This window comes from Cryobacterium lyxosi, assembly GCF_004403345.1.
In the GTDB taxonomy this organism is placed as follows: Bacteria; Actinomycetota; Actinomycetes; order Actinomycetales; family Microbacteriaceae; genus Cryobacterium; species Cryobacterium lyxosi.
Window position 1 is genome coordinate 1 of record NZ_SOGT01000008.1, and the last position, 115,343, is coordinate 115,343.

The following is a 115,343-nucleotide window of genomic DNA, read 5'->3' on the forward strand; positions in this document are numbered from 1 at the left end:
TCGAACTCGGGGCTTTCTCAGGTTCACCCCCCGTTCAGGGGCAGACGATGTGCGCACAGTGCGCGCAAAAAAGCGGCCGGACCTGCACTAACAGGCCCAGCCGCATCCAATTGCCAAAATAAACAAATTTCGCGTTTCTGCTTCGCGCGCGCGCCGGGCTACGCGGCTACGGACCATGGGCGACGGGCATGGGCGTGGGCGTGCGAACACACGCTACTGGCCGGACACGGTGGAGTGGCGCGGGCGAGCGGGGTCAGGAGTCGACGGGGGGCCAGATGCCGTCGCATCCGCTTTGATCACAAGCGAACTGCCATGCATCCCCGTTCGGCACGACCTGCATCGGCATGAGGCAGCGCACGCAGTTGGGCGGACCGAGCACGACCGTGTTGTCACTGGCTAGTTCAGCCTCGGTATAGGGCGGACCGCAGTAGACAAGCGAGCACGCATAGTTCTCGCAGCCGTAGTCGTAGGAGATGCCGTGCCAGGAGACCTGCATGGGGTCGTTGCACTGCGGGCACAGGCGCGGCCGGGCCACGTCTTTCTTTTGAAAAACCCACGACACGTTGTCGTCCATGAGGTGAGACTAGTCCTGCTAATGGGAGCTCGGTATGGTTTTGCCAATTTGTGGAGAGCCGAGCGGTTCCTACTCCGGTCGACGTTCACACGTGCGCAGAACTTGGGTCAGCGCAGGGGCATAGTGGCGCGGCTGGCGAAAATTTGCCCAGGTAACCGCGGCATCAGACTCCTACCGCGATGAGGGCTGCCGTGATCGTGGTGACGGAGCCGTTGATGGCCGCCGCCGCACGGGCGTACACGGTCGCGGACTGCCGGTAGGGGTCATCGACGTCGTCGAGAGTGGGGGGAGTGGGCGAAGGATGGAGTCCGCGGGTCAAGGCGACGTCGGCGATGAAGGCTGCGAAGTCGAGGGGCGGCCGGGCCCTGGAGACGGGGGGCAGGACCCTCATGGAGGTCTCGACAGGCTCGACCGCCGAGTTCCGGGCTGCGGAGCCGGCGCCGGCGCCGGCCGAGGCCGACGCGTCGACGAGAGCAGCCGGGGCTACCAGACGCGCAAACTGGTTGAGGGTGAAGGTATAGCGAGTTGCCTTAGGCAGCATCGATACGACCTGACGACGGTGCTCTCTGGTGGCAGTCAGCACCAGGTCAGCACCGGCGATAAGTTCTTCGGTGAGTTGCCGCGCTACGTGCCTGGTGTGTGACGCACCGTACTGCGACGACAGCGCCGCTGCCTCGGGTGTCATGTCACTGCCGGTCATGGCTCGGGTTCCGGCACTGGTGATGACGGCGTCGATGCCTGCTGTGCGCAGGTCTTCGCGCAGCAGCTGCTCGGCCAGCGGTGATCGGCAGATGTTGCCGGTGCAGACCATGAGAATACGGGGGGCGCGAGCGGACACGGCGCTCACGTGCGCGGATGCAGCGGCCTTCAGGTCTCTACTGGCCTGGGGTTCGTTCATGTTTTGCTCTCGATCGGCGGGAGTTTGTGGGGACGATAACTTCGGGGCCGGAAACGTCACCGTCGGTGTGTCCGTTTCCGCAGTGGCTATAGCCGTCAGTATCCGGCCTCTCAGTATCCGGCCTCTCAGTAGGCATCCTCTCAGCATGCAGCATGGTCACGACGGCTCCGCGAGCACGACCAGAAGTTTTCGAAGGTGAATCCCTTGTAGTGCGTTGGCACCAAATGGCTCTGATCACCCAGGATCACGGCGTTCTGCGATCACTGTGGTCATTCGTGGCGAACCTAACACGTGAATTCTAATGATGCGGTGTCGTTGAGAACGATCAGTGGTGTGCTGCGCAGTTCGAGCTGGCCGGTAAAGGGCTCGGCGCCCAGCCAGTTGAAGCGCAGCACGGTGCTCTCGCCGGGTGCCAGTTCGATGCCGATCGAACTCACCGGATACCCGGCATCGGCAGCCGGATGGTACGGCACTTCGACGCCGTCACGGGTGAGGCCGAGGTTTTGCACCTCGGGGGTGCCGTAGCCCGCGATCATGGTCTTAATATTGCCGGGTGCCACACCGAAGGCGCCGCCACCGGTGATGTAGGCCGGGAGGCTGGTGGCGGCATCCGCTGGGGCAGTGTTGGTGAGGGTCACCTCGAACGCATACTGCGGGCGCCGGTCCTCGCGGCAGGTCTGCTGGCCGATAGCTGTCTGCACGTCGAGGTAGAGGTCCATTTTGGAACCGGTTCCGTCGTTCAGGTAAAGCCCGAACCGGTTGGTCTTGTCGTCACTGACCGGTCTGGCGCCGGCCAAGGTGGTGTCGTTGAGAATCGTCTGCTCGGCTTCGTCGGCATTCCAGACCAGCACCCGGTTCTCGTCAGCGGCCCTGGCGAGTGCTGCGATGAGCTTGGTCGGGTCGGCGTTGCCGCTTTTTACTGCGTTGAACACGGCGCCGGCTGCGGCCGCGAAAAAGATGTCTTGCTGCTTCGGGTCGTCATACCGCGCGTACACGTCACTCAGCAGCAACTGCACGGCATTGTCGGCGTTGAGCTGGTCGCCGGTGGAGAGGGTGATCGGACCGGTGGCCTTGAGCAGGTAGCTGAGCGCGACCGGGTCGATCGACAGCACACCGTTTGCTTCCAGGCCGAATTCCAGGCGCCACATTTCGCGGGCGAGCTCACCGGTTTGCGCAAAGTCAGGGGCCATCGAGACATTCTGAATGAACTGCCCGGTGATGTCTCCGTAAATGCTGCGAATCTCGTCGCCGAGGGGTAGCACCGGAGCTGGATATTGCGGAAAGGAGGTCGAGCTGGCCTGCTGGGTGAGTTCAATGCTGCCGTTGTCAGTGTGGAGTAGCGCGAGCGCACCGGGGATGCCGCCGGTGGAACGCAATTCGGCCGGGTTTTGGAATAGCAGAATGTAGTCGCGCGGCTCGGTAGCGCCGAGCATGGCCGGCAGCAGGGTCACTGCCCGGTTCATACCGTCGAGCGTGGCCGACGTTTCACCGGTGACCGTCTGCAGCCGGGTGACGGCACCGCGCACGACGTCGAGCACGTCGTTGGTCTCGATGGCTTTCACGTTCGTGACTGCCCGGGCCAGGGCTGCATCGGCAGCTGCTACTGCCGGCTGCGCATCGAGCAGCGGTTGCAGGGCAATGGCGCCGTCGACGGGCTTGAAATCGGTCAGGTCGAGATTGCCGGCCAGCGCAGCCAGGGGGGTGACGGCACTCAGCGCAACGTCGTCGACGACCGCGGCGATTTGACGCACGGCCACGAGGTTGGAGCCGAGAAAGGGCAGCAGCTCGTAGGTGCGCCAGACCGGATCGCTCGTGCGTGACCGGGCGGTGTTGGTGTATGCGGCCAACAGTGCAGCGGTCCGGGCAGCAGCCTCACCGTCACCGGAGACGACTTGGTCGGTGATTTTCTCGGCCAGCGGCACCGCAGCTTCGAGTGCGTCCTTGGCCTGCAGGCCACGAATGCCGACCCAAGCGGTGGCTGCCACCACGATGACCAGCAGGCCGAGCACGAGGAACCCCACGGTGGTGCGTGTTCGCGAGCGCTTCGGAGGCATGGTCTGGGCCGAGCGAGAAGAGGACATGGCCATATTCAAGCAGACCTCGGATGTCGGCTACGGCTTGACGCGCGCCGGTGCGGCATCCGTTTCGCTGGCCTTCGGGCGGAGCGCTGGCGCAATCATCGCGGACGTGACTTTCACCGGCCTCGTGATCGAGCCAGCGCTGGTGATTTTCTGACGATATGCGTGCTGGGCGTGCGCTCACATTGTGGCACCGATCTAACTGTCCCCAGAATTGGGGCTGGGTTATAGCTACCTAAGCGAGAGACTCTGTGTCGGAGTTCACTAGGCTCGGCAGCACATGGAAATTGTCGTTCCCGTTTTGGAAATGAAACCCGTGGTTGTATGCGATTCGGCCTGCCGTTCGCGTTCGCCGATGAACCAGCGCGAGGCAGAAAAATGGGCAAGTTGACGTATGACTCGAGCCTCACCGTCGATTTCGACGACCGAGTACTCGCGCACATTCAACTCGTGGTCGGCGCCAAACTGCGCCGCGGCGAATCGTTCTATTTCTCTTGGCGCGACGACCCCCCCGTCGGGGGAGGCCGCAGCACCGTTTGGATGCACCCCGGCATTTCCTTGGCCTATAAGTACTTCGGCAGCAAGGTGCCGGTACTCAACCGCGACTGGGTTGAGGCGCTGTCGCTCTCGGCCAACTCCGCGACCGGCCTGCAGCTGATGGCGGAACCGGCGCAACGCACCCCCCTAGCGCTGCGTCCGGGCGGTTAGCCCCACGTATGCCCCGGCTGCTTCCAAGGGGGCTGAACTCGCACGGGCTGGGCGTCGTCTCCCCCGGTGAAGGCGCGCACGGCCGCGCCCCGGGCGCGGAGGCGGTCGACGTTGCTCGTGGTTGTTGGCCCGTCCGCGAGGCGCGATCATGGGAACGAGCGCCCCACCGGCTTTATGCGGGCGCTGGCCGGCTGCGATTGTTCAGCACGCCGTGGCTCTCATCGAGGTAACAACTGCCGCAGAGTGACTCGTAGGTGACTTCTTCGCCATCGATGGCTACCTGGTCGCCGTCGAACACGAAGACGCCGTCGATCTTGCGACCGTTGAACACGGCCTTGCGCCCGCAACGGCAGATGGTCTTGAGCTCTTCGAGGCTATGAGAAATTTCGAGTAGGCGGCGACTGCCGGGAAAAGCGACGGTCTGAAAGTCCGTGCGGATGCCGTAGGCCAGCACGGGCACGTTCTCCAAAATCGCGATGCGCAGCAGGTCATCGACCTGGGTTTCGGTAAGAAACTGAGCCTCGTCGAGCAGCAGTGCACTCACGTCTCGGCCGGACCTGTGCAGAACCTGCGCGCGGTGCTGTTCGAATGCGGCGTACGCATCCGTCTCGGGGGTCAGCAGAAAATCGACGGTTCTGGTGACGCCGAGGCGGGAGAGGATGCCGCGGTCCCCCTTGGTGTCGACGCTCGGCTTGGCCAGCAGCACATGATGGCCGCGTTCCTCATAGTTGTAGGCCGCCTGAAGCATGGACGTGCTTTTGCCGCTGTTCATGGCGCCGTATCGAAAGTACAGTTTTGCCATTATTTGATGCCCTTGATCGTGGTGCGTTCAGCATTGAATTCTAGCGTGAGCAGCGCATGCCGACTGGTCACCCGCACCCGAGTGAACACGGCGCGCAGCACACTGAGGTACGGTCGCAGGGCGCGGCGGCGCTGGTGCGGCGGCAGTGAGAGTACGACCTGGATGGTGATGGTGTCTACGTCGCGGTCATCTCGGCGGGCTTGTATCTGGGAATGCAGCTGCGCTTGGGCACGCGCCTGGGTGCGGGCCTGCGCGGATGCCTGTTCCTGGGCGGCGGTGACGATGGCAATGGTCGTGGTGTCGGTAGCCGGCGTGGGAAGAGATCCGCGCAGTCCGAAGGCCTGGGTGACCTGGGCGGTATCGGTCGGGGCGGCGCCGGATCCGTCGATCTGCACGACAAGGCTGGTCGGGTCGAATCCCTTGAGGGTGCACAGAGCCACGATCATGGCGCCAGCGGCGGCGCGCTGGTCGGAGTCGAAAGCGGTCGCTCGACGGTCGGGGTCGGCGATGACGCAGAGCGGGTCGAGGCCGCGATCGGTGAGGCCGATGCGTTCGCGTCCGATGAGGTCGTCGAGCCAGGTGTGGTCGACCTCGGCGACGAGCACCCGCCGCACCTGGAAGGCGAGGGAGCGTGCGCGTTTGATGTCGGCGGCAGTGAGTTCTTGCCGAACGAGGACGTCGGCCAGAAAGGGGAGTACATCGGCGCCGAGATTGGTCAGGCGATGGTCCACCACCTCGTGCGCGAGGGGGCCGCGGCTCTCTTCCGTGCGCGCGCGGATGGCGCGGCGGGCATCCGTCTGCCAGCGGTGAATGGAGTTGACGACCTGTCGGGAGTATGCGGCGGAGGCCAGGGCGGGCGCGAGCACCTGCGTCATGGCGATGATGGCGAACAAAACGGGCGGCGTCTGCACACCGAGAAACGGTGACTGAACCAGGGCCGTGATGCCCACTACGGTAGCGGACGAGCCGCCGAGCACGAGGATTTCTTTCCACGGCCGGAACGGCGCGAGGGCCAAGAGCAGCAGGCCGAGTCCGATCGGGGCGAAGTCGTCCTGGATCATGCCATTGAACTGCCAGGTGCTCGCCGCGGCGAGCAGGTGCGCCGCGAGCCCCAGGGCCACGATCACGATGGCGCGGATGCGGGTGAACGGGGCCAGGTCGGGACGAGCGGCCCAGACGAGCACGGCGGCTGCGATCATGAGCACGCCAACGGACACCACCGCGAGCTCTATGAGCACAATCTCATGCATGCGCGAGATCGTCGCGGCGACGGCGTAGGTGACGACGATAGCCGAGACAACCGGAGCGAGCGGCCAGGCGGCAAGGCCTCCGATCGGGTCGAGCCGCTGCTGAGAAGCGGATGCCGGCGCGCGCGGCCGACGCGGAGTGGGGGTCGCGCGGGTCATGCGGCGGGCCGTTTGACGCGGTTCGGCTGATCCTGGGGCTGTATTTGTGCCGCCGGCACCGTCAGGCGCACGTTTGTGCCGGCGCCCGGCCTGCTCCAGATCAGTACGGATCCGCCGAGTTGTTCGATACGGCGCCGCACGGACTGGCGGATACCGAGGCGGTCGGATGCGGATTCCGATTCGGTGAAGCCGCGGCCCGCATCTGTTATGAGCAGTGAGATAGTGCTCAGGTCGGATTCGACGGCAACCTCGGCGGAGGCGACGCCAGCGTGCAAGATGACGTTGACGAGGCAGTGCTGTACGGCGAGGCCGACGTCGCGGTCGCTTTCGGCGTCGAGGCGGGCGAGGGCGTCGCGGTCACCGGTGACCTCGACGACGAGTCCGCGGTCACGGCTCCGTTCGATGGCGGTGTACACGGCGCTGGAGAGCCAGGCGTCGCTGGGCAACTTCTGGGTGTCGGTCGGTTGTAGGGCGGTGTTGGTGCGGGCGTCGATGTCGGTGAGCCAGTTGGTGTCGTGCAGGGTGGTCAGAGTGTATTTGAGGCTCGCGGTGAGGCCCGGTGAAAGCGCTCCGGGCTCGGCGAGCGACAGCGCGACGAGCTGAGCCACCGTCGTGTCGTTGAGTAAGGCAATGGCGCGGGTATCGAGGGCGTCACGCAGCTGCCGGTTGGCGCCGTCTTGCACTGCGCGGTGGATCGCGGGCTGGGCGGCGTTGCTGGCCCGACGGTCGATTCCGGCGAGCACCATGGCGCCGACCAACACGAGGTAGGTGGACAGGGTGAACAGATCGGGCCGGTACGGCACGGTGGTGGTGAGGATGGCAAGGAAAGCGGAGGCCTCGGCAAGAATAAAGGCGGCGGTGCTCCAAAGCACACCGCCGACAGCGGTGATTCCGGCACCGCCGACCATGACGAGCGCCATTTTGGGCATGGCAACGAGGAACATATTCGACGCGGGGAATGCGTCTGGGACGCCGAGCACGGTCGTGGTGAAGACGTAGACGCCGAGGGTTCCCACGACAAGGTAGGCGACCGCGAATGCAATGCGGCGGTGCCGGGTGAAGAGCACGAGCAGGGCGCCCATGGCCACGACGACCCCGACTGTCACCCAAAGTTCGGGACTGTGCAGACTAAGAACGGCAACCGAGACGACTGCGGCCATGAGACAGGTCAGCGCAAACCAGTGTGCGGCCCGCGCGAGGGCACGCGTGAGCGTCAGCTGGACCAGGTGGCCGGGTAACCCTAGAGACATATTTCCCCCGCGTTAAGTATGCCACCGGGGGTGGGCGGTGGTTGAGCGGGGGTGCTGTTGGGGTGCTTGGGGTTGGCGTTCGCGGCATCCGCTCGCCGGGCCCATGTTATGGCCCCGGGCCCAGTTTCTAAGCTGGGCCCACGGCCCGGGCCCGGGCCCCGTCCCGGAACGGAGTCAGAACAGGGTCGGCGCCAGATCGGGCGGAAGCTCCGCCGCGATCAGCGATCGCGGCGCCTCCGCAGCGCGGGCCCACGTTATGGCCCCGGGCCCCGTTTCTAAACTGGGCCCACGGTCCGGGCCCGGGCCCCGTCCACTTGACGCGGCCGGCACACTTGAGGCGGCCAGCACACGGGGCGCGGGCGGGGGCGACGCGGGCGTGCGGGAGCCGGACGTCGGCATCCGCTCTGGGGAGACCGGAAGGGCACTTGACCGCAGGCCACCGGTGGCTGGGTCGACGATTCCACGCTCCAGGCCGTGCGCACGAATGAGGGGTTTGATGCGGGCGGCGAGCCAGGTACGGTACTCCTTGGGCGCGTATTGGCCGCCGGCGTAGAGTTCTCGATAACGGCCAACGAGTTCCGGATGCTCGCGCGCCAGCCACAGCAGGTACCAGTCTTTGACGGCGGGCTTGAGGTTGAGTCCCGAGTAGAGCACGCTCGTGGCGCCGGCGGCCTTGGCCCGCCGCAGGGCCTCGTCGAGGTGGGCGCGGGTGTCGGTGAGAAAGGGCAAAATTGGCATGAGAAAGACGCCGCAGTCGAGTCCGCGTTCGCGGACCGCGGTGACCGTGGCAAGGCGCGCCTTGGTGGTGGGGGTTCCGGGCTCGACCGACTGCTGCAACTCGTCATCGTAGATTGCGATCGACATGGCCAGGTCCACCGGAACGTGTTCGCTCGCCTCCACGAGCAGGTCGAGGTCGCGGCGCAGCAGCGTGCCTTTGGTGAGAATGGAGATGGGCGTCTTGCTGTCGGCGAGGGCCGCAATGATGCCGGGCATGAGGCGGTAGCGTCCCTCCGCGCGTTGGTAGGGGTCGGTATTGGTGCCAAGAGCCACTGGATGCCGGCCCCACGTCGGCTTGGCGAGTTCTTTTCTCAAGACCTCGGCCACGTTGACCTTCACGATGATCTCGCTGTCGAAATCTTTGCCGGCGTCGAGGTCGAGGTATTGGTGCGTGGTGCGCGCAAAGCAGTAGGTGCAGGCGTGTGAACAGCCGCGGTAGGGGTTGATCGTGTAGCCAAACGGCATCGTGCTCTGGCCGGGAACATGGTTCAGCGCCGACTTGCACAGGATCTCGTGGAACGTGATTCCCGCGAACTCGGGCGTCTGCACGCTGCGCACGAGGTTGTTCAGGCGGGCGAGTCCCGGCAGCGCCCCAACTTGTTCGGTCTGTAATTCTTGTGAGCTCCACCGCATGCATCCAGTCGAACACAGGTACTAGTCAAATGCAAGTGCTGCGCAATAGATCCGGACTGAAACGAATGCCGGCGGCCGCCCCGCGCGCGCTGCCTCTTCGCAGCACTCGTCCGGAAAGCGGGCACCCCTAACACGGGGTGCCGCGAAATGTACCGGGTGCCGCGAGGCCTGACGTGCGGCGCGACCTCCGAGACGGGGGGCGTCGCATCCGTTCGCGAGTGATTCGCACTACTCTTCCGGGCAGGCGCACAGAGAGGGGATCCGCATGACCCGGTTACGACGCAGCGACCCGACCCGACCAGGGTATTCCCGGCGGCGGGCGGGTACGGGGTTCAGCTATCGCGACCCGGCCGGGCAACAAATCACCGACACGGAACTGCGGCAGCGGTTCGCGGCCCTCGCTATCCCTCCAGCGTGGAACGACGTCTGGATCTCACCGCACTTGAACGGTCATATCCAGGCGATCGGCATCGATGCCGCCGATCGCCGCCAGTACATCTACCACCCGGCCTGGCGTGAACAGAAGGACCGCCTCAAGTTCGAGCGCGCGCTGCAGTTGGCCTCGTCTCTGCCGCGGGTGCGCGGCCAGGTCACCCGTGAACTGCGCGGCGACGGCCCGCCGCGCACTCGGGCACTCGCCGCGGCATTTCGCATGCTCGACCTGGCCTCACTGCGCATCGGTAGCGAGCGCTATGCCGACACCTACGGCAGCCACGGACTCTCGACCCTGCTCTGCTCGCACGTCACGGTGCGCGGCGACGAGGTCAGGCTTGATTTCCCGGCTAAGAGTGGGCAGCAGTTCGAGGGCGTGATTACGGATGCCGACCTCGCCACCTACCTGCGTGCCCGGCTGCGCGAACGGCCGGCCGCACCCCTGCTGTCCTGGGTGTTGGATGGCGTCGAGGACGTCGTCTCGGCCTCCGACATCAACGATTTCATCAAGGAACGCACCGGCGGCGAGTTCACCGCAAAGGACTTTCGTACCCTGCGGGGCACGATCGCGGCCGCACAGAGCCTGGCGCAGAGTTTGACGGCGAGCCTGGCGGCGAGCGCGCGACCGGCGGGGCCGGCTGCCGGGGGGCCGGCCGGTGGGGCGGGCCCCAGTGGTGTGCCAACCTCGTTTGCTGTGTCCCCGGCATCCACTGCGCGGCCACCACGCGCGGCAACGCGCAGCCGACGCTCCGATGACCGCGCCATCGCCGAAGCGATGCGGCAGGCCGCCGATGCGCTCGGCAATACGCCGGCGATCGCCCGCACGAGTTACGTCGATCCGCGCGTCGTCGATCTGTTTCGCGCGGGTGAAACCATCGACCCGGCGAGCCGGGTATCGGTCGAAACAGCCCTGCGGGCACTTTTGCTCGGCGACACGGAGTGAGCAAAAAAGTCACCCGGCACATTGTCGCGCCGGCAGCGCGAGCAAATTTCAGTGAATGTCCCCTGTTCGGGGTATAACTTAAATGTCGCCGGTCGAGGCGCAGCTATGGTCATCGAGAAAGGTATGCCCGTGTCCCACGATTCTGATCCCGTTGAAGAGCCGCCGCTCAGTATTCCGGAGCCGCCGAGCACACCGACCAATCCCGACCAGCTCGTGGGACCGGACGGCCCCGACGGCCCCGACGCGGAACACGCGGAGCCTGCCGGGAATCCAGGCGGGTCTTCCAGGGAACACCCCAAACCGACCATTCCGGTCGCGAGTGCGAGTGCGAGCACCGGCCCGGACGGTCCAGCTCCGAGCACCGATGGGTCGACTGCGGGAGAAGCTGCCGTCGCAGCCGCGGTCGAGCCGGACAGCGACACCGAGGTGAACCTCGACGACGTGGACCCGGTCGACAACCCCTCGAACCCTGATCTGATCGGCCGCGACGTGGGTGACGATGATCCCACCCGCGCCGAACCCACGACGCCGATCCCACCCGCGCCGAAGCCAGGGCCAACACCCCGCAACCTGAAGGAGTCCCCATGAAAGGCAAATTCCTGTTCCTCGCCGGCACCGCAACGGGCTTTGTGCTCGGGTCCAAGGCTGGCCGCCAGGCCTACGACCGGCTGAGCGCGAAAGCCCACCGGCTCTGGGGTGACCCCACCACGCAGAAGGTTATCCCGCAGGCCGAGACCATTGCGCGCGACGCAGCATCCGTGGCGCAGACCAAGGTGAGCGATCTGCTGGATCGCACCGAGGCATCCGTCAAGAAAGAAGAGTCCAGGACCAGTCCGAAAGCGGATGACGGGGGCCACGTCATATAGACCACCGGGGAGTCGGCGGCCACGCGGGCTCCCTGCCGGTGCACGGTCTCCCTACTGGTGCACGGTCTCCCTGCCGGCGCACGGTCTCCCTACCGGTGCACGGTCTCCCTGCCGGCGCACGGTCTCCCTGCCGGACATAGGCCCTGTACCGGTACACAGCTTCTCTGCCGGAAACGGTCTCTGTGCCGGTAAACGGTCTCCCTGCCGGGAACGGGCTCTCTACCGGTACACAGTTTCTCTGCCGGAAACGGTCTCCCTGCCGGGAACGGGCTCTCTACCGGTACACAGTTTCTCTGCCGGAAACGGTCTCTGTGCCGATGCTTAGGCAGGCGCGTCGTGTCACACGGGCCAATCGCGTCGGCCACTCCGCTGTGCGTGAACCGACCGGCCGGACCGGCTGCGATACACGCAGGTTTCCGCATCCGAAACGCCAATGTTCGGGTTCACGTGCCGCCTCCGGACCGTTCTGAGCCTCAAGTAGACATCAGCTGGTAGACATCAGCTGGTAGACATCAGCTGACTGCCTCGATCGAAGGGTTGACCGGGCGCAGCTCCAAAACTCTCACGCCACTCCAAAGCACCGCCCGCGCATGACTCCGGCAAAGCCCTCCGGCCAACTTCTCTCAGGCGCATAACTCCTGCAATTTGCTCCAGGCACGCCGAGGCTCCCGCGTGATCACGCAGGAGCCCAGGTAGCAGCACGCAGATTGCAGGAGTTATGCGCCTCGCCGGCCACTCAGCAGACGTCTAGCAGACGCCCAGCAGAAGCCGAGCAGTAGCCGCGCAGGCGAAAGCCACGTAGACGCCCGCCCGGCCGGTGCCGGACGGCTAGTTGCTCAGGTGCAGGATCTCAGCGGTGGCGGCCAGCGACGCCGCGGCCGCGGCAGGGTCGTCGGAGAGTTTGGTGCCGTAACTGGGGATCATCTGACGTATACGCGGCTTCCAGCCCTCGATGCGGTCGGGGAAGCAGCGGGCCAGCAGGTCCACCATGATCGGCGCGGCCGTCGAGGCCCCCGGCGAGGCACCGAGCAGGCCGGCGATCGACCCGTCAGCGGACGCGATGACCTCGGTGCCGAACTGCAGCACCCCGCCGAGCTTGGCGTCGTGCTTCATGACCTGCACGCGTTGGCCGGCCGTGATGAGCTCCCAGTCGTCCGAGACCGCAGCGGGAATGAACTCCCGCAGGGCCTTGAGCTTGGCATTTCGCGAGGCGAATACCTCGCCGAGAAGGTATTTCATCAAGTCGAAGTTGTGACGTGCGACGGCGAGCATGGGGCCGAGGTTGTGCGTACGAATCGAGAACGGCAGGTCGAACCAGGTGCTTGTCTTCAAGAACTTCGGGCTGAAACCGGCGTACGGGCCGAACAACAGCGACATTTCGCCGTCGACCATGCGGGTATCGAGGTGCGGCACCGACATGGGCGGCGCGCCCTTGGCTGCCTTGCCGTATACCTTGGCCTGGTGCTGGGCTACGAGCTTTGGATTGGTGGTGCGCAGAAACTGGCCACTGATCGGAAACCCGCCGAAACCCTTGATCTCGGGGATTCCACTCTGCTGCAGCAGCGCCAGGGCTCCACCGCCGGCACCGACGAAGACGAAGCGGGCGTTGATGCTGGTGCGGGTCTGGCCGACATGGCGCAGCAGTTTGAGGTTCCAGGTGCCATCCGCTTTGTGCTTGAGACCGACGACCTGCTCGTTCATGTGCATCGTGACCCCCTGCTGTTCGAGGGTGTCAAACATGAACCGGGTGAGGGCGCCGAAGTCCACGTCGGTTCCGCTCGCGATGCGCGTCGCGGCAATCTTCTGGCCGGCCGGGCGCTTGCGGGTGAGCAGCGGCGTCCACGTACCGATCTTCGCCGCGTCGTCGCTGAACTCCATGCCGGAGAACAACGGCTGGGTGACCAGCACGGCATGACGTTTGCGCAGGTACTCCACGTTGGCTTTACCGTGCACAAAAGTCATGTGCGGGGTGGAGTTGATGAACTTGTTCGGCTCCGGCAGGGCGCCGATTGAAACGAGGTGGGCCCACAGCTGGCGGCTGATCTGAAACTGCTCGTTGATGACGACGGCCTTGTCGGCCGTGACCGAACCGTCGGGCGCCTGCGGCATGTAGTTGAGCTCGCACAAGCCAGCGTGGCCGGTGCCGGCGTTGTTCCACGGGTTCGAGCTCTCCTGGGCAAGTTCGCCGAGACGCTCGTACACCTCGATGCGCCAGTCGGGCTGCAACTCCTTCAGGAGTATGCCGAGGGTGGCGCTCATGATGCCGCCACCAATGAGGACTACGTCGACGGTTCCCGAAGAATTCACACTGCTGAGTGTATCGCTGCGAGCGGATGCGCCCTACCGTGCCGCCCAGTTCCGCGGCGGCCTGCACCTATCGGTGCGGGCGCGTTGAGGCGCCCAAAGGGGTGCAGTACCGCTCCGCGGCTACTGTCGCGACGCAGCGGACACCAGGGTCGATCACCGCCCAGAGCCCACCCCCTGCCAGCAGATGGCAGCTGGCGGAACGTCGGAGTGATTTTCGGCCGGGGTCGGAACGGTCAGTTTATTAACGCAATAAGTCACCTCGGTGAGGATCTGCCAACTTAACGGGATACTGGAACGCATGTTGTCAGAAAAACCCGAGCAGCGCGTCGCCGTCATCATCGAAGACGACGCAGATATTCGCAACCTGCTGGAGGCCGTGCTCACTCAGGCCGGGTTCGAGACAATCGCCGCGAGCAACGGCCTCGACGGTATCGCCGCGGTACGCGCCCACGATCCGATCGTCACGACCCTCGACGTGAGTATGCCCGGTATGGACGGCTTCGAAACAGCCAAGCGTATCCGCGCGTTCAGCCCTACCTACCTCGTCATGCTCACCGCCCGCGACGACGAAATCGACACCCTCCAGGGCCTCGAAGCCGGCGCTGACGACTACCTGACCAAACCGTTTCGTCCGCGGGAGCTGCGTGCTCGCATCGAAGCAATGTTGCGACGCCCTCGCCAAACCACCACCGCGGCTACCGCCGCCGTGCCCACCGCCGCGCCTATCGTGCCCGCGCCGGTGGCCGCCCGTGCTGAGGCGGTGGTGGCCGACCCACTGGTCGCCACGCCCGCCAGCACTAGTTTGACCAACGCTGCGCCAACTGACACCCCTCTTGACCCGGTGTTTCGACAGACCCACGTCGCATCCGCTCCGACCTACGCACCGGCCGAAGACGCCGCGAGCCCGCTGCGCAGCGCCACACCACGAAATGGCTGGTTTGAACACAACGACCTGCGGCTGAATCCGGAGGAACGCCTCGTGCAACTGGCCGGCACTCAACTCGAACTGACCCGCACAGAGTTCGAACTGCTCGCCGCCCTGCTCGAATCACAGCGGCGGGTGCGCAGCAAGAACGATCTCGCCCTGCTGCTGCGCGGTGAAGCCTATGCGAGCGCCTATCCGGTGAACGAGGCCGATCGGCGCGCGGTCGAAGTGCACATGGGCAACCTGCGTCGCAAACTCGGTGACAGCAGCACGACACCGCACTGGCTGGAAACCGTGCGTGGCGTGGGCTATCGCCTGGCAGCCGAGGAATAGTACGACGAGAGCAATCGCTGGGCCAAATCCGGCCGGCTCAAGCGATCTAACGCGCGATATACCGCGACAGCGCCAAGCAGGTATCTGTGGCCACCGCGGCGAGACGGGGCAATTGCTGCCGGCACCCGGGCAGATCCTGGTCCTTCAGGGTGCGGTGCAGAAGGCCCGCAGTGTTTTCGAGACGCACGGCTCCCAGCATTTGGCTGCTTGAGCGGATGCTCAACAGCACAATGTCGGCATCCTCGAGGTCTGCTGTGGCCAAGGCGCGGCACAAGCGCAACTCCCGGTTGTGCCAGAGATCGAGAAAATCGTTCACGAACCGGTTTTGTATAGCGACGTCCCCGCCGAGATCTCTTCTCAGTCGCTGCAGTGTGGCTGGGTCGACCAGCGAACTCATGCCGAGCCTCCGCTGGTCGAGGTAGCAGAATGCATCGGCAAGGTCACGCCTATCACTCTGACAGATCTGGGTGCATTTCGGAGCTGCTTCGCGTCAAGATCTGATCAAGATCCGTCGTGGCCGGTCGCGGCGAGTTCGACGGCGATATCGTTACCGCCGCGCTCCTTGACGGTCTCTATGGCCGTATTGACTGCGATGCTCAGCGCGGTCAGCGCATAGCCGTGGTCGAACGTGTCGGCAATACCAAAACTCGCGGTCAGTCGAATCAGGGAAGCCTCCTTCAACGGTTCGTCGACGAGGGTCGCCTGCATGCGTTCGGCGACCGCGCGGGCTTCGGCCGCCGACCCGGCGCCGACGAGCACTAGAAACCGCCCGCTGGCCGGGTGCCCGATGATCGAAAGCACCGGAGCACTCGCACGTAGTTTCGAGGCGAACGAGGCGATCGCCTCATCGCCGGCCACCCGGCCGAAGGCAACGTTGATTTCCGGCAGATTGTCGATATCGGCACCGATCACGGCAAGCCCCACGCCCGCATTTCTCGCACGACTCAGATGGTCGGTGGCCGCCTGCCCAAAGGCGGCCGCCGACAGCACGCCCGCCGCCGAGTGGATGCCGTCGGTTAGGTCACCGACGGCACTGCCCGACATTTGCTGCGCGCGCAGGGCGGAAACGGCGATGGTCAGGAGCACCACGATACACAGGCTGAGCGCCGTGGCGTTGGCCGTGTTGAAATAGGTCAGGAACAGCGCCCCGGTTTCCCCGCCCACGGTGAAGACGATGGAGCGAGCCGTAGCCGCCGCTGCAGTGACCCACAGGGCCACGGCCAGAATCTGTCCGCTCAGGTTGCGGCGCATACGCCCGCGCACGGCTTCAAGTGCACCGAGAAGGCACAGGACCGCCACAGCAATCCACAATTCTGCGGCGCCGGCCCAGCGGCCGGCGGATTCTCCATGCAGCAGCGTTGCGGAGAGCACAAGAACGCTGATCGCGCCGACCATCCACAAGCAGCCACGGCTGCGCCGGTTGCACCGCCGGAGCCCTGCCCACAGCGACCCGACGGCGATCGTCAACGATACGTTCGCGACAACGATGGACCACCAGATCAGCTGGCCGGTCGCGGAAGCGCCGTGCGCGATGGTGACGACCATGGCGGCGATGAAGCCCAAGCTCCAAATGCGGCCGACGGAATCGGTGCGATGGAACGCAGTATTCAGAATGAACGACACCCCGCACAGCGCGATGACCACGCCATTCACAACGAGCAGTGTCGGTGTGTCGAGGTTCATTCGTCTATCCCTTGCTGTGCATTCATGATGGGCGCGGTAACGTCGCGATCGCGGTGGTGCCCTTGCCGGGTGCGGATTCAACCGTCAGGTCGCCCCCGTGCCGGCGGCAGATATCGCGGCTGATGCTGAGTCCGAGACCGGTGCCATGGATGCTCGATCCACGCACCGAATCGGCCCGGTAGAACCGATCGAACAGGTTCAGCTGCTCACCCTGGGTCATCCCCCGGCCGGTGTCGACCACGCGAAGCTCCACCTGGGAGATGGAATCCTCCAGGGTCACGTCAATGCGACCGCCCGTGATGTTGTATTTGATCGCGTTGGAGAACAGGTTGTCGATCACCTGGCGCAGGCGGAAAGCATCCGCTTGCAATCGCACGGCCGGCAACGCCACCAGCACGAACGTGATGTCGCGATCGGCGGCGATCGGCCGCATCGACTCGATGGCGTCGGTGACGATCGCCGCCAGGTCGCACGGGGCCAGGGTGATAGCGAGCTCGTGCTTGGTCGCGGCGGCCGTAGTGAGCAAATCGGCGACCAGAGCCAGCAGGCGGTCGGAGTTCTTCGACGCCACTTCAAGCATGCGCCGGGTCGACGGATCGAGGGCATCGTCATCGAGGGCCAGTTCGAGGTAGCCCATGATCGAGGTCAGCGGAGTGCGCAATTCATGGGAAACGGATGCGACGAGGTCATCTCGCGCCTTGATCGCACGCAGTTCGGCGGTGACGTCCCTGGAGACCATGACACCGCCGTCGAAGTTGTCGTTCTCGTCGAGAATAGGCCGGGCAGAAATGATCACGGCGGCCTGGTGCTGGCCATGCTCCCCCACCCAGACAGTCACGCGGTCGATTGTTTCGCCGCGCATCGCCCGTTGGAACGGCCGATCAGCCTCGGCAAAAGGGGTGACCTGGTCTTCGTGGTAGACCTCGATCGACGAGATCTGGCCCTCTTTCACGCCGAAACGGGAGAGCATTTCGCGTTGGGCTCGGTTGATGAAATTCGGCTTGGACTCTCGGTCGAACCCGACAACGCCAAAGTCAACGCTGTTGACGATCTCGTCGAGGGTGCGTTCCTCACGGCGAGAGCGGCGCAGGGCCCCCTCGAACAGGACGGACTGCTGGGTGAGCAGCGCCTGCTGCGCTGTGGCACGCTTCGTCGTCGTGTGCGTTGTCGCTGCGACGAAGGCCAGCACGATAGGCACGATGGCCAGCCGCGGAATCTCACTGCCCGAAACCGAATCCGCTCGCATCAAACCCGCAGCCCAGAGTAGCGCCGAGGTGAAGACGACACCTCCGACGGCGCCCCGACCACCGAAGTGCGTCGACAACCAGATGATGGGAAAAACAAGCAGAAACGTCGTGCCGAGCAGCGGCTCGCCTTCCCGGGCGATCACCAGCCCAACGAGGTCGAGGATGGGCAGGACGACGATCCACTTCTTATCGACGTGCCGCCACGGCACCCCGGCCGACACAGCGGTGGTGAGAAAGATAATGAGAATACCGGCTAGGAACAGCTGGTTGTTGAAGAGGTGCCTGTCGAGCAGCCCCGACACAGCGACCAGAAGCAGCGTCGCCGATCCGACCAGCAACTGCGTCAAAAAGACGGACCGTTCGACCCGATCGCGGTACGCCCGATTTGAGCGGTGGCGCTGGATCATGACGGTGCCCCCGAACCAGGCGCGGCTTGGGCTGCCGGCTGCGGCTCGGGGTGCACGACCGCCCCACTGTGGGAGGGCAGCACGGCCTCAGCACCGAACTCATCGAGCCGATCAACCGTTTCAGTGAACCCCTGTGGCACCCCAAAGTGAAACCCCTGCGCGCTCCGAATGCCAAGCTGGGTCAGCTGAACGGCCATGTGTTCGTTTTCAACACCTTCGACGATCATCGAATACTCGAGCTTGTCGCCGAAACTTTGCAGGGCGGTGAGCACCTCACGCTGGCGCACGTCGGCAAGGTCATCGACCAGGCTGCGATCAATCTTGAGAATGTCCATCGGCACCCGAACGAGCGAATCGACCGAGGAATCTTCGGACCCGTAGTCATCGAGTGCGATCAGAATACCCACCTCGCGCAGCCGATCAGCCTGCTCTCGTATCTGCGCCGAGACCCGCGCCGCCGAACGTTCGTTGAGCTCGAGGCACAGCAAAATCTCGGGGTAGCGACTGTTCAGGTTTTCTGCGAACGTGCCGAGTCGTTCCGGCGCCAGCTGCCCGGCCTCAACGTTGACGGTGATGCAGATGATGCCGGGTTCGACAAGTCGAAATTCGGCGGCCGCGGCCATGGCCTTCTCGGCAACCTGCCGGGTCAGCTTGTCGAACCGCCCCAGGCTCTTGGCCTTTTCCACCAGCGACGGCGGTGAGATCGCGCCCAGCTCCGGGTCGACGTAGCGCAGCAATGCCTCAAACGCCCAAATACGGCCGGTAACGAGGCTGACGATGGGTTGATAGGCCAATTGCAACTGGTTTTCGTCGATAGCACGAGCAACCGTGGCGTCGAACCGCGACGAGCGGTGGCCAGACACGTTCATGCTCGCCACGCCGTCTGTGTTGCCGCGGCGGCGGCGCCTTTTCTTGACCATGAGCATGCTGTGGTCAGCGTCGCGAACGAGCGAGGCGATATCCGTTTCGATGACAGCGGAAAACGCCACGCCGATGCTGAGGCTCGGAGTGAAGGTGTCGGTGCCGACAACGAGCGGCGCCGCGGATGCTCTGCGGATCGTTTGAGCGATGGCCGTGGCTTCGTCGAGGGTGGCCAGGCGCGTGAGGATGATGACAAATTCGTCGCCGCCGACCCGGGCGACGACATCGTGCGGACGCACAGCCTGGCGCAGTCGTTGGCCCAGAACCCGCAGCACCTCGTCACCTACCTGGTGCCCGCAGGTGTCGTTGAGGCGTTTGAACCCATCAAGGTCCATGAACAATACGGCGATGGCTTCGGTGTCGCTGCGGGTGCTGTTGATGGTGTTCAGGGCCTCCTGGAAGGCGCCATAGTTGGGCAGACCGGTGAGCGGGTCGGTGTTGGCTTTCGCTGTGAGTCCGGCCACATTCTGCCGGGCTTTTCCGGCTAGTTCAGCGGTGGCAGCGAGGGCTTGCAACGTGTGCCGGTCGACGCCGGAGAACGCGCCATCCATCGCGTCACGACGGGCCACCAAAAACTGAGGTTCCCCGGGGGTGAACGTGACGGGGACACCGATGGCACCGGCCTCGGCGGGGCCGGGCTGCAGGGCGATCGACTGCACACCGACCGCGGCGGCCGCAGCCTGGCACAGGGCATCCGCGAGGCTATCCACGCTGCGTGTGTGGCTGAGGATGCTGCTGCCGACCACGATACCGTTCAGCCTCCGTCGCATATTCCACGCGGAGCGCACAACAATGACGATCGTGGCTACCGTAAAACTCCCCAGGAGCGTGCCGACCGCAGTTTGGATGCTGGTGCGACCTTCTCCAGGGGTGGGCAAGCCGACGCTGACCCAGTGGACCGAGAACATAGTCAACGCGGCAACGGTGCCCAGCAGCGCAGCCAGTCGCAGCGGCGAGACGAATAGACGGCCGCCCCGGTCTGCGGGGGTGTTGAGCAGGTGCATTCTGAGGACTTCGAGTGCCAATACGAACAACACATATCCAGCAGATGCCACGGCGGCGGCTGGCAGCGCGGCTGCACCGAACTGACCGAGAAGCCAATCGATCAGGAAGTAGACCATGCAGCCCACACCGGCGAGGCCCGAGCTGTAGACGGCCAATTTGATGCGACGGGATTTCATCAACAGCACCACGAGAATTCCGAACATCACGACGCCGATGATGGCCTGCCCGGGCAGTACCGGAACGAGCGCGGGTACGGCGAGAATTGGCAGGCTGACAACGGGCGTTCGATGACGCACACTGCCCACTCGAATCCACGCTAATTCGAGGGCGGCAACACACAGGATTCCGCTCACCGCAGCGGCGATTCTAGTGCTGGGATCAGCCAGAACGGCGACGACTGCGCCCGTGATGAACGCCAAAGCCACGGCCGTGAGCACGCCAAAGGAGACGCGCTGCAGCACGCCAGACACCCCACTTCGACTCACGCAGTCAAAGCCTACGCGACTTGTCTTGGAACGCACGCGCGTGACCGGATTTGGTCGCGGTCGTTTGGTGGGGCTGTGGTGACAAACGGGGTTCCGGGTTCGCGCGCACCAGCGGAAGCGGGCCCGCGCGCGTCGAGGTTAGGCTACGACGAGATCGACCGCGATGAGCTCGGCGATCTGCACGGCATTCAGTGCTGCACCCTTGCGGAGGTTGTCATTACTGATGAAGAGGGCGAGGCCGCGACCATCTGCTACGCCTTCGTCCTGGCGGATGCGACCGACGAAGCTGGCGTCCTGACCAGCAGCCTGCAGCGGGGTGGGGATGTCGGTCAGTTCGACGCCAGGGGCGGATTTTAGTAATTCCTGGGCGCGGGCAACGCTGATCGGCTTGGCGAACTCGACGTTGATCGACAGGGAGTGGCCGGTGAACACGGGTACGCGCACGCAGGTGCCCGAAACGAGCAGCTCGGGCAACTCGAGAATCTTGCGGCTCTCATTGCGCAGCTTCTTCTCTTCGTCGGTCTCGAACTGGCCGTCATCAACGATGGAGCCGGCCAGCGGAATCACGTCGAACGCGATCGGACGGGCGTAGATGGTGGGCTCGGGCAGGGCAACCGACCTGCCGTCGTGCACGAGCTGCAGAAGGTTTTCGTCCTGCGCGGCGACGCGTACCTGGCTGGCCAGCTCGAACGCGCCGGCCAGGCCGCTGCCAGACACCGCCTGGTAGGTACTGACGATGAGCCGTTCGAGGCCGGCCTCATCGTGCAGCACTTTGAGCACGGGCATAGCTGCCATGGTGGTGCAGTTCGGGTTGGCGATGATGCCCTTGACGGCTCGTTTGATGGCTTCGGGGTTGACCTCGCTGACGACCAGCGGAACGTCGGGGTCCATGCGCCAGCCCGAGGAGTTGTCAACGACGAGCACGCCGGCCGCGGCGAAGCGCGGGGCCTGGGCCTTCGAGAGGGTGGCTCCGGCCGAGAAGATGGCCACGTCGAGCCCGGCGGGGTCGGCGATCGACGCATCTTCGACCGTGATGGGCTCACCCTTGAAGGTGAGGGTACTGCCAGCCGAGCGGGCCGAGGCGAAGAAGCGGATGCTCTTGACCGGAAAATTGCGCTCCTCGAGCAGGCGCCGCACCACGGCGCCGACCTGTCCGGTGGCTCCGACGACGCCGATGTTGATACCGGCTGTGTTGGCTGAGGTGGTCACGTGTGTTTCCTAACGTCGTTCGCCCTCACGGGCACTTCATGCTGTCGAGGGGCTAGCGGCCGGAGCCACCGTGCACGACGGCCTCGATCTCGCCGTCGAGCCCGAACGCGGTGTGCACCACGCGAAGGGCTTCGTTAATGGTGTCGGCCCGGGTGACCACCGAGATGCGGATCTCGCTCGTGGAAATCATCTCAATGTTGATTCCGGACTCATAGAGAGCCTCGAACAGTTTCGCCGATACACCGGTATTGGTGCGCATGCCACCGCCGACGAGGGCGAGCTTGGCGATCTGGTCGTCGTACTGCAGGCTCGCGAAACCGATGAGGTCCTTCTCGTTGGTCAGCGCGGTGAGTACCCGCTCCCCTTCTGACTTAGGCAGCGTGAACGAGATGTCGGTGAGCCCGGTGGCGGCAGCCGACACGTTCTGCACGATCATGTCGACGTTGGCGTTGGTGCGCGCGACGATCTTGAAGATGAGCGCGGCCTTGCCGGGGATGTCGGGCACACCGACCACGGTGACCTTCGCCTCGCTCAGGTCAGCGGCGATTCCGGCGATGATTGGCTCTTCCACGATTTCTCCTTTTTCTCGCGCGGTCACGGCGTTGTACACGATGGTGCCGGTGTTGTTGTTGAACGAGGAGCGCACGTGGAGCGTGACGCCGTGGCGGCGCGCATATTCCACAGCGCGAATATACAGAACCTTGGCCCCCGCGGCGGCGAGTTCCAGCATCTCTTCGCTCGTGACGCGCTCGAGTTTGCGAGCGCGGGGAACGACGCGCGGATCCGCTGTGAAGACGCCATCGACATCGGTGTAGATCTCGCAGATGTCGGCGCCGAGGGCAGCGGCGAGGGCGACGGCGGTGGTGTCCGAGCCCCCGCGTCCGAGGGTAGTGATGTCTTTGGTGTCGCGGTTAAAACCCTGAAAACCGGCAACGATGGCGACGGCGCCCTCGTCGAGCGCCGAGCGGATACGCCCCGGTGTGACGTCGACGATACGCGCGGAACCGTGCCGGGCATCCGTGATCATGCCGGCCTGGCTTCCGGTGAAGGAGCGTGCGTCGTAGCCGAGGCTTTTGATGGCCATCGCGAGCAGCGCCATCGAGATGCGTTCACCGGCCGTGAGCAGCATGTCGAGTTCGCGCGGGGCGGGCAGCGGGGTGACCTGGTGGGCGAGGTCGAGCAGTTCGTCAGTGCTGTCGCCCATCGCCGAGACGGCGACGACGACCTCGTTGCCAGCCCTGCGGGTGTCGACGATGCGCTTGGCGACCCTCTTGATACTTTCGGCATCGGCGACGGATGACCCGCCGAACTTCTGCACGATCAAGCTCATGTGACTCCTGAGATGGGGGTTTGCGGGCCGATGATGCGCGCCCCGTCCAAGGTTCCATCCTAAATGCTGGCGCTCGGGGTCGGCGCCATGTGACGCTGCGCTGCAGGCTGGGGCGGGGTGGGAGTGGCTAGTGCGCGACCTCGCGGCGACCCTCGAAGGCTCGGCCGAGGGTGACCTCGTCGGCGTACTCAAGGTCGCCGCCCACCGGAAGACCGGAGGCGAGGCGGGTCACCTTGATCTCGAGGGTTGTGAGCAGGCGCGACAGGTAGGTCGCGGTAGCCTCCCCCTCGAGGTTCGGGTCGGTCGCGATGATAACCTCCTGCACCGTGTTATCGGCGAGACGCTGCATCAGCTGGCGAATGCGCAGGTCGTCGGGGCCGACGCCGTCGATCGGGCTGATGGCGCCGCCGAGCACGTGGTACAGCCCCTTGAACTCGCGGGTGCGTTCTATCGCTACGACGTCTTTGGCCTCTTCCACCACGCAGATCGACGTGGGGTCGCGACGTGGGTCGCGGCAGATGAGACAGGTCGGCTGTTCGGAAACATTGCCACAAATTTCACAGAATCGCACCTTGTCGCGCACCTCGAGCAGCACGTTCGCCAACCGGGTCACGTCGAACTTCTCGGTCTGCAGAATGTGGAATGCGATGCGCTGGGCGGACTTTGGTCCGATACCCGGAAGCTGGCCGAGCTCGTCGATCAGTTCTTGAACGATGCCTTCATACATGGTCTAGTAGTCGTTTCTGGTTCGGGGCGCCGCGGTGTACGGCTGCTCTTCGATGAAGGTGGCGCCGAGTATCTCGCGCACGACGGCCTCGCCGTAACGCTGCTTCGTCGCGAACGACGGCGCCCGCGACGGATCTTTTTGGGCGCCGCGCTGGCCGGCGTTCGGGTGCTGTCGCCCACGCTGCGCGCTGGGCTGGACGGCGTTTGTCTGCACGGCGTTTGTCTGGACAGCGTTTGTCTGCACGGCGTTTGTCTGGACAGCTGATGCCTCAGCCTGCCCCGCGTAGTTCGGCACACGTTCGTCGGCGGGTGCGTCCATCTCGGGGGGAACGTCGTCATCGAACGGCGGTGGTACGTCGTCAAACGGCGGCTCGTCGTGGCGCTGCGGCGCGGCAAACGGCGCAGCAAACGGCGCAGCGGCCGAGGCGTCGGGTACCGCGGAGTTCGCAGCCCCGGAAGTCGCAGCCTCGGAAGTGGCAACTGAGGTCGCGGACGAGAACGACGAAACCGGGACCGGGGCAGTCGTCGAAACCGGCGCAGCAGCGTCGGCCGTGGCGTCCGTTGTCTCGTCGGCGATGACGGGTATTGCCGGACCATTGGGCGAACCGGGAATGGCCACGGTGGCCCACCCACTGGTTGATGCGGCGACCGGTGACGCGCCTGCGCCCGGCGACGCTACCGCGCGCGCAGCAGCGGCCGGAACGGACGCTGTGCGCGGGGTAGCACCAGCCCCACGTGCAGTCGGTGTCGCTGCAGTCGGTGTCGCTGCAGTCGGTATAGCTGCAGTCGGTACGGCTGACCGAGATGCCGCCGAAACCGCAGTCCCTGGATCTGGCTCGGCCGCTTCGAGCGCCTTAGCGGCAGGTGCTGCAATTGCGGTTGATTCGAGTGCGGGGTTCGCTGGCGCAGGCTCCGCGGCGACGGTCGGCGATGCCCCGGACGACGCGCTGGGCGAAGAGGTCTCACGGCTCGCTTCGACGCGCGCGATGAACTTGACCCGCAGGCCGAGCACAGCCACGATCGCCGTGCGCAGAAAATCGCTGGTTCCCATTCCGGGAACCTTTTGCTGCTTGAAGCTCTCGACGTCGGCTTGGCTCGGGAACGAGAGGGCGAGCACGTCGCCGTTCAGGCCGAGCACCTGAGCGGTGTAGACGACGAGCCACGCCGTGGTCTTCTCGTTTTTGACAGCTTCGAGAATCTCCGGCCAGGCGTCCTTGAGCTGCTGCAGAGTGACCGGGGCGCCGGGGGCGACAGCGGGGCGGTCAGCCTGCATTCCCGAAGTGGCGGACTCGGCCACCGGTTGTGGAGACACGACCGGTGGTTGTGGAGACAGGATCGGTACCGAGGCTGCGGGCGCGGAGGATGGCGACGTTTGAGAGACGGGCAGCATTCCCTGTGCGGCGGTCTTGGCGGGCTCGACCAGCGGTGCGGGCGCAAAGGAGGCGTGCACCACAGGAGGCGCGACAAGCACGCCCGAGGCCGGCGGCACAGATCCCGCGGAATTCGCCGAGCCACCAACGGCGGGCGCCGCAGCAACACCGTCGACGCCGATGCGACGCTCGAGGCGCTCAACCCGGGCCAAAGCGCCGCGCGTCGTGTCATCGGTCGCGGGAATCAGGGCGCGCGCGATCATGAGCTCGAGGTGCAGGCGCGGCGAGGTGGCCCCGCTCATCTCGGTAAGCGCGGCGTTGAGAATATCGGCGGTACGGGAGAGTTCGGCCGCCCCAAAAGCGGCGGCCTGCACGTTCATGCGCTCGAGTTCATCTTGCGGCACACCGCGCAGCACGGCCGCCGCCCCCGCGACGCTCGTCGCCGCGACGATAATGAGGTCGCGCATGCGTTCCAGCAGGTCTTCGACGAACCGGCGCGGATCTTGCCCGGTCTGGATGACCCGGTCGACCGCATCGAACGCGGCGGCTGGATCGCGGGCGCCGATGGCCTCAACGGCCTCGTCGAGTAGGGACGCACTCGTATAGCCCAGCAGTGCCACGGCGCGCTCATATTCAATGGACTGCCCGTCGGACCCGGCCATGAGCTGGTCCAGGAGCGAAAGAGTGTCGCGCGGCGAGCCGCCGCCGGCGCGCACCACGAGTGGCAGCACCCCGGGAGCGACGACCATCTTCTCGGTGTCACACATCTGCTGCACGTATTCGAGCATCGGTCCCGGCGGCACCAGCCGAAACGGATAGTGATGGGTGCGCGAACGGATGGTACCGATCACCTTTTCGGGTTCTGTGGTCGCAAAAATGAACTTCACGTGTTCCGGCGGCTCTTCGACGATCTTGAGCAGCGCGTTGAAGCCCTGCGGCGTGACCATGTGCGCCTCGTCGAGGATGAAGATCTTGTAGCGGTCGCGCGCTGGCGCAAAAATAGCGCGCTCACGAATGTCGCGGGCATCGTCGACACCGTTGTGGCTGGCCGCGTCGATTTCGACGACGTCGAGGGAGCCCCCGCCATCGCGGGCGAGTTCGACACAGCTCGGGCAGACACCGCAGGGAGTGTCGGTAGGACCCTCAGCACAGTTCAGGCAGCGGGCCAGGATGCGCGCCGACGTGGTCTTGCCACAGCCACGCGGACCACTGAACAGATAAGCGTGATTCACCCGGTTGGTGCGAAGCGCCGTCATCAGCGGATCGGTCACTTGGGACTGGCCGATCATCTCGGCAAAGGTCTCTGGCCGATAGCGGCGATACAGGGCGGTAACCACGTTCTCAATGGTACTTGCCCGCACCGACACTCGCCCGCGCTCGCGCCGCTTTACTGTTCTGTGCCTGCGCGTAAATCCGGTCGATCCGCGACACACCGGTCGAACGAGCTAACCCACCGTCGCCAGGGTCTGGCGGGCGATCTCAAGCTCTTCGTTGGTGGGAATCACCAGTACGGTGACCGCGGAATCGTCGGCGCTGATGACACGCGCGCCTCGATCGGTGGCCGTGTTGCGCTCGGGATCGATGCGGATACCCAGCGCCTCCAGCCCGGCAAGCGACCGTTCGCGCACGAGCGGCGCGTTCTCCCCGACACCGGCCGTGAACGAGATCACATCGAGCCGGCCGAGCTGCGCGTAGTACGCCCCGATATAGCCCTTGATTCGGTGCACATACACGTCGATCGCGAGTTGCGACGGCCCGTCACCGGCGGTTGCGGCTTCCATGACATCGCGCAAGTCGCCGCGTCCGGTGAGGCCCAGCAGCCCGCTACCGCGGTTGAGCAGGGTGTCGAGGTCATCGAAGTCGAGTCCGGCCCTGCGGTGCAGGTGAAAAAGCACGCCGGGGTCGATGTCACCGGAGCGGGTGCCCATGACGAGTCCCTCGAGCGGCGTCATGCCCATGCTGGTCTCGACCGAACGGCCGCCGGCGACCGCGCAAACCGAGCCTCCGTTGCCGAGGTGCAGCACGATCTGGTTGAGCTCCGTCACCGGGCGCGCGAGAAAGTTGGCCGCCTCGCGGGCCACGAAGCCGTGGCTCGTGCCGTGAAAGCCATAGCGACGAATGCGAAAACGCTCCGCCAGGTCGGCATTGATCGCGTAGGTGAACGCCTCCGGAGGCAACGTCTGGTGGAACGCCGTGTCGAAGATGGCCACATGCGGCACATCCGCGAAAGCTTCACCGGCCGCGACGATGCCCTGCAGCGCGCCCGGATTGTGCAGCGGCGCGAGCCCGGACAAATCATCGATGTCACGCTCGACCTGCGGCGTCACCAGGGTCGGCTCGTGAAAACGCGCTCCGCCGTGCACGACCCGGTGCCCGACCGCGACTGGCGCGTGGGCCGCGAGCGATGGCCCATGGGTCGCGAACGCCTCAAGCATCACGGCAAATCCGGCCGTGTGGTCGGCAATAGGCAGCTCACGCTGCCATTTCTGATCAGCGGATGCCGGACCTGGAGTTTTCGACGCGACGTCCGCCTCTGCTGTAGTCGCCGCCACCCCCGCGACAGAGTGTGCGGCCGCGCCCATGAGCTCGCCGATGCGCTCGACCAGACCGCTCGCCAACGTGGTCTCGGTATCCATTTCGATCAGCTGATATTTGAACGAGCTCGAGCCTGAGTTGACGACGAGAACCGCAGTCACCGAGTTGCCCCGGCGGGTGTGGCATCCACGACAAGACTGTTCCGCGCGCCGGTGTCCAAAGCGGAGGCAAGCCCGGCCGCCTGGATGGCCGTGATCGCGACGGTGTTGACAATGTCCTGCACCAGGGCACCGCGGGAGAGGTCGTTGATCGCCTTGCGCAGGCCCTGCAGCACGGGGCCGATCGCGACGGCGCCAGCGCTGCGCTGCACCGCCTTGTAGGTGTTGTTGCCGGTGTTGAGGTCGGGAAAGATGAACACCGTGGCGCGGCCAGCCACGCTGGAACCGGGCATCTTGGTGGCGGCGACCGCGGCATCCGCTGCTGCATCGTACTGAATCGGGCCTTCGACCAGCAGGTCGGGCCGGCGCTCGCGCACGAGGGCGGTGGCGGCGCGTACCTTCTCGACGTCGGCGCCCTCGCCGGAACTGCCGGTGGAGTACGACAGCATGGCGATGCGCGGCTCGATGCCGAACTGTACCGCCGTCGCCGCAGCGGAGATAGCGATGTCGGCGAGTTGCTCGGCCGTGGGCACCGGGATGACGGCGCAGTCGCCGTAGACCAGCACGCGGTCGGCGAGGGCCATGAGGAACACGCTCGACACGACTCCGACACCGACCTGGGTCTTGATGATCTCGAAGCTCGGCCGGATGGTGTGCGCGGTGGTGTGGGTGGCCCCGGAGACCATGCCGTCGGCGAGACCCTGCTGCACCATCATGGTTCCGAAGTAGCTCACGTCGGTGACGGTCTCGTTGGCCTGGTCGAGCGTGATGCCCTTGTGGGCGCGCAACTGCATATATTCGTGCGCGAACTTGATGCGCAGCAGGTCGTCATAGGGGCTCACGACGTGGGCCTTGGAGATGTCCAGCCCCAGGTCGATGGCGCGCGAGCGCACCTCGAATTCCTCGCCGAGGATGGTCAGTTCGACCACATCGCGGGCCAGCAGGGTGGCAGCGGCGCGCAGCACGCGGTCGTCCTCCCCCTCGGGCAGCACGATGTGCTGGCGGTTCTGCCGGGCCCGTTCAAGCAGCGTGTACTCGAACATGAGCGGGGTGACAACCTCGGCCCGGCTCACATCGAGCCGATCGAGCAGTGCGGCCGCGTCGACGTGCGTTTCGAACAGGGCCAGCGCCGTGTCGTGTTTGCGTTGCGAGTCGGCGGCGAGCCGCCCTCGGGTGCGGGTGATGCGCATGGTCGTGTCGTAGGAACCGAGCGACGTCCGAATGATCGGCAGCGATGGGGCGAGGCCCTCCATCAGCCGCTGGATAGCGTCGGGGAGTTCGAAGCCGCCATTGAGCACGATGCCGGCGATCGATGGGAACGTTGCGGAGGCGTTGGCGAGCAGCACGGCCAGCAGCACGTCCTCACGGTCACCAGGCACGACGACGACAGCGCCTTCGATCAGTCGTGGCAGCACGTTGACCATCGACATGGCCGCCACGACAACGCCGAGCGCCTCACGGGCCAGTAGCGCCGGGTCGCCCTCGATCAGGGTGCCATCGGTCGCCTCCATGATGCTCTGCATGCTCGGTGCGACAAGGTAGGGGTCTTCGGGAATAGCCCAGATCGGCACGCCGAAGGCTCCGCCCGAGCGCGCCGGCTGGGCGTTGGTCGTGGCGCGCACCGACTGGATGATCTCGGCCAGGGCCATTTCGTCGGCGCGGTTGACGATGATCGCCAAAATGGATGCGTGTTCGTCGCGCAATTCCGCCAGCGCTACATCGGTCTGCTGACCGATGTCCACGGCGGAGCGGGCGTCGCTCTGGCCGAGGCGTTCACCCTCGCCGGGGCCGACACGGCCGCCGAGCACGAGCAGTACCGGGGCGCCGAGGTTCGCGGCGATGCGGGCGTTGAAAGCGAGTTCGGTGGGGCTGCCGACGTCGGTGTAGTCACTTCCGATGACGACAACAGTGTCGCAGTTGGCTTCAATCGCCTTGTAGCGCGCGACGATACGGGCCAGGGCCGCGTCGGGGTCGGTGTTGACGTCGTCGTAACTAACCCCGATGCTCTGTTCGTAGGTCTGCCCGGCCGCAGCACCGGGTCCGGCGTTGGCTTGCAGGTGGCGAAGCAGGAGCTCGACGACGTAGTCGGGTTCGGTTGCGGTGCGGGCAACAGGGCGAAACACGCCCACCCGCTCCACCAGGTGGGTGAGCGTGTCGAGCACGCCGAGAGCGATTGAAGATTTGCCGGTATTGCCTTCGGCGCTGGTGATATAGATGCTTCGAGCCACGGTGTCCATTCAAGCGTATGTGGGGTGTGAGTTTGTTCTAGCTAGATGTTGTCGCTGCCGGTTTGGTCGATGCGCGGCGCGACATCCGTCTTCGACCAGGACCAGTCGGTGACCGCTGGCAGGTCCTCGCCGAAGTCCCGGGTGTACTGGCGCGCGGCCAGGCGGGCGTCCTGCATCTGCTGCCGGAGCAGGCCGGCGCGGGCAGCGAGGCCGGGGGTGCGGTCGATGACGTCCATGACGAGGTGATACCGATCGAGGTCGTTGAGCATGACCATGTCGAATGGGGTCGTCGTGGTGCCGTTCTCCTTATAGCCGCGGGCATGCAGGTTCTCGTGGCCGTGGCGCTTATAGGTGAGCCGATGAATGAGCCACGGGTAGCCGTGATAGGCGAAAATGATGGGCTTGTCTGGCGTGAACACGGCATCGAAGGCGCTGTCGCTCAGGCCGTGCGGATGGTCGTCCTCAGACTGCAAGCGCATCAGGTCGACGACGTTCACGACCCGCAGCTTGAGATCCGGCAGGTTCTCGCGCAGAATCTCGGCGGCGGCGAGCACCTCCAGCGTCGGAACGTCGCCGGCCGCGGCGAGCACGACATCGGGCTCCTGACCGGCAATTTCGGTGCCCGCCCAGTCGAAGATGCCCAGTCCCCGGTTGCAGTGGGCGACGGCCTCGGTCATGGTGAGCAGGTTCGGCGCTGGCTGCTTGCCGGCCACGACCACGTTGACATAGTTGACGCTGCGCAGGCAGTGGTCGTAGGTGCTCAGCAGCGTGTTCGCGTCGAAGGGCAGGTAGACCCGCACCACGTCGGCGCTCTTGTTGACGACGTGGTCGATGAATCCGGGGTCCTGGTGGCTGAACCCGTTGTGATCCTGCCGCCAGACATGCGAGCTGAGCAGGTAGTTCAGGCTCGCGATCGGGGCCCGCCACGAAATATCGGCGGTCACCTTGAGCCATTTGGCGTGCTGGTTGAACATGGAATCAACGATGTGAATAAACGCTTCGTAGCAGTTGAACAGTCCGTGCCGCCCGGTGAGCAGGTAGCCCTCGAGCCAACCCTGGCACTGGTGCTCACTCAGCACCTCCATGACGCGACCAGCTCGCGCCAGGTTCGTGTCACCGGGCCGGATCTCGGCGTCCCACTGTTTGCTGGTCACCTCGTAGACCGGCGGGGCCAGCCGGTTGGAGGCGGTTTCATCCGGCCCGAAGATGCGAAAGTTGTCGGGATTCAAGCGGATGACTTCGGCCAGGTAGCCGCCCAGCACCCGCGTGGCCTCATCCGTCGTCGCAGCCGGCTCTGGCACGTCGACGGCGAAATTGCGAAAGTCGGGCAGGTGCAGGTCACGGCGCAGGAGTCCGCCGTTGACGACCGGGTTGGCGCTCATGCGCAGGGGGCCGACCGGGGCGAGAGCTCGGATGTGTGCGACGGGAGCACCGTTGGACTCGAACAGCTCTGCGGGACGGTAGGAGAGCATCCACTCTTCGAGCAGGGCCGTGTGCTCCGGGGTGTCACGGGCGTTGGCGAGCGGAACCTGGTGGGCGCGCCAGGTGTTCTCCACCTGCACGCCGTCGATGATGGCGGGACAGGTCCAGCCCTTGGGAGTGCGCAGGATGATCATCGGCCAGCGTGGACGGGCAAAATCCTCGTTGTTTTTATCGGCCTCCGCGGCCGCTGCCTTGATCTCGGCGATCTGGTTGAGCACCCGATCGAGGGTCTCGGCCATGCGGGCGTGCACGAGCAGCGGATCTTCGCCGTCGAAGCCGCCAGAGACGATGTACGGAGTGTGACCGTAGCCGCGCATGAGGTCGAGCAGCTCGTCTTCGGGGATGCGCGCGAGCACGGTGGGGTTGGCGATCTTGTACCCGTTGAGGTGCAAAATGGGCAGCACGACGCCGTCGTGAATCGGGTCGATGAACTTATTGGAGTGCCAGCTGGTGGCGAGCGGCCCGGTTTCAGCCTCGCCGTCGCCCACCACCGCGGCCACGAGCAGGTTGGGATTGTCGAATGCGGCCCCGTAGGCGTGGCTGAGGGCGTAGCCGAGTTCGCCACCCTCGTGGATGGATCCGGGGAGTTCGGGCGAGGCATGGCTGGGGATTCCGCCGGGAAAGGAGAACTGGCGAAACAGCTTCTGCACGCCGCGGGCGTTCTGTTCGATGTCGGCGTAGACCTCGGTGTAGGTGCCGTCAAGATAGGCGTTGGCGACCATTCCGGGGCCGCCGTGGCCCGGGCCGGTGATGTAGATAGTGCTCTGGCTGCGTTCCTGGATGGCGCGGTTCAGGTGCGCGTAGAGAAAGTTGAGGCCGGGCGTTGTGCCCCAATGGCCGAGCAGGCGCGGTTTGACGTGGTCGCGGGTGAGGGGCTCGGTGAGCAGGGCGTTGCCGAGCAGATAGATCTGGCCGACGGTCAGGTAATTCGCGGCACGCCACCAGGCGTCGATACTCGCGAGGGCCTCCGGGCGAAGCGGTGCGGGTGCACGCGTATGCCAGGTCATGGTGCCGGAATCATGGATCATCGGTCCTCCGCATCGTCTCGCGGCCACGCAGCCGCGCTTCCTCCATCCTATTGAGCCTTGGTCGTGCCTCAAGTGCCAAAGGTCCCGTTGGCCGCGGAGGCGTCCACCCCCGGGCTTCAGTCCAGTAGATTCACTTCTGAACGCGACCTGATCCAGTCATAGGATCGTTGAATGGAACTCCGTCAACTTGAACATTTCGTTACGGTCGCCGAGGAACGTCACTTCACCCATGCCGCCGACCTCTTACAGATCTCACAGTCCGGCCTCTCGGCTTCGATTCGTGCCCTCGAAGGTGAACTCGGGATGTCGCTTTTCGCCCGCAGTACTCGACGGGTGGAACTGACCGCGGCCGGACAGGCGCTTCTGGCGGACGCCCTGCGCACGCTGGCCAGCGCCGCCGCCGCGCAGAATGCGGTCGCGGCCGTTCGTGGTCTCATGCGCGGCCGGCTCACCGTCGGGGCCGAGCCGTGTGCCGGCGCAATCGACCTGCCCGCCGAACTGGCGCAGTTCCGCACGGTCAACCGTGGTGTCGAGGTCAGACTGCGCTACGCGGGTTCGGTCGAACTCATCGAGAGCGTCGCAAGCGGGCGAGCGGATATCGCGGTCGTCGTCGAGACCGGTCCCACCCCGCCAGGGGTTACCCTGCACGAGCTCGGTACGCAAAGGCTCGTTGTACTCGCTCACCCCGACCATCCGCTGGCCGCCCGATCCTTGATCACTCTGGAGTCTTTGCGCACCGAGTCGCTGATCGGTTTTCAGTCCGGTTGGGCCGCGCACGTGCTCGCCCGACGGGCCTGTGCCGCAGCCGGATTCGACTATCGGGCGGCGATGGAGGTCAACGACGTGCATTCTCTACTGGATCTGGTGGGCTACAACCTCGGAGTCGCCATTGTTCCGGCGAGCTTCGCCGCCAAGCGTCCCGAAACCCTGCGCACGATCGAATTGCCCGGCGGCCTGCCGACGTGGAGTGTCGCGGTCGCCGTCGCCGACGAGCCGAGCCCGGCCGCCACGGCGTTCCTGGATCAGCTCTTGGCAAACGTGGCGGTTCAGGTTGCGGGCAACTCGGTCGACGCCAGCTCGGTCGACGTTAGCTCGGTCGACGCCAGCTCCGCCGCCACCTGAGCCGAAACGCTTTTTCCTGTTTGCTAACCCCTCGTCCTAGCCGCGTCAATGAGCGCCTCGAAGCTGCGCTCGAGGCCCGTGTCTCTGATTTGCGCGTCGGGGTGTGCGTCGTACCAGCGGATGGTGTCGCGCGCGCCGAGCGCGAGCGGGGTGGTGCAGACAAAATCGGGCACGAGCGCCTTTATCTTGCTGTTGTCGAAGATGACGGAATGCGCCTTGTCGCCGAGTAGTGCCGGGCCGAGATGCGGCACCGCAGCCGCGATGGTCTCCGACGCCACGTGCACCAGCTCGGGCAGTGGCACGCCCGCTGCCTCGGCGTACAGCTCGTAGATTCTATTCCACGGCAGAAATTCGTCGGAGGTGATGGTGAAACTGTCGCCGATGGCCTGTGGCAGGCCGAACAGCCCGACAAAGGCCTTTGCGAAGTCTTGGCTGTGCGTGATCGTCCAGAGCGAGGTGCCGTCACCGTGCACCAGCACGGGGCGGCCGGCGCGCATGCTGACGATGTCACTCCACCCGCCGGTGAGTGGAATCGCCGTCTGGTCGTAGGTGTGCGAGGGGCGCACGATCGTGACCGGGAATCCCTGCTCACGGTAGGCCGCGACCAACAGGTCTTCGCAGGCAATCTTGTCTCTCGAATACTGCGAGTAGGGGTTTCGAAGCGGCGTGGATTCCAGAATGGGCAGTCGAGCCGGCGGCTTCTGGTAGGCCGACGCCGAGCTGATGAACACGAACTGGCCCGTATGCCCCGTGAACAGCTCGATATCTGCCGCCACGTGCTCAGCCGTGAACGCAACGAAGTCCACGACGACATCGAAGGTTCGCCGACCCACGGCAGCCCGGATCGAGGCCGGGTTGCGCCCGTCTGCCGTGAGCACCTCCACACCGGCGGGAACCGGCCGCTGGGTCGTCGTCGCCCGGTTCAGCACCGTGAGGCGGTGCCCGGTCGCGACCGCTCGTGCAGCGGCGGCAGCGCTGATCACGCCGGTACCGCCGATGAACAAGACGTCGAGCCCGCGCATCACCATGCGTAGTCTTCCGGAGCGCTCTTCTTGCCGGGGAAGATCTCGTCGAGGCGGGCCAGTACCGACGCGTCGAGTTTCACATCGAGTGCGCGGATGCCCGCAGCCAGCTGGTCCTGCGTGCGCGGACCGATGATCGGGGCGGTGACGCCGCCCTGGTGCAGCAGCCAGGCGAGCGCGACGTCGCCGGGTTCGTGGCCGAGTTCGGCGGCGAAGTCTTCGTACTTCTCGATGGCGTCGCGGTGAGTCGCGAGGGCTTGCACGGCATGGTCGGAGAGGCGACGCTTCCCGTCTCGCTGCTGGCGGAGAACTCCGCCGAGCAGTCCGCCCTGCAGAGGGGACCAAGCGATGACGCCGATACCGTTGGCCTGTGCGGCCGGCAGCACCTCGAGCTCGATATCACGGGTGATCAGGTTGTAGATGGACTGCTCGCTGACCAGTCCGGTGAAATTACGTCGACGCGCTTCGGCCTGGGCCGTGGCAATGTGCCAGCCGGCAAAGTTGCTGCTGCCGGCGTAGAGGATCTTCCCTTGCGCAACGGCCGTCTCCATGGCCTGCCAGATTTCATCCCACGGGGTGCTGCGGTCGATGTGGTGAAACTGGTACACGTCGATGTAGTCGGTCTTGAGCCGGGTGAGGCTCGCGTCGAGGGCGCGGCGGATGTTCAGGGCCGAGAGCTTGCCGTTGTTTGGCCAGTCGGTCATGTCACCGTAGAGCTTGGTGGCGAGCACGGTCTTATCGCGACGCTCGCCGCCCTGGGCGAACCAGTCGCCGACGATCTTCTCGGTCGCACCGTGCCCGAGGCGACCGCCGTAGACGTTCGCAGTGTCGACATAGTTGATTCCCGCGGCCTGGGCGGCGTCCAAAATGGCGAACGATTCGGACGGGTCCGTTTCCGGGCCGAAGTTCATGGTGCCGAGGCAGAGGCGAGAAACCTTGAGGCCGGAGCGGCCAAGCTGGGTGTATTCCATATCTTTAGGTTGGCCGCGCATCGGTCGGCTGTCCAACAGCACCCACGGATACCACTGTGCACCTGCGCTTCTCAATCGAGAACGCCTGCCCAGCCGTTTCGGCACACGGCGCAGCCCTGGTTGCCCCCGCGCTTCCCCGTATAGAAAAGACTCCTCGCGCACCCGCCAGAGCCCGGTTACCCTTGCTACGTTTCCGTCCTGGGGGAATTGGCCAAGGTGGCGCCACGCGAGGAGCCGAACCTCAGTTTAGGGTACGACGTGGGGCGTGGCCAACCGAGCGCGGTCTGGGCCGGTGGCGGCAGCATCCGCTGGAAACAGGTAAGATTCTCTGGTGCCGTTGCTTTACTGAAACGGCGGCCAGGAGAATTCGCCTAGTGGCCTATGGCGCACGCTTGGAAAGCGTGTTGGGTGAAAGCCCTCGGGGGTTCGAATCCCCCATTCTCCGCCAGATAAGCAAACCGCAGCGTGTCGGGTGACGCACAGCCCCACTTGCGGGGTTCGAATCCCCCATTCTCCGCCAAAACAACAAACGCAACGTGTTGGGTGACGCCCGCGGCTCAGACGCCAGCGCGATCGGCGAGACCGCGCACGAAGGCGGCCTGACCGGCGTGCTGCAGGTCGTCGGAGAGCACACTAGCGAGGCGCACACCGACCGTGACGGCGGGGGTCCAGGACTCGTCGACGACCCGGTCCAGGTCCGCCGCGCTCAGACTGGCTAGATAGGCGAGGGTCACGGTGTGCACGGCGTCGTAGTAACCGCCAAGCAGGTCGGCGTCGGCGCGGACGTCGGCGACCTCGGCGGATGTGAAGCCATAGCCGATCCTCTTCGGCTCGAACGGCAGGTCGAATCGTTCGGCCCACCCCTGCTCGGTGTACACCTGCTCGGTGCCCGCCAGGTCGGCGATGTGGTCGTCCTGCAGGCGGGACAGGTGCCAGGTGAGCCAGGCAATGGTGTTGGCATCGGCATCCGCTCGATACGTGAGGGTGGCGATGGTCGCGTTTTTCAGGGTCGCACCTACGTATCCCTGGATACGGGAAAACTCTTCGATGAGCAGTTCGGACGGGGTCATGGCTCTCCTTAGTCGTTCTGCCACCGTACCCCCGCGCTACGCCGCGATGCGGGCGATGTTATTGCTACGCTCCGACCAGACGTGTCCAGCCATGATGGTCACAATCCCGAAATCGCGCAGGCCATCGATTCCGGCCGAGCGCAGTCTTGTGTTGTTTACGTGGCGTAATCCTAAAACTTCGTGCCCCGATCAGCGGTGTGGCCCAACGAGCAAGCGTTGCCGCGTGAGCTCGAGCCCGAGGGCAACGACGCGCGCCGAAAGGCCCACGGGCCCTTCGGTGAGCGCCCTCACCTCGAGCGCGTGCTGCAGCACCGACGCACTTCGGACGGGGAGCGCGCGCCAGATGTCAGCAACGGTGTGGCACAACAAGATCGAGCCCGTGGCGCTGGTCACCGACCATCCCGCGGCGAGCGCCGCGATGCGAGGTGCGCCGGGCACGCCGGCACAGACGGAGGACACCGTTCGCGCCACCAGAATGCGATTTCTGAGGGTGTGTTCGTTGCCCATCACCGGGTCGGGGTAGACCGTCGTGCCGCATGCTCCGCACATTTTTGGTTCCTGACTGACCTGACGGTCCGAGTTACTGCATCACGTCGCCGGAGTTGGGCCCGAGGGTCTGCCCCACATAGAGGTTTCCTCCCGGCTCACTCGCAAGCAGCAGCGCCGTCGGGGCGACTTCGGCCGCAACGCCGAACCGCCCGAGCGGCAATTCGGCGCGCTTGGCACTCTTCCAATCTTCGGAGATGCCTTGCACGAGCGGGGTCTCGATCGGGCCGGGAGCGATGCTGTTGACGAGCACGTTGTCGCTGGCAACTTCAAGCGCCAGCGATTTAGTCAGAGCCACGACCCCGGCCTTGGCCGCCGAATAGTGGCTCAGGCCGGTGCCGCCCTTGATGGCGAGCTGGGAGGCGATATTGATGATGCGGCCCCATTTCTGTTGGCGCATCTCCCCCACCACCTCCCGGCAGCACAGGAACACCCCGGTGAGGTCGACCGAGAGAGTCTCGTTCCACATGGCGAGTGTCATGTCTTGCAGGGGCGACTCGGTGAGCAGGCCGGCACTGTTCACCAGAACGTCAATGGTGCCAAGTCGTTGGCGAGCGGTCGCGAAGGCCGCGCGCACGCTGTCTTCCTGCGACACGTCGACGTTGATCGCGTCAATGTCGGTGCCCGCGCGATCGAGGACGACCACGCGGTCACCGTTGGCGACAAATGCTTCAACGATCGCCCGGCCGATTCCGCTACTGCCGCCGGTGACGACGACTCCGCGGCCGGTGGACGCGCGATGGTGCAAGGTCATTTCTGTTCCATATCTAGGCGCGCATTTTCACGGTGAGTCCGCCGTCAACGATGAGGGACTGCCCGGTGACGTACCCGGCCTGCGAAGAAGTGAGAAACGCGATGACACTGGCCACTTCTGCCGGCGTACCCACGCGACCCCAGGGGATGTCCTTGCCTGCTCGGGCGAGTCCGTCCGGTCCCAGCGAATTGACCGGGTCGAGTGACTGCGGAGTTTCGATGAGTCCGGGAATGACCGCGTTGGCCCGAATGCCCTGCGGCCCCAGTTCAACAGCCACACTGCGAATCAGACCGAGCACGCCGGCTTTCGCCGCAGCATAGTGAGCATGACCCTCCCACCCGTAGACCGCGCCGGCGATCGAGGAGACCGCCACCATGGCGCCGCCCTCGGTCATGCGTTCGGCTCCGGCACGCAGCGTGCGCAGCACACCGGTGAGATCGACATCGAGCATGTCGGTCCACCGGGCATCCGTCATGTCAGCGAGGGATGAATGACGAAGAATGCCCGCGTTGGCGACGGCGTAGTCGAGGCGGCCGTACTCGTCGACCGCTCGTTGGGCGAAAGCGTCAACGGATGCCGTGCTGCGCACGTCGACCTCGTGCACGACGGCTTCGCCACCGGCATCTCGCACCAGCCGCAGTGTTTCCTGCGGGTCGTGCGGGTCGCCCGGGAAGGTGCCGATGATGCTGCGCACCCCCTCGCCGGCGTAATGCACGGCGAGGGCCCGACCGATGCCGCTAGCGGCTCCGGTGATGATGGCGACGCGGGCTTCAGACACGCTGGGCTTTCAGCTCGTTTTCCGGTGCGACAGCGAGGGGAGCTTCTGCCATGGGCTTGGCGGCGAACATGAGCACACCCGAGATGAGGGTACCGAGGGCGCCGACCCAGAGCGCGGCTGTTCCCGTGTTGGATCCGGCGGCAACGGCGGTGAACAGCGCGCCGCCAAGGACGATGCCGGGCTGGCTCATCGCGCCGATGAACGCGGTGCCGGTGGCGCGGCAGCTCACCGGGTAGCACTCGGCCATGAAGTACTGAATAGCTGCGTACGGGCCCACCAGAAAGAACAGGCCGGCGCCAAAGCTCGCCACGATGGTCACGGGGCTGTTCGCGAGGGGACTCAACATGATGGTGAAGGCGACCGATGCGAGGATCCAGCCGCTGATGATGGTGCGCTTGCGGCCGATCTTGTCGCCGAGCCACCCGTGGAAGACGTAGCCGAAGTAGGCCAGGGCGTTGATGATGATGAGCATCCAGAAGGCATCGGAGAGTTCGACGCCCTTGGCGTTCTTGAGAACGGAGCTGCCCAGAATGCTGAAGATCATGATGCCAAAGAAGTTGAAGATCCAGGCGAGCGAGAACACGATCGTGTTGCGGCGCAGCTTCGGCTCCCAGATGAGCTTGAGTGGTGCGGTCGAGGAATGCTCGACGCCGTACGACCCGGCGAGCAGGTGGGCTTCTTCGGTGCGCCCGGCCTTGTCGAGTCGGGTGAGTTCACTGTGCAGTTCGAACTGGGGAGTTTCTTTGAGCTTGCGTGCGATGGCCCAGACGATGAGGGCGGCGGGGATGGTGGCCATCAAATAGAGGGCACGCCAGCCGAAGGTCGGGAGAAAAGCCAGGGCGAGCGCACTGGCGAGCAGAAAGCCGAGCGGCCAGCCGCCCTGAATGAAGGAGTAGCTCAGGCCCGGGCGCTTGCGCTTCTTCTCGTCTTCGGTGACCTGGTAGACCTCGTTCATGTAGGTCGCGTTGACGGCCTGCTCGGAGAACCCGAGACCGCCAAAGGAACGCACGATCACGAGTAGGCCACTGCTCAGGAAGGCCATTCCGGTGGGGATGATAGCGGTGAGGCCGGAGACGATGGCCGTGCCACCGACGGTGACCATCATGCCCTTGCGTCGTCCAAGACGGTCGATGACCGGGCCGACGCCGAAGCAAACGATCGCAGTTCCGACGGCGATCCAGGTGTTGATCGCGTAGGCTTCCGGCGCGGTCCAGCCAAAGGATTCCTGCATGGCGGGAAGGAGCGTGCCGAACAGTCCGTAGTCAAAGACGGCAACGGTCCAGGCCAACAGCGCCAGAATCGTGGCGGTGCGGGTCTGCTTCACGGTGAAGGCGGGAAAGCGACGTTTCTCGTTGACGGTCGCCGCCGTGAGATCGAGGGTGGGAGATTTCAGTTTCATGTGGAGGGAACCTTTCGGGGGGAACGGGCGAGGAACGAATCTGCAATCTGGTCGAAGGTGTTCCAGCTGACGCCTTCGTGGGAGTTGAAATGCTCGATGAGACGCTCGAGCATGAGGAGCACTTGCGGTCGTCCGGAGACGTCGGGGTGGATCGTCATCGTGAAGACGGCCTGATCCATTTCGCGGTAGACCCAGTCGAACTGGTCTTTCCACATCTGCTCGATATCGCGCGGATTCACGAAACCGTGTGAGTTGGGGGCGGCCTTGATGAACATCATCGGCGGCAGGTCATCGAGGTACCAGTTGGCGGGAATCTCCACCAGGTCGGTCTCGATGCCGCGCACGAGCGGCTCCATCCAGGTCTGGGCGTTCTGGGCATAGTCGATCTTTTTCCAGCTGTCACCGACACGCACGTAGTACGGCTCGAAGTCATTGTGCATGAGCGAGTGGTCGTACTTGATGCCGCGTTCGAGCAGAATTTCGTTCGTCACCGTCGAGAATTCCCACCACGGGGCGACATACCCGGTGGGGCGGCGGCCCGAGACGTTTTCGATCAGTTCGATGGATCGGTCTAGGATCGTGGTCTCCTGTTCGCGGGTCATCGCGATCGGGTTCTCGTGGGAGTAGCCGTGCACGCCCATCTCGTGGCCCGCGGCAACGATCATGCGGGTGAGCTCGGGAAAGGTCTCGATGGAGTGCCCTGGAACGAACCAGGTGGTGGGCAGGTCGTACTTGTCGAACAGGCGAATAAGACGCGGCCCACCGACCTCGCCGCTGAACATGCCGCGCGAGATGTCGCATGGGGAATCTTCGCCGCCGTAGGAACCGAGCATGCCGGCGACAGCGTCGACGTCTACTCCAAATGCAATCTGGATATCTTTTTTCATATCTGTGCCTTTCGTTGCACTAACAAATTTGGGTGGACTCGACGATGGCTGCCCCGTACAGGGCAAACGCGTCGGCGATCTCGTCATGATTGCGATCGAGCTGCAGCAGAAGGCTGAGCAGAATCAGCGATTGTGAGGGCCGCAGCAGGCCAGTGGGGATGGCACCGGCCGCGACGAGGTCTCGTCCTCCGCCGGCACCGTAGATCGGGAGGACCGGGCCGGCACCCACCCGGGTGCTCGTCACCACGACGGTGCCGGCCGCGGCGGCCGCGGTGACGGCTGCGCACAGGGCGGGGTTACCGTTGCCGCTTCCCGTCGCTTGCAACACGATTCCGCTGGCCCCGGCAGCCACGGATGCCTGCAGCAAGATTCCGTCAGCCCCCGGATAGGCAGACACCACGTCGACGCGCCTGGCCTGGCGAGGAGGGATGGGCGGGAGCGGGAGCGGGGGCATCCGCTGGTTATGGCGGGTGATGACGACGTCACCGGTGGCGGTCAAAAAACCGGCCGAGCCAAAGTCGGGGTTGGTGAAGGCATGAAGCGCGAAGGTCTGTGCTTTGCGCACGCCGTGGGCGGGGAATATCTCGCCGGCGAAAACGATCAACACGCCGAGGTCTGCTGCCGCAGGTGATCCAGCGACCGCGATCGCATCGGCGAGGTTGCCGGGGCCGTCGGGGTCGGCGGCGTCGGCGGATTTTTGCGCCCCGGTAAAGACCACCGGGCTCACGTGGTCGTGGGTGAGGTCGGCCAGGTAGGCGGTCTCTTCCATCGTGTCAGTGCCGTGCGTGACGACGACCCCCCGCACCGATGGGTCGGCGAGGGCAATCTTGATCTGCGCGCAGATCGCGATCATGTCGACGAGAGTGAGCAGGTAGGACCCCTCACAGGCGACGTCGACGACCCGCACGGGGTAGGCCGGGGCTGTGGCCAGACCGCCGAGAATTTGGGCACCGGCGTCGGCGGCAACCGCGGCACCGCCTTCCGCAGAGTGGGCGCGCGACGAGATTGTTCCCCCGGTCGCCAGCAACACCACGTGGGTGCCAGCACGATCTGTCATTATTTTCTCCGAGGGTCGGTACCCAAACGATTGGGTTTCTTGATGAAAGAGTAGATACCCAATGTTTCGGCCGACTGCACGCGTCATTGCGGGTACGTAACGCTCACTACCCAATCGTTTGGGTAGTGAGGTTGTCAAACTATAGAATGAGATCGACAGGCAAGTCAAGCTTCGTATCCGGCTCTCTCGGATCACGGAAACTGGAGACAGCGACATGACAGGCATCGGACCGGGGTCCGTCACCCTAAAAGATCTGGCCGCCGAACTCGGCCTGCACCCGTCGACCGTGTCACGGATCCTGCACGGGAAAGCTGACACGGCACGCGGCGCGGCCGCGCCGGTGACGGCCCAACGTGTGCGTGACCTCGCCAAGAAAGTGGGCTACTCCCCCGACCCCCAGGCCACGAGCCTGCGCACGCGGCGCACGCATCTTCTCGGAGTTATCGTTCCGCGTCTTTCCGACCTCGTGCTTGCGGTTATGTACGAAGGGATCGACGAGGCAGCCGACGACGCGAACTATTCCACATTCGTCATGAACTCTCGTGACGATACATTGATACAGCGGCGCAAGATGGAAATCATGCTGTCTCGGCGGGTAGATGGCCTCATCATCGGTGACGCGCACCTTGACGGCAATATTCTCGACGATCTCACCGAACGCAAGGTGCCGTTCGTGCTCATGAACCGCGCCATTGCCGGCTTTGCATCAGCCACCTGCGATGACGTCCTTGGCGGAGCTCTGGTGGCGCAGCACCTCTGGGACCAGGGCCACCGCGATGTTTCCATCATCGCTGGTGAACCCTACGCCAGCACTGGGGTCGATCGCACGCACGGTTTCGTCTCCCGGTTTCGCGCGCTCGGCGGAACAATCCCCGAGAGCGCCATCGTGTGGTCGCGCTTCGACACAACGGGCGGGCACACTGCGGCGGATAGCATTCTGCGAGGCACACATCGTCGCCCCAGTGCGATCTTCGCGGTCAACGACTTCGCGGCCATCGGCGCCATGGGCGCGGCAAATTCTCACGGATTGCACGTGGGCCGCGATCTGGCAATTGTCGGATTCAATGACACGTCGCTGGCCGCGCAACTGCCCATCGCGCTGTCGTCGGTGCGATCGCCGATGCACGACATCGGCCGGGTCGCCGTGAAGTTGCTCCTCGGCGTGCTGAACGGAGACGCCGTGGAGTCGGTCAAACTCCTTCCTGTTTTATGCGTGCGAGACAGCAGTGATTTCACGTGGGCGGCGGGGTAAGAGACGGTTCCTACCCGAAAACGGTGAGGCTCCCCCGGCTACTTGGATGGTGCCACGTCACAGGTGACGCTCTCCGGCACACCATCGTGAAATACCTTTTTTCTCAACGCTGACCCCGTCCCTGGTACCCGGAACGTAAACGTCAGCGACGGTAGGCACTCACATCGGTGGCCTTGACCGAAAGCCAAACCGTCGAGCCCACCTGCAGGCCGAGGTCGGCAACCGCGGCGGGGGTCAGCTCCGCGATGACCTCCGGGTCGCCGCTCGTGCGCAGGCGCACTCCGCCCGTGCCCGGCTCAATGCCTCTCACCCGGGCCGACCAGACGTTGCGGGAGCTCGCGTGATGGGGCCGTTCCGTGAGCACGACGACGGATGCCGGGCGAAAGACGGCCGCGGCGGACGCGGGGGCTTCTGCTGCGGGGGCTGCGGAGGCGGGGGCTGCTGCGGCGGGGGCTGCGGAGGCGGGGGCTGCGGAGGCGGGGGCTGCGGAGGCGGGGGTCGCGGGCGACAGGGCCGCGGCATCCGCTGGGCGCACCCAGAACATGCGGCCGTCTGGGGCGACGACCGCGCCGTTCTGCGCGGTGCCCACCACGAGATTGACGCCGGCGAGCGCCGCAACGAAGGGGTTCTGCGGGGCAGCGAGCACCGCTGCAGTCGTGCCTTCGTCGATGAGCGCGCCGTGGTGCAGCACGGCGACGCGGTGGGCGAGCACGACGGCGTCGACGATATCGTGGGTGACGATGATGGCGCTGGTGCCGGTTTCGGCAAGCTGCTCGCGGATGAGTTGACGGATGAACGGTGCTGTTTCCGCGTCGAGGGCGGCCATCGGCTCGTCGAGCAGGAGAACACGCGGGCCGGCCGCGAGGGCTCGGGCGAGGGCGACGCGCTGCTGCTGCCCGCCGGAGAGGGCGCCCGGCAAGCTGTTGCCGAGGCCGGCCAGGCCGACCCGGTCGAGCCAGCGGTCAGCCTGCACCCGGGCCGAGGCCGCGTTCAGTCGCGCTTCGCCGACCCGGAGCGCGAAGGCCACGTTGGCGCGGGCACTCAGGTGCGGAAAGAGCAGGGGCTCTTGTCCGAGCAGGCCGATAGCGCGATTCTCGGGTGCCACGAGCCGACCGGGCGCGGTGAGGGTCGCGCCATCGAGGGTGATGGTTCCGGTATCGGGGGTGGCCAGTCCGGCGAGCAGGTCGAGCACGGTCGACTTGCCCGAGCCGTTCGGGCCCAGGAGGGCCAGCACCTCGCCGGGCGCGAGCGTGAGTTGCACGTCGAGGGTGAACCCGCCTCGGGTGAGTTGTAGGTTCGCAGCGAGAAGCGTGGTGGCGGCGTCCTGGCCGAGGGTGGCGGTCACGAGAGTACGCTCGCCCGGCGGGTTCCGACCAGCACGAGGATGATCACAGCGACCGCGATCAACAGCAGTGACAAGGCGACAGCCTGGTCGGTCGTCACGCCCGAACCGTTGAAGGCGGTGTAGATGGCAAGGGGCATGGTGCGGGTGACTCCCGCCTGGTTGCCGGCGAATAGGGCGGTCGCACCGAATTCGCCGAGCGCGCGGGCGAAGCTCAAAACGGTGCCGGCGAGAAGTCCGGGGGCGACGAGCGGCAGCGTGATGCGCGCGAAGACCGTGCCGCGACCGGCGCCGAGGGTCGCGGCGACACGCTCGTAGCGGATGCCGGCTGTGCGCAGGGCGCCCTCGACCGCGATCACCAGGAACGGCAGGGCCACGAAGGTTTGTGCGATGACGACCGCCGCGGTCGTGAAGGGAAGGCGCAATCCGGCAAGTTCGAGGGTGTTGCCGAGTACGCCGCCGCGGCCGAGCAGGGAGAGCAGCGCGATGCCGCCGACGAGCGGCGGCAGCACGAGCGGCACGGTGACGAGCGCCCGCAGCAGACCGGCTGCACGCGGCTGCGACCGCGCGATGACGACGGCGAGCGGCACGCCGAGAAGCAGGCAGAGCAGCGTCGAAACGGATGCTGTCACCAGCGACAATCCCAGCGGCTGCAGGGCCTCGGGTGAGAGCAGCAGGGCGGGCAGGGCGGCCCAGTCGACCTTGAGCAAGAGACCGGCGAGCGGCAGCACGAGCAGGGCCAGGCCGATGCTCGCGGGTACATAGAGCAGGCGCGGGATCACGCGCGACACCTCTTGGATTCGTTCGCGGATCCGTTCGCGTTCGCGGCTCCGTTCCGGGCTCCGTTACCGAGTCCGTTCCCGACTCTGTTCCCGACTTCGTTCGCGGATTCGTTCGCAGCTCCGTTCCGGGTGTCGTTCCGGGTGTCGTTCCGGGTGTCGTTCCGGGTGTCGTTCCGGGCCCGGGCCCGGAACGCAGGCCCAGGTTCTAACCTGGGCCCACGGTCACAAGGTGGGCCCAGACGAACCAGAACCCTCACGGGGCAAGAAAGCCGTGGGCGGCGAGCACGGCCTGACCCGCTGGGGAGAGGACCAGGTCGACGAAGGCCTGGGCGGCCTCGGCGTGCGCGCTGTCGGCTACGACCGCGATCGGATAGTGCCCGACGACCGCATCCGCTCCAGCCGGCGTCACGCCCTGGATGCGGTCGGGATTGGCGGCGACGTCCGTCGCGTAGACGAGGCCGGCATCCGCTTCACCCACGGCGATCTTGGTGACGACGGCCGTCACATTCTGTTCCTCGCTGGCGGGTGTGAGGCTGACGCCCGCGTTGGCGAGCAGGCTGGCGGATGCCGCGCCGCACGGCACCTGCGCCGCGCACAGCACGGTGATCACGCCGGGTCGGGCGAGATCCTTCAGGGTCTCGATCTTGAGCGGGTTGCCGGGGGCGACCGCGATACGAAGCGTGTTGCCGGCGAACAGGGTGGCCGGACCGACCAGTGCGTCGTCGCCCAGCGGCTGCATGTTCTTCTGGTCGGCACTGGCGAACACGTCGGCGGGGGCGCCGGCCGCGATCTGGGTGGCGAGGGTGGAGGACCCGTCGTAGGTGACCTGCACGTCGACGGCCGGATTCTCGTGTTCGAGCAGGGTGGCGAGCTCGTCGAAGGCGCCGGTCAGGGACGCGGCGGCGTAGACGCTGAGGGTCTGGGGCGCCAGCCCCAGAGCGGTCGGCGCATCGGTGTCCAAGGCATTCGAGGCGTTCGAGGGTGCACAGCCGGTGAGGGCCAGGGCGAGCACGGCCAGAACGGCCAGTGCCGGCGGGACGCGGCTCACGGCATCCGTCCCGGAGTTTCGACGATCACGTTGGTGGCCTTGATCACGGCGACGCTGAGCGAGCCGACCTCGAGGCCGAGTTCGCGCACGGCCTCACTCGACATGAGCGAAACTACGCGGTGCGGGCCGCACTGCAGTTCGACCTGGGCCATGACCGTGTCCAGGGTGATGGCGGTGACGATGCCGACGAATCGATTGCGGGCACTGCGCCCGACGCTCGACGGGTCGGTCGGGGTGCTCGCCTGGTCGACCGCGAAGGCCGCGAGCGCGGTTCCGTCGACCGCGAGGCGACCGGTGGCGTCGGCATCCGCTGCGAGACGGCCACCGTCGACCCAGCGTCGTACGGTGTCGTCGCTGACGCCGAGCAGCTCGGCGGCCTCACTGATCCGATATTGCGTCATAAATGGCACGATAGCACCGCATGTGCGGTTTCAACCCATCCGGCGGTCCCGGAAACCACGCCTAGCTGGTCCCGGAAACCACGGCCAGCTGGCCTAGGAACCACGCCCAGCTAACCCGGAAACCACGGCGGGCTGTCCTGCGCCATGCGCATAACTCCTGCAAATTGCTCAGCCCGACCGGTACGAACCGCTCAGATAGGGGCAGAGTGACGGCGACGACGACAGATTGCAGGAGTTATGCCTCTGCGCAGGGCGGTTCGGCAACGCTCTTCCCCGAGCTGGTGGCCGCGGGGCCGCGCAGCGCCTAGCGTTAAGTCATGGCTATTCCACCCCTTGTCGAGCCCGTTGATCGGCTCACCGCCTCCGAAACCGTGCGTACCGCCCGCCAGCGCCGCCTCCCCCAGCTCAATGAACTCGGTCAGCGCCGCCTCGCCAACGCCCGGGTGCTCGTGCTCGGCGCCGGTGGACTCGGCTCCCCCGCCCTGCTCTACCTCGCAGCGGCCGGCGTGGGCACCATCGGTATCGTCGACGATGACGACGTGGAACCGAGCAACCTGCAGCGCCAGATCGTTCACGGGCAAGCGGATGTCGGCCATCCCAAGGTAGACAGCGCCGCCGAGCGCGTCGCCGAGATCGCTCCGGAAACCACGGTCGTCCGGCACTCCGAGCGTCTCGTGGCGAGCAACGCGGCCGAGATCATCGGCGGCTACGACATCGTCATCGACGGCACCGACAACTTTCCCACCCGGTTCCTCGTCAACGACACCTGCGCGCGGCTGGGGCTGCCGCTGGTGTGGGCATCCGTTTTGCGGTTCGACGCCCAGCTCTCGGTGTTCTGGGCCACTCCGCCGGCCGGCAGCGGCATCACCGGAGTGCACCTGCGCGACTTGTTCCCGACGCCACCGGCCGAGGGCGAGGTGCCCAACTGCGCCGACGCCGGTGTGCTTGGCGCGCTGTGCGGCCAGGTCGGGTCGCTCATGGCGACCGAAACCATCAAGCTCATCACCGGGATCGGCTCGCCCCTGATCGGTCGGGTGCTCGTGATCGACGCGCTATCGGGTCGGTTCAACGAGATTCCCCTGCTCGGAACCGGCATTGCCGCGGAGCCGACCGCCGCCGAGATTGCCGCCGAGCGTTCAGCTGAGCTCGCCCAAGCGGCCCTGAAGAGCACCCCCGAGGTCTCGAGCGTGGAGCTTGTCAACCGCCTCGCCGCGCAGAGCGCCGGCACCGACAATTTTCTCGTCGTGGACGTGCGCGAGCCGAATGAATTCGCCGAAAGCTCGATTCCAACGGCCCGGCTTTTGCCCATCGGTGAGCTTCTTACCGATGGGGCGCTCTCAGACAGTGGCCGCGCCGCGCTGCCTCAAGACACGCCACTGATTTTGCATTGCCACGCCGGCGGCCGGGCCGCCCGCGCCGCGAACGCGCTGCGCGAGGCGGGATTCACCGATGTTTCGGTGCTCACCGGCGGGATCCTCGCCTGGGATGACCTCGTCACCGCCGGGGGCGCCTCGGGTATCGGCAGCCGCTGGGAGTCACCAGAGCCCGTCCCCACCAGGCAGCACGCCTCGGCGGGCGACGACGGCACCACCGACCAGTCAGACAGTCTGGTCTAGCCGGTGACCGACACGGAACGCACACACGGGCACACGCACACCGAGCGGGCGGATGCCTGCGCACCCGCCGCATCCGCACGCAGCGTTGCCGCTCACCTCGCGATCGTGCTCGGCAGTGTCGATCCCCTGCCGCCGGTGCGGGTCGCGCTCGACGAGGCTCGTGGTCTCGTATTGGCCGAAGACGTACTCACGGTGACCGACACGCCTCCCTTCGACAACTCCGCGATGGACGGCTACGCCGTTATCCTCGCTGATCTGCTCGAAGCATCCGCTCAGAACCCGATCACCCTGCCCGTCGTGGCCGACCTCGCCGCCGGCACGGACCAGAACCCGCGCCTGGTCCCCGGGCAGGTCGCGCGGATCATGACGGGCGCGCCCATTCCCGACGGTGCCGATGCCGTCGTGCCGATCGAAGACACCGACCAGGGCACCGAGCAGGTCACCATCCTTCAGGCGCCCAAGCCCGCGGCGCATATACGCCGGGCCGGCGAAGACGCCCACGCCGGCGACCGGGTGCTGCACGCGGGCAGCGTGCTCTGGCCTACCCGGGTCGCCGCAGCGGCGAGCGCCGGAACCAGCTCTGTTCTCGTGCACCCCGCTCCTCGGGTGGCCGTCATCTCCACCGGCAGCGAACTCGTCACTCCCGGCAGCCCGACGCGTCGCGGCCAGATTCCCGATTCCAACTCCTTTCTGCTGTCGGCGGCCGTCGCCGAGGCCGGTGGGATTCCCGTACGGATCGGCGCCGTACCCGACGACGACGATGTGCTGCGGGCGGTGTTGACCGAGCTGGCCGGCCAGGTCGACGTGATCGTGCTCTCCGGCGGGGTGAGCGTTGGAGCGTACGACGTGGTCAAAGCGGTGCTGAAGCCGCTCGGCACGGTCGACTTCGGACCGGTCAAGATGCAACCCGGTAAGCCGCAGGGGTTCGGACGCTGGCCCGCCACCGACAGTGTGCCCGGACCGCTGATCTTCGCCCTGCCCGGCAACCCGGTCAGCGCCTACGTGTCCTTCGAGGTATTCGTGCGACCCGCGCTGCGGCGTCTGCTCGGCCAGGAGACCCTGCATCGGCGCACCGTCACCGCTACGGTCGTCGATGGCTGGCGTTCCCCGCCCGGACGTGCCCAGTACATGCCCGTCATCCTCACGCGCCGCACCATTGACGCCGACAGCACAGACGGCAGCGCAGACAACATCGAGGCACGCCCAGCTTCTCGCGGCGGGTCGGGTTCGCACCTCGTCGCCGGCCTCGCGCAGGCCAACGGGCTCGCCATCGTTCTCGAAGACACGACTCACATTCGCGGCGGCGACCTCATCACTGTCATGCTGACATCATGACGCACACCACCGACACGACCGGAGCGACCATGGCCGCACAGCTGTTCACCCACCTCGACTCGGCCGGACAGGCTCGTATGGTCGACGTAACCAACAAGGTTCCGACCGTGCGCAGCGCCACCGCTGCCGGTTTCGTGCGCTGCGGCGCGACAGTGATCGCCGCCCTCCGTGACGGCACCGCGCCCAAGGGCGACGTGCTCGCCGTGGCCCGTATCGCCGGAATCCAGGGCGCCAAGAAAACCGCCGACCTGCTCCCCCTGGCCCATGTGATCGGCGTACACGGCGCCGTCGTCGACCTCGTCGTTGACGATGACGGCGTCAGCATCACCGCCACCGTACGCACCGCCGACCGCACCGGCGTCGAAATGGAAGCGTTCACCGCCGTCACGGTCGCTGCCCTCGCGGTCGTCGATATGGTCAAGGGCCTCGATAAATCCGTCACGATCGAAAACGTGCGCCTCCTCGCCAAGAGCGGCGGCAAGAGCGGCGACTGGCTGCGCGCTTGACCCGGCGCGATTCCGGCACATCCTTCGCTCCAAACGGATGCCCCGCCATCATCACGGGCGCGCACCGTTTCGGTAGCCGCTATACCGGTTACCGGAGCGCGCACCGAAATCGGGCGCTCCCCTCCGCTGGGCAGGCGACATGAGTGCACCTGCAGGCGCCACTGTCGATTTACTCGTGCTCGCCGGCGGCCGCGGCCGCCGACTCGGCGGCGCACTCAAGCCCGCGGTCGAAGTGGCCGGGCGTACCCTGCTCTCCCGGGTTCTCGACGCCCGCCCGGTCGCCCGGAACGCCGTCGTCGTCGGCCCGCCCGCAGCCCGGCCCGCCGCCGGCGACCTACCGGACGACGCCCTGGTCTGGGCCCTGGAGGATCCTCCGTTCGGCGGCCCGGTGGCCGGCATCGCGGCTGGCCTCACAGCGCTTGCGGCGAACGCCGATGCACCCGCCGATTGGGTGCTCGTACTCGCCTGCGATCTGCCCTGGGGAGCGGATGCCGCCCGCCTGCTCGTCGCGGCAGCATCCGCTGCCGAGACCATCGGTGAACAGACCGAGGGCGTGCATCTCACCGACGACACCGGCCACGCCCAATGGCTTGCCGGGATTTACCGGGCACCCGCCCTGCGCGCCGCCGTGGACCGACTGGGCACTCACGTGAATGGTGCCAGCATGCGTGAGCTGCTCGCGGGACTCAACCTCACGGGGCTGCTGGACGAATCCGAAGCCGGCGCTGACGTGGACACGTGGGAAGATGTTGAGAGCAGCACCGCTCGCTTGACCGGTGCTCCGACAATTCAGCCCGACCAAAGGAGTGACCCCGAATGAGCTCTACACCGTTGCCTCCCGAAGCGCTCGACGAGTGGCTCACGGCCCTCGCCGATCGGCTGCAGCTCGACCCAGCCGACGTGCCGGTCGGCGACCTGCTCGACGCAGCCCGCGACATTGCCCACAACGTAGCCCGGCCGGCCGCTCCCCTGAGCACCTTTCTGATCGGCCTCGCCGCCGCGAAGAACGGTGGAACGGGCACCGATATTGAAGCTGCCTGCGCCGCCGCGAGCGAACTCGCCCGCGACTGGGCACCCGAGAAGCTCTGATGGCGACCCTGCGATTCTTTGCCGGCGCAGCCGAGGCCGCCCAGACCGACACGGCCACGCTCGACGCGGGCACGATCGGCGAGTTGCGCGCCGAGCTCGCTGAGCGCTACGGCACCGAGTTCATGCGCGTACTCGAGCTGTGTTCCCTGCTGGTGAACGGCGCCCGCGCCGGTGATGACGCGGTCACGCTCGCACCCACCGACGCGGTCGACGTGCTCCCACCCTTCGCCGGCGGCTGACCACCCGGTTTTCCGCACGCGACTTCCAAGATGTACCCCGTCGCTTCGGCCCTCGTAGTTCCTGACCGGTCGAAGCTATAAACCGACCCAGGAATGCGTTCCGTCAACCTCGTACTGCTTCTTCCAGATCGGCACCTCTGCCTTCACGGCCTCGACGAGACTCTCACAGGCCGCGAAGGCGTCGCCGCGGTGCGCGCTCGCCACGACCGCCACGAGGGCGAGGTCACCGACCTCGAGGTGTCCGATGCGATGGCTGACCGCCAGTACCACCAGCGGATGCTTCCCCCGCACCCGGTCAGCGATCTCACCGATGATGCGCCCCGCGTCGGGATGCGCACTGTAGTCGAGGCCCGTGACGCGGCCGGAAGCATCCGGATCATGATCGCGCACCTGCCCGATAAACGTCACCACTGCCCCGTGGGTCGCATCGGACACCGCCGACAGGTGTTCACCCACGTCGAGCAGCGACTCAGTGACCAGGGCGAAGCCAGCAGCCATCAGTGGTCCCCCCCGTCGAGCTGGTCGATGATGTGCCGCACGAGCGGCGCAAGAATGGCCACACCGTCGCGCACCGCGCCGGTGGAACCGGGCAGGTTCACGACCAACGCACCGTTGTTGCCGACCGAATCGGCGATGCCGGCGATACCGCGGGACAGCACCGCGGTGGGGATCGTCGCGGCGCTCAGCGCGCGCATCCGCTCGGAGATTCCCGGCAGAATAGTGTGGATCACGGTCGTCGTGCCCTCGGGTGTGAGGTCGCGCGCCGACACGCCGGTGCCACCGGTCGTCACGACGAGGCGAGCGCCATCGCCGAGCGCTGCCAAGATCGCTCCCGCCACACTCTCGATGCCGTCGGGCACCACCCGCGGTGGCCCGCACGGAATGCCGACCTCCGCAAGCGCATCGACGGTGGCCGGTCCCGACCGGTCTTCGCGCTCCCCGCGCGACGAGCGATCAGACACGGTGATCACGACGGCCCCGAGTTCGGCACCAAGCTTGAGCTGAGTTTTCACCGTTCTACACTACCGCGACGCAGCCCGAGCGGTCCGGTACCGGCATCCGCTCTGGGCCGAATTCATTTATCACGGTGTTTGCGCGGTGCACGCCGATCGGCAAACGAACAGGCTGGTTACGCAGCGGGCCGTATGCCCGACAACCAGCCGAGGAATCCCATGTCAACCGTCTTACCACCACGCGTTACGTCCACGCTGAAGCCGGACCTCTCCAATTGGGATCCGGAACACGACGAAACGTGGGATTCGCGCCTTGCCTGGCGCACCCTGTGGATCACGACTTTCAGCATGACCCTGGGCTTCGCGGCCTGGTACCTGGTCAGCGCTATCGCCCCACGGCTCAACGACATCGGCTTCGACCTCGGTACCAGCCAGCTGTACTGGCTGGTCGCGCTGCCAGGCCTCGCCGCCGGCCTGTTGCGACTCATCTTCATGTTTTTACCGCCGATTCTCGGCACCCGCGTACTCGTCGCCCTGTCGAGCGCCCTGCTGCTGCTGCCGATGATCGGCTGGACCCTCGTCGCCCGCGACGCATCCACCCCCTACTGGGTGCTGCTGGCACTCTCGTTCGCCGCGGGTATCGGCGGCGGCAGCTTCTCGGGGTTCATGGCGTCGACGAGCTATTTCTTTCCCAAGCGCCTGGCCGGAACGGCCCTCGGCCTGCAGGCGGGGCTCGGCAACTTCGGCATCGGTCTCATTCAGCTGCTCACTCCGTGGGTGGTCGGTTTCGGCCTGCTCGGCACTGCCGCCCTCACCCCGGAGAGCGACTCGAACGGTGAACTGGTCTGGCTGCACAACGGCGGGCTCGTGCTCATCCCCTGGGTGATCCTCGCGATCGTCCTCGCCCTCCTCTGTCTCAAGCGTGTGCCGATCAAGGCCAACTTCAGACAGCAGCTCGACATCTTCACGGTCAAACACACCTGGATCATGACCGCCATCTACCTCATGAGCTTCGGCGCATTCAGCGGCCTGGCCGCGCAGATGGGCCTGATCATTCTCAACGTGTACGGCGATTTTCCGGATGCTCCCAACCCGCTCGCTTTTGCCTTCATCGGCCCCGTCGTCGGCGCCCTCGTGCGCGCGGCCTCTGGCCCGCTCTGCGACCGGTTCGGCGGCGCCATCTTCACCTTCATCGGCGGCGCAGGCATGGCCGTCGGCACCACCGTCACGGTATTCTTTCTCACCCCGACGAGCGTCGACGAGTTCGACGGCTTTCTCACCGGCATGATCATCATCTTCTTCTTCTCCGGGCTGGCCAATGCCGGAACGTTCAAACAGATGCCGATGATCTTTCCCAAGCGGCAGGCCGGCGGAGCGATCGGCTGGACAGCGGCGATCGCCGCCTTCGGACCGTTCATCGTGGGTATGGCCCTCACCGGCATGAGCCCGACCACCTTCTTCATCGGCTGCTCCGCCTTCTGCGTGCTCTGCACCGGGCTTGCCTGGTTCTATTACGCGCGTCCCGGTGCCCCCAACCCGAGCTGACGCTCCCTCCATCGACCCGAAGCCTCCTCCTCCTCCAGCGGGGGGCTTCGGGTTTTTCCTGCCAGCAGGGGGTCATACTGACATGAGGAGGTCACCGATGACCAAAAATGAAGAACCAGTAGGCGGCGACCCGGCCTGCTGGCTCGAACAGGTGTGCCCGGAGTGCGGCGCCTACGTCTCCGGCGAGTTGCCGGCCACCTGTTGGCGGTGCAACACGGTGGTCTCGCCGTCCTGACGGCGTGAACCGGGCATCCGTCAGCCATTGTGTGAAGCGGATGCCGGGCCGCGCCTGACTGCGTTGTACTCGGTACGGTTAGACGCGCGTCTCGGACAGTTCAGACGGCGCGGGCTCCGCTACGTCGTCCGTAAAGGGCTGCGAGGTTCGCGGCGCGTTGTACAGCGTCTCGTCGAGGATTCCCTGGCGCTTGGCCACGATCGTGGGCACGAGCGCCTGACCGGCCACGTTCACGGCGGTGCGGCCCATGTCGATGAGCGGATCAATAGCCAGCAGAAGGCCGACCCCGGCCAGCGGCAGACCCAGCGTTGACAGGGTCAGCGTCAGCATGACGACGGCGCCCGTGGTGCCGGCCGTGGCTGCCGAACCCAGTACGGATACGAGAACGATGAGCAGGTACTGGGTGAGGTCCAGCTGAATTCCGAAGAACTGTGCCACAAAGATGGCGGCGACGGCGGGGTAGATAGCCGCGCAACCATCCATCTTGGTCGTCGCCCCGAGCGGAACAGCGAAGGATGCATATCCGCGCGGTACGCCCATGCTGCGTTCCGTGACGCGCTGCGTCAGCGGAAGGGTGCCAATGGATGAGCGCGACACGAAGCCCAGCTGAACAGCCGGCCAGACGCCGGAGTAGTACTGCTTGACGGAGAGACCGTGCGACTTGATCAGTACCGGGTAGACCACGAACAGTACCAGGATCAGGCCAACGTAGATGGTGGCTGCGAACTTGCCCAGCGAACCCATCGTGTCCCACCCGTAGACCGCGACGGCATTACCGATCAGGCCGATCGTGCCGAGCGGCGCGATGCGAATAATCCACCACAGCACCTTTTGAATGACCGCCAGAGCTGACGCGTTGAGGTTCAGGAATGGCTCGGCAGCTTTGCCCACCTTCAACGCGGCAATGCCTACCGCGATGGCGATGACGAGAATCTGCAGCACGTTGAAGCTGACGGTGGTACTTGCGATGCCATCGACGACAGAGGTATTGGCGCCGAGTCCGAGGAAGTTCTTCGGGAAGAGCCCGGTCAAAAATGCCCACCAGTCCCCGGTCTTGCCGGTGTATTTGGCATTTTCGGTAATGCCCGTTCCGGCTCCCGGCCGCACCAGCACGCCCAGTCCGATGCCGATCAGAACGGCAATCAACGCGGTGATGGCAAACCACAGCAGAGTGTTCCAGGCCAGCTTCGCCGCGTTGGACACTGCGCGCAGGTTCGCGATGGAGCTGACCACGGCCGTGAAGATGAGCGGTACGACGGCAGCTTGCAGCAGCGAGACGTAGCTTGACCCGATAATTTTCAGGGTCGCACCGAGACCGTTGGGGTTCGCTTCGGTACTGCCGGTGTATTTGGCCATCAGCCCGAGGCCGAGACCGATGATGAGCGCGGCGATGATCTGAACGCTGAACGAGCGCACCCATTTGGGAAATCTGCTGCCGTGGGTACTGACGGGAACTACTGAAGTCACTGGTTCGACACTTCCTATTGTCATTCGTGAGTCACACTGGCGCCCCTGTCCCGCGCAGCGAAGCCCCTTGAGAGTCCACGGCCGCGTGCAGGCGCCTTTATTCCCAAGGCTGAAAGGGGGCGCAGTATTCCTTCACGTGGTACGTGACGTTCTGCGGCTACTTCTCCTGCAGGTATTCGGCGAGCACCCGCGCATGGTTCACCCGTGGGTCCTTTGCTCCATAGACCAAAGTGGTCACGCCGGCCGCGGCGAGCGCGCGAAGCTGCACGACGGCCGCCTGGGTCTCGGTAGTGCCGTCGAGTTCGGCGCGGTAGCGCACGGTGAACTCGTCCATGCGCTTCGGGTCGTGCTTCCACCAGGTGCGGAGCTTGGGTGACGGCGCGATCTCTTTCAGCCACTCATCGAGGTCGGCGCTCTCCTTGGAGACACCGCGCGGCCAGAGTCGATCAACCAGCACCCGGCATCCATCAGAAGCGGATGCCGCCTCATACGCCCTCTTGATCCGCACCATGAAAACAGACTACTTTCTGGAGCGTTCCAGCGGGCGCTCGCTTTTCTCCCAGCCCCGGTGGGGCGCCCGCGAACCGGCGCCTCGAGGGTCGTCGCGGGAACGGTAGACAACGTAGGGGCGCACGAGGTAGCCGAGTGGCGCCGAGAACACGTGCACCAGTCGGGTGAATGGCCACAGCAGGAACAGCGTCGTGGCCGTCAGCACGTGCAGTTGAAAGAAGAACGGCACGTCGCTCATCAGCGACGGGTCGGGCTGCAGGCTATACAACGAGCGGATCCAGGGCGAAATCGACCCGCGATAGTCGTAGCCGCCGCCGAAGATTTGATACAGCACGGTCGCCGTGGTGCCGAACGTAATCGTACTGGCCAGGAACACGTACATGACTTTGTCCATTACCGTTGTGACCAGCAGCACCCGTTTGGTCAGGCGGCGGCGGTAGATCAAAATGGCGAGCCCGGCAACGGTGAGTACGGCGGCGAAGCTGCCCAGCCAGGTCGCACCGAGGTGGTACATGTGCTCGGTCACGCCGAAGAATTCCAGCCACGGCTTGGGAATGAACAAGCCGACGACATGCCCGCCGATCACCATGAGAATGCCATAGTGAAACATGGGGGAACCCCAGCGCAGCAGGCGGTTCTCGTAGGTCTGACTGGACCGCGAGGTCCAGCCGAACTGGTCATAGCGGTAGCGCAACAGGTGGCCCACCACGAACACGCCCGTCGCGGCGTAGGGAAAAGCGACCCAGAGCAGGTAATCCCAGGCGGTCATACTCTCACATCTTCATTCGCGTGCGCGGAAAACGGCTTCAAATTGCCGAGGTAGGTCATGCCGACCGTCTCGGTCGGCGGCCCCTCATTGACCAGGTTGAGGTAGCGTTCACGGGTCTCGTCGTCGATCATGGGCAACGACAGGCACACCGCCTCAACCAGGTGGGCGTAGGGACTGTTGAATTTCTCGAGCGCCGAGCGCAACACCTCGATGCCGTCGCGGTGCGCGGCGAGCAGTTCCTGCGCGATCGGCGAATCGGAAAGCGCTGAGAATTCCAGCACCATCGGCAGGTAGTCGGGCAGTTCGTCGGCATCCACCTGCCAGCCCGCCGCCCGGTAGGCCTCGACGAACCGCACGAGTGCCATACCGCGGCGGCGGGTATCGCCGGCGGCGTAGTAGGTGAGGTACGGGCAGCATTTGCGTTTCAGGTCGAAGGTCGCGGTGAAGTGCGTTTCGAGCTCCTGCTGGCTGAGCTCGTTGACCGCCGTGAAAAAAGCCTGGAAGCTGCGGCGCAACTCGCCGGGCAGATCCGCAACGGATTCCTCCACCAGCGAAAACTGCGCCCGCCGTTCCGGCGCGGGGTAGTCGAGCAGAATCGACGCCGCCATGTGCGCGATCACTCCTTGCTCGGGCGTCAGCGGAACTGCCGCAATCGCTCGCGGAGCCGTCTTGGGCGCCCGAAAGCCGAAGTTCATCCGTGCGCCGAGGATTCCGACGTTCACGCGGGGCTCCCGGCATCCGCGATCGGCGGGAACATGCCCTGGGGCGCTCCGTTACCGTTCCAGTTGAGCAGGTTGACCCGGCCCGGGGTGGTCGGCGCGGTCGCACTCGGGCGCCCGGTCATCTGGTTGTAGTTGTCGACGGTGGCACCGAGTGGCATACCCACGGTGTTGCCGTATGGGCCGCTGTGCCCGGCGGATCCGGGGCCGCCCATGCCGGGGCCGCCGTCGGTGTCGAGCGAGCAACCGAGCTCTTCAAGCTCACGCGCGGTCTCAACGTGGGCCTTGGGAATGACATAGCGGTCTTCGTACTTGGCGATTGCGAGCAGCCGATACATGGCCTGAATCGTCTCACCGGTCATGCCGACCGCGTTCGGAATGCGCTCGTCGGGCTCGTTGCCGAGGTTGATATCGCGCATATAGGCGCGCATCGCGGCGAGCTTGCGCAGTGACAGCTCGACCGGAACCACGTCTCCGGCCGAGAACAGCCCGGCGAGGTATTCCACCGGGATGCGCAGCTTGTCGATCGCGGCGAACAGGGTGCGGGCGTCTTCCCCGTCGCTGCCCGAGTTGCTGACGACATCGACCACGGGCGAGAGCGGGGGGATGTACCAGACCATGGGCATGGTGCGGTATTCCGGGTGCAGCGGCAGGGCGATCTCGTACTCGGAGATGAGCTTGTAAATAGGGCTGTTCTGGGCCGCTTCGATCCAGTCGTCAGCCATGCCCTCCGCCTGGGCAGCGGCGATGACGTCGGGGTCGAACGGGTCGAGAAAGCAGGCGCGCTGGGCGTCAAGCAGGTCCTGATCGTTTTCGATCGAGGCCGCGGCAAGCACCGCGTCGGCGTCATAGAGCATGAGGCCGAGGTAACGCAGGCGTCCGACACAGGTTTCGGAGCAGATGGTGGGCTTACCCTGCTCGATCAGTGGGTAGCAGAGCGTGCACTTCTCGGCCTTGCCCGTTTTGTGGTTGAAGTACACCTTCTTATAGGGGCAGGCGGAGACGCACATGCGCCAGCCGCGGCATCCGTCTTCATCCACGAGCACGATGCCGTCTTCTTCACGCTTGTACATGGCGCCGGAGGGGCAGGCCGCGACACAGGCGGGGTTGAGGCAGTGCTCGCAGATGCGCGGCAGGTAGAACATGAAGGTCTCTTCGAACTCCATCTTCACGTGCTCGCTCATCGTGGCGAGAATCGGGTCCTGCGCGGCGGTTTCCTGCGAGCCGCCCAGGTTGTCGTCCCAGTTGCCCGACCATGTGATGTCCATGTCCTGGCCGGTCAAAAGCGACTTCGGGCGGGCGACCGGGCTTTGCGTGCCGGCCGGGGCGGTGGTGAGCATGTCGTAGTCGTAGGTCCACGGCTCGTAGTAGTCGTCGATTTGCGGCAGGTTGGGGTTGTTGAAGATCTGCGAGAGCTTCTTCAGCCTCCCGCCGGCCTTCAGCTGCAGCCGGCCGCGCTTGTTGCGTACCCAGCCGCCCTTCCACTTCTCCTGGTTCTCGTACTCGCGCGGGTAGCCGATGCCGGGCCGCGTCTCCACGTTGTTGAACCAGGCGTACTCCACACCGGTGCGGTTGGTCCACACCTGCTTGCAGGTGACGGAGCAGGTGTGACACCCGATGCACTTGTCGAGGTTCATAATCATCGACATCTGGGCCATGACACGCATTAGTAGTCCACTTTCTGGCTGCGACGACGAATCACGGTGACCTCGTCGCGTTGGTTGCCGGTCGGGCCGAGGTAGTTGAAGGCGAAGGACAGCTGGGCGTAGCCGCCGATCAGGTGGCTGGGTTTCAAGAGGATGCGGGTCAGCGCGTTGTTGGTGCCGCCGCGCATACCGCTGGTTTCGGCGACCGGCACGTTGATGGTGCGGTCCTTCGCGTGGTACATGTACACCGTGCCTTCCGGCATGCGGTGAGAGACGATCGCCCGCGCCACGACGACGCCGTTGCGGTTGTACGACTCGATCCACTCGTTGTCGCGCACTCCGATCTTGTCGGCGTCCTGCGGGCTCATCCAGATCGTCGGCCCGCCGCGGGAGAGCGAGAGCATGAGCAGGTTGTCCTGGTATTCGGAGTGGATCGACCACTTCGAGTGCGGGGTCAGATAGCGAACGGCGACCTCCGCGTGACCTGCGGCCCCGGTCACCCCGGCACTGGAGACGCTCGTCGCGCCGACGATCGAATCGTCGAACAGGCGGTGCATGTCCAGCGGCGGCCGAAAGATGGGGAGCTGCTCGCCGAGCTCGATCATCCAGTCGTGGTCGAGGTAGAAGTGCTGGCGACCGGTGAGGGTGTGCCAGGGCTTCAGGTGCTCGACGTTGATGGTGAAAGCACTGTAGCGGCGACCACCGTGCTCGGAACCCGACCACTCCGGGGAGGTAAGCACCGGAACGGGCGCTCCCTGCACATCCGGGTAGCTGAATCGGCGGCCCTCGTTGTCGCTGGCCAGTTGGGCGAGCTTGACGCCGGTGCGTTCCTCGAGCTGGCGAAAACCCTGGGTGCCGAGGCGGCCGTTGGTGGTGCCGGAGAGGGCGAGCACCATTTCGCAGGCGTGGATCGCCGTCGACAGGCGCGGGCGGCCGGCGGCTGGCCCGCTGGGCACCAGGCCGTTCTTCTTGCCGAGGTAGGCGACCTCCACGTCGGGGTTGAATTTCACCCCCTTGGTGACCATGCCTTCCGCGGCGGTGAGCGGGCCGAGCGCGCCGAGCTGTGCGGCGAAGGCCGGGTAGTCGCGTTCGACAACGACGAGCCTTGGCATGGTGACCCCGGGAATGAGCGGTTGGTCGCTGAGCACAATGCCGTGCGGCGTGGCCATGCCGTCCGGGGTGTCGTGTTGCAGCGGAGCGGCGACGAGGTCTTTCCGCACGCCGAGGTGCTTCACCGACATTTCGGAGATTTTCGCGGCGAGCACGTGAAAGATGTCGAAGTCGGTCTTGGCCTGCCATGGCGGCGCGATCGCCGGATTGAACGAGTGAATGAACGGATGCATGTCCGTCGTGGAGAGATCATTCTTCTCGTACCAGGTGGCCGGGGGCAACACCACGTCACTGTAGATAGTCGTCGACGTCATGCGGAAGTCGCTCGTGACCATCAGGTCGAGCTTGCCCTCCGGCGCGCTCTCATGCCATTTCATGGTCTTCGGCCGGCGAGCCGGCATCGATTCGACGGCGCGCACAGCGGAAGGCGCCCCGAGCAGGTGCTTGAGAAAATACTCGTTGCCCTTGCCGGAGGAGCCGAGCACGTTGGCCCGCCACACTACGAGCACGCGGGGAAAGTTCTCGGGGGCGTCGGGGTCTTCGCAGGAGAATTCGAGCGAGCCGTCCCGGAGCGAATCGACCACGTATTCCGCTGGCTCCTGGCCCGCGGCTGCGGCGTCGTCGACGAGGTCGAGCGAGTTGCGGTTGAACGTGGGGTAGCTGGGCATCCAGCCGCGTTTGGCCGAATCGACCATGGTGTCCGCGGTGGTGCGTCCCGTGAATATGCCGGCGCCGAGCGGGCTTGCCAGGGTGTCGGCGCTGAGTCCGTCGTAGCGCCACTGGTCGGTGGCGAGGTAGAAGAAACCGGTGCCGATCATCTGGCGCGGCGGCCGCACCCAGTCCAGGCCGAAGGCGTATTGGCCGTATCCGGTGAGCGGGCGCACCTTCTCCTGGCCGACATAGTGGGCCCAGCCGCCGCCGTTGACGCCCTGGCAGCCGGTCATGGTGGTGAGCGCGAGAAAGGCGCGGTAGATGGTGTCGGAGTGGAACCAGTGGTTGGTACCGGCGCCCATCAGAATCATCGAACGACCCTGTGAATCCTCGGCATTCTGCGCGAACTCGCGACCGATGCGCGCGGCGGCCTGCCACGGCACCGAGGTGATCTCTTCCTGCCAGGCGGGGGTGCCGGGCGTCGACGCGTCGTCGTACCCGGTGGGCCACACGCCCGGCAGGCCGGGACGACCGACGGCGTACTGGGCGAGCAGCAGGTCGAACACGGTCGTCACGAGCACGCCGGCGACGAGGCGTACCGGTACGCCGCGGCGCACGATGCCGGCCGCTCCGGCGTGCTGTTCACCGGCATTGTCCGCGCCCGGCGTGACGTCGAAGCGGGGCAGGTCGATTGCGACGGTGGCACCGTCGTAATCGGGGGCATCCGCTATCGAGAGCAGTGGATCGCGACCCTCGAGGTCGAGGTTCCAGGTGCCCTTGTCGGCCTCGCTGAACCGGTGGCCGATCGAACCGTTCGGCACGAACGGTTCGGCGTTTTCGTCGAGCATGACGGTTTTGAAGGCAGCGCTCGACACGGATGCGTCGGTGCCGGGCAGCGCGTCGGCCGTCAAAAACTTGCCGGGGACCCAGGCGTCCTGGCGCGGGGTGAGCGCGATCAGGTAGGAGGAGTCGCTGAACTTCTTCATATAGTCAACGAAACGCGGAGTGCGGCGGTCGACCAGGAATTCCTTCAGTACGACGTGCCCCATGGCGAGCGCGAGGGCGCCGTCGGTGCCGGGGTGCACGGCGAGCCACTCGTCGGCGAACTTGGAGTTGTCGGCATAGTCGGGCGAGACCGTGATGACTTTCTGGCCGCGGTAACGGGCTTCCACCATGAAATGGGCATCCGGGGTGCGGGTGACGGGAACGTTGGAGCCCCACATGATCAGGTAGCTGGAGTTCCACCAGTCGGCCGATTCGGGGACGTCGGTCTGGTCGCCGAACACCTGTGGGCTCGCTACCGGCAGGTCGGCGTACCAGTCGTAGAAGGAGAGCATGGTGCCGCCGAGCAGCGAGATGAAGCGGTTGCCAACGCCCTGGGACACGATTGACATGGCCGGAATCGGGCTGAAACCCGCGACCCGGTCTGGGCCGTATTTCTTGATGGTGTGTACGTGTGCGGCGGCGACGATTTCGGCGGCCTCATCCCAGCTGGCACGCACCAGTCCGCCCTGCCCGCGGGCACTCTTGTACTGGCGGGCAGTCTCGGGGTTACCAGTGATCTCTGCCCAGGCGAGCACCGGGTCGCCCAGGCGGGCCTTCGCTTCGCGATAGAGGTTCAGCAGTACACCGCGCACGTAGGGGTAGCGCACCCGGGTGGGCGAGTAGGTGTACCAGCTGAAGGCGGCGCCGCGGGGGCAACCGCGCGGCTCGTATTCGGGGCTGTCCGGGCCGACACTGGGATAATCGGTCTGCTGGGTTTCCCAGGTGATGATGCCGTCTTTGACGTACACCTTCCACGAGCAGCTGCCGGTGCAGTTCACGCCGTGGGTGGACCGCACCTCTTTATCGTGGGTCCAACGGTCACGGTAGAACGTGTCGGCGGCGCGGCCGCCGTTCTTGAACACGCTGCGCAGGTCTTCGCTGGTTTCGCCGCGGCGCAGAAAGCGGCCGAGCTTGATCAAAGAGTCGGCGACCGGGCCGTCGGTGCCGGGCTTGGTCGCGGCGCTGGTGGAAACTCTGATGCTGGTGTCTATGCGCTTTTTCACGGCTGTCCCTTACCTGCCGGGGAATGCCGCTGCGGCATTCCCCCTCGAAATAAGCTTTGCCGCTGGGTGAAAGGGCTACAACCGCGAAATACCGTGAATAATATTTTGCCCCACTTCACACGAGCCGGCATCCGCTATTCGGGCACTCTTTTCGCTCTCGCTGGCATCGGAGACGGCCGCCACGTCGATCACGCAGAGGTGCGGGGCGTTGATGAGGTTCAGGCCGACCGCCCGCAGCGGGCCGTCGGCCTGCTCCAGCACACCCTGAATCAAGCGGTAGTGCACGCCGCAGACCTCGGGGTGGTCCTTGACCATTTCCGAGTACGGGCAGTCACGCAGGTTGACTTGTTCACGGTTCGCGGCGATGCTCGCGTCGAAACCGGCCTGGTCGAGGTGGTCGTCCAGCGCATCGAGCTGCCGTTGCGCAGCCGGACCGGAGCAACCGGCGAACCCCTGGCCGGCGGGCAGCAGCGGCAGAATCCGTCGCAGCTGGTCGGCACGCTCCTGCGCGGCCGCGATTTTGCGGCTGCGGATCGACCCGAGCTCGGTACTGACTCCGTCCGCAGCGCTATAGAGCATTTTGGGACGACCCTTACTGTCGCGCGGCTCGGGCGCGCAGGTGACAAAGCCCTCGTTGATCAGGCGGTCAAGGTGTTCGCGTGCGGTGTTGTGATGCAGGCCCGCGGCTTCGGCGAGGTCGTTCACGGTCATTGTTCCGCGGCTTTGCAACTGGTAAAGCAGGTTCATGCGGCTGAGACTGGCGAGCGTTTTGTAACTCGGGGGTTGGGCGGCCATGATTCCATTATGGGCGCCAATCATGTGCGGCAGCAGAATCAGTCAGTTTCTCTCTTTCTTCCCGCAGATCCTTCCGCTGCACGGTGGAAAAAGGAAATATTCAGCACACAGCATTAGTCTGGTGAAACGAAGCACGCAGGAAGTGGGATCACATGGCGGCAAAAGCCCGCACGCGACCGGAGTCAACAGTTGAGTCCACGGGTGGTGAGCCCGCCGACACCCTGCGTGAGTATTACGAACAGATGTCGTTGGTGCGTGCCTTCGAGTTGCGCTCCAGCGAGATGTATGCCCGGGCCAAGATCGGTGGCTACTGCCACCTGAACCTCGGCGAAGAAGCCACGGTGGTCGGCCTGATGGCCGCCATCGAGGCCCGTGATTATCTGTTCACCGGCTACCGCGACCACGGCTATGCACTGCTGCGCGGACTCTCGCCCGAGCGGGTAATGGCCGAACTGTTCGGCAAAGTTACCGGCGTCTCGGGCGGACGCGGCGGTTCCATGCACCTGTTCGACGCCGAAACGCGCCTGTTCGGCGGCTACGGCATCGTCGGCGGGCAGATTCCCCCGGCGACCGGCGCCGCACTCGCTTTGAAAAATCAGGAAGTGGCCGGCCCCGACGCTGCGGCAGTGATGTGTCTGCTCGGTGACGGCACCACCAACATCGGCGCGTTCCACGAATCGCTCAACCTGGCCGGGCTGTGGAAACTTCCGATCGTCTACGTGATCGTCAACAACGGGCTTGGTATGGGCACAACGGTGGAGAAAGCATCCGCTGAGCCGGACCTGTATAAGCGCGGCGCTTCGTACCGTATGCCCGGAGTACGGGTCGACGGCGACGACGTTCTTGCCGTGCGCGACGCCGCCCGCGATGCACTGCGGCAGGCCCGCGAGTCGCGCCAACCGGTGCTGCTCGAGGTCATGTGTTACCGGTTGCGCGGCCATTCCGTAGTCGACCCGGCCCGCTATCGCTCAAGCGAAGACACGACCATCGCCCAGCAGTCCGACCCGGTACCGAGCTTTCGTGCCAAGCTGATCAGCGCCGGAGTGCTCAGCGAAACGGATGCCGCCGCCATCGACGAGGCCGCCGACGTGCGCGTGTCCGAGGCGGTCGTTTTCGCCGATGAGAGCCCCGAGCCCGACGTTGACGACCTGTTCAAATATGTATACGCGACCGCGGTGGCAAATATGCCAACCGCTTTGCCCGGAGAACCCGTTATGGACGCACTGTGAACACCGAAGTAGCAACCACCCGCACGATCACCTACCGCCAGGCGCTCAACGAGACTCTGCGCGCTGAGCTCGAGCGTGACGACAAGGTCTTCCTCATCGGTGAAGAGATCGGCGTCTTCGAGGGGTCGTATAAGATTACCGCCGGACTGCTTGAAGACTTCGGACCCGACCGGGTGATCGACGCCCCGATCGCCGAAGAGGGTTTCGTGGGGGCAGCCCTCGGGGCCGCGATGCTCGGAATGCGCCCGGTGGTCGAGATCATGACCATCAACTTCAGCCTCATCGCGATCGACCAGATCGTGAACCACGCAGCCAAGATGCGGTCGATGTTCGCCGGTCAGGTTTCCATTCCCCTGGTCATTCGCATGCCCGGCGGCGGTGGCCAGCAGCTGGCCGCGACCCACTCGCAGAACCTCGAGGTCTGGTACGCGCACATTCCGGGGCTCAAGGTCGTCGCCCCGTCGACCCCGGCCGATGCCAAGGCGCTCCTCACTGCTGCCATTCGCGATGACGACCCGGTGATTTTTCTGGAGAACCTTTCCCTCTACAGCGCCAAGGGTGAAGTTCCCACCGACGAGCAGGTCGCCGAGATCGGCAAGGCTGCTGTTGTCAAGACCGGCACCGACCTCACTATCGTGAGCTACTCGCGCGGCACCACGACGGCTCTCGAAGTGGCTCGCCAGCTCGAGACCGAGGGCCTGTCGATCGAGGTCGTCGACCTGCGCAGCCTGCGGCCGCTCGACCGCGACACCATTTGCGCCTCGGTGAAGAAGACCGGCCACGCCGTCGTCTTCGAAGACGACTGGCTCAGCTACGGCATCGGCGCCGAGATATCGGCGACCATCGGCGAGGGAGTCTTCGACTTTCTCGACGCCCCGGTGCGTCGCGTCGCCGCCGCCGAGGTGCCGTTACCCTACGCCAAATCCCTCGAGAAGGCTGCGCTGCCCAGCGCCGCCGATCTCGCCAGGGTCGTGCGCGAGGTACTCAATATTTCATCTACCCCGAACGACAAGTAGGAGCCGGCCATGCCCGACGTCATTATGCCCCGTCTCTCCGACACCATGGAGGAGGGTGAACTCAGCCGCTGGATGAAGCAGGTCGGCGATGAGATTCACAAGGGTGATGTGCTCGCCGAAATCGAGACCGATAAGGCCACGATGGACCTGGAAGCCTTCGACAACGGCATACTCGAGCAGCTGCTCGTCGTCGCCGGCGCGCTCGTACCGATCGGTGAACCGGTTGCGCGCATCGGCGACGGGAGCAACATCGTCACGGAAGGCGCTGCCCCGGCAACCCCGGCAGCACCAGCCGCGGCTGCCCCGGCAGCTCCAGTCGCGGTCGCTGCAGCAGCAACTCCCATAGTCATCCCCCCGGCGGATACGCCCACGCCAGCCACGCCCACGGCAACCCAGACGGGCGAACTGCGCACCTCGCCGCTGGCTCGCAAAATCGGCCGAGAGCACGGCATCGACCTGCACACCGTCGCGGGCACCGGGCCGCAGGGCCGTATCACGCGCACCGACGTCGACAGGGCGATCCTGGCCCAAGAGGCGGCAGCATCCGCTGTCCCGACGGCGCCTCCAGCCGCAGCACCAGCGGCGGCCGCACCGGTCGCAGCAGCACCGGCCGTCGTTTCGGCCGATTCCGTCTCCGTGCCGGTCAGCCGCATTCGCGCCGTCACGGCCCGCCGACTCACCGAGAGTCAGGCCGTTCCGCACTTCTTCCTCACCGGCGTCGTCAGCGTTGAACGCCTGGTCGCGTTCCGCGCCGACGTCAATGAGTCGCTTGCCGCCCTCGGCACCAAGATCAGTCTGAACGACCTGTTCGTGCGCGCCAGCGCGGTCGCGCTGCGCGCGCACCCCGAAGTCAACGCGTCCTGGGGCGACGGCGTCATACTGCGCCATAACCATGTCAACGTCGGCGTGGCCGTCGCGACCGACGATGGACTCCTCGTTCCCGTCGTCGTCGATGCCGATCAGAAGTCGCTCGGTGCCATCGCCGCCGAAACCCGCGCCCTGGCCGGCCTCGCCCGCACCGGCAGCCTGTCCCTCGCCCAGATGTCGGGGGGAACTTTCACCATCAGCAACCTCGGCATGTTCGGCATCGACTCCTTCACCGCCGTATTGAACCCGCCAGAGGCCGGCATCCTGGCAATCGGCGCGGCGAGCGACGTTCCCGCGGTACGGGACGGCGTTCTCGTGACGGTACCAACGGTGAAGATCACCCTGACCGTCGACCATCGAGTACTCGACGGCGCCGTCGCGGCGGCGTTCCTGCGCGATCTCACTACCCTGCTTGAAGAACCGCTGCGCATCGTTCTCTAGCTTGCCCGCCCGCAAGATTAAAAGTACGAGACTACTCATAATTCCGGGTTAGTCTTGTACGGTGGATGTCGACGAACGCACTCCCGCCTGGCATGCCGCGCTGGCGTCGCCGATTCGGCGCAGCGTGCTCCAGCTTCTGGTCGCCTCCAGCGAACCGCTCGATGCGGCCGCCGTCGCCGACCGGATGAAGCTGCACGTCACCACGGCCAGGTTTCACCTCGACCAGCTTCTGGCCGCCAGGCTCATCGAACGAGAGGCCGTACGGTCCGGCCAGCGGGGCCGGCCGCGCATCCGCTTTTGTGCCGTGGCCGCCACGCGCACCGACACGCGCGACCAGCTCAGCCACGCGCTCGCCAGCGTGCTTGCCGAAGACGACGACGGCGGCCGGGCCCGGGCTATTCGGGCCGGTGAGAAGTGGTCGGAGGCCTTCACCGGCGGCCTCGCAGCATCGACCGAAGCGGGCGCCGCCCCGCTGGTCGAATTACTCGACCAGCTCGAATTCGCCCCCGAACTCGATGAGCCCACGCAATCGATCGCGCTCACGGCCTGCCCGTTTCGCGAAGCCGCCCGTGAAAACCCCGGCGTGGTCTGCGCCGTGCACCTCGGGCTCATCCAGCGGGTGGCGCGCACACTCGGCCACGACGACAGTGTGATCGAGCTGCGCCCCTTCGTCGGCCCGCACCTCTGCGTCGTCAACCTCGGCAGCAACTGGAATGCCGTTCCGGTCGAGTTGAGTTAGTCGCGGCTCGATCGCGGCTCGATCGTCGACGGGGGCACGGACTGTTCCCCGCTTAACCTGGATCCACCGCGCACGTGGGATAGCACGCCTTCACAGCGCGGCCGCCCCCAGTCCCGCGCCCTCGGGTGACGGGGCGTTCACCCGGTCGAGGTGGTCGATTCCGTCGGCCGTGATCCAGATCACCCGCGCCGTGGAGAGGTCGTAGAAGACGCCGGCAAGATGCACTCGCCCGCTCGCGACCGCCGGGCCAACAAGCGGATGCCGCCGCAAATTCTGCAGCTGAACGGCCACGTTCACCATGCCCAACTGGTCGACCTCGCTGAAACCAGCATCTCGTGCCGCCCGCCCAACGGGATGTCCGTTGCGAAGGGCTTCGCGACTGGGGCGCACATGATCGAGCCAGGCATCGATCGCTCCCCGTTCGCGGCCGGAGCTCTCCTCGGCAGCCGCCTCCGAAGCCTCCGAAGCCTCCGAAGCCTCCGTCGCGTCCGAAGCCTCCGTCGCGTCCCTCGCCTGCTCATTGTGCGCGGCCGCCATGGCACCGCAGCCGGAATGGCCACACACCACAATTGAATTTACCGAGAGTTCGTCAAGACCGAAAGCGAGCGCCGCGTCGATGGAGGGTTCTGTACCGTGCGCGCATACGACGTTGCCAATGTTGCGCACCGTGAACAGGTCACCGGGGCCGCTGCTCGTGATCAGGTTGGGAATGATGCGGGAGTCCGCGCAGGTCAGAAACAAGGTGTCGGGATTCTGGGAGTCGGCCACCTCCTGCATGTGCGCTCGCACGCGAGCCGCATGGCGACGGTGATAGTCGTCGATGCCGTGGATCACCGGGTTCAGCGGATGCGGGTGCGCGTAGCTGTTGACTCCGCCGCGGTCACGGCCCTGCCAGGCCTTCCAGGGCGCGAAACCGAGGCGCGTCGTGGACGGTGCCGAGTTTCTGCGGGGCGGGAGTGCCGCCGCCAATTCGAGGGTTGCGGCGCCGCCCTCGTCGATCTGCACCGTGCCGCCGGTGCTCTCGTGTTGACGCTGCCAGGCGCTAAGCGTCTCGTAGGCCGGATGATCGAAGAAATCGACCTCCAGATCGATCGTGACGTGGGAGCCCGCTGGCACGGAGCTCAGAACGGAATTCAAGCGCGGGAGCGACAGAAAACTGCACGACCCCTCGATCACGACCCGCCACAATTTTGATTCCGGAGGACCCGCTGGTTCGGCGTGGATGGAGGCCCGGACCACGCGCCACAAAACGAGGGCGGCTGCCAAGGCGAGTCCGATCATGACCCCCTCAAGCAGGTTGAGAAACACGACCCCGATCAGAGTGACGCAGTACACCAGCAGGTCGCCGGTGCGTCGGGCGGTCTGGAAGTTGGCCAGGCTCGCCAGCCGCACGCCCACGACGATCAGAAGTCCCGCGAGCACCGCCTGCGGAATCTGCTGGATCAGACCGGCGAACAGCAACGAGAAGACCAAAATCCACACGCCGTGCAAAATGGTGGACGTGCGCGACCGTGCACCCGCTTCCACGTTGGTAGCACTACGCACGATGACCCCGGTGACGGGCAAACCGCCGATCGCACCGGAGACCATGTTCGCCGCCCCCTGCCCCAGAAGTTCGCGGTTGAAGTTGGTGCGCGGGCCGGTGTGCATCTTGTCGAGTGCCACCGCAGAAAGCAACGATTCGATGCTCGCGATCAGGGCGATAGACAGAACGCCCATCATGATCGCCTGCCAATTTCCCTCGGGAACCTCGGGAAAAGACAGGGCGTCGAGAATTGACCCGTCGAAGGTAACGCGTTCCACGTTGGCACCGAGCAGGACCGACAGGATCGTGACGCCGACCACGGCAACGAGCTGTCCTGGAACCCGGCGCACGGCTGGCGGAAGTCGTTTCCAGAGCACCAGGATGGCGATAACCAGGGCACCGAGGAGTATGGCCGGAAGATTCGCGGCCGCGAGCGCTGCGGGGAGGCTGGTCATGTTCGCGAGGGCTGAGCTGCTCGATTCAGAGCCGATCATGACGTGCAACTGTTGCAGCACGATGGTGATTCCGATGCCAGCGAGCATGGCGTGCACGACCACCGGGGAGACGGCCAGTGCCGCTCGGCCGATGCGACAGGAGCCAAAGAGAATCTGCACAAACCCGGCGGCGACGGTGATCGCGCCGGTCGCCTGCCACCCGAACTGGTCGATGAGGCCGGCGATGATCACGGTCAGCCCAGCGGCGGGGCCGCTGACCTGCAGCGGAGAACCGCCGAGGCTGCCCGCGACGATCCCGCCGACGGCGGCGGCAATCAGACCGGCCATGACCGGCGCCCCCGACGCCGCTGCGATGCCCAGCGAGAGGGGTACGGCTACGAGAAAGACGACGAACGACGCGGGAAAATTGAAACGCAGGTCGTTCGTCAGGAAACCGCGGATGCGCCCGCTGCGCGAAGTTCCGGGGGGCGAGGACGCTGAATGGGTGAAGTGTGTGGTCATGAAATAGTCCTTCGTTCGGAGAATATGCGTGCTGCATGGGTCCGGAGACAAACCATCGCGCCAGGCGCCGAGTCTTGGGGCGCCGATAGGCGGACGCCGATAGGCGGGTGTCGATAGGTCTCCGTGGACGCGCTGGTCTCAGTGAGCGCGCAACCAACCCGCTCTTGGGGGGCACGTGACAGGCGTGCACTGTTTTTGGGCAGGAATTGCGTCGCGGGGTGCTCTGCCGTGGGGATCTGCTCGACTTCTAGGTCTGGCTAATGCACAGTGCGGTAAGCGTGACCGGGCGAGGTGGGGCCTCCGGTAGCGTATTGCTACCGACTGGCGAATGCGCGGCGCGAAAGACAACACTGTGAGGGCGCTGGTCTGGCGAATCAGCGCCCGAGGCAGAACGATGCCTCGCCCCGGCTCTGCCGCCGCGCAGGGATCCGCGTCGTTGACCTGGAGTGCCGGCGCGGCCGACTCTGTTCCGACGACCTGCACGGAGCTGATCGCCGAAGTGACAGCACTGTCACCCGAATCGGCCAGGAGCGCCCCGTCGAGGGAGTGTCCGAAGATCAACGAGATGATCGCGCCGATAATGGCCAGCATCATCGTCATAATGCGGCGCAGGTCACCCGCCGCCTGAAGCGCAGGGGTCATCGGGTACCTCCTTATCGGCACCTCAGGTCGTTGACGACCCGCTACCGCGAGCCTTCCGACCGCCGAAAACTCAGGTGATCTGGAAGGTAAAAAGTAACAAGGCAATCTCTGTTTAACTTGACTAGACGGTAAATCAGCGCTAGATGTTCACGCACTCGTCACGAAACCTTCAGGGGCACGTCGCACGCGCCACACAACTGATGGACGGGCCTGACGGAGCCACAGCGTGGTCAGAAAGGCTCAGCGCGGCCAGAAAAGCGCAGCGCGGCCAGAAAAGCGCAACGCGGCCAGAAAGGCTCAGCGCGGCCAGAAAAGCGCAGCGCGGTAGGCGTCGGGAGCGTCGTGGGCGCACGTTCTGGTTCAGATCCTCACGTCGACCGGTGGTTTCAGGCCCGGGCCCGGCGCGGTCTTTGTTCGGGCGCCGGCGGCACGAGCTTCGCGGCCACCACGTCGGCCATCGCGAGTGTGACCAGTCCCCGCTTGGTCTCCACCGAAACGGATGCCGCGCTGCGGCTCCGCAGAAAGCCCAGCGCGTCCGTGTACCCACCCGGAATTCTGGTGCGCACGACGACCCGAGTGCCGAGCGGTGCATCCGCGAGAAAAACGAAGGGGGAACTCATCGCATCAGGCTGTATTCTTCGACTCGCGCAGATTCTCCGGCGATGAGAATGATGTCGCCATCTTCGATCACGGTGTCGAGCGAGGTGTAGCTCCAGCCTGCGCCGGGGCGGTGAAACGCGGTGACGGTGATGCCGTAGCGGGCACGCACCTTGGCCTGGCCGAGGGGTACGCCGATGAGCGCCCGCGGCGGTGCCGTCTTGACCAGCGCAAAATTCTCGCCGATCTCGATATAGTCCTGCATGGCGCCGCGCACCAGATGCGCAACCCGCTTGCCCATATCTTTCTCCGGGTAGATGACATGGTTGACGCCGAGCTGGGTGAGGATCTCGCCGTGCGGGTCGCTGACCGCTTTGGCCCAGATGTTCGCGATGCCCAGCTTGAGCAGCAGCGAAGCGGTGAGAATGTTTGCCTGGATATCGCCGCCGATCGCCACGACCACGCTGGAGAAGTCGGGTACCGAGAGCTCCCGCAGGGTCGCCTCCTTGGTGGAGTCGGCACGCACCACGTGGGTGAGCAGTCTGTTGTGCATCTGTACCACCTCTTCGTCCCCGTCGATGCCGAGCACCTCGGTGCCACTGTTCATGAGTTCGATAGCGAGCGCGCTGCCAAACCGGCCGAGACCGATGACGACGACCGATTCAGCTTCGGCGAGGCGGGCGGGGTCGCGGTGCCCGAACAGTGAATATTTAGCCAATGATCGGCCTTTCCTTGGGAAGTTCGTAGGTGGTGCGGCGTTCGCGCAGGGCAATGGCCGACGCGAAGGTGATCGGGCCGAGGCGGCCGATGAACATAAGCAGAATCAGGATGACCTGCCCTCCCCATGGCAGCCCCGCGGTGATCCCGGTCGACAGTCCCACCGTCGCAAAAGCGGAGATCGCCTCGAACAGCAGCGCGTCCAGAGAGATGTCGGTCAGGAGCATGAGCGCCGCCGTCGCGGCAATGATGACGCCGACGGCGAGCAGGGAGATCGTGATCGCCTCACGGTGCACCGCCCGGGAAAGCCGCTTGCCGAACACGTTGACGGCGACCTGGCCGCGCACCTCGGTCCAGATAATGAAGAACAGGACGGCGAACGTCGTGATTTTAATGCCTCCGGCGGTTCCGGCGGGGCCGCCACCGATCAGCATCAGAACGTCCATCCCGAGCAGGGTGGCGGAGTCGAGCTGGCCGATGTCGATGCTATTGAAACCGGCGGTGCGGGTCTGCACCGATTGGAAGAAACCGACCAGTAGTTTGCCCGACCAGTCCAACGGACCGAGAGTATTCGGATTCGACCATTCAACGGCGGTGATATATGCCGTTCCGAGAATGAGTAGCGCGAGCGTACCCGAGACCACGATGCGGGTATTCATGGTCCAGGTTCGAATCGACCAGGCCTGCTGTAACCAGTGCCGCGGATCCCGCCCCTGCCGCCGCAGCTGCCGCCGCAGCTGCACGATCACCGGAAAGCCGAGTCCACCGAGAATGACGGCGGCGGCAATCGGCAGGCAGATCCAGGCATCCGTTGCATACCCCATGAGATTGTCGCTGAACAGGGCGAACCCGGCATTGTTGAAGCTCGATACCGAGTGGAACACGCCCAGCCAGATGGCCCGGCCAACGGGCTCGCCGTAGCCGAGCATAAAGCGCAGCGCGAGCATCATCGCCACGGTGACCTCGATCGCGAGCGAGATACGCACGACACCGACCACCAGCCCCTTCACGTCAGCGAGACCGACGCTTTTGGTTTCGGCGGCGGCTGTGATGCGCGAGCGCAGGGAGAGCTTGCGAGCGATCGCGAGCCCGACGACCGAGGCAAAAGACATGATCCCGAACCCGCCGATTTGAATCAGCATCAGAATCACGACCTGACCGAACGGTGTCCAGTACACCGCCGTATCGACGACGGTCAGCCCGGTGACGCACACCGCGCTCGTCGCGGTGAACAGCGCCTCCAGAAACGATGCGCCGCCCGGCCCGACCCGGGCGTTCGGCAGCATCAACAGCGCTGTGCCGCCGAAAATGGTCAGGGCGAATCCGGAAACGACGACCTGCGCCGGATGCAGCCGGTGCCGCTTCGTTGTGTTGCCGCGTTCGCGGATGGCCCGTGAGTGCACGGACCAACTCTACGCTGGGCGCACTCCCCGCGGGGTACCCCTGATTCCGCGATGACGGACGATACTCGCTTCAGGCGACTTCGTCTACCCCCCCGAAATAGCAACGAGATACTGGGCTGATGTGCGGGATACTCACTTTGAGGGGTGAAACGGAACACATGATGCGCGAGGGGTTCGAGCCGGCAGTCAGGCACGTTTTGCGGCCGCGTCGCAAGCTGGTCAAGCGGTCGATTATCGCTGCACTGTCGTTGCTGGTCCCCGTTCTGATCGTGCTGTACTGGCTCACCATCCCGCGCAATACCTGGATCTTTGTCGCCGCCGTTCAGTTCGGCCTGACCCTTCTCGGCGTGATCGCTGTATTCGGGGCCCGCAGAGTGTGCGTGACCGTTGCGGCTGGGCGCTTGGAAAGCCGCAACCTGCTGGGCCGGGTGACCAACTTTGGCACGGCCGAAATTGCCAGCGTCGTGCTCGTCGAGCTGTATCAGAGCGAGATGGTCGAGACCCTCTCGCACCTGTACCTGCTGGACTCCGCCGGTGACGTGCTGCTTCGCCTGCGGGGTCAGGTATGGCCCCGCTCCGGGCTGGAGAACATTAGCGACGCACTCGGGGTGAGAGTCGTGCGGCCGCCCGACCCGCTCACCGTGTCCGAGCTAGGGCGACTCCGCCCACGGCTGGTGCACCGCTGGACTCGACACGCCGCTCGGCTGGGAAATTCATCCCCTCGCGCGTCTGCGCGGCGAGTGCCCGCTCCGTTCGGCCGTCTAGTGCCCCCGGTCGGACACGATGTCGGCCATGCGCGCACACGGTGACGTGGTGCGACGCCCGGCAAGCTCGGCTCGATCGGCCAGTGAATAGGCACGGTAGAGGGCGGTGACGGCGAGCCAACGCAACGGCTCGGGTTCCTAGTCTCGTGCCCGATGGTTGACCCACGGCAGATCCAGGAAACCGCTGTCGCACGAATGACGAACGAGGCGTCGAACGAGACCTTGCCGTTCTACCGGAGCTCCTGTGCCGCGTTGGTCATGACGTGAGGGTTTTCTGCCGCTTCCGCTGCCGTTCGAGTCGGCGGCGGGCGGCGAGTGCACGTTCGCCATCGAGTTTGGCGGCGACCGGAGCCCACAGCACGATAGCGACACCGGCGCCGAGTAATAAGCCACCGATGGTGTCCGTGAGCCAGTGCGCACCGAGATAGGTGCGGCTGAGCAGCATCACGATCGTATACACGGCGCCGGCGAGCACCACCCAGAGGCGCGGAAAGATGATGGCGAGGCACACCGCCATAGTTGCCGCATTGGCGACATGGCCGGAAGGAAACGACCCAAAATCGGAGGTGACCAGTATGTCTTCAGGGCGGGCCCGGCCAAAGACCTGTTTGAGCAGTTGCACGCCGACCGCACTCAGCACCGTGGCCCCGAGGTAGTACCCGGCCGCCCAGGGCCGCTTGATCAGCACGAGCACGAGGATTATGACCAGCGGCACGACGAAGACGCCGAATAGGCCGCCGCCGAGCGTGTTCATGAACAGCGACGGAACCTCCCAGACCGTCATGCGATGCTCGATGATCTCGCTCATCCACTCGGCGTCAACCTCGAGGGCGGCGCCGTTTGCCCGCACGACCACGACGAGACCGAGCAGGGCGGCCAACATCATAGCGGAGATGCCGCTGACGACGGGCCAGCGACGGGAAATGTGGCGAGCTGCGGGGTCTGCAGCGCGTTCCGGGTTAGTCATTCCGCCATCGTAGGTCAGCAGCCCGTTACCGCGCCCCCCATTTTGGACGGGGCCCGGGCCCGGGCCGTGGGCCCAGTTTATAAACTGGGCCCACGGTCACACCATGGGCCCGAGCGGCTAAGACTCGAAGGGGCCCGAGACTCGAAGGGGCCCGAGCGCGAAGGTGCCCGAGCGAGCGCCTCGGGCTAGCGTTCGAGTGCTGGCACGCTTCTTGGGCGCACAATCAGCCAGAGCGCAAGAATTGAGATCACGGCGGTGACGCCCATGACGGATGCCATCGGTATCGCCGTGCCCACTCCGAGCAGTCCCACAATCGGCGAGATCAGTCCGGCCACACCGAAATTCGCGGCGCCGAGCAACGACGCGGCGGTTCCGGCTTCGTGTCCGTGGGCGTTGAGCGCGATGACCTGCACGCTCGGCAGGGTGAAGCCACAGGCCGCGATGAAGAACCAGAGCGGCACCAGGATACCCCACAGCCCAATGCCGCCGAGGTCGAGCAGCACGATCGCACCAGCGGTGATCACCAGCACAACCGTGGAGACGGAAAGAATCCACTGCGGCCCGATGTTGGACCGGTGCATCAGGCGCGAGCTCAGCTGCACCCCGGTGACCACACCGAGGGAGTTGATGGCGAACAGCAGACCGTACTCCTGCGGGCTGAACGCATACACGTCTTGGAACAGAAACGGTGAGGCCGACAGGTAGGAGAACAACCCGGTGAAGGTCATCGCCCCGATGATCGCGACGCCCACGAAGGTGCGGTCGCTCAGTACCGCTTTGTAGCGTTGGCCGAGGGTGCTATGGCCCGTCGCGTTGCGTTCGCTTTCGGGCAGGGTTTCAACGATCCAGAAGGCGACGGCCAGAATCACGATGACGCCGTAGGCGGCCAGTACCCAGAAGATTCCCCGCCAGCTCATGACGAGCAGCAGCTGCGATCCGATCACCGGTGCCAGCACCGGCGCGAGGCCGCTGACCAGCGCAAGACGGGAGAGCATCTTGACGAGCGGCTTGCCGCCGAACAGGTCCCGCACCATGGCCATGGCAACGACGGCGCCGGCCGCGGCGCCGAAGCCCTGCAGCACGCGGAAGATGGCGAGCACGATGATGTCGTTCGATAGGGCGGCGCCGACGCAGGCGAGAATGTGCACACCGGTAGCGAGCATGAGCGGGAGTCGCCGCCCGACCTTATCGCTCCAGGGGCCGACGACCAGCTGCCCGAAACCGAAACCGATCATGGTGCCGGTCAGGGTGAGCTGGATGACCGACGGCAACACGCCGAATTCGTTTTCCAGGGTCGGAAAGGCCGGCAGATACAGGTCGATGGTAAACGGGCCGAGCGCCGTGAGCGCCCCGAGAATGAGTATGTAGACGATGCGCTGGCGCCGAGTCAGTTTGTCCCCGGGATGCGCGGCGGTGGAGGCAAGTTGCGCGGCGCTAATCACGGGGATGCTGGCAGTAATCACGAAAACGGATGTCCTTGGCTGGTCTAGAGAGGCTGGATGGCGGCGGGCGGCGCGATTTCGGGCGACACGGCCGCAGTGGCACTTCCGGCCGCCCTTACGCTAAGCGGGGACAGACCCGAACTATTCCCACTTTCGGACTGTGGATCGAGAAGCAGCGTTTCGAAGGCCAGTTCGGCGGCACCGATCAGGAGCAGATTCGAGCCGAGAAGCGCGGGGGCGATCTGCACCTCGTCGAATGCAGTCCCCAGCGTCAGTGCAGCCACCGCGCGCGTCAGGCGCCCGGGGTCGACCACATAGAGCGCGGCGAGGAAGCCGCCCAGCACGATGAGTTCTGGGTTGAGGATGTTGACGGCGCCGGCTAAGGCCACGGCCAAGAAATCGACCTGCCGGTTCACTTCGGCGCGTACCGCGGGCGCGGTGGAGGCGAGCAGTGCGCCTTCGAGGTCGTCGGCATCCGTTTCCCCAGCGGGCAGGCCGAGCACGTCAAGGAGCGCGCCGCGGGTGACCTCGGCTTCGAGAGTGCCGGCGATACCGGCCGAGTCGGTGCGGCAGCCCGCGCTCACCCTGGTGTGCCCGAATTCTCCCGCGTAGCCCGCCCGTCCGCCGGCCGCGACTCCCCCGACGACGAGGCCGCCACCGATGCCGCTCGAGCCGCCGTTGAGGTAGATGAGATCGGTCATTCCCTGCCCCGCGCCGAAATAGCGTTCCGCCGTGACGCCGAGGCTCGCGTCGTTGGCGGCCACGACGGGCAGACCGGTGACCTCGGCGAGCAGGTCGCAGAGTGGTTCGTCGACCCAGCCGAGATGTGGAGCGTTGCGAACCAGACCGTCGTGTGCACGCACCAGGCCCGGCACAGCCACACCCATTCCGATTATGGAATACTCTCCGAACTCGCGCCGCAGGTCGGTGACAATACTCGCCGTGATAGCGACCGCCTCGGCGACCGTCGGCGTGGTTGGCGTGGCGAAGCGGATGCTCCGGTGCACGACTCCGCTGAGGGCGACCACTCCCACGGTGATCGCGTCGATTTCAGGATTCACCGCGATGGCCACAACGCGGTCGCTCGCCGCCACGATCGGGCTCGGGCGCCCGGCAAGTTTGGTGGGGTCGGGAGTGCGTTCCTCGACCAGGCCGCGTTCGACCAACTCTGCGACCAGCGCTCCGATGGTCGACCGGTTCAAACCGGTCAGGCGGGTCAGCTGGGCGCGCGACGCCGCGCCACCGCGGTGTACGAGGCGCAGAATGATCGACAGGTTGTGCCTGCGCACATCATCATGGTTGTTACCCTGCATGGCGTCCACTGCTCTCGGCTTCCCGCTCGCTTTTTCGGTCAGAAGTCAGGTTACTGCGCCGGATGAGCTCGATGGATGATACGTTGCCAATGTCAACAAATCATCGAGGGCGCTGGCAGATACGAGGCGCCAGACAGGGACGTCATGGAGTTTCGATACCTCGGCAACAGCGGATTGAAAGTTTCGGAGATTACCTACGGCAACTGGCTCACCCACGGGTCCCAGATCGAGAATGACACGGCAACGGCCTGCGTGCGAGCGGCCCTGGATGCCGGAATCAGCTCGTTCGACACCGCAGACGTCTACGCGAACACCGTCGCCGAACAGGTATTGGGCGATGCCCTGCGCGGCGAACGCCGCCAGTCCCTCGAAATCTTCACCAAGGTCTTCGGGCCGACCGGTCCCAAGGGACACAACGACACCGGCCTCTCTCGTAAGCACATCCTCGAGTCGATCGATGGCTCGCTCACGCGGCTGCAAACGGAGTACGTCGACCTCTACCAGGCACACCGGTACGACGTGGAAACCCCGCTCGAAGAGACGATGCAGGCCTTCGCCGACGTCGTACGCCAGGGCAAGGCCCTGTACATCGGAGTGAGCGAGTGGAACGCCGAGCAGTTGCGCGCCGGCCACGCCCTCGCCACTGACCTCGGCATTCAGCTCATCTCCAACCAGCCGCAGTATTCGATGCTGTGGCGTGTGATTGAATCCGAAGTGGTTCCAGCCTCCGAAGAACTCGGCGTCTCGCAGATCGTCTGGTCCCCGGTGGCTCAGGGCGTGCTCACCGGCAAGTACCTGCCGGGTCAGGCCCCCTTGGAAGGCAGCCGGGCAACGGATGCCCAGGGCGGCGCCAACATGATCAAACGTTGGATGGATGAGCCGGTGCTCACCGGCGTGCAGAAATTGCGCCCGATCGCCGACGAACTCGGACTGAGCATGGCGCAACTCGCTCTCGCCTGGGTGCTGGCGAATAAGAACGTTGCATCCGCCATCATGGGCGCGTCCCGCCCCGAGCAGGTCGCCGACAACGCGAAGGCCGCCGGTGTGCACCTCGACGCTGATGTGCTCACAAGGATCGATGCGGCCGTTCGCGACCTGGCCGAGTTCGACCCGCGCAAGACCACCTCGCCGGAGCAGCGCGAGGTATGAGCCAGCCGCATCCGCTTGTGAGACTGAGGGAGTGTTCATGAGAATTGCCGTCACCGGTGGTAGTGGCAAGCTCGGCCGTAGCGTGGTTACGCGCCTGGCGAGCGAGGGGCATGAGGTCACCAATCTCGACCAGTCGGGAGTTCGCGGTTCCGGATTCACCCGGATCGACCTGACCGATTATGGCCAGGTCGTCGACGTGATGTTCGGCATCGACGACCGCACAGACGGGTTTGACGCGCTCGTGCATCTGGGCGCCATCCCGGCCCCCGGCCTGTTGCCCGACGTGGCCACGTTCCACAACAACATGCTCGCGACCTTCAACGTCTTCCAGGCCGCCCGCCGGGCCGGAATCAAGACGATCGTCTATGCCTCGAGTGAGACGACCCTCGGTCTGCCATTCGACATCGACCCGCCCTACATTCCCGTCGACGAGGAGTACCCGGCCCGCCCGGAGAGCACGTATTCGCTGGTCAAGCATCTCGAGGAGCAGATGGCTATCCAGCTCGTGCGCTGGGATCCGCGGCTGAGCATCACGGCGCTGCGCTTCTCCAATGTGATGGACGAAGACGACTACGCGGCATTCCCCGCCTTCGACGATGACGCCACCCTGCGCAAGTGGAACCTGTGGGGCTACATCGACGGTCGCGACGGCGCCCAAGCCGTGCTGCGCGCGCTCGAACAGGCCCAGCCGGGTTTCGAGACGTTCATCATCGCCGCCGCCGACACGGTGATGAGCCGGTCGAGCGCGAGCCTGGCCGCCGAGGTCTTCCCGAACGTCACCGTGACGAAGACGGTGGGCGAACACGAGACCCTGCTGTCGATCGACAAGGCGAAACGGATGCTCGGCTTCGCCCCCGAGCACAGCTGGCGCGACCACGCGTAGTTCGCCGCGGCAGCAACGCGACCTACCAGTTGCTCGGCACAGCGCCTTCGGGAACGAGATCCGGCCGCTCGACCGTGCTGGCCAACTCAATGACCGTGTGGTCGTGGCCAGCCCGCACTACGGCGCTCATGATCTCCACGACGTGAAAAACCCCCCGGGTACCAGAGCTCATGCCCGGCGTGGTCCAGAAAGCCGATGCCGCCACCGGCATTCCGATGCGGCCACCGTCGAGCAGTGCCCGGGCGATCTGCACGCCCGTGCCCAGCACGGTATCGGGAGCCGATCCCACCCGCAGCCCGCATTCGTCGGCGAGCGTGAGCACCGGGGCAGCTTGGCCGGGATTGAGCGCCAGGGGCTTCTCTCCGTAGACGTGCTTGCCGGCGGCCGGCGCTCGCAAGGCGACCGCTGCATGGACCGCGGGAATGGTGGATGACGGTAGCGCCGATGACGGTCTTTATCTCCCAGCCGTCGTCATTTGAGGGCGATCGCTGACCAAGAGACCGGGGGCAGTGTCACGGTCAGCGCACCGTCCGTGAGAACAGCACCGGCGAGCGAGCGCAAGCCGACCCGCGTCTGATCAGCCAGCGTGTTCTTGGCATACGCATCTGCATCGTGCAGGCTGACCGCCTCATCGATAACGGATGCGCCCAGCTCGGCCACATCGATGGTCACCTGCAGCGACTCGGTCTGGCTGCGGTTCACCAGGAACACCGCAGCCCGGCCGCTTTCCTCGTCAAAGGTCGCCACGGAATCCACCAGCGGAGCCGCGCCGTAAACGGCAGTCTCATATATGCCGACGTCGATTCGGGGCCGCAACACCTCGCCGCGGGCCAGCCGCGACGTGACCGAAAATGGGAAGAACGTGGTTTGACGCCAGGATGCCCCACCCGGTTCCGTCATGATCGGCGCAATCACGTTCACCAGTTGAGCCAGCGATGCCGACCCGACCCGGTCGTGATTCTTCAGCAACGTGATCAGCAGGTTGCCCAGCACCACGGCATCCGCTACCGAATAGGTGTCTTCGAGCTGACGCGGCGCAACGCGCCACTCATCGTTGACTTCCTCAGAGGCCCGGTGTTCGTCGAGGTACCAGATGTTCCACTCGTCGAACGAGATCTTGATCGTCTTGTTGCTGTGCAGCTTGTTCTTCACGTGATCGCCCGTCGACACGACGGTGTCGATGAAATACTGCATATCCAGCGACGACGCGAGATACGAACCCAGGTCCCCATTGCGCTCCTGATAGTAGGCGTGCGCGGAGATATAGTCGACGTGCTCGTAGCTGTGCTCGAGGACGGTGCGCTCCCAGTCACCAAAAGTCGGCATCGTTGACCCCGAGGACCCACAAACCACGAGCTCCAGGTTCTTGTCGGCGGCCTTCAGCGCCTGCGCCGTGCGGGCGGCCAACTTGCCGTAATCATCGGCCGACAGATAGCCGGTCTGCCACGGGCCATCCATCTCATTGCCCAGGCACCACATACGAATGTCGTGCGGTTCGCTCGTACCGTTGACAATGCGCTGGTCGCTGAGCGCGGTGCCAGACGGATGATTGGCGTACTCCAGCAGATCCAGCGCATTTTCGATGCCCCGCGTGCCGAGATTGACGGCCATCATGAGCTCGGAGCCCGTCAGCTTGCACCAACGCGCGAACTCGTCCAGGCCGACCTGATTGGTTTCGAGTGAATGCCAGGCCAGGTCCCGGCGCACCGGGCGCTCGTCCTTGGGCCCGACGCCGTCTTCCCAGCGGTAGCCGGAGACGAAATTCCCGCCGGGATAGCGGATGGTCGATGACCCCAGCTCCTTGACCAAATCAATCACATCCAGCCGAAACCCATCGTCATTGGCGCTTGCGTGACCGGGCTCGTAGATGCCGTCATAGACACACCGGCCCAGGTGCTCGACAAAGGAGCCGAAGATGCGGCGATTGATCGGGGCGACGAGCATCGTGCGGTCGATGGCAATCCGTGCCTGGGGCATTGGTGCGTACTGCCTTGATTCGTGAGGTGGATGGAGGGGAGCTTTTTCGTCGTTCATGTTCAGGCCGACACCGATGATCGCACCAGCGCGTCTTGACGAACATCCACCATGCGCAGATCCGCCGCGGTGACCTCATGAACATCGCCGGTGATCGCAACGGTGGCCCGGGCCGTTGACACGCCGGGGATGCGTCGCACCCGTGCTGTTTTCTCGCTGACGATCGCGCCGTTGGTGGCCTCTTCTGCCCGCGCACCATCCGAGGCGGCCGAGTGCGAAGCGAACCACACCTCGACATCGCCGGGTTCGACGACCTTGACCATGCGCCGGTCGCTGAAAGCGAATCGACTCGCCGGGACCGAGAAAGTCAACCGCACGGACTCCCCCGCATCGAGTTCCACGCGGGAGTAGCCGAGCATTTGCACCACCGGCCGGGCTACCGTGCCGTGCACGTCGTGCCCGTACAGCTGCACTGTCTCGGAGCCACAAACGGCGCCGGTGTTGGACACCGTCACCGCAGCCGTGAAGACGCCGCCGGCCGCCACGGCAGTATCGACGTCGAGGTCAAAATAGTCGAAGGAAGTGTACGACAGACCGAATCCGAAGGGGAATAGCGGCGTCGAATCGGTCGCGGTGACGTCGGACGGCCCGCCCAGAATCGGGTGCAGATATGAATACGGCTGCGCGCCGACCGAGCGCGGCATCGAAACCGGCAGGCGCCCCGACGGATTCACCCGGCCCATGATGATGTCGGTAATTGCCAGACCGCCGCCCTCACCGGGAAAGAATGCCTGGAGTACGGCAGCCGGGGCTGTGCTCGCACCCTCGACAGCCCACCCGATCGCGTACGGCCGCCCGGTCAAAAGCACCATGATGACCGGTGTTCCGGTCGCGATCACGGCCTCGACCAGTTGGCGTTGAAGGCCGGGCAGCTCCAGAGATTCGGAGTCATTGCCCTCGCCGACGGTGCCACGACCAAAGAGGCCCGCCTGGTCGCCCACGACGACGATGGCCAGTTCGCACGACGACGCAGCGTCCACGGAGGCAGCGAAGCCGGAGTCGTCGTCGCCCTCGACGGCGCAACCTGCAGCGTAGACGAATTCCGGCACGGCGAGGCCGGCCGTTTCGAAGGCACCGGGGAGCGAGTCCAGAACCGTCGGGATCTCGAAGCCGAGTGGCAGATCGGGATAGCCGGAGAGCACATGGTTCGCAAAGGAGTAACAACCCTGAAGGGCCTCGGCCCGGTGGGCGTTGGGACCGATGACCGCTACCTTCGAGAGCGGTCGTGCCCGCCGTTCCAGCGGCAGTACGCCGTCGTTCGACAGCAGCACGACGGATTCCTCGGCGAGTCTGCGGGCCAGCTCTTTATGGCGCGGCGAGTCAAGGTCGATGTCCGTCGGCGGCTCACCCTCGAAGGCGTCCTCATCGAGAAGCCCCAATTCTTCCTTCTGCGCGAGAGCACGCAACACCGCGCGGTCGACATAGGCCACATCGAACTTTCCCGCACGGATGCGATCAGCCAGGGGCTGCAGGTAGGCGTCGCCGGTTGGCAGTTCGATGTCGATGCCCGCTTCGAGCGCCAGCGCCGCTGCTTCGCCCCGATCGGCCGCGACGGCATGCATGACCTCAAGGAAAGCCACTGCGAAGTAGTCGGCGACGACAACGCCGTTGAATCCGATTTTGTGGCGAAGTACACCGGTGAGGTAGTCGGCATTGGCCGCCATCGGAATTCCATCGACGTTGGTATACGAATTCATGACGGACTTCGCGCCGCCGTCGAGGATCGCCATCTCGAACGGCGGCAGGAAGACGTCTGCGATCTCTCGTGGGCCGGCGTGTACCGGCGCATGATTACGACCGGCGCGCGATGCGGAGTATCCGAGGAAGTGTTTCAACGTCGCGTGCACCCCAGCTCCCTGAAGGCCGCGCACGTACGCCGTACCGACGGTGCCGACGAGATAGGGGTCCTCTCCGATGCACTCATCGACCCGACCCCAGCGGGGATCACGGATCACGTCGAGCACGGGGGCGAGACCCTGGTGAATGCCCAGTTCTTTCATCGAGTCGCCGATGACGCCGGCCATCTCCTGCACCAGCGCTGGGTCGAACGAGGCGCCCCAGGCGAGCGGCGTCGGGAAGGTGGCCGCCTTCCATGCGGCGAGTCCGGTCAGGCATTCTTCGTGCACGAGCGCGGGGATTCCCAGTCGCGTCTCACGCTTGAGGCGGCGCTGCTCACCCCACAGCCAGGCGGCGCGTTCCGCCGGCTCAACGGGGCGTGTGCCATAGACGCGGGTGTAGTGCCCGATGCCATGCCTGGTCACCTCGGCGAGGTCGGTAGACGCCTTCTGCCCCGCAGCCATCTCGCCCTGCATGGGCGCGACGACGCCGCTCTGGTCCAGCCAGTAGCCAACGATCTGGGCGAGCTTCTCTTCGAGGGTCATCCGAGCATGGAGCGCGCGTACGCGTTCAGACACGTCGGGCATAGCTAAGACTGTTTCAGTCACGAATTCATCACTTTCATTCAGGGTCAAATATGCGGTTAGTCCACCGCGCGCAAGCAGCACTTCACGGCCCGCACTGCGCGTACGGCTCAGCCCTTGACCGCCCCGGTCAATCCGCCGACGATGCGGCGCTCGAACAGTGTGAAGAAAATGAGCGCCGGGATCATAGAGAGGGAGGTGAAAGCCAGGACGCTCGCCGTGTCCACCGAATACTGCGAGGCGAACGCCTGCACACCCAGCGGCAGGGTGTACGTCGATTGGTCGCTCAGGATGAACAACGGCAGTAAGTAGCTGTTCCAGCTGGCGACGAAGGCGAGGATGCCGGTGGTCACGACGCCAGGAATCGACAATGGCACGACCATGCGAAAGAAGAAGCCGAGGCGGCTCGCACCGTCGATCGACGCGGCCTCCTCAATCTCATCTGGAATCGCTTTGAGGAACGGCACCAGGATAATGACGGTCACTGGCAGGCCGAACGCAATTTGCGGCAGGATCACACCGGCCAGGCTGTTCATCAGTCCCAGGTCCTTGACCAGGATGTAAAGCGGCGTGATTGCAACGGTCATCGGAAACATAAGCCCGGCCGCGAACAGGGAGTACATCGCCGCGCGCCCCTGGAAGTGGTAGCGAGCAAGTACAAAGCTGACCATCACACCGAGTACCACTACGCCGATCGTCGTCGTGATGCCGACGATGGCCGAGTTGCCGATCTGCTGCCAGAAGGTCGTACTCGACAAGACGTTGAGATAGTTATCGAAACGCCACGGGGTCGGAAACCCTGCGGGCGACGAGGTGATCTGGGAATTGTCGCGGAAGCCCCCGGTCACGATGTAGAGAACCGGACCCAGGCTCAGGGCAATGAACAGGAAGGCGATGAAGTAGGTGACGGGGTTGCCCCACTTCTGGCGTTCGCGAGTGCCGCGTACCTCGGGCAGTTCCTCCTCGAGCATTGGCCTCACACTCGACGTTGCGGACATTATTTCTGCCTCTCGGTGAGCGCGCCAGCCGTGTCGCGTCGCAATACGAAGCGCTGATAGGTCAGCGCAATGACGAGTGAGATCAGGAACATGACGACCGCGACGGCGCTGCCGTAGCCGAAGTTGCCCGACGTGCGACCATTCGCGACCATATATGTCGCCATGGTGGATGTTCCCGCTGTCGAAGCGACGTACTGGCCCCAGATGATGAAGACGAGATCGAATAACTGGAGCGACCCGATGATCGAAAGGAATGCCCAGATTCGCAGTGTCGGGCCGAGCAGTGGCAGGGTGATGTGGCGCTGCACCTGCCAGTAGGTCGCCCCGTCAATCGACGCCGCCTCAAAAAGCTCCTCGGGGATGCTCTGAAGTCCGGCGAGGAACAGGATGACCGCAAAGCCGACGTACTTCCAGGTGATGATGACCATCAGCGACCAAATGGCGATCTTGGGATCCGAGAGCCAGTCGGCCCTGAACGTACCCAGCCCGACAGCGGCCAGGAGGTCGTTCACCGCGCCATTGGTCTGGAGCATCAGTCCCCACCCGATGCCGACGATAACCTCCGAGATGATGTACGGCACGAAGATCAGAACTCGTATAAGGGATCGTCCTCGGATCTTCTGGTTGAGCAGCAGTGCAAGGAAGATCGCGATCGGCAGCTGGAAAACCAGTGACAGCACGACGATGATGCCGTTGTGGAGCACCACTTCGTGGAATGCGCTGTCTGCGAAGATGATGAGGTAGTTGCCCCAGCCGACGAAGTCGGTTGCCGGCCCATAGCCCTTCCAGCGAAAGAAGCCATAGTAAGCGGCCAGGATGACGGGAAAAATCACGAAGCCGACGAAGACGATGATTGCCGGCCCGGAGAGGATCGTGATCTCCAGGCGCTTACGCCAGTCTGCCGTTTTTCGCGTAGGGCGCGGTGTGGCCGGGGACGACGCACGAGGTGCGCCATCCCCAACCTTCCCCGTGCCCGGCATCGGCCGCTCGTCGGTCAACGACGCGGCGCCTGCGGACTCTTTTCTCATGGGTTCGAGTTATCCCTTGGCTGCTGCCGCGTTGACGCCTGAGACGAGGTCCGCTGCCCCACCCTTGCCGGCAAGCATGTCGACGACGCCGGTGTTCAGCGCGGTACCGACATTCTGGCCGAACAGGGTATCCAGCCATACCGTCACGTACGGTGCATCGTTGTAGGCCTTCAGAATGGATTGCAATGCGGGATCAGCCACGACGCTCTGGGCATCCGTATTAGCCGGAAGTGTGTGGAATGCGTTTGCGTACCCTTCCTGCTGTTGCTTCTGCATGAAGAAGTTGAGGAAATCGGTGCACTCCTGCTTGGGAGCTTGTGCTGAGCAGGTGAATCCGTCCACGCCGCCCATCATCGCGCCCGGCGTACCGTCGCCGCCTGTCACCTCGGGGAAGGGGAACCAGCCGAGGTCGGGTAGCGGCTTCTGGTCAGGGGTCAGGCTGGCGATCACACCCGGGTTCCAGGCACCCATGAGTTCCATCGCTGCCTCATGATTGGCCAGGAGGCCAGCCGAGCTGCCCGCTCCCTGCTGCGCCGAGGTGGTGAGGAAGCCTTGGTTGAACGGCTCGGTCTTCACAAATGTTTGCATGTTCTCACTTGCCTGCAGCCAGCACGAGTCGTCGAACGTCTTGGTCTTGGCGGCCTCGTTCATGGCGCCCTGCGAGCACGCTCGCTGGGCGAAGAAGTAGTACCAGTGCGCAGCGGGCCAGGCGTCCTTCGCGCCCACGGCGATCGGCGCAACACCGGTGGCCTTGAGCTTGTCCACCGCAGCATCAAGCTCATCCAACGTCGTTGGCACGGCATCGATGCCGGCCTCCGCGAAGAGGTCTTTGCTGTAGAAGATGCCACCAGGGAGCACCGCGGTCGGCATGCCGTAGATCTTGCCGTCAACCGCGAACGCGCTGAGCACGCCTTCGGGGACTGCCGCTTTGGTGACGTCGTCAATGGAATCGGTGATGTCCATGGCCTGTCCGGCCGCTACAACGTCTGCCAGCTTGCCGCCGCCGCGTGCCATGAAGATGTCCGGGGCATCGCCGGAGTTCAGCGCGGTCTGGAGCTTTCCATCCATCTCCTCGTTCTGGACGGACTGCATCTCGATAGTGACCTTCGGGTTCGCCGCTTCGAACTCGCTGATCGTCTTTTCCCAGTAGGCCTTGCCTTCTCCGGTCGTTGAGTTCTGCCAGAAAGTCAGGGCGACGCTGTCCCCCTGACCGCTGTCGCCGCCACTGGCGCAACCGGAGGCGAGTAGTGCGGTACTCGCGGCCAGCGCGAGAATACCCGCGAATCGGTTTTTCCTCTTCATTGTGGAATCTCCTTAATAGTGATGACCGACATACGTTACTTACCTGCTGCATACAGAGCTTCTCAGGATGGATCCGGCGTTGTCAATCGATATCGATATCGATTTCGATAACGTTTTTTACTTCGACGACAGCCCTCAAAGAGACTCTGCCGAAAGTGACTTTGCGGCCGGGCCGATGTCCATCGGCGACCACGATCACCTTGGGACCGCGACAGTCCTGGGCGGCAAAGCCACCAGGTACACGCCCGGATGGATGTGCCCCGTGCGTTCCGAATCGAGTGCTGCTGAACGTGAACTGCTGCCTTATGAGGTATTCAAGCGGCGTTCCGCAGTACCTCGCGCAGCGCCTCGTACTGCGGCTTGGGATTGGAGTGCAAGTCGAATATCAGCCCGGCACCCTGCCCGGTGAACCAGCCTGGGATCCACGAGTTCGCGTCCGAGACGCCCCACGCTGTAAAGGAGTTGCACGCCTCGACGGCCAGGCAGGCCTCAAGGGTGCGCGCCCAATAGTCCACCTGCTGGGCGCCCTCCGCGGCGTCCGCCGGTGTGTTGGTGTAGGTACCGTTCGGCTTCTGGGTCACGAAGGTGCGCACATCCACCTCGGTCAGTGCGACCTCGATGCCCTGGTCAGCGAACCGCTGCAGGTTGCTCTGCAGGTCGGGGAAGCCGTACTGGGTGTCCAGGTGGCCCTGGAAGCCAACGCCCTGGATCGGCACGTCGTCGGCCAGCAGTTCCTGGACGAACGCGTACGCGGCGTTGCTCTTGGGACCCGTGAACTCGAGGTTGTAGTCGTTGTAGAACAGGAGTGCCGCGGAGTCGGCCTCGTGCGCCCAGCGGAACACGTCGGCGACGTACTGCTCGCCGGGCAGGCCCAGCTCCTCGTACGCCTGGTACCAAAGCGTCTCGCGGAAGCTCCCCGCGGCATCGTCGTTGAAGATTTCGTTGACGACGTCCCACTGCTGGATGTCGCCGGCGAAGTGCTCGGCGACGGTCCGGACATGGTTTTCAAGAATCGCGCGCAACTCCTCAGCGCTGAAGTGGCCGGTCGTGAGCCAGGTCGGCAGCTGGTTGTGCCATACGAGCGTGTGCCCGCGGACGACCTGGCCGTTGGCCTCAGCGTTGGCGATGAGCGCCTCCGCCGCCGCCCAGTCGTACACGCCGGGTGCCGGGTTGATGGCCTCCCACTTCATGACATTCTCGGCCGTCACGCTGGAATACTGGGTGTTGACGATGTTGCGATACTTGCCGTTCTTCGCCAGCAGGTCCGCGTTCACGGCGACGCCGAACTCAATGCCGGCCTCTTCGGCGAGGCCACGCAGGGTGTCCTGACCGATGACGCCCGAGTGCTGCGACGCACTCGGGTCCGCCGGCGGCGCGGGGGCAGCGAACGCCCCGGTGGGGACGACCACCAGCGAAGCCAGTGCCAGGGCGGCGACGGTGATGAGATGGGTAGTGCGCACTATATGCTCCTTTGCATAGGCAGCCGGTGGCACTGTTTGGATATCGTTATCCACCGGTCAGGTGAAGGCTAGCAGGGTATGTTTTGCGGGTCAACAAATTCTCACGGCGGCAGTGAGTCGGGTGTGTCACACCGCGCTGTACCCTGAGCATTATGAACAGCGATGTCAACCGATCCCCCCCGCTCGGGCGAGTAACAATCGCCGACGTCGCTCGCGAAGCCGGCGTTTCCGTGCCGACGGTGTCAAAGGTTGTCAATGGGCGCTACGGCGTCGCGCCCGCGACCTTCAAGCGAGTGACCGAAGTCGTCGCCGCACTCGGCTATGAGACCTCGCTCGTGGCGGCGAGTTTGCGGCGACAGCGCACCAACGTGATCGGAATCCTCGTCCCCGAATTCGAGTCGTTCTCGGCCGAACTCCTCAAGGGCATCTCGACGGCTGCCACCGGGACCGGCTATGAGTTGCTCGCGTATTCGGCCCTCGCTCCGGGCGGTATCAGTGCTGGCTGGGAACGCCGATCCCTATCCCGCCTGGCCGGCACGCTCATCGACGGCGCCATCATCGTCACGCCGACGTTGCTCATGCCGACGACCTCGATCCCTGTCGTCGCTATTGACCCGCATGACGGGCCGGGCGGACCTTCCACGATCGACTCGGACAATATCGGTGGCGCCCGGGTCGCCACCGGACACCTCATCGAGTTGGGACACCGCCGCATTGCCCATATCCGCGGGCGCAGCGACCTCGCATCGGCCCAGTTGCGTGAGGCCGGCTACCGCGAGTCTCTGGAGAACGCCGGCATACCGTTCGACTCAACGCTTGTCTGCGACGGTGAATACCAGGCTGCCTTGACAGCCAAGGCGGCCCGCGAATTACTGATGCGTCCGGATCGACCGACCGCGGTGTTCGCCGCCAACGATATGTCCGCGCTCGGCGTGCTGGACGCGGCACGCGAACTCGGACTTCGGGTACCGGAGGACGTTTCCGTCATCGGGTTCGACGACGTTCCCGAAGCCGCGAGCTCGAAGCCGCCGCTGACGACCATGGCCCAGCCGCTGCTCGACATGGGAGCACAGGCCCTGCGCATGCTCGTGAAGTTGCTCGACGGCGAGGACATACCCAACCATGTCCAGCTGCCCGCTGAACTCGTGGTCCGGGCGAGCACTGGCCCCGCGCCAATCGGATTCTAACTTTTCATTGGACACATAGCTAGATATGTTTGGCGGGACAACATTCGATTCCAGAAAGTGACCCTGCAATGATGCGCTCCACTGCTTTCTCGGCGACCTCGGCACCCACCCATCGGATCTGCCAATCCGTCGTGACCGTGACGGATGCCTCGGGTGCTCCCCTGGCGCACGCCGAGGTCGTCGTCTCGCAGGTAAGCCACGCCTTTGGTTTTGGCAATATCGGATTCGATTTTCTCGGCCTTGCAAACGGCGAGCCCGACGAGATCGGCACCGAGAGCCTGGCCGAGCTGTATGCCGACCTCTTCAACACGGCAACACTCCCGTTTTACTGGGGCCGCTTCGAGCCCGTGCGCGGGGCACCGGACACCGCTCGGCTGCAACAAGCCGCTCGTTGGTTCCGCCAGCGTGGCGTGACCCTCAAGGGGCATCCGCTCGTCTGGCACACGGTGCAACCCGACTGGCTGCTCGGCCTGACCCTGCAGGAGGTCGAGCGGCTGCAGCGCGAACGCATCCGCCGCGATGTTGCCGACTTCGAGGGGCTCATCGACACCTGGGACGCCATCAACGAAGTCCTCATCATGCCCGTGTTCGCTAACGGCGACAACGGCATCACGCCGCTGGCTCGCGCCCGGGGGCGCGTTGCGATGATCCGCATGGCGTTCGAAGAGGCGCGGGCGGCCAATCCCCATGCCAGGCTGCTGCTCAATGACTTCGATCTCTCAAGCGCCTATGAGGACCTCATTGAGGAGGTTTTGGAAGCCGGCATCGAGATCGATGCCCTCGGGCTGCAGACCCACATGCATCAGGGGTATTGGGGCGAGGACGTCATGCTCGAGATGGTCGACCGCTTCGCCCGGTTCGGTCTGCCGCTGCACCTGACCGAGTCATCGCTTGTCTCAGGCCACCTCATGCCGGCCGACATCGTGGACCTGAACGACTACGAGATTCCCGAGTGGCCATCCACTCCCGAGGGCGAAGCGCGTCAAGCGGACGAGCTCGTACAACACTACCGCTCGCTCGTGTCGCACCCCTCTGTCGAGGCCATCACCTACTGGGGCATCACCGACGCGGGCGCCTGGCTCGGCGCACCGATCGGGCTGGTGCGTGCCGACGGCACTCCAAAGCCGTCATACCAAGCGTTGCACGGGCTGGTCAAGGGCGAGTGGTGGTTGGCTCCCACGACCGTGGTGACCGACGCGGAGGGTAGGGTTACGGTCAAGGGATTCTCCGGCGAATACCAGCTCAGTTCTGGTGTCAGCTTCGCTGCTGGGGCACAGCCCACCCGGTTCACTCTCCGTTCACAGGAACAACAAATTCGCGTCACCCGTCCATCGATCGGCTAATCTCTCGGCGCTGGTCCGGCTGCGATCGGACCAATCACGTCCTTCACCATGAGGGGTTCCGAGTGCGTGGATCCATGTAGTCTGCGGAATCGTGTTTTCGTGAATTGGCCACGCTCGCAGACGCGCGATCAGCCCCCGAACACCGTTCGCTCCAGAAAGTCGTTACGAAACTTGCCCGTCGGGTCGAGCCGATCAGCAAGGGCTCGAAAATCGTCGAGCCGGGGGAAGCTGGCCGCGAGCGTCTCGGCATCCGTCTGAAAAAGCTTGCCCCAGTGCGGCCGAACGGCAAACGGGGCCAGTGCTGCTTCGAGCGCTGGCAGCAGCGCTTCAACGGCGGCCTGCTCGGGCTTCCAGGTGAAGTGCAGTGCCACGCCGGCCCGTTCGAAGTTCGGGCTGAGCCAGAGGTCGTCGGCCGCGATGCTGCGAATCTCGCTGACCAGCAGCAGCGGCGCGATCCGGTCGGAGAGAGTGCGCATCGCCTCGATTGCTGCGACGGCATGCTCGCGCGGCACGTGGTATTCGCTCTGCAACTCCTCGCCATTGCTCGGGGTGAAGGCCAGGCGAAAGTGCGCGAGTCGCTCCGACCACGGCCCGGCGACGCCGAGCTGCTCCGTGCAGTTGACCGCTGAAATACCGGGCAGCGGATGCCGCCCCAGAGTCGCCGCCGTTCCCCCGAAGAACTCGCCCGCGCCCGTAAAGTCGCCGCCGCGGCTTTTCACCCAGGCCTGATCCACATTTTCGCCGAGCCAGTTGGTGAACATGCTCACGCTGTAGGCGCTGCCCATCACGGCATCGAAATGCTGCAGCACCGCGCTCCACGGCAGGTTCTCGTAGACGAACTGTTGCACCTCAAACGTCGGCTGAATATCGAGCGTGACCCGGGTGACAATGCCGAGGGCGCCGAGCGCCACCACCATGCCGGCGAAGTCGGGAGTCGACCGATCAACCCGCAGCAGCTCCCCGGAGCCCGTGACGATCTCCAGGGCCGACACCGCGGTTGCGAGGCTGCCGTTGTGGTCGCCCGAGCCGTGCGTGCCGGTAGCGATAGCACCGGCCACGCTGATATGCGGCAACGACGCGAGGTTGTGCAGGGCGTAGCCCTGCCGCTGCAGCTCGACGGCGAGCGTGCCGTAGGTCGTGCCGCCGGAAACCTCGACGCTCAACCGGGTCGGGTCGATGAAAATGGCATCGTCGACGCGGTCGAGTGCGACCAGCATGCCGGGGGAATCCGCGATCGTATTGAAGGAGTGGCGCGAACCGAGGGCACGCACCCGGGTCGCCGCGGCGACGAGTTGCTGCACCTCGTCGATGCTCTTCGGGTGCGCGACGGGTGCCGCGTAGCGGTAGTTACCGGCCCAATTGCGTTCGCTTACCTGGTTCATTCGAACCACCTCATCGTATTTGGTGTTCAGGACAACATACCAGTCCAGTCAGGTCACCTTGGCACCATTGCACTCGGATTCTGGAGCTGCGTGGCTGCGTGGCTGCGGCGAATTCAATGTCCGGCTATTGACGACTGCATCCATCCCCGGTATATGTTGGAGTGATCAACAAATCATCGACGAAGCTGAATCGGAAGCAGTGATATGACCCTGAGTGACGTGAGCCTGACCCCCACCCGCGACGACAAGTTCTCCTTCGGCCTCTGGACCGTCGGCTATAACGGCAGTGACCCGTTCGGCGGCCCGACGCGTCCCAAGCTCGACGTTGTCGATGCCGTCACCAACCTGGCCGAGCTCGGTGCCTACGGCCTGACTTTTCACGACGACGACCTGTTCGACTTCGGCTCGACGGATGCCGCGCGCCAGTCCCAGATCGACCGCCTCAAGCAGGCGCTCGCCGACACCGGCCTGATCGTGCCGATGGTCACCACCAACCTGTTCAGCGCACCGGTCTTCAAGGACGGCGGCTTCACTTCCAACGACCGCGCGGTCCGCCGGTTCGCCCTCCGCAAGGTGCTGCGCAACATCGACCTTGCTGCCGAGCTCGGCGCCAAGACCTTCGTCATGTGGGGCGGCCGCGAGGGCGCCGAGTATGACGCGGCCAAGGACATCCGTTCGGCGCTCGAGCGCTACCGTGAGGCCGTGAACCTGCTCGGTGACTACGTAACCGACAAGGGCTACGACATCCGCTTCGCCATTGAGCCCAAGCCCAACGAACCGCGCGGCGATATTCTGCTGCCGACGGTCGGCCACGCGATGGCGTTCATTGAAACCCTCGAGCGTCCCGAAATGGTCGGAGTGAACCCCGAGGTCGGGCACGAGCAGATGGCGGGGCTCAACTTCGCCGCCGGCATCGCCCAGGCGCTGTACCAGGGCAAGCTGTTCCACATCGACCTCAACGGTCAGCGCGGCATCAAATATGACCAGGACCTCGTCTTCGGCCACGGCGACCTGCAGAACGCCTTCGCGCTCGTCGACCTGCTCGAAAACGGCGGCCCGAGCGGCGGCCAGGCCTATACCGGGCCGCGCCACTTCGACTACAAGCCGAGCCGTACCGAAGACGTCGCGGGAGTGTGGACGTCGGCCGCGGCCAACATGCGCACCTACCTGCTGCTCAAGCAGCGCGCGGCGGCGTTCCGCGCCGATCCCGAGGTGCAGGCGGCCCTCGCCGCGTCGAAGGTGCCTGACCTGTCGAACAACACCCTCGCATCCGGCGAAAGCTACGACGACCTGCTCGCCGACCGCAGTGCCTACGAAGACTTCGACACCGACGCGTACTTCGGTGGCAAGGGCTTCGGCTTCGTGCATCTGCAGCAGCTCGCCCTCGAACACCTACTCGGTGCCCGCTAGCCCCACCGCATTCAAGCAGCTCATTCAGGCGATCCGCACGCATTCACCCCGCCCAGCCCCGAAAAATCGGGGCTGGGCAGCACTGGCAACCCCACTTTCCTGAATCAGCCGCCTGCGCGGCGCATAACTCCTGCAAATTGGCGACAGACCGCCCAGGCACCCGCGCGAATACGCGGAAGTCGGTCGGTGGTCGCTCATATTGCAGGAGTTATGCCTCGTGACCCCTGCACGGGACGGGTCAGAACGCTGGCGTCAGAGGGCGAGCGACACGACCATGGCCTCGATGCGCTCGGGCGAGAGCGCGTGGTGGATGGCCAGCATGCTCGCACCCAGGATGGCGGCATTGGGTCCGGCGCTGGACTGGGTAATCTGCAGGTGCTGGGTAGCGAGCGGGTTGGAGCGCGAGTAAACGATCTCCCGCACGCCCGCGATCAGGTGTTCGCCGGCCTGTGCCATCGACCCGCCGAGCACGATGACCGAGGGATTGATCAAGTTGACACACATGGTGAGCACCTCCCCCATATCCCGTCCGGCCTGACGCACGGCCCGAATAGCCTCGAGGTTGCCCTGCTTCACGAGGTCGACCACGTGCTGGCTCGTTGTCACCGGCAGCCCCTGGGCGGCCAGCAATCGCGTGAGCGCCGCCCCGGAGGCCACGGCTTCGAGGCAGCCATCATTGCCGCAGCGGCACGGCACGCCCACGCCGCGGGCAATCTGCACGTGCCCGAGGTCGCCGGCAATGCCCTGCGCGCCGCGCTGCAGGTAGCCGCCCGAGATGACGCCGGCGCCAATGCCGGTGGCGACCTTCATGAAGATGAGGTGGTCCGTGCTCGACCAGGCGAATTCTCGTTCGCCGAGCGCCATGAGGTTCACGTCGTTGTCGACGAGCACGGGAACCCGAAAGTGCTGTTGCAGCCAGCCGGGAACATCGAAGCGGTCCCAGCCCGGCATGATCGGCGGGTTGATCGGCCGGCCGCTGGTGTGCTCAACCGGGCCGGGCAGGCCCACGCCGATCGCGAGCAGGTCGGCCGTTGACCGCTTGCTGTCGCTGAACAGTCGCGCACCGGCCTCGATGACCCAGTTCAACACGATCTCGGGCCCGTCCGAGATTTCCAGAAAGGTCGAGTCCTGCACGAGGCTTCTTCCACCCAGGTCACTCAGGGCGATCCGAATATGGCTCGCGCCGATGTCCACGGCCAGCACGAATTTGTTGCCCGATTGCAGGGCAAACTGCGATGAGGGTCGGCCACCAGTAGAGGTGGCGTTGCCGGCCGGGCCGACGAGACCGAGGCGCGTGAGCGCGTCGACGCGCAGGGCTACGGTGGAGCGGGCCAGTCCGGAGAGGTCGGCTAGTTCCGTGCGCGTTCGCGGCTGACCATCGCGCAACACCTGAAAAAGGTCACTCGCGCCGGCCGGACCGAGGGCGTTGACGTGACTTATGTCGACCATCAGGCAATTCAATCATACTAATCATTCGAACTTCGATACTTTCCGAGCGGATGCCGCCGCGGCGGCCTCGCAGGTCACCGCAGCACTACGACGGCTCCGTTCACCGCGGGTCAGCGCCAGGGCAGCGCCGGGGACCCCGATCGGGGTGCCGGGTACGGCACGCCGGCCGCTGGCCGGGTGCGCCCTGTCTTCAGCAGCGACTGGTAGGTCACCGGCTGTCCGGCCACGGCGTACCCCAACAGGGCGTGGAAAAGCTGACCGCGACTAGTGGAGTGACGGCGATTAAACCGAAACACCCACTCGTCGACGTAGGCGGGCAAGTGCTCGGCGCTGACGGCGCCCTGCCGCGGCCCCATCAACCAGTGATTCGCCTGGAACACCACCCGGCGCACGGCGGGAAGCACCTCGCGAGTGGCGAAACCCGGCGCCACGGTCGGTCGGGCCAGGTGCAGGTACCGGTCCCGAATGAGCGCCGGAAAGGCCGACCAGTCGTGGGTCACGACGCGGCTGCCGGGCTCGATGGAATCCAGCATGAAGGTGGCCAGCTGCGCGGTCCCGGCGCTCGGGATTCGCGCTACATGGGTACGACCCAGACCGTCGGCACCTACTTCGACAGCAACCGCGAACAGCACACGGCCCAGGGAACCGCGACCGGGGACCGACCCGCCAAGGTAGGACACGTCGACCTCCACGTTGCCGCGCAGGCGTTCCCGGCCCGGTTGCACCATGACCGAACGGAAGCGGTGCAGCATGGCCCAGGCGGTCTGCAACGAGCCGAGCTCGGACTCCCGGTGCAGCTGGGTCGCCGACAGCCCGGCCTTGCTGTTCACGAGCAGCCACGCGGCGCTGAACCACACCATGAGCTCGGTGCGGGTGCCGTGAAAAATAGTTCCAGCCGTCACGGAAATTCGTTTGCCGCAGCCCGCGCACCGCCATCGCTGGTGCGCCTCCCGCCAGCCGTGCTGGTGCGCACAGTTCGGGCACTGGAATCCGTGCGGCCATCGCAACCAGTCGAGATAGTCGAGGCACTTCCACTGTTCATCGAACCACAGGCGCAGGTCGGCATACGAGTTCGGGTAGGCAGGTTGTGCCGGCTTTGGCATACCCCCCACACTAGGGCACCCAACGCGAAACCCCATGAGGTCAAAAATAAGGGGGTTTGTAGTTCGGTGCCGTCGGGTGTTCCCCCGGTGCAGCCTCCCGAGCCGGACATGAATTTCTGTGACGGCACCGAGCGGTAAATAGATGTTGGTTCTTCCGGTTATTCAAACACCGAAGTATTCCCATACCGTGGCGACACCGGCCCGCTCACCTGAGAGTTGCGCCCTGATCTCAACGAGGAGAACCAGATATGCGAACGAAGCACGGACTTCGACTGACTGCAGGGGCGGCGATGGCCACCCTTGTAGTCGCTGCCCTCACCGCGACGCCGGCACTAGCGGCCCCGGGGGACCAAGCGCCCCCGGGTACACCCGGCACCCCCACCCCGGCAGCTCCCGCGGACTCGAGCTTTCAGAAGGTCACCCTCGACGCCACGCCGGGCGAGCCGCTCGACCTGGCTGTGCTGCCCAATAACGACGTGCTGCACACCACCCGCGCCGGTGACATCTGGCTCAACGACGCGCAAACCGGACTCAACACCCTCGCCGCGTCACTCGAGGTGTACCAGCACGACGAAGAGGGGCTGCAGAGCATCGCCCTGGACCCGAAGTTCGGCACGACAGGAAATAACTGGATCTACCTGTACTACTCCGCACCGCTGAATACTCCGGTCGACGACCCCGCAACCGTTGGCGTGAACGAGGGCGACGCCCCGATCACCGGCTCGGCGCAGGACTTCGCCCCGTTCAAGGGATCGATCACCCTGTCGCGGTTCCAGTTCGACGGTGCCGTCTTCGACCTTGCGAGCGAGCAGAAGATCCTCGATGTCGACGTGGATCGCGGCATCTGCTGCCACGTGGGCGGAGACATCGTCTTCGACGCGGCCGGCAACCTCTACCTCTCCACCGGCGACGATTCGAACCCGTTCTCCTCCGACGGCTTCGTACCGATCGACGAGCGAATTGAGAGCAATCCCGCATTCGACGCCCAGCGCAGTGCAGCCAACACGAATGACCTGCGCGGCAAGATTCTGCGCATCACCCCGGGTGCCGAGGGCGGCTACACGATACCAAACGGCAACCTGTTCGCCCCGGGCACCGATCTCACCCGCCCGGAAATCTACGTGATGGGCATGCGCAACCCGTTCCGCATCGAGCTCAACCAGAAGACCGGCGAGCTGTACGTTGGCGACTACTCCCCGGATTCCCGGACCGCCGATCCCCTGCGCGGCCCGGCCGGTACTGGCAAGTGGACGAGTATCACCGAAGCGGCAAACTACGGCTGGCCATACTGCGCCACCGCCGAGCTGCCGTATGTGGACTTCGACTTCGCCACCGGCGTCTCCGGCGAAACATTTGACTGCGCAGCTCCCGTGAACGACTCGCCACGCAACACCGGCCTGCGGGAGTTGCCTCCCGTTGCCCAGCCCGAAGTTTGGTACGGCTACGGGTTGTCCGCCGAGTTCCCGGAGCTCGAGACCGGTGGTATCGGTCCGATGGCCGGCCCCGCGTATGACTTCGACAAAAAGGCGTCGACGGGTAAGGCATCCGTTGCCTGGCCCGAGTACTACGACGGCATGTCGATGATGTACGAGTGGACTCGCGACTACATCAAGGGTATGACCCTCACCGACGGTGAGCTGACGAAGATCGAAGCCGTCGTGGATTCGATCATCGTCGACAACCCGATCGACATGGAGTTCGGCCCCAACGGCGCGCTCTACGTTCTCGAATACGGCGACGGGTACTTCGCGCAGAACCCCGACGCGCAGCTCTCGCGCATCGACTTCGTGGGCGAAATGGGCAACCGCTCGCCCCTCCCTATGGCCTCGGCCACGCCGACCACTGGCGCCTCGCCGCTCACCGTGGAGTTCTCCAGTGCAGGCACCACCGATCCCGAAGGCGACAAGCTCAGCTACGCCTGGGACTTCGAGTCCGACGGGGTCGTCGACTCCCTCGAGCAGCACCCCACCCATACCTACGAGACGGATGGCGCCTTCACGGCTTCACTGCAGGTGACGGATTCCGGTGGCAAGGATCGAGGACGCTACGCCTCCGCAGAGGTGGAGATCGAGGTGGGCAACCAGGCTCCGGTCGTGACCTTCGTCACCCCCGCAGTGGGCCAGGACTTCCAATTCGGCGACACGGTGGCCTACGAAGTCCTGGTCACCGATGACCAGCCGGTGGACTGCTCGCTCGTGACCGTGACCTACATTCTGGGCCACGACTCGCACGGCCACCCGATCACCACCGCAGGCGGCTGCTCGGGAACCATCACCACCACGGTCCCCTCCGGCCACAACCCGGAGACCGATGACCTGTCCGGGGTCTTCAACGCCTCATACACGGATGCCGGCGGCGACTCCTCAGGACCGCTCACCGGCAGCGCCGAGGTTGCGCTGCGCTCGAACTAGTTCCGTATCAGAAAAAACTACCCACGAAAGGTAATCACATGTGTTTCGGATTTGACGGAGCGAGAGAACTCAACAAATCGCTCGACGGCAGGAAGAATCTCAACCGCCGCAACTTTTTGCGCGGCGCACTGACGGCGGGAGCGGGGGCCGGCCTCGCCGTCGCCGGCGCAAGCTCGGCCATGGCGGCCCCGGGCCTGAGCTCTGCCACAGCAGGCCCGGGAGGCAAGCCGGGTCAGGGTCGCAAGGTGCCGCCGGGGCTGATCAGCATCCAGCTGTACACGCTTCGGTCGATCATGAGGGGCGACGGCGTTGATGCTACCTTCGAAGCGCTCGCGGACTACGGGTATACCAAGGTAGAACTTGCCGGTCTTTACGGCCGCACTCCGGCGGCCATGCGCGCCTACCTCGACGAGCTCGGCATCACGCCGAGCTCAAGCCACGACGGTATCAGCGGCTCGCCGGCGGCGTTGCAGTCCAAGATCGCCGGCGCAGTGACGCTGGGGCAGACATACCTGAATGTTCCCTATTTGGCCTCGAGCGTGGCCGACGACTGGCGCCTGTGGGCTGACCAGATGAACGCCGAGGCATCCGTTGCCCAGGCTGCGGGGATCAAGTACGGGTACCACAACCACGCCCACGAGTTCACGACCGACCTCGGTGGCGGGCTCACCCCGTGGGACATCTTCACGACCCGGCTCGACCCGAAACTCGTGCACCTCGAGGTGGACCTGTATTGGGCCGTGACGGGTGGTGTCGGTGTCGGAGCTGCTGACCCGGTGCAGTTCGCGATCGACGTGATCAAGGATGCCCCGCAGAAGGTGCTCGAATACCACGTGAAGGACCGCGATGTGGCCGGTGGATTCGCCGACCTCGGCACCGGCACGATCGACTTCGCCCGCATCTTCGACGCCCACCCGGTGAAGCTGTATGCGGTCGAGAACGACCAGCCTGACGTGACCCCGCTGCAGAGCGCAGAAGTGGGTTACAACTACCTGCGGAACGTGCGCTTCTAGCGCTCTCCTCTGGTACAATAACGGCGCCCCTGCGAGGGGGCGCCGTTGTTGTGCGCTGGGTGCCGGGGCGGCTACACCGCGGCGGGGTGACTGAGGCCGACGGGCTGTTTCAGACCGGCGAGCTGCAGAAGCAGGTCACGTACGTCTGTGGCGGCAATGCTGCCCCTGGCGGCCGCCGGGTCGGAGCAGAGCAGCACGGGACCGTCGGCAGCACTCTCCGGCAGGCGCCCGTGAGAACCGCGTACGCAGGAGGGATCCAGCGGCACGACGTCCATGGCGTAGCGCAACCCCACCTTCTTTTTTGCGAGGTTACGGGCGGCGCGCAGTTTGACGAAACGGTCGTCGGGGTCGAAAAACAGTTCGGCGGGGTCGTAGCCGGGCTTCTTGTGAATCTCCACTCCCCGCGCGAAGTCGGGCGCCAGGGCGTCGTCGAGCCAGTAATAGTAGGTGAACCAGGCCTGTTTCTGCGCGATGGCCACGAGCTCGCCGCTCCGCTCGTGGTCGAGGCCGTAGCGGGCCTGGCCTTCAGCGTCGAGTACCTCATCCACGCCCGGCAGCGCTTCGAGCAGCACGCGCACGCGCGGCACATCGGCGACGTCCTGCACGTAGACGTGCGCGAGCTGGTGGTCGGCGACGGCGAATGCCCGGCTTGTCCAGGGGTCGAGCAGCTCACCGCTCGTATTGGTGTGCACCTCGAGCAGGCCTTCGCGGCGCAGCATGCGGTTCACGTCGACCGGCTGGTCGACGTTCGTGATGCCGTATTCGCTGAGTACCACGATGGTCACGCCGAGCCGGGTGGCGTCGTCGAGCAGCGGCGCCAGGACCGCGTCGAGTTCTCGTGCGGCGTTGATGGAGCGCGGGTCGTCTGGGCCGAAGCGTTGCAGGTCGTAGTCGAGGTGCGGCACGTAGACGAGCGTGAGGTCGTGCTGTGGCAGCACGTGCCGGGCCGCGCCCACGATCCAGCGCGAGGAGGCCATGCCCGCGGTCGGCCCCCAGTAGGTGAAGAGTGGGAACGCTCCGAGCTTGGACACGAGTTCGTCGTGCAGTTCGGGTGGACGGATGTAGGCATCCGGGCTCTTGCGTCCGTCGGCGTGATAGACGGGGCGCGGGGTGATCGTGACGTCGGTCGTGGCGCCCATGGCGTACCACCAACACACGTTCGCCACCCGGTAGCCGGGATTCGTGCGGCGGGCCGTCTCCCAGACCTTCTCGCCGCCGACCAGCCGATTGTGCTGGCGCCAGAGGTTGACCTCACCGATATCGCGCAGGTACCAGCCGTTGCCCACGATCCCGTGTTCGGCCGGCGTGAGCCCGGTGAGAAAGGTGGACTGCGCCGAGCACGTCACGGCGGGCAGTACGGTGCCGAGCTCGGCCGAAAAGCCGCTGGCCGCGACGCCCTGCAGGTGCGGCATCACGGCGAGCAGCCGCAGGGTCAGCCCGGCGACATCGATGACGAGCAACGGAGTGGGCCCGTTCTGCGTCTCGGCTGGAGGGCTGGTCATGCGCGGGCACCGCGCATGATGGAGTTGCCGGCGAACTCGGCCGGCACCGCGGCATCCGTTGTGTCGCTGGGTTCATCGAGGTCGAGGCGACCACTCTGGCCGAAGAACTCCACCGGGTTGCGCCAGAGGATGCGGTCGACATCGTCGTCGTCGAAACCGGCGGCGAGCATGGCCTCACCGGTATGCAGCGTGGTGAGGGGGTCGCTGCGCCCCCAGTCGGCGGCCGAGTTGACGAGCACGCGGTCGAGCCCCACGTCTTTCAGCACGGCGACCATGCGGGTGGGGTCCATCTTGGTGTCAGGGTAGATGCTGAAGCCCATCCAGCAGCCGGAATCGACGACCTCGTGCACGGTGACCTCGTTGAGGTGGTCGACGACGACCATGCCGGGCGCGATGCCACTCTCCCGCACCACGTCGAGGGTGCGGCGGGTGCCGGCGACCTTGTCGCGGTGCGGGGTGTGCACGAGCGCGGGGAGTTCGTGGGCCACGGCGAGCGCGAGCTGGGCGGCGAAGGCGCGGTCTTCCTCCGGGGTCATCGAGTCGTACCCGAGTTCACCCACGGCGACGACGCCGTCCTTCTCAAGGTAACGCGGCAGAATGTCGAGCACGCCGGCCAGGCGCGGGTCGCCGGCCTCCTTGGGGTTGAGCCCGATCGTGCAGAAGTGGCGGATACCGAACTGGCTGGCCCGGAACGGTTCCCAACCGACCAGGGCGTCGAAGTAATCGATGAACGACGCGACACTCGACCGCGGCTGGCCGAGCCAGAAGGCCGGCTCGACGACCGCGCGCACCCCCGCCGCGTACATGGCCTCGTAGTCGGTGGTCGTGCGGGAACTCATGTGAATGTGCGGGTCCATGATGCGCATGTGTGGTCCTTATTCCTTATGGATGTGGTGGGCGGTCAGCAGTTCGCTGAGCAGGGCCATCGGGAGGTCCGTACGGTCCAGGCACTCGGGAAACGCGGCGACCACTGCGGCGATATCGGCGGGAATATCGCGACCGGCTGCGTTGCGTTCGTGGGCGAGGTCGACGAGCATCCGGGCGAGTTCGGCATCCTGGCGTGTGGTGAGATTCGCGATCACGAGCAAGGGAATACCCATAAAGACGCACTTGACGACGGCGTGGCGGTACGCCTCGAGGCCGAGGTGGTGCGCGCCATACGGTTGCAGGGCAGCGGCGATCAGGCGCACATCATTGGTACGGAGCGCGTCTTCGACGAGTGTCAGGAGTTTCGAACCGATGCCAGTGCCAGTGCCAGTGCCGGGCGAAACGTTGGGATCATCGAGCAGGTGCAGCCCGCGCAGCACTCCGCGTTTCTCGCCGGCATCGCCGTGACGATACAGGTCATCCAGAAGATCGACGCGGGCCGCACCGGCGAGTGCGCCCAGAAGTACGCCGCGAGCCGCATCGTCGACGGTACCGTAGCGCAGGCCCTGCACATCATCGTGCCGGAGTGGGGCGCGCCCACAGCGCCGGGACACCGCTGGGAAGTACCGAGTGATCGCTGCCGGATGATGCTCAATGTCGACCCGGGCAGATTCCAGCCAGATCGAACCGGCGTCGGTCAGGTGGTCGTGCAAGGCGGGGCCGCTCACTGGTGCGCCCCCGTGGCCTGGGGCGTTGCGACGCTCATGTGGCGGACACCCTCCGGGTGAGGCGCCGGCCAAGCGGCAGCAGGGCTGCGACGGCCAGGCCGGTGCCCACTGCGCCGGACCGCGCGATCAGCGCCGCCTGCAGGCCGATCGTGCCGATGACCGAGGCTCCGACCGCTCGGCGCACGTCGGCGGCGGCGCGTGTGTTCCGAGCGCGTAGCTGGGCAGGGGCAACGGTGCCGAGGTAGACGGTCGCGAGGGCGGCCCCGACGACCCGGGGCAGCCATTTGTTAGCAGGCTGCCGAACTCGGCCGAAAGCGGCCATCACGGCGGCGCCGGTCGTGCCCGCGACGGCCAGGGTACCCACCACGCCGTTCTTGGATCCGTGCACTTCGTCGAGACTGAGGGTGGTGGTGCCGAGGGTGTGGGTGAACACGGTGAGCGCCGCCGGCAGTGCTGCCGGTACCGAACCGGCGCCGAGCAGCACGTCGAGCAATCGGGTGGCCGCCATCGAGACCGGGCCGAACGGGGTGGATTTGAACACCAGGTCGTAGGCCCAGACGCTTGCGGCCAGTGGGAGCGCGACCGCGAGGGCCCGCCGTCCGCCGCTCAGCGCGGCCATGCCGACGCCGGCCGTGGTGAGAACGATCGCCACAGCGAGGGCCTCGGTGGGTGTCACATCGCCGGCCGGAATCGGTCGTTCCGGGCGCTCCACCGCGTCAAGTGCCCGGTCGGCGTAATCGTTTAGTGCCATGCCCGCCCAGTAGATGAGGGTCGAGCACAGCGGAAGCAGAACGGTGTGCGGGCCGAGGGAGCGGCCGGAGGCAGCGGCCCCCGCCAGGGTATCGCCGGGCGCGGTGAGCGCGGCGGGGAGGCGCACGAGACGGGCGAAGGCATCCGGGGTCATCATGCGCGGCTCATGCCGACTGCCCGGCAAAGACGCGGCTGTCGGCGCGGCTGTCGGCGCGGCTGAGCATCGCGGTCATCGCGGTGAACACGGCCTCTTCCGGATGTTCGGCGAGCCGGTACGACCGCCAGCCGATGTGTTTGTCGGGGCGCACGAGCACGACACCGTCCTCGGCCACCTCGCGCAGCCTGGCCCAGTCGAAGTACAGGTCAGTGACGGGCTGGCCAGGGCCGATGATCACGGTTTCAAGCTTGACGCCGAGCCGCTCACCGACGCGCGCCGCGGCCTCCGCCCAGGCTGATCCGGTGATGCCGGTGATGAGCGTGAACTGCGAGAAGGGGGCGAGATCGTGGGTCGAGATCCTGTGCACGCTGTCTCCTACCCAGGCGTGCGGCAGGCGCGAGCCCGGCACGGTCGAGGCCTGGTAGTACAGTTCGGGATCGCGCTCGGGTTCCGGGCGTCGCGAGCCGTCGCCGACGATGGCGGTCGATTCATAGAACTGCCCGACCTCAACGCCGTGGGCGTTGAACTCGTAGTCCTTGACCTCCATAGCGGCCTGGATGGCCTGCCGTTTGGCTGCGCCCGCCGGGGTGTTCGCCTTGCGCTCCTCGATCATCTCGATCATCTCCGATTCGGTGCGCGCCGTGGTCACGCCGAGCGCGTCGAAGAGTTGGCCGAACTCGCGGGCCGACTTGTTCGCGCGCAGTACGATCTGCCTGGCCACCGGGGCGCGCTCCGTGGAATAAGTTTCCAGCAGGTCGGGGCCCGCTGTACCGGCGAGCACGGCGGCAAGCTTCCAGGTCAGGTTGTACGAATCCTGAATAGAGGTGTTCGACCCCAACCCATTGCTCGGCGGATGCTTGTGCACCGCGTCTCCCACGCAGAACACCCTCCCCCGCTGCAGCCTCGTAGCGTATTGGGCGTTGTTGCCCCACAGCGACGTTCCGGTAATCTCCACCTCGAGGTCGGGGAGGCCGAGCAGGTTCCGCACGATCTGCGTAGCGGCGGCCTCATCAATCACGGGGGCTTCTTGCGAGATGTCGTAACCCCACACCACAAGCCACTGGTTCCACGGCCGGATCATGCGCACCAGGCCCGTGCCGATACCGCCGATGTTGGACCCGGGTTGCACCACCCAATAGAGCACCGAGGGGCGATGCTCGACGAAGGGCGTGATGTCGGCGGTGAAGGTGATGTTCATCGATCCGGCGATATCCATCTCCCCCTCCATCGGCAGGTCGATATCGGCAGCGACCTGGGAGCGTGCTCCGTCGGCGCCGATCAGATACTTTGCACGGATGCTGAACTCGGCTCCCGTGAGCCGGTCCAGTACGCGCACGCTCACCCCCTCCGCGTCCTGCACGTGGGAGAGGTACTCCGTCGAGAACCTGGTTTGGGTTCCCCGCGTCGTGGCGTTCTTCACCAGGATCGGCTCGAGGTAAGTCTGTGGAATGTCACAGGTGCTGGCCGGTGAGGCCAGTTCGTAGTCCGCGTGGCGGGCTGGGTGCGTACCGAAGGTGAGGATGCGACCGAGTTCCTCGCCGGCGATCGATGTGCAGAACACCGTGTCACCCATCAGCTCGTTCGGTGTCGACTCGGCCCGCACCGCGTCGTCAATGCCGACGTCGCGAAAGATCTCCATCGTGCGCTGGTTGGTGATGTGGGCGCGCGGCGTGTTCGCCGTCCACCGGTACTTGGTGATCATCATGTTGGCGACGCCGAGAGTGGAGAGGAACAGTGCCGCGGCAGATCCGGCCGGACCCGACCCGACGATCAGCACCTCCGTCTCGACCTGAGCGCCGTGCGGCAGGGCCGTCTCGGCAATCCCATCATCGAAGACGACCGGCGCCCTGCTGCCCGGTACGGTCACTTGCTGCGGCTGCCGCGGGAGGCGAAACGCTGTTGCAACAGCACGGCGACCACGATGATGACGCCCTTCGCCACGTTCTGCACCGAGGTCGAAAGGTTGTTCTGGGTGAAGACGTTGGTGAGCGTGCTGAAAATGAGAATCCCGAGCACGGATCCCACGATGGTCCCGCGCCCGCCGATCAACAGAGTGCCGCCCACCACGACGGCCGCGATCACGTCGAGCTCAAGGAGCGTGCCGTGCGTCGACGTACCAACCGTGGTGCGGCCGAGGAACATCACCCCGGCGATGCCGGCGGTGAGGCCCGAGAGCATATAGACGTACACCATGTGGCGCTTCACTTTGATGCCGGCGAGGCGGCTCGCCTCGGCATTGCCGCCGACGGCCACTGTACGTCGACCGAAGGTGGTGCGGTTGAGCAGCACCCAGCCGGCTACCGCCACGATCAAAAAGATCCAGATCAGGATGGGCACGCCGAGCAGGTCGGCGCGAAAGAAGCTCAGAAATTCCTGGTTGTTCACGATCTGGGTCGACCGGTTCGAGATGAGTTCGGCAAGGCCGCGCGCGCCCACGAGCATGGCGAGCGTTGCCATGAACGCCACGACGCCGCCGTACGCTATCACCACGCCGTTCACGAAGCCGGCCAGGGTGCCGACGGCCAGCGCGACCACGACGATCAGAAGCCAGGACGACTGCGCGGAGGCGAGCTGTACCGCGGTGAGGCTCGCCACCACGCTCGACAGGCCCACCACCGAACCCACCGATAGGTCGATGCCCCCGGCCGTGATCACGAAGGTCATTCCGACGCAGACCACGCCGACGATCGAGGCGAAGCGGATGATGGTGACGAAGTTGTCGACGCTGGCGAATCGGTCGCCCGCCGTGAGGGTTCCTACCAGGATCAGCAGCGCGAAGGCGATGACCAGCCCGAGGTTGCGGCCCACCGAGCCGCCCAGCGTCCGTTTCAGGCGTCCGGGCGGGGAGACGTGTGCCTGCGGGATCGGCGGGGCCGCCTGGGTGATTTGCTCGCTCATGCGGCACTTCCTCTCATGACAAGATCGAGCACACCGGGCTCGTCGATTTCGTTGGAATTGGTAGTGGTGAGAACCGCGCCGTCGCTGATGACCAGCACGCGGTCGGCCAGGCCGAGTACCTCGTCGATCTCGCTCGAGACCACGATGATGGCGGTGCCGGCTTCGGCGAGACGCCGAATGAGACCGTAGATCTCGGCGCGGGCACCGACGTCCACCCCTCTGGTCGGTTCGTCGAGCAGGAGTACTGCAGTGCCGTGCACGAGCCAACGCGCGAGCAGGATTTTCTGCTGGTTTCCGCCGGACAGCGTGCGGGTGACCAGGTCTGGATCAGCCGGCCGCAGCTCGAGCGCCTCGATCTGCTCCCGCGCGGCCTGGCGCTCGCGCCGCTCGTTCAGAAACCCGCCGCGGGCGAAGCGCCCGAACGACGACAGCGTGACGTTCTTGAAGATAGGTTCGTCGAGGATCAGTCCCTGGCTCTTGCGTTCCTCGGGAGACAGCCCGATGCCCGCACTCACCGCGGCCTCAACCGAGCCGGCGCGCAGTACGGTGCCGTTCACGGTCACGGTACCGCTCGTGCTCCGGCGAGCGCCGTAAATCGCTTCCAGAATTTCGGAGCGGCCCGATCCCACGAGGCCGGCCAGCCCCACGACCTCCCCAGCCCGCACCTCGAGGGAGACATTGCTGAACACGCCGCGCACTCCGAGCCGGTGGCAGGCCAGCACCACCGGCGCATCCGCTGCGATCGGCGTGGCGGCAGGAAAAACGTTGGCCACGTCGCGGCCCGTCATCAGACGGATGAGTTCGGGAGTGGACGTGTCGGCCACGCTCAAGCCGTTGGCCATGCTCTTGCCGTCCTTGATCACGGTGATGCGGTCGCCGATGCGACGAATTTCGGCCAGTCGATGGGAGATGTAGACCACGGCGATGCCCTGGGCAGTGAGCTCGGCGACGACACGGAACAGATTCTCCACTTCCTGGGAATCGAGCACCGCACTGGGTTCATCCATGATGATCAGCCGTGTGTCCCGGCTCAAGGCCCGGGCCATGCTCACGATCTGCTTGTTCGCGGCCGAGAGCTGGCCGACCTCCATGCGCGGCGAGATTTCGCCGTGACCGAGGCGGGAGAGGATTTGCTCGGTTCGGGCATTGGCCGAAGCCACGTGAAGCAGCCCGCCCGTGGCCTGCTCGTGGCCGAGAAAGACGTTCTCCGCGATCGTGAGGCCGTCGACCACGTCGAGTTCCTGGTACATGGTGGCGATGCCGAGTTCGAGGGCGGCGACCGGGCCACCGATGGTGATCGGTTCACCCTGCCAGAAGATCTCACCGGAGTCGGGCTGGTAGGCACCGGACAGCGTCTTGATGAGGGTGGATTTTCCCGCGCCGTTTTGGCCGAGCACGCAGTGCACCTCGCCGGGTCGCACGACGAGATCGACGCCCTGGAGGGCCTTAACGCCGGCGAAACTCTTTCTCAGCCCGCGCACTTCGAGTAATGGTGCGGAATGGTCGGCAGTGATCATGCGGAAAATCTAACACAACGATGGCACTTACGTCGATGAACAGCAATAAGTTGCATGCAAACCGTCATCATCTGCTATCGTTCAACTCGTCAGCGTCGACGACATCTCAACTGGTCGACAATTGCCCCGCATCCGTCGCTGGCCGCCATCACAGCGCCATTCCTATTACCCGCAGCAATGACCGAGCCAGAGGGAAACACATGCTTGCACCACGCACTGTCCGTCGCAGAATTCTTTTCGCCGCCGGCACCTCGCTGGCCGTCGTCGGCCTCATCACCGGTTGCACCGCGGGCGGTGCAACCACAAACACCCAACCCACGAACGCGAGCGTCGAGGGCAACGAAGCCCAGGGCGACACCATCACCATCGGCTACTCCGGTCCCGCGGCCGACCACGGCTGGCTTGGCGCCATCAACAACGCCGCCATCGCTGAGGCTGACAAGTACGACGACGTTGACCTGAGGATTGCCGAGGGTACCAACGATGCCAACCTGCAGATCAGCCAGGTCGAAACCTTCATCAACGATAAAGTCGATGCCATCGTGCTGCTGCCCACCGACGGCGCCGCCCTGACGCAGGTGGCCATCCGCGCCATGGAGGCCGGCATCCCGGTGATCAATGTGGACCGCGAGTTCTCGAGCACCTTCGCCGCCCGCGCCACCATCCTCGGTGACAACTACGGAATGGGCGTCAGCGCCGGCACCTACATCTGCGAGGAACTCGGCGATAACCCCGACGCCGTGGTCGCCGAGATCGCCGGCATCGACTCCCTCCCCCTCACCCAGGAGCGCAGCGCCGGCTTCGCCAAGGCGCTCTCCGATTGCGGTCTGTCCGTCACCAACCGCGTCTCCGCGGACTTCACCGTAGCGGGCGGCGAGGCCACCACCTCGCAGTTGCTCGCCGCCGCCCCGCAGATCGACGCGCTCTGGAACCACGACGATGACCAGGGGATCGGGGTGCTCGCGGCCATCGACGCCGCCGGGCGCGACGAGTTCATCATGGTCGGCGGCGCCGGATCCGCCAACGCCATGCGCCTGATCCAGGCCGACGACAGCGTGATGAAGGCCACCGTGGTGTATCCGTCCACCCAGGCGGCCGACGGCATCCGCCTGGCCCGCCTGCTCGTGCAGGAAAAAGCCATGAGCGACCTCGTCGAGGTGGAGATTCCCAACCGGATCGTGCTGAACGCCCCCGTCGTGACCAGTGAGAACGTGGAGAAGTACCTGCCGACCGCCTTCGAGTCCTAAGCACCACAGGCGCGTCTCACGGGGAGCACGCGAGTCGTGCTCCCCGTGACCATCAACAGGAAGAGAGTTCACATGAGCGCACCGCTTCGCGTCGCACTGATCGGCCACGGGTTCATGGGCGCCGCGCACTCCCAAGGCTGGCGCGTCGCCCCCCGCTTCTTCGACCTGGCAGCGCAGCCCGAGATGAGTGTTCTCGTGGGGCGCGACGCCGCTCGCGCCAACGAGGCCGCCCAACGCTGGGGCTGGGCCGAATCCTCCACCGACTGGCGGGCCGTGATCGACCGGCCGGATATCGACGTGATCGACATCGTCACCCCGGGCACCTCGCACGCCGAGATCGCGATCGCCGCCCTCGACGCCGGCAAACATGTGTTGTGCGAAAAACCACTCGCGAACACGGTTGCCGAGGCCGAGGCGATGACGGATGCCGCCGCTCGCGCCTTCGACCTGGGCGTGTATGCCATGGTCGGGTTCACCTATCGGCGAATCCCGGCAGCCACACTCGCCCGCGATTTTGTCGCGGCCGGCAAGATCGGCGATATTCGCCAGGTGCGGGTGAACTACCTGCAGGATTGGCTCGTCGACCCGCAGTCCCCGCTCACCTGGCGCCTGCAGAAGGAGCTCGCCGGCTCCGGGGCGCTCGGCGATATCGGCGCCCACGCCATCGACCTCGCCCAGTTCATCACCGGGCAACGACTCGTGAGCGTTTCGGGCATCATCGAGACGATCGTGGCCGAACGCCCACTTCTTGGCCTCCGGCAGGGACTCTCGGGTACGGGCACCACCGAGCAGGGCCCCGTGACGGTCGACGATCTGGCCCTGTTCACGGGTCGGTTCGAGGGCGGCGCGCTGGGCAGCTTCGAGGCCACGCGTTTCAGTACCGGCCGCAAGAATTCCTTCCGCATCGAGGTGGCCGGCTCCTTGGGCGCGATCTCGTTCGACCTGGAAGACCTCAACGCCCTGAGCTTCTTCGACGGCACCACCGCGAACGGCCAGCAGGGGTTCACCAAAATTCTGGTCACCGAGCCGCAGCATCCGTATCTGGCCGCCTGGTGGCCCCCCGGGCACACGCTCGGCTACGAGCACGGTTTCACCCATCAGGCCAGGGACTTCGTCGAGGCCGTCGCGGCCGGCGTGCAGCCGACCCCGTCGTTCGCTGACGGCCTGCAGGTACAGCAGGTGCTCGCTGCCGTGGAGGCCAGCTCCGACAATGGAAGCGCCTGGACGCCCACCCTCGCCCGCGTACTCGCCTCACAGAAATAGGAGAACTCATGCCCCGCCCCATCACCCTGTTCACCGGCCAGTGGGCCGACCTTCCCTTCGAAGAAGTAGCGCGGCTCGCTGCCGGCTGGGGCTACGACGGGCTGGAGATCGCGTGTTGGGGCGACCATCTCGACCCGGATCGGTGGAACGACGCCGACTATGTCGCTGGCAAGCTGGCCGTGCTCGAGAAGTACGACCTGAAGGTGTGGGCCATCTCCAACCACCTCAAAGGCCAGGCCGTCTGCGACGACCCGATCGACCAGCGGCACCGCGATATCCTGCCCGACTCGATCTGGGGCGACGGCGACGCGGAGGGCGTGCGCCAGCGCGCCGCCGAGGAGATGAAGAACACCGCCCGGCTCGCCGCGAAGCTCGGCGTGAAGACGGTCATCGGGTTTACCGGCTCGTCGATCTGGAAGTATGTGGCCATGTTCCCGCCGGTGTCGCAAGAGCTCATCGATGCCGGCTACCAGGACTTCGCCGACCGGTGGAACCCGATCCTCGACGTGTTCGACGAGGTCGGCGTGCGCTTCGCCCATGAGGTACACCCGAGTGAGATCGCCTTCGACTATTGGACGACGGTGCGCACCCTCGAAGCCATCGGGCACCGACCCGCATTCGGCCTGAACTGGGACCCGAGCCACTTCGTCTGGCAAGACCTCGACCCGGTCAGCTTTCTCTGGGATTTTCAAGACCGCATCTACCACGTCGACTGCAAAGACACGAAGAAGCGCCTGAACAATGGTCGAAACGGCCGCCTCGGCTCACTGCTGGCCTGGGCCGACCCTCGCCGCGGCTGGGATTTCATCTCGACCGGCCACGGCGACGTGCCGTGGGAAGACAGCTTCCGCATGCTCAACACCATCGGCTACGACGGTCCGCTCTCAGTGGAGTGGGAGGACGCCGGCATGGATCGGCTGGTCGGCGCACCCGAAGCGCTCGCCTTCGTGCGGGCGTTCGCTTTCGACGCGCCGACGGATGCCTTCGATGCGGCGTTCAGCACGCGCCGCTGACCAGCCGAATCCGTTGCTGCGCGCTGGCCTACCTTCTGCTGTTCTCTGCCCGCATCCGAACGGGCAGAGCACAGCCCCCAGCCAGCTTTCAGCCAGTTGGAACCGGACCGTTAGTCGGGGCCGCTAACGTCGTAGGCAACGGCTGCTCCGGCGGCATTGCATCGAACGAATGGTGAACTCCCGCATGAGCACTTCCGGTCAGGCCCGTCCACCGAAGAAAGACCGCCGCGACGAAGCCCGCGAACATGCTCGACTGCTGCGCGTCGAGCAGGCCAAACGGACTAAGCGCCGTCGCCTCGTCCTGCGCGGCGGCATCGGTATCGGCCTGCTCGCCGTCGTCACCATCGTGACCCTCGTCATCGTGAACAACGTGAATACACCTGCAGCATCGGGCCCGGCCAACATGGCCAGCGATGGCATCCTGCTCGGCAGCGACGGCGCCACGGTCTCCGCCGCCACGACGGTCGCCCTCGCCGCCGACGCCGATCCCCTCGCGACCGACCAGACCGCCCTGACCGACACGGCCAACATCGTGCTGTACCTCGACTACCTGTGCCCGATCTGCGGCAACTTCGAGGCCACCAACGGCAAGCAGATCACCGACTGGGTGACCGCCGGCAATGCCACGGTCGAAATCCACCCGATCTCGATTCTCGACCATCTCTCGTCGGGCACCAAGTACGCCACGCGGGCCGCGAATGCGGCCGCCTGCGTGGCCGACGATGACCCCGACAACTTCCTGGCGTTCAATACGGCAATGTTCGCCGATCAGCCCTCCGAGAATTCCAGCGGCCGGACGAATGCCGAACTTGCCAGTCTCGCCCGGGGAGCCGGGGTGACGTCCAGCGGTGTCGCCAGCTGCATCACCGACCAAACCTATGCCGGCTGGGTCGAAGCGTCGACGCAGCGTGCGCTCGCGGGGCCGATCCCCAACTCCGACATTGAAAATGTCACAGGAACGCCCACAGTGCTGGTGAACGGCGTGAGCTACACCGGCTCGTTTGCCGACCCCGCCGCCTTCGAAGCATTCGTCACCGCACAGCTGACCGCTGCGCCCGGTAAGTAGCCGCGCGTTATGATGAGCGATTCTGACGAGACGGTCCCAACGGGACTGGGCGTGCCGGGACTGGGCGTGCCGGGACTGGGCGTGCCGACCGTGTACGGGGCGGTTCTCGATGCGGCGACCCGGTGCATCCACTTTCACTCGGAGCGCGACATCGTGGCGATCAAATTTGCCTGCTGCCGACGGTATTACCCGTGCTTCCAGTGCCACGACGAGACCGTGCGGCGCGAACCCACGCCGCACACGACCCGGCGGTGGCCGCACGTCCAGTGGTCAGAGCTCGCAATCTTGTGCGGTGCATGCCAGCGCCAGCTCAGCATCTTCGAGTATCACCGAGTCGATCGCTGCCCGCACTGCAGCGCCGAATTCAATCCCGGCTGCCGGCTGCACGCCCACCTATACTTCGACGAGCCCCAATGAGCACTCACCGTCGCTTCACGTTCCAGGGCCTGAGCGTTGGCCCCGCCGGGTTAGCCCGGCCCGAGCCCAAGCCAAAGGCCGAGCGCGGCAGCGGCCACGGACACCCCGAGCATGCCGATTCCATGCAGTAACGCCGCCCGGTAACGGCGCGCCTGGATCAACCGCACGGTTTCGAAGCTGGCCGTACTGAAGGTCGTGTAGCCGCCCAGCAGACCGGCACCGAGCACGAGGCTCCACTCAGGAGCGAGCAGGTGGTTCATTGCCAGGCCGGTAACGAGCCCGAGCAGCAGCGAGCCGCTCACGTTGATGATCATCGTT

General features: G+C 65.3%; 100 protein-coding genes, 1 tRNA gene, 1 other RNA gene and 1 pseudogene (1 of these 103 running past the window's edge). 35 read left to right on the forward strand and 68 right to left on the reverse strand.

Translation table 11 applies throughout. The annotated features are described in order from the left end of the window. Window positions 1-253: 253 nt before the first annotated feature. From E3T27_RS06265 to E3T27_RS06275, 3 genes are all read right to left on the reverse strand, one after another. Complete coding sequence (locus tag E3T27_RS06265; RefSeq protein WP_104195975.1) at window positions 254-574, reverse strand: hypothetical protein; 321 nt, start codon at window positions 572-574, stop codon at window positions 254-256. Between the two features lie 163 nt (window positions 575-737). Continuing rightward, complete coding sequence (locus E3T27_RS06270; RefSeq protein ID WP_134571976.1) at window positions 738-1,472, reverse strand: arsenate reductase/protein-tyrosine-phosphatase family protein; 735 nt, start codon at window positions 1,470-1,472, stop codon at window positions 738-740. Window positions 1,473-1,756: 284 nt separating this feature from the next. After that, the gene (locus E3T27_RS06275; protein ID WP_166786122.1) at window positions 1,757-3,553 is read right to left on the reverse strand and encodes a DUF4012 domain-containing protein; all 1,797 of its coding nucleotides are present in this window, start codon (window positions 3,551-3,553) and stop codon (window positions 1,757-1,759) included. On the opposite strand from E3T27_RS06275, the gene E3T27_RS16510 reads away from it, so the two are divergent. Beyond that, complete coding sequence (locus tag E3T27_RS16510; RefSeq protein ID WP_166786123.1) at window positions 3,552-3,707, forward strand: hypothetical protein; 156 nt, start codon at window positions 3,552-3,554, stop codon at window positions 3,705-3,707. The genes E3T27_RS06275 and E3T27_RS16510 overlap by 2 nt on opposite strands. A gap of 221 nt (window positions 3,708-3,928) precedes the next feature. Continuing rightward, complete coding sequence (locus tag E3T27_RS06280; protein WP_104196045.1) at window positions 3,929-4,258, forward strand: DUF7882 family protein; 330 nt, start codon at window positions 3,929-3,931, stop codon at window positions 4,256-4,258. 172 nt (window positions 4,259-4,430) lie between these two features. On the opposite strand, the gene E3T27_RS06285 is transcribed toward E3T27_RS06280, so the two are convergent. The 4 genes from E3T27_RS06285 to E3T27_RS06300 all read right to left on the reverse strand — a co-directional run bounded on the left by E3T27_RS06285 (window position 4,431) and on the right by E3T27_RS06300 (window position 9,126). Further along, window positions 4,431-5,060: a thymidine kinase gene (locus tag E3T27_RS06285; RefSeq protein WP_134571978.1), complete on the reverse strand. Its 630-nt coding sequence runs from the start codon at window positions 5,058-5,060 to the stop codon at window positions 4,431-4,433. Next, entirely contained in the window at window positions 5,060-6,466 is a 1,407-nt protein-coding gene (locus E3T27_RS06290) for a hypothetical protein (RefSeq protein ID WP_134571979.1), read from the reverse strand. The genes E3T27_RS06285 and E3T27_RS06290 overlap by 1 nt, the downstream gene beginning before the upstream one ends. Then, window positions 6,463-7,716, reverse strand: a complete 1,254-nt coding sequence (locus E3T27_RS06295) for a sensor histidine kinase (RefSeq protein ID WP_134571980.1) — start codon at window positions 7,714-7,716, stop codon at window positions 6,463-6,465. The genes E3T27_RS06290 and E3T27_RS06295 overlap by 4 nt, the downstream gene beginning before the upstream one ends. A 174-nt stretch (window positions 7,717-7,890) precedes the next feature. After that, window positions 7,891-9,126: an Rv2578c family radical SAM protein gene (locus E3T27_RS06300; RefSeq protein ID WP_134571981.1), complete on the reverse strand. Its 1,236-nt coding sequence runs from the start codon at window positions 9,124-9,126 to the stop codon at window positions 7,891-7,893. Window positions 9,127-9,391: 265 nt separating this feature from the next. Here E3T27_RS06300 and E3T27_RS06305 point away from each other — a divergent pair, with 265 nt between their 5' ends. From E3T27_RS06305 to E3T27_RS06315, 3 genes are all read left to right on the forward strand, one after another. Beyond that, window positions 9,392-10,501: a DNA topoisomerase IB gene (locus E3T27_RS06305; protein WP_104195982.1), complete on the forward strand. Its 1,110-nt coding sequence runs from the start codon at window positions 9,392-9,394 to the stop codon at window positions 10,499-10,501. A 129-nt stretch (window positions 10,502-10,630) separates the two neighbouring features. Further along, the gene (locus E3T27_RS06310; RefSeq protein ID WP_206750155.1) at window positions 10,631-11,089 is read left to right on the forward strand and encodes a hypothetical protein; all 459 of its coding nucleotides are present in this window, start codon (window positions 10,631-10,633) and stop codon (window positions 11,087-11,089) included. Continuing rightward, window positions 11,086-11,367 (forward strand): hypothetical protein, encoded by a 282-nt coding sequence (locus E3T27_RS06315; RefSeq protein WP_134571983.1) that lies wholly within the window; start codon window positions 11,086-11,088, stop codon window positions 11,365-11,367. The genes E3T27_RS06310 and E3T27_RS06315 overlap by 4 nt, the downstream gene beginning before the upstream one ends. Window positions 11,368-12,195: 828 nt before the next feature. On the opposite strand, the gene E3T27_RS06320 is transcribed toward E3T27_RS06315, so the two are convergent. Beyond that, window positions 12,196-13,674: a malate:quinone oxidoreductase gene (locus E3T27_RS06320; protein ID WP_104195985.1), complete on the reverse strand. Its 1,479-nt coding sequence runs from the start codon at window positions 13,672-13,674 to the stop codon at window positions 12,196-12,198. A 298-nt stretch (window positions 13,675-13,972) separates the two neighbouring features. On the opposite strand from E3T27_RS06320, the gene E3T27_RS06325 reads away from it, so the two are divergent. Then, window positions 13,973-14,932: a response regulator transcription factor gene (locus E3T27_RS06325; protein ID WP_134571984.1), complete on the forward strand. Its 960-nt coding sequence runs from the start codon at window positions 13,973-13,975 to the stop codon at window positions 14,930-14,932. Between the two features lie 46 nt (window positions 14,933-14,978). Here E3T27_RS06325 and E3T27_RS06330 read toward each other — a convergent pair whose 3' ends face one another. From E3T27_RS06330 to E3T27_RS06380, 11 genes are all read right to left on the reverse strand, one after another. Next, window positions 14,979-15,329 carry a hypothetical protein gene (locus tag E3T27_RS06330; protein WP_134571985.1) on the reverse strand — a complete coding sequence of 117 codons (351 nt, stop codon included), beginning with the start codon at window positions 15,327-15,329 and terminating at the stop codon, window positions 14,979-14,981. Between the two features lie 104 nt (window positions 15,330-15,433). Further along, window positions 15,434-16,615, reverse strand: a complete 1,182-nt coding sequence (locus E3T27_RS06335; protein WP_134571986.1) for a GGDEF domain-containing protein — start codon at window positions 16,613-16,615, stop codon at window positions 15,434-15,436. A gap of 22 nt (window positions 16,616-16,637) precedes the next feature. Beyond that, window positions 16,638-18,269, reverse strand: a complete 1,632-nt coding sequence (locus E3T27_RS06340; RefSeq protein WP_134571987.1) for a sensor histidine kinase — start codon at window positions 18,267-18,269, stop codon at window positions 16,638-16,640. Then, a complete protein-coding gene (locus tag E3T27_RS06345) occupies window positions 18,266-20,680 on the reverse strand; it encodes a putative bifunctional diguanylate cyclase/phosphodiesterase (protein ID WP_134571988.1) in 2,415 nt (804 codons plus the stop codon). The genes E3T27_RS06340 and E3T27_RS06345 overlap by 4 nt, the downstream gene beginning before the upstream one ends. Before the next feature lie 138 nt (window positions 20,681-20,818). Next, a complete protein-coding gene (locus E3T27_RS06350; RefSeq protein WP_104195991.1) occupies window positions 20,819-21,889 on the reverse strand; it encodes an aspartate-semialdehyde dehydrogenase in 1,071 nt (356 codons plus the stop codon). A 52-nt stretch (window positions 21,890-21,941) separates the two neighbouring features. Next, entirely contained in the window at window positions 21,942-23,219 is a 1,278-nt protein-coding gene (locus E3T27_RS06355) for an aspartate kinase (RefSeq protein ID WP_104195992.1), read from the reverse strand. A 127-nt stretch (window positions 23,220-23,346) separates the two neighbouring features. Beyond that, a complete protein-coding gene (recR, locus tag E3T27_RS06360; RefSeq protein ID WP_104192574.1) occupies window positions 23,347-23,946 on the reverse strand; it encodes a recombination mediator RecR in 600 nt (199 codons plus the stop codon). A 3-nt stretch (window positions 23,947-23,949) separates the two neighbouring features. Beyond that, complete coding sequence (locus E3T27_RS06365) at window positions 23,950-26,652, reverse strand: DNA polymerase III subunit gamma and tau (protein WP_134571989.1); 2,703 nt, start codon at window positions 26,650-26,652, stop codon at window positions 23,950-23,952. A 108-nt stretch (window positions 26,653-26,760) separates the two neighbouring features. Further along, the gene (locus E3T27_RS06370; protein ID WP_134571990.1) at window positions 26,761-28,011 is read right to left on the reverse strand and encodes an acetate/propionate family kinase; all 1,251 of its coding nucleotides are present in this window, start codon (window positions 28,009-28,011) and stop codon (window positions 26,761-26,763) included. Next, window positions 28,008-30,236: a phosphate acetyltransferase gene (pta, locus tag E3T27_RS06375; protein WP_134571991.1), complete on the reverse strand. Its 2,229-nt coding sequence runs from the start codon at window positions 30,234-30,236 to the stop codon at window positions 28,008-28,010. Before pta ends, E3T27_RS06370 begins: the two co-directional genes overlap by 4 nt. Before the next feature lie 41 nt (window positions 30,237-30,277). After that, window positions 30,278-32,725: a phosphoketolase family protein gene (locus E3T27_RS06380; RefSeq protein WP_241992172.1), complete on the reverse strand. Its 2,448-nt coding sequence runs from the start codon at window positions 32,723-32,725 to the stop codon at window positions 30,278-30,280. 192 nt (window positions 32,726-32,917) lie between these two features. Between E3T27_RS06380 and E3T27_RS06385 the strand changes: the two genes are divergently transcribed. Next, on the forward strand, window positions 32,918-33,868 hold the full coding sequence (locus E3T27_RS06385) for a LysR family transcriptional regulator (RefSeq protein WP_134571993.1): 951 nt from the start codon (window positions 32,918-32,920) through the stop codon (window positions 33,866-33,868). 23 nt (window positions 33,869-33,891) lie between these two features. Here E3T27_RS06385 and E3T27_RS06390 read toward each other — a convergent pair whose 3' ends face one another. From E3T27_RS06390 to ffs, 3 genes are all read right to left on the reverse strand, one after another. Then, a complete protein-coding gene (locus E3T27_RS06390) occupies window positions 33,892-34,890 on the reverse strand; it encodes an NAD-dependent epimerase/dehydratase family protein (protein WP_134572157.1) in 999 nt (332 codons plus the stop codon). Further along, window positions 34,890-35,861, reverse strand: coding sequence for an aldo/keto reductase (locus E3T27_RS06395; protein ID WP_104195996.1), 972 nt, complete (start codon window positions 35,859-35,861; stop codon window positions 34,890-34,892). The genes E3T27_RS06390 and E3T27_RS06395 overlap by 1 nt, the downstream gene beginning before the upstream one ends. Before the next feature lie 142 nt (window positions 35,862-36,003). Further along, an RNA gene (ffs, locus tag E3T27_RS06400) (signal recognition particle sRNA small type) lies at window positions 36,004-36,100 on the reverse strand. Window positions 36,101-36,221: 121 nt separating this feature from the next. Between ffs and E3T27_RS06405 the strand changes: the two genes are divergently transcribed. Continuing rightward, window positions 36,222-36,309 (forward strand) — tRNA-Ser (locus tag E3T27_RS06405). A 109-nt stretch (window positions 36,310-36,418) separates the two neighbouring features. Here the strand turns inward: E3T27_RS06405 and E3T27_RS06410 are convergent. From E3T27_RS06410 to E3T27_RS06440, 7 genes are all read right to left on the reverse strand, one after another. Next, window positions 36,419-36,931: a mycothiol transferase gene (locus tag E3T27_RS06410; RefSeq protein WP_134571994.1), complete on the reverse strand. Its 513-nt coding sequence runs from the start codon at window positions 36,929-36,931 to the stop codon at window positions 36,419-36,421. A 189-nt stretch (window positions 36,932-37,120) separates the two neighbouring features. After that, on the reverse strand, window positions 37,121-37,480 hold the full coding sequence (locus tag E3T27_RS06415) for a hypothetical protein (protein ID WP_134571995.1): 360 nt from the start codon (window positions 37,478-37,480) through the stop codon (window positions 37,121-37,123). A gap of 31 nt (window positions 37,481-37,511) precedes the next feature. Next, window positions 37,512-38,231, reverse strand: a complete 720-nt coding sequence (locus tag E3T27_RS06420; protein ID WP_134571996.1) for an SDR family NAD(P)-dependent oxidoreductase — start codon at window positions 38,229-38,231, stop codon at window positions 37,512-37,514. Window positions 38,232-38,244: 13 nt separating this feature from the next. After that, on the reverse strand, window positions 38,245-39,009 hold the full coding sequence (locus E3T27_RS06425) for an SDR family NAD(P)-dependent oxidoreductase (protein ID WP_134571997.1): 765 nt from the start codon (window positions 39,007-39,009) through the stop codon (window positions 38,245-38,247). Then, window positions 39,002-40,408 carry an MFS transporter gene (locus E3T27_RS06430; RefSeq protein ID WP_104196001.1) on the reverse strand — a complete coding sequence of 469 codons (1,407 nt, stop codon included), beginning with the start codon at window positions 40,406-40,408 and terminating at the stop codon, window positions 39,002-39,004. The genes E3T27_RS06425 and E3T27_RS06430 overlap by 8 nt, the downstream gene beginning before the upstream one ends. Continuing rightward, a complete protein-coding gene (locus E3T27_RS06435; protein WP_104196002.1) occupies window positions 40,405-41,295 on the reverse strand; it encodes a polysaccharide deacetylase family protein in 891 nt (296 codons plus the stop codon). The genes E3T27_RS06430 and E3T27_RS06435 overlap by 4 nt, the downstream gene beginning before the upstream one ends. A gap of 19 nt (window positions 41,296-41,314) precedes the next feature. After that, window positions 41,315-42,352: an asparaginase gene (locus tag E3T27_RS06440; RefSeq protein WP_166786124.1), complete on the reverse strand. Its 1,038-nt coding sequence runs from the start codon at window positions 42,350-42,352 to the stop codon at window positions 41,315-41,317. A gap of 214 nt (window positions 42,353-42,566) precedes the next feature. Between E3T27_RS06440 and E3T27_RS06445 the strand changes: the two genes are divergently transcribed. Continuing rightward, window positions 42,567-43,604 carry a LacI family DNA-binding transcriptional regulator gene (locus E3T27_RS06445; protein WP_104196003.1) on the forward strand — a complete coding sequence of 346 codons (1,038 nt, stop codon included), beginning with the start codon at window positions 42,567-42,569 and terminating at the stop codon, window positions 43,602-43,604. Window positions 43,605-43,746: 142 nt separating this feature from the next. Here E3T27_RS06445 and E3T27_RS06450 read toward each other — a convergent pair whose 3' ends face one another. From E3T27_RS06450 to E3T27_RS06465, 4 genes are all read right to left on the reverse strand, one after another. After that, window positions 43,747-44,949, reverse strand: coding sequence for a sulfate/molybdate ABC transporter ATP-binding protein (locus E3T27_RS06450; protein ID WP_134571998.1), 1,203 nt, complete (start codon window positions 44,947-44,949; stop codon window positions 43,747-43,749). After that, window positions 44,946-45,728 carry an ABC transporter permease gene (locus E3T27_RS06455; protein WP_241992154.1) on the reverse strand — a complete coding sequence of 261 codons (783 nt, stop codon included), beginning with the start codon at window positions 45,726-45,728 and terminating at the stop codon, window positions 44,946-44,948. The genes E3T27_RS06450 and E3T27_RS06455 overlap by 4 nt, the downstream gene beginning before the upstream one ends. Before the next feature lie 253 nt (window positions 45,729-45,981). Beyond that, on the reverse strand, window positions 45,982-46,776 hold the full coding sequence (gene modA / locus E3T27_RS06460; protein ID WP_166786125.1) for a molybdate ABC transporter substrate-binding protein: 795 nt from the start codon (window positions 46,774-46,776) through the stop codon (window positions 45,982-45,984). Further along, window positions 46,773-47,177, reverse strand: coding sequence for a TOBE domain-containing protein (locus tag E3T27_RS06465; RefSeq protein ID WP_104196008.1), 405 nt, complete (start codon window positions 47,175-47,177; stop codon window positions 46,773-46,775). Before E3T27_RS06465 ends, modA begins: the two co-directional genes overlap by 4 nt. A gap of 317 nt (window positions 47,178-47,494) precedes the next feature. Here E3T27_RS06465 and E3T27_RS06470 point away from each other — a divergent pair, with 317 nt between their 5' ends. The 6 genes from E3T27_RS06470 to E3T27_RS06495 all read left to right on the forward strand — a co-directional run bounded on the left by E3T27_RS06470 (window position 47,495) and on the right by E3T27_RS06495 (window position 51,962). After that, window positions 47,495-48,793: a ThiF family adenylyltransferase gene (locus tag E3T27_RS06470; RefSeq protein WP_134572000.1), complete on the forward strand. Its 1,299-nt coding sequence runs from the start codon at window positions 47,495-47,497 to the stop codon at window positions 48,791-48,793. A gap of 3 nt (window positions 48,794-48,796) precedes the next feature. Beyond that, window positions 48,797-50,128: a molybdopterin molybdotransferase MoeA gene (locus tag E3T27_RS06475; RefSeq protein WP_134572001.1), complete on the forward strand. Its 1,332-nt coding sequence runs from the start codon at window positions 48,797-48,799 to the stop codon at window positions 50,126-50,128. Next, window positions 50,125-50,634 (forward strand): cyclic pyranopterin monophosphate synthase MoaC, encoded by a 510-nt coding sequence (gene moaC, locus E3T27_RS06480; protein WP_233200547.1) that lies wholly within the window; start codon window positions 50,125-50,127, stop codon window positions 50,632-50,634. Before E3T27_RS06475 ends, moaC begins: the two co-directional genes overlap by 4 nt. A 139-nt stretch (window positions 50,635-50,773) precedes the next feature. Beyond that, entirely contained in the window at window positions 50,774-51,454 is a 681-nt protein-coding gene (gene mobA, locus E3T27_RS06485) for a molybdenum cofactor guanylyltransferase (protein ID WP_134572002.1), read from the forward strand. After that, a complete protein-coding gene (locus E3T27_RS06490; protein WP_104196012.1) occupies window positions 51,451-51,723 on the forward strand; it encodes a DUF6457 domain-containing protein in 273 nt (90 codons plus the stop codon). Before mobA ends, E3T27_RS06490 begins: the two co-directional genes overlap by 4 nt. Continuing rightward, window positions 51,723-51,962, forward strand: coding sequence for a MoaD/ThiS family protein (locus E3T27_RS06495; RefSeq protein WP_134545566.1), 240 nt, complete (start codon window positions 51,723-51,725; stop codon window positions 51,960-51,962). The genes E3T27_RS06490 and E3T27_RS06495 overlap by 1 nt, the downstream gene beginning before the upstream one ends. Window positions 51,963-52,037: 75 nt before the next feature. Here E3T27_RS06495 and E3T27_RS06500 read toward each other — a convergent pair whose 3' ends face one another. Both E3T27_RS06500 and E3T27_RS06505 read right to left on the reverse strand, forming a co-directional pair. Further along, window positions 52,038-52,460: a molybdenum cofactor biosynthesis protein MoaE gene (locus tag E3T27_RS06500; RefSeq protein ID WP_134545565.1), complete on the reverse strand. Its 423-nt coding sequence runs from the start codon at window positions 52,458-52,460 to the stop codon at window positions 52,038-52,040. After that, on the reverse strand, window positions 52,460-52,975 hold the full coding sequence (locus E3T27_RS06505) for a MogA/MoaB family molybdenum cofactor biosynthesis protein (RefSeq protein WP_104196015.1): 516 nt from the start codon (window positions 52,973-52,975) through the stop codon (window positions 52,460-52,462). Before E3T27_RS06505 ends, E3T27_RS06500 begins: the two co-directional genes overlap by 1 nt. Before the next feature lie 159 nt (window positions 52,976-53,134). On the opposite strand from E3T27_RS06505, the gene E3T27_RS06510 reads away from it, so the two are divergent. Both E3T27_RS06510 and E3T27_RS16515 read left to right on the forward strand, forming a co-directional pair. Continuing rightward, on the forward strand, window positions 53,135-54,460 hold the full coding sequence (locus E3T27_RS06510) for an MFS transporter (RefSeq protein WP_134572003.1): 1,326 nt from the start codon (window positions 53,135-53,137) through the stop codon (window positions 54,458-54,460). Window positions 54,461-54,557: 97 nt separating this feature from the next. Next, complete coding sequence (locus E3T27_RS16515; RefSeq protein ID WP_166786126.1) at window positions 54,558-54,695, forward strand: hypothetical protein; 138 nt, start codon at window positions 54,558-54,560, stop codon at window positions 54,693-54,695. 78 nt (window positions 54,696-54,773) lie between these two features. On the opposite strand, the gene E3T27_RS06515 is transcribed toward E3T27_RS16515, so the two are convergent. The 7 genes from E3T27_RS06515 to E3T27_RS06545 form a co-directional block, all read right to left on the reverse strand. Next, window positions 54,774-56,186, reverse strand: coding sequence for a dicarboxylate/amino acid:cation symporter (locus E3T27_RS06515; RefSeq protein ID WP_134572004.1), 1,413 nt, complete (start codon window positions 56,184-56,186; stop codon window positions 54,774-54,776). A gap of 133 nt (window positions 56,187-56,319) precedes the next feature. Next, window positions 56,320-56,673 (reverse strand): DUF488 domain-containing protein, encoded by a 354-nt coding sequence (locus tag E3T27_RS06520; protein WP_134572005.1) that lies wholly within the window; start codon window positions 56,671-56,673, stop codon window positions 56,320-56,322. Window positions 56,674-56,682: 9 nt separating this feature from the next. Beyond that, complete coding sequence (narI, locus tag E3T27_RS06525) at window positions 56,683-57,441, reverse strand: respiratory nitrate reductase subunit gamma (protein ID WP_104196019.1); 759 nt, start codon at window positions 57,439-57,441, stop codon at window positions 56,683-56,685. Further along, window positions 57,438-58,163 (reverse strand): nitrate reductase molybdenum cofactor assembly chaperone, encoded by a 726-nt coding sequence (gene narJ / locus E3T27_RS06530; RefSeq protein WP_241992155.1) that lies wholly within the window; start codon window positions 58,161-58,163, stop codon window positions 57,438-57,440. Before narJ ends, narI begins: the two co-directional genes overlap by 4 nt. Next, window positions 58,160-59,827, reverse strand: coding sequence for a nitrate reductase subunit beta (gene narH, locus E3T27_RS06535; RefSeq protein ID WP_134572006.1), 1,668 nt, complete (start codon window positions 59,825-59,827; stop codon window positions 58,160-58,162). Before narH ends, narJ begins: the two co-directional genes overlap by 4 nt. Then, window positions 59,827-63,615: a nitrate reductase subunit alpha gene (locus tag E3T27_RS06540; protein WP_241992156.1), complete on the reverse strand. Its 3,789-nt coding sequence runs from the start codon at window positions 63,613-63,615 to the stop codon at window positions 59,827-59,829. The genes narH and E3T27_RS06540 overlap by 1 nt, the downstream gene beginning before the upstream one ends. Before the next feature lie 75 nt (window positions 63,616-63,690). Further along, on the reverse strand, window positions 63,691-64,410 hold the full coding sequence (locus E3T27_RS06545) for a helix-turn-helix transcriptional regulator (protein ID WP_166786127.1): 720 nt from the start codon (window positions 64,408-64,410) through the stop codon (window positions 63,691-63,693). A 152-nt stretch (window positions 64,411-64,562) separates the two neighbouring features. On the opposite strand from E3T27_RS06545, the gene pdhA reads away from it, so the two are divergent. From pdhA to E3T27_RS06565, 4 genes are all read left to right on the forward strand, one after another. Beyond that, a complete protein-coding gene (gene pdhA / locus E3T27_RS06550) occupies window positions 64,563-65,639 on the forward strand; it encodes a pyruvate dehydrogenase (acetyl-transferring) E1 component subunit alpha (RefSeq protein WP_104196023.1) in 1,077 nt (358 codons plus the stop codon). Beyond that, entirely contained in the window at window positions 65,636-66,655 is a 1,020-nt protein-coding gene (locus E3T27_RS06555) for an alpha-ketoacid dehydrogenase subunit beta (RefSeq protein ID WP_233200549.1), read from the forward strand. The genes pdhA and E3T27_RS06555 overlap by 4 nt, the downstream gene beginning before the upstream one ends. 9 nt (window positions 66,656-66,664) lie before the next feature. Continuing rightward, the gene (locus tag E3T27_RS06560; RefSeq protein WP_166786128.1) at window positions 66,665-67,963 is read left to right on the forward strand and encodes a dihydrolipoamide acetyltransferase family protein; all 1,299 of its coding nucleotides are present in this window, start codon (window positions 66,665-66,667) and stop codon (window positions 67,961-67,963) included. A gap of 61 nt (window positions 67,964-68,024) precedes the next feature. After that, window positions 68,025-68,702: a helix-turn-helix transcriptional regulator gene (locus tag E3T27_RS06565; RefSeq protein ID WP_134572008.1), complete on the forward strand. Its 678-nt coding sequence runs from the start codon at window positions 68,025-68,027 to the stop codon at window positions 68,700-68,702. A 90-nt stretch (window positions 68,703-68,792) separates the two neighbouring features. On the opposite strand, the gene E3T27_RS06570 is transcribed toward E3T27_RS06565, so the two are convergent. Next, window positions 68,793-71,183 (reverse strand): solute carrier family 23 protein, encoded by a 2,391-nt coding sequence (locus E3T27_RS06570; RefSeq protein WP_134572009.1) that lies wholly within the window; start codon window positions 71,181-71,183, stop codon window positions 68,793-68,795. A 394-nt stretch (window positions 71,184-71,577) separates the two neighbouring features. On the opposite strand from E3T27_RS06570, the gene E3T27_RS16815 reads away from it, so the two are divergent. Then, window positions 71,578-71,811 carry a hypothetical protein gene (locus tag E3T27_RS16815; protein WP_206750156.1) on the forward strand — a complete coding sequence of 78 codons (234 nt, stop codon included), beginning with the start codon at window positions 71,578-71,580 and terminating at the stop codon, window positions 71,809-71,811. A gap of 400 nt (window positions 71,812-72,211) precedes the next feature. Here E3T27_RS16815 and E3T27_RS06575 read toward each other — a convergent pair whose 3' ends face one another. From E3T27_RS06575 to E3T27_RS06585, 3 genes are read right to left on the reverse strand one after another with little or no spacing between them, the layout of a single operon-like run. Further along, window positions 72,212-72,445: a putative acetyltransferase gene (locus tag E3T27_RS06575; protein ID WP_134572010.1), complete on the reverse strand. Its 234-nt coding sequence runs from the start codon at window positions 72,443-72,445 to the stop codon at window positions 72,212-72,214. Next, window positions 72,442-73,140, reverse strand: a complete 699-nt coding sequence (locus E3T27_RS06580; protein WP_104196028.1) for a potassium channel family protein — start codon at window positions 73,138-73,140, stop codon at window positions 72,442-72,444. Before E3T27_RS06580 ends, E3T27_RS06575 begins: the two co-directional genes overlap by 4 nt. Then, window positions 73,133-74,542, reverse strand: coding sequence for a TrkH family potassium uptake protein (locus E3T27_RS06585; protein ID WP_233200550.1), 1,410 nt, complete (start codon window positions 74,540-74,542; stop codon window positions 73,133-73,135). The genes E3T27_RS06580 and E3T27_RS06585 overlap by 8 nt, the downstream gene beginning before the upstream one ends. A 158-nt stretch (window positions 74,543-74,700) precedes the next feature. Here E3T27_RS06585 and E3T27_RS06590 point away from each other — a divergent pair, with 158 nt between their 5' ends. Beyond that, window positions 74,701-75,351: a hypothetical protein gene (locus E3T27_RS06590; protein ID WP_166786129.1), complete on the forward strand. Its 651-nt coding sequence runs from the start codon at window positions 74,701-74,703 to the stop codon at window positions 75,349-75,351. Between the two features lie 211 nt (window positions 75,352-75,562). Here the strand turns inward: E3T27_RS06590 and E3T27_RS06600 are convergent, their stop codons facing one another. From E3T27_RS06600 to E3T27_RS06610, 3 genes are all read right to left on the reverse strand, one after another. Continuing rightward, entirely contained in the window at window positions 75,563-76,273 is a 711-nt protein-coding gene (locus E3T27_RS06600; protein WP_166786130.1) for a phosphatase PAP2 family protein, read from the reverse strand. A gap of 185 nt (window positions 76,274-76,458) precedes the next feature. Beyond that, a complete protein-coding gene (locus E3T27_RS06605; RefSeq protein ID WP_233200552.1) occupies window positions 76,459-77,736 on the reverse strand; it encodes a multidrug effflux MFS transporter in 1,278 nt (425 codons plus the stop codon). 23 nt (window positions 77,737-77,759) lie between these two features. Next, window positions 77,760-79,028, reverse strand: a complete 1,269-nt coding sequence (locus E3T27_RS06610) for an ROK family transcriptional regulator (protein ID WP_134572164.1) — start codon at window positions 79,026-79,028, stop codon at window positions 77,760-77,762. Window positions 79,029-79,172: 144 nt separating this feature from the next. On the opposite strand from E3T27_RS06610, the gene E3T27_RS06615 reads away from it, so the two are divergent. Together E3T27_RS06615 and E3T27_RS06620 are read left to right on the forward strand one after the other, a co-directional pair. Then, on the forward strand, window positions 79,173-80,177 hold the full coding sequence (locus tag E3T27_RS06615) for an aldo/keto reductase family protein (protein WP_104200202.1): 1,005 nt from the start codon (window positions 79,173-79,175) through the stop codon (window positions 80,175-80,177). A 37-nt stretch (window positions 80,178-80,214) separates the two neighbouring features. Further along, a complete protein-coding gene (locus tag E3T27_RS06620) occupies window positions 80,215-81,060 on the forward strand; it encodes an NAD-dependent epimerase/dehydratase family protein (RefSeq protein ID WP_104196057.1) in 846 nt (281 codons plus the stop codon). A 22-nt stretch (window positions 81,061-81,082) separates the two neighbouring features. Here E3T27_RS06620 and E3T27_RS17315 read toward each other — a convergent pair whose 3' ends face one another. The 8 genes and pseudogenes from E3T27_RS17315 to E3T27_RS06655 form a co-directional block, all read right to left on the reverse strand. Further along, window positions 81,083-81,232, reverse strand: coding sequence for a hypothetical protein (locus E3T27_RS17315; RefSeq protein WP_420898044.1), 150 nt, complete (start codon window positions 81,230-81,232; stop codon window positions 81,083-81,085). Next, window positions 81,216-81,487: pseudogene (locus tag E3T27_RS17320) on the reverse strand (Gfo/Idh/MocA family oxidoreductase); the annotation flags it as partial. The pseudogene E3T27_RS17320 and the gene E3T27_RS17315, both read right to left, overlap by 17 nt. Before the next feature lie 44 nt (window positions 81,488-81,531). Continuing rightward, window positions 81,532-83,037 carry an arabinosylfuranosidase ArfA gene (gene arfA / locus E3T27_RS06630; RefSeq protein WP_134572012.1) on the reverse strand — a complete coding sequence of 502 codons (1,506 nt, stop codon included), beginning with the start codon at window positions 83,035-83,037 and terminating at the stop codon, window positions 81,532-81,534. Window positions 83,038-83,096: 59 nt separating this feature from the next. After that, window positions 83,097-85,517 (reverse strand): beta-xylosidase/alpha-l-arabinosidase, encoded by a 2,421-nt coding sequence (locus tag E3T27_RS06635; RefSeq protein WP_104196033.1) that lies wholly within the window; start codon window positions 85,515-85,517, stop codon window positions 83,097-83,099. Window positions 85,518-85,624: 107 nt separating this feature from the next. Then, window positions 85,625-86,512: a carbohydrate ABC transporter permease gene (locus E3T27_RS06640; RefSeq protein ID WP_104196034.1), complete on the reverse strand. Its 888-nt coding sequence runs from the start codon at window positions 86,510-86,512 to the stop codon at window positions 85,625-85,627. Continuing rightward, complete coding sequence (locus E3T27_RS06645) at window positions 86,512-87,492, reverse strand: carbohydrate ABC transporter permease (protein WP_134572165.1); 981 nt, start codon at window positions 87,490-87,492, stop codon at window positions 86,512-86,514. Before E3T27_RS06645 ends, E3T27_RS06640 begins: the two co-directional genes overlap by 1 nt. A gap of 57 nt (window positions 87,493-87,549) precedes the next feature. Then, the gene (locus E3T27_RS06650) at window positions 87,550-88,842 is read right to left on the reverse strand and encodes an extracellular solute-binding protein (protein ID WP_134572013.1); all 1,293 of its coding nucleotides are present in this window, start codon (window positions 88,840-88,842) and stop codon (window positions 87,550-87,552) included. A 314-nt stretch (window positions 88,843-89,156) separates the two neighbouring features. Beyond that, a complete protein-coding gene (locus tag E3T27_RS06655; protein WP_134572014.1) occupies window positions 89,157-90,302 on the reverse strand; it encodes an endo-1,4-beta-xylanase in 1,146 nt (381 codons plus the stop codon). Between the two features lie 152 nt (window positions 90,303-90,454). Here E3T27_RS06655 and E3T27_RS06660 point away from each other — a divergent pair, with 152 nt between their 5' ends. Then, window positions 90,455-91,489 (forward strand): LacI family DNA-binding transcriptional regulator, encoded by a 1,035-nt coding sequence (locus tag E3T27_RS06660; protein WP_134572015.1) that lies wholly within the window; start codon window positions 90,455-90,457, stop codon window positions 91,487-91,489. Between the two features lie 68 nt (window positions 91,490-91,557). Further along, on the forward strand, window positions 91,558-92,832 hold the full coding sequence (locus E3T27_RS06665) for an endo-1,4-beta-xylanase (protein WP_198416495.1): 1,275 nt from the start codon (window positions 91,558-91,560) through the stop codon (window positions 92,830-92,832). A 128-nt stretch (window positions 92,833-92,960) separates the two neighbouring features. Here E3T27_RS06665 and E3T27_RS06670 read toward each other — a convergent pair whose 3' ends face one another. Continuing rightward, window positions 92,961-94,214, reverse strand: a complete 1,254-nt coding sequence (locus tag E3T27_RS06670) for an FAD-binding protein (RefSeq protein ID WP_134572016.1) — start codon at window positions 94,212-94,214, stop codon at window positions 92,961-92,963. Between the two features lie 204 nt (window positions 94,215-94,418). Between E3T27_RS06670 and xylA the strand changes: the two genes are divergently transcribed. Beyond that, entirely contained in the window at window positions 94,419-95,624 is a 1,206-nt protein-coding gene (gene xylA / locus E3T27_RS06675) for a xylose isomerase (RefSeq protein WP_104196039.1), read from the forward strand. A gap of 252 nt (window positions 95,625-95,876) precedes the next feature. Here xylA and E3T27_RS06680 read toward each other — a convergent pair whose 3' ends face one another. After that, window positions 95,877-97,073: an ROK family transcriptional regulator gene (locus E3T27_RS06680; protein WP_174722187.1), complete on the reverse strand. Its 1,197-nt coding sequence runs from the start codon at window positions 97,071-97,073 to the stop codon at window positions 95,877-95,879. Between the two features lie 110 nt (window positions 97,074-97,183). Continuing rightward, window positions 97,184-98,176 carry an IS1595 family transposase gene (locus E3T27_RS06685; RefSeq protein ID WP_166786131.1) on the reverse strand — a complete coding sequence of 331 codons (993 nt, stop codon included), beginning with the start codon at window positions 98,174-98,176 and terminating at the stop codon, window positions 97,184-97,186. 290 nt (window positions 98,177-98,466) lie between these two features. Here E3T27_RS06685 and E3T27_RS06690 point away from each other — a divergent pair, with 290 nt between their 5' ends. After that, on the forward strand, window positions 98,467-100,587 hold the full coding sequence (locus E3T27_RS06690) for a PQQ-dependent sugar dehydrogenase (RefSeq protein WP_198416496.1): 2,121 nt from the start codon (window positions 98,467-98,469) through the stop codon (window positions 100,585-100,587). Between the two features lie 38 nt (window positions 100,588-100,625). Then, window positions 100,626-101,600, forward strand: a complete 975-nt coding sequence (locus E3T27_RS06695) for a sugar phosphate isomerase/epimerase family protein (protein ID WP_134572019.1) — start codon at window positions 100,626-100,628, stop codon at window positions 101,598-101,600. A gap of 71 nt (window positions 101,601-101,671) precedes the next feature. On the opposite strand, the gene E3T27_RS06700 is transcribed toward E3T27_RS06695, so the two are convergent. From E3T27_RS06700 to E3T27_RS06730, 7 genes are read right to left on the reverse strand one after another with little or no spacing between them, the layout of a single operon-like run. Then, the gene (locus E3T27_RS06700) at window positions 101,672-103,102 is read right to left on the reverse strand and encodes an alkaline phosphatase family protein (protein WP_134572020.1); all 1,431 of its coding nucleotides are present in this window, start codon (window positions 103,100-103,102) and stop codon (window positions 101,672-101,674) included. Continuing rightward, window positions 103,099-103,968, reverse strand: a complete 870-nt coding sequence (locus tag E3T27_RS06705) for a TatD family hydrolase (protein ID WP_134572021.1) — start codon at window positions 103,966-103,968, stop codon at window positions 103,099-103,101. The genes E3T27_RS06700 and E3T27_RS06705 overlap by 4 nt, the downstream gene beginning before the upstream one ends. A gap of 9 nt (window positions 103,969-103,977) precedes the next feature. Next, window positions 103,978-104,697: an EboA domain-containing protein gene (locus E3T27_RS06710; RefSeq protein ID WP_174722188.1), complete on the reverse strand. Its 720-nt coding sequence runs from the start codon at window positions 104,695-104,697 to the stop codon at window positions 103,978-103,980. Window positions 104,698-104,731: 34 nt separating this feature from the next. Then, a complete protein-coding gene (locus E3T27_RS06715; RefSeq protein WP_241992157.1) occupies window positions 104,732-105,604 on the reverse strand; it encodes an SCO3242 family prenyltransferase in 873 nt (290 codons plus the stop codon). A 7-nt stretch (window positions 105,605-105,611) separates the two neighbouring features. Then, complete coding sequence (locus tag E3T27_RS06720) at window positions 105,612-107,471, reverse strand: FAD-dependent oxidoreductase (protein WP_134572022.1); 1,860 nt, start codon at window positions 107,469-107,471, stop codon at window positions 105,612-105,614. Beyond that, a complete protein-coding gene (locus E3T27_RS06725) occupies window positions 107,468-108,502 on the reverse strand; it encodes an ABC transporter permease (RefSeq protein ID WP_104196766.1) in 1,035 nt (344 codons plus the stop codon). The genes E3T27_RS06720 and E3T27_RS06725 overlap by 4 nt, the downstream gene beginning before the upstream one ends. Beyond that, entirely contained in the window at window positions 108,499-110,019 is a 1,521-nt protein-coding gene (locus tag E3T27_RS06730; protein ID WP_174722189.1) for a sugar ABC transporter ATP-binding protein, read from the reverse strand. The genes E3T27_RS06725 and E3T27_RS06730 overlap by 4 nt, the downstream gene beginning before the upstream one ends. Before the next feature lie 200 nt (window positions 110,020-110,219). Here E3T27_RS06730 and E3T27_RS06735 point away from each other — a divergent pair, with 200 nt between their 5' ends. The 5 genes from E3T27_RS06735 to E3T27_RS06755 all read left to right on the forward strand — a co-directional run bounded on the left by E3T27_RS06735 (window position 110,220) and on the right by E3T27_RS06755 (window position 115,025). Then, complete coding sequence (locus E3T27_RS06735; RefSeq protein WP_134572023.1) at window positions 110,220-111,266, forward strand: substrate-binding domain-containing protein; 1,047 nt, start codon at window positions 110,220-110,222, stop codon at window positions 111,264-111,266. A 72-nt stretch (window positions 111,267-111,338) separates the two neighbouring features. Next, window positions 111,339-112,529: a Gfo/Idh/MocA family protein gene (locus E3T27_RS06740; RefSeq protein ID WP_174722190.1), complete on the forward strand. Its 1,191-nt coding sequence runs from the start codon at window positions 111,339-111,341 to the stop codon at window positions 112,527-112,529. An 8-nt stretch (window positions 112,530-112,537) separates the two neighbouring features. Then, window positions 112,538-113,542, forward strand: coding sequence for a sugar phosphate isomerase/epimerase family protein (locus E3T27_RS06745; protein WP_104196768.1), 1,005 nt, complete (start codon window positions 112,538-112,540; stop codon window positions 113,540-113,542). Between the two features lie 184 nt (window positions 113,543-113,726). Then, window positions 113,727-114,608, forward strand: coding sequence for a DsbA family protein (locus E3T27_RS06750; protein WP_166786132.1), 882 nt, complete (start codon window positions 113,727-113,729; stop codon window positions 114,606-114,608). A gap of 9 nt (window positions 114,609-114,617) precedes the next feature. Then, entirely contained in the window at window positions 114,618-115,025 is a 408-nt protein-coding gene (locus E3T27_RS06755) for a CHY zinc finger protein (protein WP_241992158.1), read from the forward strand. Between the two features lie 50 nt (window positions 115,026-115,075). On the opposite strand, the gene crcB is transcribed toward E3T27_RS06755, so the two are convergent. Next, window positions 115,076-115,343: the 3' portion of a fluoride efflux transporter CrcB gene (gene crcB / locus E3T27_RS06760; RefSeq protein WP_134572025.1), read on the reverse strand. It continues 113 nt past the right edge of the window; only the last 268 of its 381 coding nucleotides appear in the window; its start codon lies beyond the right edge, outside the window; it ends in the stop codon at window positions 115,076-115,078.

What these genes read in the sequence shown, in the direction of transcription:
- E3T27_RS06265 (WP_104195975.1), bottom strand. Translation starts at nt 574, where the DNA reads ATGGACGACAACGTGTCGTGGGTTTTTCAAAAGAAAGACGTGGCCCGG.
- E3T27_RS06270 (WP_134571976.1), bottom strand. Translation starts at nt 1,472, where the DNA reads ATGAACGAACCCCAGGCCAGTAGAGACCTGAAGGCCGCTGCATCCGCG.
- E3T27_RS16510 (WP_166786123.1), top strand. Translation starts at nt 3,552, where the DNA reads ATGGCCATATTCAAGCAGACCTCGGATGTCGGCTACGGCTTGACGCGC.
- E3T27_RS06275 (WP_166786122.1), bottom strand. Translation starts at nt 3,553, where the DNA reads ATGTCCTCTTCTCGCTCGGCCCAGACCATGCCTCCGAAGCGCTCGCGA.
- E3T27_RS06280 (WP_104196045.1), top strand. Translation starts at nt 3,929, where the DNA reads ATGGGCAAGTTGACGTATGACTCGAGCCTCACCGTCGATTTCGACGAC.
- E3T27_RS06285 (WP_134571978.1), bottom strand. Translation starts at nt 5,060, where the DNA reads ATGGCAAAACTGTACTTTCGATACGGCGCCATGAACAGCGGCAAAAGC.
- E3T27_RS06290 (WP_134571979.1), bottom strand. Translation starts at nt 6,466, where the DNA reads ATGACCCGCGCGACCCCCACTCCGCGTCGGCCGCGCGCGCCGGCATCC.
- E3T27_RS06295 (WP_134571980.1), bottom strand. Translation starts at nt 7,716, where the DNA reads ATGTCTCTAGGGTTACCCGGCCACCTGGTCCAGCTGACGCTCACGCGT.
- E3T27_RS06300 (WP_134571981.1), bottom strand. Translation starts at nt 9,126, where the DNA reads ATGCGGTGGAGCTCACAAGAATTACAGACCGAACAAGTTGGGGCGCTG.
- E3T27_RS06305 (WP_104195982.1), top strand. Translation starts at nt 9,392, where the DNA reads ATGACCCGGTTACGACGCAGCGACCCGACCCGACCAGGGTATTCCCGG.
- E3T27_RS06315 (WP_134571983.1), top strand. Translation starts at nt 11,086, where the DNA reads ATGAAAGGCAAATTCCTGTTCCTCGCCGGCACCGCAACGGGCTTTGTG.
- E3T27_RS06325 (WP_134571984.1), top strand. Translation starts at nt 13,973, where the DNA reads ATGTTGTCAGAAAAACCCGAGCAGCGCGTCGCCGTCATCATCGAAGAC.
- E3T27_RS06330 (WP_134571985.1), bottom strand. Translation starts at nt 15,329, where the DNA reads ATGAGTTCGCTGGTCGACCCAGCCACACTGCAGCGACTGAGAAGAGAT.
- E3T27_RS06335 (WP_134571986.1), bottom strand. Translation starts at nt 16,615, where the DNA reads ATGAACCTCGACACACCGACACTGCTCGTTGTGAATGGCGTGGTCATC.
- E3T27_RS06340 (WP_134571987.1), bottom strand. Translation starts at nt 18,269, where the DNA reads ATGATCCAGCGCCACCGCTCAAATCGGGCGTACCGCGATCGGGTCGAA.
- E3T27_RS06355 (WP_104195992.1), bottom strand. Translation starts at nt 23,219, where the DNA reads ATGAGCTTGATCGTGCAGAAGTTCGGCGGGTCATCCGTCGCCGATGCC.
- recR (WP_104192574.1), bottom strand. Translation starts at nt 23,946, where the DNA reads ATGTATGAAGGCATCGTTCAAGAACTGATCGACGAGCTCGGCCAGCTT.
- E3T27_RS06380 (WP_241992172.1), bottom strand. Translation starts at nt 32,725, where the DNA reads ATGACCTGGCATACGCGTGCACCCGCACCGCTTCGCCCGGAGGCCCTC.
- E3T27_RS06385 (WP_134571993.1), top strand. Translation starts at nt 32,918, where the DNA reads ATGGAACTCCGTCAACTTGAACATTTCGTTACGGTCGCCGAGGAACGT.
- E3T27_RS06390 (WP_134572157.1), bottom strand. Translation starts at nt 34,890, where the DNA reads ATGCGCGGGCTCGACGTCTTGTTCATCGGCGGTACCGGCGTGATCAGC.
- E3T27_RS06395 (WP_104195996.1), bottom strand. Translation starts at nt 35,861, where the DNA reads ATGGAATACACCCAGCTTGGCCGCTCCGGCCTCAAGGTTTCTCGCCTC.
- E3T27_RS06410 (WP_134571994.1), bottom strand. Translation starts at nt 36,931, where the DNA reads ATGACCCCGTCCGAACTGCTCATCGAAGAGTTTTCCCGTATCCAGGGA.
- E3T27_RS06415 (WP_134571995.1), bottom strand. Translation starts at nt 37,480, where the DNA reads ATGTGCGGAGCATGCGGCACGACGGTCTACCCCGACCCGGTGATGGGC.
- E3T27_RS06420 (WP_134571996.1), bottom strand. Translation starts at nt 38,231, where the DNA reads ATGACCTTGCACCATCGCGCGTCCACCGGCCGCGGAGTCGTCGTCACC.
- E3T27_RS06430 (WP_104196001.1), bottom strand. Translation starts at nt 40,408, where the DNA reads ATGAAACTGAAATCTCCCACCCTCGATCTCACGGCGGCGACCGTCAAC.
- E3T27_RS06435 (WP_104196002.1), bottom strand. Translation starts at nt 41,295, where the DNA reads ATGAAAAAAGATATCCAGATTGCATTTGGAGTAGACGTCGACGCTGTC.
- E3T27_RS06440 (WP_166786124.1), bottom strand. Translation starts at nt 42,352, where the DNA reads ATGACAGATCGTGCTGGCACCCACGTGGTGTTGCTGGCGACCGGGGGA.
- E3T27_RS06445 (WP_104196003.1), top strand. Translation starts at nt 42,567, where the DNA reads ATGACAGGCATCGGACCGGGGTCCGTCACCCTAAAAGATCTGGCCGCC.
- E3T27_RS06465 (WP_104196008.1), bottom strand. Translation starts at nt 47,177, where the DNA reads ATGACGCAATATCGGATCAGTGAGGCCGCCGAGCTGCTCGGCGTCAGC.
- E3T27_RS06470 (WP_134572000.1), top strand. Translation starts at nt 47,495, where the DNA reads ATGGCTATTCCACCCCTTGTCGAGCCCGTTGATCGGCTCACCGCCTCC.
- moaC (WP_233200547.1), top strand. Translation starts at nt 50,125, where the DNA reads ATGACGCACACCACCGACACGACCGGAGCGACCATGGCCGCACAGCTG.
- mobA (WP_134572002.1), top strand. Translation starts at nt 50,774, where the DNA reads ATGAGTGCACCTGCAGGCGCCACTGTCGATTTACTCGTGCTCGCCGGC.
- E3T27_RS06490 (WP_104196012.1), top strand. Translation starts at nt 51,451, where the DNA reads ATGAGCTCTACACCGTTGCCTCCCGAAGCGCTCGACGAGTGGCTCACG.
- E3T27_RS06495 (WP_134545566.1), top strand. Translation starts at nt 51,723, where the DNA reads ATGGCGACCCTGCGATTCTTTGCCGGCGCAGCCGAGGCCGCCCAGACC.
- E3T27_RS06500 (WP_134545565.1), bottom strand. Translation starts at nt 52,460, where the DNA reads ATGGCTGCTGGCTTCGCCCTGGTCACTGAGTCGCTGCTCGACGTGGGT.
- E3T27_RS06510 (WP_134572003.1), top strand. Translation starts at nt 53,135, where the DNA reads ATGTCAACCGTCTTACCACCACGCGTTACGTCCACGCTGAAGCCGGAC.
- E3T27_RS16515 (WP_166786126.1), top strand. Translation starts at nt 54,558, where the DNA reads ATGACCAAAAATGAAGAACCAGTAGGCGGCGACCCGGCCTGCTGGCTC.
- E3T27_RS06515 (WP_134572004.1), bottom strand. Translation starts at nt 56,186, where the DNA reads ATGACAATAGGAAGTGTCGAACCAGTGACTTCAGTAGTTCCCGTCAGT.
- E3T27_RS06520 (WP_134572005.1), bottom strand. Translation starts at nt 56,673, where the DNA reads ATGGTGCGGATCAAGAGGGCGTATGAGGCGGCATCCGCTTCTGATGGA.
- narI (WP_104196019.1), bottom strand. Translation starts at nt 57,441, where the DNA reads ATGACCGCCTGGGATTACCTGCTCTGGGTCGCTTTTCCCTACGCCGCG.
- narH (WP_134572006.1), bottom strand. Translation starts at nt 59,827, where the DNA reads ATGCGTGTCATGGCCCAGATGTCGATGATTATGAACCTCGACAAGTGC.
- E3T27_RS06545 (WP_166786127.1), bottom strand. Translation starts at nt 64,410, where the DNA reads ATGGCCGCCCAACCCCCGAGTTACAAAACGCTCGCCAGTCTCAGCCGC.
- pdhA (WP_104196023.1), top strand. Translation starts at nt 64,563, where the DNA reads ATGGCGGCAAAAGCCCGCACGCGACCGGAGTCAACAGTTGAGTCCACG.
- E3T27_RS06560 (WP_166786128.1), top strand. Translation starts at nt 66,665, where the DNA reads ATGCCCGACGTCATTATGCCCCGTCTCTCCGACACCATGGAGGAGGGT.
- E3T27_RS06570 (WP_134572009.1), bottom strand. Translation starts at nt 71,183, where the DNA reads ATGACCACACACTTCACCCATTCAGCGTCCTCGCCCCCCGGAACTTCG.
- E3T27_RS16815 (WP_206750156.1), top strand. Translation starts at nt 71,578, where the DNA reads ATGCCTCGCCCCGGCTCTGCCGCCGCGCAGGGATCCGCGTCGTTGACC.
- E3T27_RS06575 (WP_134572010.1), bottom strand. Translation starts at nt 72,445, where the DNA reads ATGAGTTCCCCCTTCGTTTTTCTCGCGGATGCACCGCTCGGCACTCGG.
- E3T27_RS06590 (WP_166786129.1), top strand. Translation starts at nt 74,701, where the DNA reads ATGATGCGCGAGGGGTTCGAGCCGGCAGTCAGGCACGTTTTGCGGCCG.
- E3T27_RS06600 (WP_166786130.1), bottom strand. Translation starts at nt 76,273, where the DNA reads ATGACTAACCCGGAACGCGCTGCAGACCCCGCAGCTCGCCACATTTCC.
- E3T27_RS06610 (WP_134572164.1), bottom strand. Translation starts at nt 79,028, where the DNA reads ATGCAGGGTAACAACCATGATGATGTGCGCAGGCACAACCTGTCGATC.
- E3T27_RS06615 (WP_104200202.1), top strand. Translation starts at nt 79,173, where the DNA reads ATGGAGTTTCGATACCTCGGCAACAGCGGATTGAAAGTTTCGGAGATT.
- E3T27_RS06620 (WP_104196057.1), top strand. Translation starts at nt 80,215, where the DNA reads ATGAGAATTGCCGTCACCGGTGGTAGTGGCAAGCTCGGCCGTAGCGTG.
- E3T27_RS17315 (WP_420898044.1), bottom strand. Translation starts at nt 81,232, where the DNA reads ATGAGCTCTGGTACCCGGGGGGTTTTTCACGTCGTGGAGATCATGAGC.
- arfA (WP_134572012.1), bottom strand. Translation starts at nt 83,037, where the DNA reads ATGCCCCAGGCACGGATTGCCATCGACCGCACGATGCTCGTCGCCCCG.
- E3T27_RS06635 (WP_104196033.1), bottom strand. Translation starts at nt 85,517, where the DNA reads ATGCCCGACGTGTCTGAACGCGTACGCGCGCTCCATGCTCGGATGACC.
- E3T27_RS06640 (WP_104196034.1), bottom strand. Translation starts at nt 86,512, where the DNA reads ATGTCCGCAACGTCGAGTGTGAGGCCAATGCTCGAGGAGGAACTGCCC.
- E3T27_RS06645 (WP_134572165.1), bottom strand. Translation starts at nt 87,492, where the DNA reads ATGCCGGGCACGGGGAAGGTTGGGGATGGCGCACCTCGTGCGTCGTCC.
- E3T27_RS06650 (WP_134572013.1), bottom strand. Translation starts at nt 88,842, where the DNA reads ATGAAGAGGAAAAACCGATTCGCGGGTATTCTCGCGCTGGCCGCGAGT.
- E3T27_RS06660 (WP_134572015.1), top strand. Translation starts at nt 90,455, where the DNA reads ATGAACAGCGATGTCAACCGATCCCCCCCGCTCGGGCGAGTAACAATC.
- E3T27_RS06665 (WP_198416495.1), top strand. Translation starts at nt 91,558, where the DNA reads ATGATGCGCTCCACTGCTTTCTCGGCGACCTCGGCACCCACCCATCGG.
- E3T27_RS06670 (WP_134572016.1), bottom strand. Translation starts at nt 94,214, where the DNA reads ATGAACCAGGTAAGCGAACGCAATTGGGCCGGTAACTACCGCTACGCG.
- xylA (WP_104196039.1), top strand. Translation starts at nt 94,419, where the DNA reads ATGACCCTGAGTGACGTGAGCCTGACCCCCACCCGCGACGACAAGTTC.
- E3T27_RS06680 (WP_174722187.1), bottom strand. Translation starts at nt 97,073, where the DNA reads ATGGTCGACATAAGTCACGTCAACGCCCTCGGTCCGGCCGGCGCGAGT.
- E3T27_RS06685 (WP_166786131.1), bottom strand. Translation starts at nt 98,176, where the DNA reads ATGCCAAAGCCGGCACAACCTGCCTACCCGAACTCGTATGCCGACCTG.
- E3T27_RS06690 (WP_198416496.1), top strand. Translation starts at nt 98,467, where the DNA reads ATGGCCACCCTTGTAGTCGCTGCCCTCACCGCGACGCCGGCACTAGCG.
- E3T27_RS06695 (WP_134572019.1), top strand. Translation starts at nt 100,626, where the DNA reads ATGTGTTTCGGATTTGACGGAGCGAGAGAACTCAACAAATCGCTCGAC.
- E3T27_RS06700 (WP_134572020.1), bottom strand. Translation starts at nt 103,102, where the DNA reads ATGACCAGCCCTCCAGCCGAGACGCAGAACGGGCCCACTCCGTTGCTC.
- E3T27_RS06705 (WP_134572021.1), bottom strand. Translation starts at nt 103,968, where the DNA reads ATGCGCATCATGGACCCGCACATTCACATGAGTTCCCGCACGACCACC.
- E3T27_RS06715 (WP_241992157.1), bottom strand. Translation starts at nt 105,604, where the DNA reads ATGATGACCCCGGATGCCTTCGCCCGTCTCGTGCGCCTCCCCGCCGCG.
- E3T27_RS06725 (WP_104196766.1), bottom strand. Translation starts at nt 108,502, where the DNA reads ATGAGCGAGCAAATCACCCAGGCGGCCCCGCCGATCCCGCAGGCACAC.
- E3T27_RS06730 (WP_174722189.1), bottom strand. Translation starts at nt 110,019, where the DNA reads ATGATCACTGCCGACCATTCCGCACCATTACTCGAAGTGCGCGGGCTG.
- E3T27_RS06735 (WP_134572023.1), top strand. Translation starts at nt 110,220, where the DNA reads ATGCTTGCACCACGCACTGTCCGTCGCAGAATTCTTTTCGCCGCCGGC.
- E3T27_RS06740 (WP_174722190.1), top strand. Translation starts at nt 111,339, where the DNA reads ATGAGCGCACCGCTTCGCGTCGCACTGATCGGCCACGGGTTCATGGGC.
- E3T27_RS06745 (WP_104196768.1), top strand. Translation starts at nt 112,538, where the DNA reads ATGCCCCGCCCCATCACCCTGTTCACCGGCCAGTGGGCCGACCTTCCC.
- E3T27_RS06750 (WP_166786132.1), top strand. Translation starts at nt 113,727, where the DNA reads ATGAGCACTTCCGGTCAGGCCCGTCCACCGAAGAAAGACCGCCGCGAC.
- E3T27_RS06755 (WP_241992158.1), top strand. Translation starts at nt 114,618, where the DNA reads ATGATGAGCGATTCTGACGAGACGGTCCCAACGGGACTGGGCGTGCCG.